This is a genomic window from Corynebacterium sp. HMSC074C11 (assembly GCF_001809455.1).
GTDB lineage: Bacteria > Actinomycetota > Actinomycetes > Mycobacteriales > Mycobacteriaceae > Corynebacterium > Corynebacterium amycolatum.
Window position 1 is genome coordinate 22,887 of record NZ_KV797736.1, and the last position, 115,343, is coordinate 138,229.

Sequence of the window (115,343 nt, forward strand, 5' to 3'; positions counted from 1 at the left end):
TGACGGATTCGCCGAGCTCCGGCATCTCAACGTCAGTAGCGGGACCGGAAGCGGCCTTCGGTGCTTCCTTATTTGGCTCTTCAGCTTCTTCCTTCGGAGCCTCTTCCTCAGTCTCCTCTGCGGAATCGTCAGCGCCTTCCGGCTCTTCGCCCGGCTCGCCGACCTTTGCGATGACCTCGCCAACATCGACGGTGTCGTCTTCTTCAAAGAGAATCTCGGTGAGAACACCGGCGACCGGAGATGGAATTTCGGTGTCGACCTTGTCGGTGGAAACCTCGAGCAACGGCTCGTCGACCTCGACGGTGTCGCCGACCTTCTTCAGCCAGGTGGTAATGGTGCCTTCGGTAACTGATTCACCGAGCTCCGGCATCTCAATAGAGGTCGCCATGTTTGTGCACTCCTCGAAAAGTTAAGAAATCTCGTTTTAAGACGGTTATTACAAATTAGCTTACAGGTTGAAAACTCTGCTTGCCCCGTGGGCTGCGCCCGCTTTCGACTGGTGCGTGGAATAGCTCATTTCAGCCAGGATTCCAGCCGGGTGGGGCGCAGTCGGATGACCGGCTACTTCGTTGCCAAATCCTCAATCACAGAGAACATCGTCCGAACCGGAACGCCAGTGCCCCGCTTCGGGGTATAACCATACTCCCCGGTGGTGTTGAAGGCCGGACCGGCAACGTCGATGTGAACCCATTCAACATCCTCACCAACGAATTCGCGCAGGTATGCAGCTGCAACGCTCATACCGCCAAAGCGAGAGTTCGTGACATTCCGCAGGTCAGCGACCGGAGAATTCAAGGCCTCTGCTAGCTCAACTGGAATCGGCATTGCCCAACCATTTTCACCAATGCTCTGAGACAGCTCTGCAACACGGTCACGGAACTCGTCATTACCCAGGACACCCGGGGTGCGCTCGCCAAGAGCGACCAGCTGCGCACCGGTCAGGGTGGCGGTGTCAATCAGGTGAGTCGGCTTGTCTTCGCAGGCGCGGACAATGGCGTCCGCGAGTACGAGACGGCCCTCTGCGTCGGTGTTCAGAATCTCAATGGTCTTACCGCCGTACTGCGTAATGACATCGCCCGGACGGTACGCCTTACCGCCCGGCATGTTCTCTGCCATCGGAACGGTTGCGGTCACCGGGGTGGAAACACCCAAACGGGCAGCCAGGACGACTGTGGCAATAACTGCCGCAGCGCCGCCCATATCGGAAATCATGTTCTCCATGCTGGCGCCCGGCTTCAGCGAAATACCGCCGGTATCAAAGGTGATGCCCTTACCGACCAGCCCCAGCGATTTCTCTGCCGACTCATCGCCCTTCCAGACCAGACGCACCAGGCGCGGCCCGCGCGAGGATCCGCCACCCACGGCATTGAGGCCTCCGAAACCGCCGGCGCGCAGAGCGTCGTCGTCAAGCACCTCGACCTCGAGCCCTGCGTCACGGCCCAGCGCTGCAGCAGCGTCAGCAAACGTCTCGGGGTAGAGGTGCGACGATGCTGTATTGACGAAGTCACGCGCGGTGGCAACGGCATCCACAATCGCCGCAACGCGCTTTACGACGTCGTCATCAGCGCCCAACACGACCACCTTCTGGGTGTCCTCGTTGCTTTCTTCGGCGCTCTTCTGGCCGGAGTAAGCGTAAGCGCCCAGTGCAAAGCCCTCGGCTGCAGCCTGCGGATCGATGGCGCCGAGAGTGTTAAAGACCACCTTGGCCTTGGACATACGGCGGGCAGCGGCACCGCAGGCACGGCGGATATCCTCTGCATCCAGGTCCTCAGAACCCACGCCAACGCCCGTGACACTGTCGACATCCAGGCCAGCGGGGGCCGGAATGGTGGTCACGGACTCGGCCTTAGCACTGGCGGAGACTGCCTCAAAGGAGGCGAGCAGCTGCTCTGCAACCGAACCGATGGCCTCGGGTGCGACCAGCTCGACGCCATCCTCGCCGTCGATAAGCGCGACGAGAACCGCGTCGGCGTCCGCGGGCAGAGACTTGTCGGCAGCGATGACCACGCGAGTGCCGATAGCCGGCAGGTAATTGGACAAAATTGCGGCGTTGCGAGAGGCGCCGAACTGCGTCGAATCATTGTTAGCGGGGACTGGCATGTAGTTGCATCTCCTTGTAGTCGTACTATGTGGTACACCACCGTATCCCTATTTGCCGGTTCGTGTCCTTCACCCCTGGACAGCGGACCGACGAGACAGCGCCACGACTATTGGAATGTACCCGCGCCTAGTGCCCGCGACGCTGACATTAGCCTGACTAACACGGTCTTTCGGGGCGAGTATTGATACGACTCGATCCTCGACGGTTTAGGATGAAAGACATGTCTGCTTTGGAATTTGCAATCGAACGTAACCCGAATCCACTCTCTGATGTCGAGCGCGAGGAGATTCTGGCCAACCCCGGTTTTGGTAAGCACTTCACCGACCACATGGTCCGAATTGACTGGACTGCAGACAAGGGCTGGCACGACGCCAAGCTGCAGGCATATGGTTCGATTGAAATGCAGCCGTCTTCTTCGGTCCTGCATTACGGGCAGTCGATTTTTGAGGGGCTGAAGGCGTATCGCATGCCGGATGGTTCCATTGTTACTTTCCGCCCGGAGCAGAACGCTCGTCGTTTCCAGCGCTCCGCTGACCGCATTGCGATGCCGCAGCTGCCGGAGGAGACCTTTCTCGAGGCAATCCGTCTGCTGGTTGAGGCCGATGCGGCATGGGTGCCGCCAGCTGGTGGCGAAGAATCCCTGTACCTGCGTCCAATCATGTTCTCCACTGAGAGCACCCTGGGTGTGCACCCGTCGAACTCTTACACCTTCCTGCTCATCGCTTCACCTGCTGGCGCGTACTTCTCCGGTGGTATTAACCCGGTGACCGTGTGGATCTCCCACGAGTACGTGCGTGCCGCGCCGGGAGGCACCGGTGCTGCGAAGTTCGCAGGTAACTACGCAGCTTCGCTGGCGGCTCAGCAGCAGGCAGAGGAAAAGGGCTGCGACCAGGTTGTGTGGCTGGATGCTGTCGAGCGTAGGTACATCGAGGAGATGGGCGGCATGAACCTGGCGTTCATCTACCCGGATAAGACCGCTGACGCTGGTGTTCGCCTGGTGACTCCAGAGCTGTCCGGTTCGCTACTGCCGGGCATTACCCGGGCATCGTTGCTGCAGGCTGCTCAGGATCTGGGCATGAATGTCGAGGAGCGTCGCATTTCCACCGAGGAGTGGAAGAATGATGCCACTTCCGGTGTCATGAGCGAGGCATTCGCCTGTGGTACCGCTGCCGTCATCACCCCGGTCGGTTTTGTGAAGTCCGCTGAGGGTGAGTTTGAGATTAATAACGGCAACACTGGTGAGTGGACTATGAAGCTGCGCGAGCGTCTGACTGGTATTCAGCACGGTGAGGTTGAGGACACCCACGGTTGGATTCACAAGCTCGTTGAGGCTTAAGTTTCGGCGTAAGTCGGAAAAGATAATTTAATAGTTGTTACGAGAATTAGTACTTTCGCAGCCCCTGATTAGTATTTGCTGGTCAGGGGCTGCGTTTTTGCTTCGCTGGTTCCCCAACAGCTGTGCGGTTTTCTCATGGTTCATGAATTGTTCAGAGGGCATTTGTTTAGCCATTAAAAATACCTCTAGCGTGACCGGGGTCACTGTGAAAAACTACCAACACGATTGGTTTTTGTAGTTGGGAAAACAGTTTGAGGTGCTGTGATGGTGGTAGTTCAAGACTTTTTTAAAGATAGTTTTTCGTCAAGTAGTTCAAAGCGCCTAAGGGTAGCCATCGTCGTCACGCTGTTGTTGGCGGCGTGGACGATCGGGTTTAGCGCAATCCCGGCTCCTGTGGCGGCAGCTCAAGATACGCCGCCACCGTCCGGGGTGGAACAGCCCGCTCCTACGGGCGAAGGGGGCACGGGCGAAGCAAAAGCAGAGCTAATCATGGATCTGTCAGGCTCGATGCTTGCCGACGATGCCGGAGGCACCCGCCTCGATGCGGCAAAGCGCGCATCCACGGAGCTGATTGACTCCCTCCCGGATGATGCGCTACTTGGCATGCTGGTTTATGGCCAGCGCGAATCCAGCGATGAATCCAACCGCGAGCGAGGTTGCCAGGACATCGAGGTGCTGTCGCCGGTTCAAAAGGTCGACAAAGAAGGCCTGAAGAGCAGGATTGCCGGGTTGAAAGCTCAGGGCTACACGCCGATTGGCAATGCACTGCGTAAGGCGGCTGATGAGCTTGGTTCAGACGGTGAGCGATCAATCATCTTGGTTTCCGATGGAATTGACACCTGCGCACCGCCACCGGTGTGTGAGGTTGCGAAAGAACTGGCGGGGCAGGGCGTTGGCCTGACCATTCACACCGTGGGCTTCAAGGTTGATGAAGAAGCTCGCGCTGAGCTTGAGTGTGTTGCGCAGGCAACTGGCGGTCAAAGCATGACTGCTGATGATGCCACCCAGCTGGCAGACCACATGAAGTTCTTGGCTCAGCGGTCAGTGCAGGGCTACGAAACCACGGGCACTCCGTTCGAGTTCTCCGAGACTAAAGAAGGCGCGAAGTGGCTCGGCGAGGGCAAGTACCAAACGACGCTGGTGCCAGAGGTCGCCCAGCACGATCGCACCCCGCTCTACTACCGAATCGCAGTGCCGAAGGGGCACAACGCGATTGTTACCTCAAAGGTGTTGGCGAATATCGATGCTGAGGGTAAGGGGCAGCAGGATGTCCGAACTGAAGTTGACGAAATCATCAATGAAACCGGCGGAAAATGCCAGGACGACGGTCGCATGAGGTCGCTGACAGGCGCCGAAGCTAGTGCCGATTCGTGGACTCCAACTTCGGCTGATGCAAGCATTCTTGAATGGGATAGCGACCGCATAGAATCCAGTTGTGATCAAACCAAGTGGCTCGTCGCAAACAACGTGTGGGTCTATGACAGTGAATCAGTAGCAGATTATCGTGATGAACCCGTGAAGGTCGAGGTTAGCGTTCAGTTTGAGCCAGTGCTGAAGAAGCAGGATGCTGACAAGCTAAATGAAGGGCGGTCTTCCTCCGGCGACAAAGCCTACAAGAAGGCCACTTTTGGGGAAGCCAAGCCTGTAAGCGGTGGCAATAACGCAGCTCAAGCCCCGGAAGTCAAGTCTGGGGACACTATCTCCGACACAATCGTTCCCGGTGAGCAGAAGTTCTACAAGATCCCCGTCGAGTGGGGTCAGCGACCAGTGATTGCTGCCCGTACTGGAAATTCGGAGCGCGATAATGCCGATTCCATGGGAGTTGCTCTGTTGAATCCATTCGAGGTTTCCGTGGCGGATGGAACAATGCACTTTTATCAGGATTCCGAGGATCTGAATTTGTCAACAGATCGTCCGGTCGAATACAACAACCGAAGTACCAATGTTGGCGGACAATCTATAGCCAACGCTGGCTATTACTACGCGACTGTCCGAATGGCTAACTATCGCCCGGATGAAGAGGTCAGTGGTATCGATCAGCCGTTCCAGCTCGCATTCCTCCTGGACAACAAGCCAACTAAGGGGCCTGACTGGCGACCGACCGACAAGAACGGCCCGACTTCATCCGATAAGCCGATTCTGGCCAAGGGAGAGTCGGAAAAGGATTCGTCGAAGGAATCTTCGGAAGATGCGTCGAAGGAATCTGACTCCCCGGATACGGATTCTCAGGCATCCGCATCCTCGTCGGACATGGAGGACGAGGGTATGAGCCCGCTGGTCATTGGCACCATTGTGGCAGTGGTCGCCGTGTTTATCGGCATCGCAGGCGCAATCGTCTACCAGAACAAGAAGCGCAAGGAGTAAGACAAACCGTAAGCTCAGGAAGCTCCTGAGCAGGAGGGGCTAACCCGCAAGAATGTGTCCGCTCGGCATATCGCCGGGTGGGCACACTTTTTCTGCTTAACCCCAAAACTGACAGGCCAAGCATGATACTTACAGGCCAAGAACGATGGGCTGCAGATGTGAAGCTGTGCGAGTTTATGACACTTTCAGGCCATTTTTCGGACCATTTTCGCCATAAACGCAGTCAGTAACTCGCATCGGTCCGCCGTCGCTAACATAACCGCAGTCACTAGCCCCCCGCAGAACCCAAACCCCACAGAACCCAAACCTGGGAGTATTACCCCAACATAGAAAAGCACATCCCGTGCATTGCTGCGACGGGACGCGCTTTTTTTAATTAGCTGGGAGGCTAGAAGGTGTGCTCGTTCTTGGCGCCCCGGCAAACGGTCGGCGCAAAATAATTTGGGCGAGCCCCGAAACGAGCCTCCTGTACTCCGCCTTCCCGGCGGTGTGCCCTCAGAATACGTCCGCGTCAAAGTGACCGTCAATAGTTCTTTTTAAAGAAAACCCCAACGGGGGCAATGCGTGCATTTTCCCTGCTAGAACCCTATGGCAAGTACCACGGCACAGACAGCGCATGTTACCTCAATGACCGCACCAAACACGTCGCCGTTGACTCCTCCAAACCTCTTCACGCAGTGCTGTGTCAGCAGCAGTGTAACGCCGAAGCTCAGCACACAAGCGGCTACGCCCACGAGCCCAATCAACCCGCCCGACACAGCTAGCAGCAGTGTCCACCAGCAGGCCACCGTCACGGTGGACTGTGTACCAGCCGTCAGGGAGCCGAAGCCGCTGTTCGAAAAAGGCGGAAAGCCACGCCAGCAGGCAGTCGTTGCCGCCGCGCGAGAGGCCACAAAAGGCAAGCACAGCACAACCACGCTCGGCCACATCTGACCAGCAGACCAATGTGACAGCACACTAGCCACAATCACGGCAAAAGCAGTCGTCGTCGTCAACATCGTCAGCACGATGGAGCCCACGCCCATTGGGCCGGTGCTCGGATCGCGCAGCACCTCGCGCGCCCCCTCCGGCGGTTTATACGAGCCGAGGGCATCTGCCACATCCGCCAGCCCATCCAGGTGCATGGCGCGGGTCAACATCTGTGCCGCCACCATAATCAGGGCGCCGCCGAGGATCGGGGTGACGTCGTAAAGCGTGGGCGTGCGTGACGACGACGTTGCGAACAGCCCCGCCGTGATGAGAACTGCACCCGCGGCAGGAACGAGCCCAGCTACTGGCAGTGCAGCGATGGCGCGGCGGCCGGTAATGCGGTCGAACACGCTCGCGCCTTTGAAAGGCAGGACAGTGAGCCAGGACAGGGCAGTGGTGATGGCCTCAGCGACGGCATTGCCGTGAGCGGAGGGATCACCGTCGAGGTTGTCCTGGTGAGACGGGCCGGCTTTGTCGGACAAGTCGATTAGTCCTTGGTGCTTACGCCTGCGTCGGCGAAGGTAGCCATGTTGCGCAGGACGGATACGCCGGACTTGACCAGCGGTAGGGCAGCGACGGCGCCGGAGCCTTCGCCAAGACGCATCCCGTATTCGAGAAGTGGTTCCTTATCCAGGTGTCGAAGGGCAAGCGCGTGCGCGGGCTCTGCCGACTTGTGGCCGGCGACCCACCAATCGCGCGCGCCCGGCGCGAGCTGGTCAGCTAGCAGAGCTGCGGATGTGACAACCACTCCGTCCAAAATCACAGGAGTGCGACGCACCGCTGCCTGAGCCAAGAATGCGGCCATCACAGTCATATCCGGCGAGGAAATACGACGGAGCACCTCAACCGGGTCATTGCGCAGGCGACGCACGCGGAACATGGCATCGCGCACGGCAGCGACCTTGAGCTTCCAGCCCTCGTCATCAATGCCAGTGCCTCGGCCGACGACGACAACTGGTTCGGAGTTGGTCACGGCACCGATCAGCGCTGCGGCTGGAGTGGTGTTTCCGATGCCCAGGTCGCCGGCAATGAGCAGGTCAGCGCCTTCATCAACGGCGGCGTCGGCAATCGCGATACCCGTGCGGATGGCCTTATCGACCTCCTCCTCGCTCATCGCATCCTCGCGGTCGATAGAACCGCAGCTGCGACGGATACGGTATGGCCCTTCGGCATCGTGGTCGAGGGAAATGTCCACACCGGTAACTGTGGCTCCCGCGATGTCAGCGATAGCGTTCACGCCGGCGCCCTTTGCCTCGATGTTGGCAAGCATCTGGATAGACACCTCGGACGGGTACGCGGACACCCCGCCCTGGGCAACACCGTGGTCACCAGCGAAGACATAAACACGACAATCGTCTAGGTCACGCGGAGGGCATTCTCCCTGGCACGCCGAAATCCAAATGCCGAGTTCTTCCAACCGGCCGAGTGAGCCTGCGGGTTTAGTCAACTGCTCATGGCGCACGCGGGCGGCTTGTTCAGTCTCTTCGTCAGGGCGTGCTACCGGTCCAAAATAATCCGCGTTCATACTCTCAAACGCTACCCGAAAACGATTTGTGTACCGACCATTGGTACACAGTTATTCGCATTGCTAGGAAGACCGTCATAGGAGGAGAGGCGTGGAGTGAATCTAGCTCGCCGCCTTGACTTCCATAGGGCAGCCCGCCACAACTAAGACAACACGATCACAGACAGCTGCGAGCTGCTGGTTGAGAAGGCCAATTTCATCACGGAAAAGCCGCCCTGAGCGGTGCTCGGGAATGACACCGAAGCCCACTTCGGGCGACACAATGAACAGGTCGGAATCTGCGGGGAAGTTGCGCACGGCGTCGACAAGCGAGTGTGTCCACGGCGCGACGCTGCCCCTCGGCGCCTCCCACAGCCCCTGCGCGTCGAGGATGTGCGTCAGCCAGGTGCCGACATCGTCGAGCAACATGCGCCGCTTCGGCGACGCGAGAGCATCCACCGCATCGACGTCATCAACCGTGTACCAGACCACTCCGTGCTCTTGTGCCTGGGCTTGACGACGAATGCGGTGCTCCTTGACCCTGGAGTGAAAGTCACTATCACCGGGCCAGGGCCGTGCAGTTGCGATGTAGTGCAACACCGCTGAGGCTGCGGCATCTGAGGCACAGTCGGTTGAGGCTGCGGCGGTGGCCAGCAGCTCGTGCTCAGCCCATGAGGACTTGCCTGAGCGGGCGCCACCGAGAACCAGAGTGCGCATGGCAGATGGAGGCTACTTGATCTCGTCGCCGATGTTGACCTGCGGACGCGGAGTACGCAGACGACGCGGCTGAGAAGCGCGGGAGTAAGCGTAGAAGCCCAGCCCCCAGGCTCCCTCGGTGGTCTTCGGGAAGCGTTCGCGCGTCAGCTTGATGGCACGGCGGCCGATGTAGATACCTTCGATAATCAGGGCGATGATGAGAACCATCGCGATGAGAGATGCGATGTTGGCCAGCTTTGGCAGGGAAGTGCCAATCATCATAATCAGCAGCAGAATCAGCGCGAACGGGAGGAACACGTTAGCGAGGAAGCGACGGGAATCAACCCAGTCGCGGACAAACTTGCGCTCAGCGCCCTGGTCACGCGGCAGCATGTAGCGCGGATCGCCGGCGGCCATGCGCTCGTCGGCAATGCGGCGCTGCTCACGTCGCTCTGCTCGCTCGCGTGCCTTGGCGGCCTTGAGCTCTTCCTTGGACATGGAGGCCTTGAGCTCCTTGCGGCGCTGGCGAGCTTCCTTAGCGGTTAGCGGTGCCTCGACCGGGCCACGGCGGATGCCGCGTGCGCGCTCAACCTCGTTGCGCTTCGGGGTGGGGCGCCCCTTCTTGGGAGTAAAGGCACCGCTGTGCTTCTTCTCGGGCTGCTGAGACTCCGAAGCGGTGTCCTTGGCTCCGCTGGATGCGGTCGCGTCGGTGGTTACGTCTCCGGCGTTGGTTGCGTCAGCTTTAGTTGCGTCAGCTGCCTTGGACTTTTTGTCATTCTTTTTCCACGGTAGATTCACGACCCCAGATTATAAGGTCTTCAAGGTGCTTCCCTAATTTGGTTGCAGGTTGAGGGCCAGGGGCTGGGCAAGGGGCGTGGTTTTTGGCGTGGCCGCCGCGTGGGGTCGGAGGCGGAGAGAGCGCCGTTGGGGCGTCGGAGGCCGTGGTGCGGTTGCGAGGTGGCGGCAAGAAGAGACTTCAGAAAAAGAGAAAGAAAAAGAGAGCCCAGAATTGGGAATTAAAGACTGGTCGGTATGGTTGTGATAAATAATGACGTAGCCGACCTTGGGGTCGACTCGCATACTTAAACACTTCAACAAGGAGGACACGCGCTATGACTACTGCTCAGAGCACTGGCGTTACCCTGACCGAAGCTGCGGCTGCCAAGGCAAAGGCACTTCTGGATCAAGAAGGTGCCACCGACCTGGCACTGCGTATTTCCGTGGCTCCGGGCGGCTGCGCCGGCCTGCGCTACCAGCTCTACTTCGATGATCGCAGCCTCGACGGCGATGTCGCCGAGGTTTTCGGTGGTGTCAAGCTGGTTGTTGATCGCCAGTCGGTTCCGTACCTGTCCGGCGCCACTATCGACTTCGCGGACACTATTGAGCAGCAGGGCTTCACCATCGATAACCCGAATGCCACCGGCTCCTGTGCTTGCGGTGACTCCTTCAACTAAGTCATTAGCTGAGCAGAGCTGTCAGCAGACGCTGTGAAAAGCGTCGGATAGTACAAGGCTCGGACCTCACTCTTGTTAATTGAGTGAGGTCCGAGCCTTTTCTTTTGGTTGCGCCGGCTATGGTGGCAGCCTGCCGGGGCAGGATGGCAGCGCGGGGACCGTCGTAAAGCGAACTAGCGAACTAGAGCTCGACGGGGTAGTCGCGCTGCTCGATGTCCGGAGTGATGCGGTCTTCGATGAAGATGCCGTGCCAGACCATGAAGGCCAGGATGGTCCAGAGGCGGCGAGAGTGGTCGCGCTCGGTTGGGTGGTGCTCGGCGAGCATCTTGAGCACGGCGTCCTTATTAATGAACTCATCAGTCTGGGACTCGCGGATGATGTCCTCGGCCCAGCCGTGCAGTTCGTCGCCCGCCAGCCAGTGGCGAATCGGCACCGGGAAGCCCAGTTTGCGGCGGTTGAGAACGTGCTCCGGAACAATCTGCTCCATGGCGCGACGCAGTGCGTACTTAGTGGTGCCGTGAGAAACCCGCATGTCCACCGGCAGCGTCTGTGCAACGTCGAAGACCACACGGTCGAGGAACGGCACGCGCAGCTCCAGGGAGTTGGCCATGGTGATTTTGTCGGCCTTGACCAGAATGTCGCCACGCAACCAGGTGAACAGATCCAAGTGCTGCATCCGAGTCACCGGGTCCCAGCCTTCAGACTGCGCGTAAATCGGTGCCGTGACATCGCTGTGGTCCCATTCCTTCTTTGCCCATGGCAGGACTTCCTGCAGCTGCTCGAAGTTAAAGGAACGAGCATTGCCGTAGTAGCGCTGCTCCAGCGGAGTAGTGCCTCGCTGCAGCAGTGACTTGCCGCGCATGCCTTCTGGCAGAGCTTCGCCGACCTTAGCCAGGCCGCGCAGCAGGGGAGAGGGAACCTTGTCGAACGGTTTCAGCGACAGCGGCTCCTTATAAATGGTGTAACCACCAAAGAGCTCGTCTGCGCCCTCACCGGACAGTACGACCTTAACGTGCTTACGAGCCTCTGCGGCCACGAAGTACAGCGGTACCAGTGCAGGGTCAGCTACCGGGTCATCGAGGTACCACATAATCTTCGGAATCGCACCGGCGAACTCCTCCGGCGAGACGACCTTCACGATGTGCTCGACACCGATGGCAGCGGCGGACTCCGCAGCCACATCGACCTCGGAGAAGCCCTCGCGCTCGAAGCCGGTGGTAAACGTCAGCAGGTTCGGGTTGTGGCGCTTAGCCAAAGTTGCAATCGCCGTGGAGTCGATACCGCCCGACAGGAACGAGCCCACCGTGACGTCGGCACGCATATGCTTCTCGACGCTGTCCTCCAGTGCGCGGGCAATGCGGTCAAAAACATCCTGCTCAGCGCCCTTAGCTACTGGCTGAATCGGGAAACTCGGCTTGAAGTAGCGGGTCTGCTTAACTTCGCCGCCAGGCGTAACGACGGCTGTGCAGCCCGACTCCAAGCGGACAATTTCGGTGTGCAGCGACTCCGGTTCCGGCACATACTGCAGATCGACGTAGTGCTCCAGTGCGCGCTTATTCAGCTTCTTCGCATCGATGCCCATCTCCGGCGCAGCTTCGAGCAGGGACTTCTTCTCAGAACCGAAAATCGTGCCGCGCTCTGTGGTGGCGTAGTAGAGCGGCTTAATGCCGAACGGATCGCGCGCCAGGAAAAGCTTGCGTTCGACGCTGTCCCAGATAGCAATGCCGAACATGCCGCGCAGGTGCTTTACGACGTCCGCTCCCCAGTGGTGGAACCCAACGACGATGGGTTCACCATCGCCGGAGGTATTAAAGGCATAGCCTTCCTTCTGCAGCTGCTCGCGGAGTTCGACGAAATTGTAGATTTCGCCGTTGAAGGTCATGGAGTAACGATTCGGCTGATTCTCCGGTCCCCACTGCAGCGGTTGGTGGCTGTGGGCAATATCAATAATGGATAGGCGGTTGAAGCCGAAAACTGCGTCCTCATCGTGCCACGTGCCTGCATCGTCAGGGCCGCGGTGCCGCATGCAGGGCAGGGCCCTTTCGACAACGGGAACGAGCTCCGCTGCGTCAGAATTTGCAGTCAGGATTCCGAGAAGACCACACATGCTTCGTGCGCGCACCTTTCGCTTAGTGTCACTTAGTGGATTTTCGACGGCTTCGTAGCTAGGGGCTCAGTGCGACTGGCTGTCGCCTGAACCGGTGGCCGTGAAGGACCGCCGCGTGGCTGAGTAGCTGGGTTGAACCCCAGATTGGCACCACATAGAAATGCTGCACCTACTTTAATGCCTTTTGGGGAAAAGCGAGAATGTCTGAGTTTGCCGTGTCTAGGGCTCGGGGCAAGGTTGTGCGGGACGGTGTGTGCGTCAGCGCGTGGCGCAAACACTAAAAAATTCATAGACTTGGGAGCGTCAACAGGGTGTAACTGGTGAGAATGCCACCCCCGATAGGCGGGTCTTTCTCAGTATTTTATTAGGGCAGATATACTCAAAGGCACCCCACAGCCATATTTATTGTGGAGAAAGCTTAAGAATCGACTACTCTGCTTGGGTAGGACGAAACCTTAATCGGTTATCGAAAATTGTGTGGATCAGGAAGGCAGACACACGTGAATCAGCGTAGAAAGTTCGGAGTCGCCCGTAAGCTCGGCGTCCTCGGCGTTGCCACCGGTAGCGCAGCCTTGCTTGCCGGCTGCGATGTTAATCCTCCGGAGAACGGCTTCTTCAAGCTGCTCCGCTTTGGTTGGCCGGAAGGTGTGACCCCGGAAGCACAGTCCATGGGTAACTTCTGGGTTTGGACCTGGGTTGCAGCTTGGATTATCGGCATCATCGTTTGGGGCGTTACCCTTTACTCGATGACAAACTTCACAGCTAAGAAGGCTGAGAAGAAGGGCAAGGGCGAGTTCCCGCGCCAGACTGCATACAACGTTCCGGTTGAGTTGTCTCTGACCATTCTCCCGATTCTGATTGTGATGACTCTGTTCTTCTTCACGGTTCAGACTCAGGACGAGGTCACTGCTCTGGATAAGGATCCAGAGGTCACCGTCGACGTCACCGGTTTCCAGTGGAACTGGAAGTTCGGTTACGCCAACATCTCCGCTGACCTGATGGGCGGCCAGGAGTACAACGGTCGTATTGAGAAGCCGGCTGATGAGCAGTTCTTCACCGAGGGTGGCCACGAGGTTCCGTCCGACGAAGATCGCGCAAAGCAGAAGGAGTACCCGGTTCACGGTCGCTCCAAGGAGAGCCTCGACTACCTGCACTACGACGAGATTGAGACCCTCGGTACCACCGAAGAGGTTCCGGTCCTCGTTGTTCCGGAAGACACTGCAATTCAGTTCGACCTCGCGTCCGCTGACGTGATTCACTCCTTCTGGGTTCCGGAGTTCCTCTTCAAGCGCGACGTGTTCCCGCACCCGGAGGCTAACAAGTCCAACCGTGTCTTCCAGATCGAAAAGATTGACTCGGACAAGATTGCCAACCGACCAGAGGACAACCCGAGCGACAAGGTCAAGAACGCATTCGTTGGCCGTTGTGCCGAGATGTGTGGTACCTACCACGCAATGATGAACTTCGAGATTCGTGCTGTCCCCCGTGAGGCATTCACCGAGTACATCAAGTTCCGCCAGGAGAACCCAGAAGCTACTAACGCTGATGCTCTGAAGCACATCGGTGAGCCGGCATTCGCAGTCTCCACTTCGCCGTTCAACTCCGGTCGTGTCGACACCCGCGACATGGGTGATCGTGGTGCTAACACCATTGACCTGAACGCGACCGCCAAGTAAACCCAGCAAGATTCTTACCTAAAGGAAGTTCTCAAATGAAGTCTGCAGCAAAGCTCTTCTACGGACTTACCGTGTTCCTGGGGTTCATGGCTGTCGTCTACATCTTCGGCACTCAGTACCTCCAGGACACCGGTAACGTCATCAACGAAAGCCAGGGTCGCCTCGAGTGGGCCGGCGCAACCGGCCTGGTCCTCGCAGCTCTGATGACCCTGATGCTCGGTGGATACTTCCACTTCACTGAGCGCCGTTCCGACATCACCCCGGCCGACTTCGAAGAGGCAGAGGTTGCCGACGGTGCTGGAACCCTCGGTTTCTTCTCCGCTAGCTCGATTTGGCCGTTCGTGATGACCATGGGCATCCTGCTCATGGGCTACGGCATCGCATTCATGGCCTACTGGCTGATTGTTCTTGGCGCGGTAATCCTGATCGTCGCCGGCACCAAGCTCAACACTCAGTACATCACTCCGCCGGAGAAGCACTAGTCCGAGTGCAAGCCGACTGAACCACAGTCGTAGATAACCGAAAAGTCTCTCCCACTAACAAGGGCGTTAGTGGGAGAGACTTTTTTGTTTTGCGATTCGGCATTAAGCGAACTCGACAGGTTTTTGCCCCTTAGGTAACTCGACGACTTCGCCGTCGGTCACCTGCAAATGACGCGCCTCGAGCGAGTTGATCATGCGATGATCGTGGGTAATTACAATAATTGTGCCTTCAGCAGATGCAATAGCGTCCTGGACCTGCTCGATTAGATCCACACTCAGATGGTTAGTAGGTTCGTCGAGAAGCAAAATCTCTGGTGGATTGGCCACAACGAGCGCCAATGCCACTCGACGCTGCTGTCCGATGGACAGGTCACCTACAGGTCGATTGGCGTCCTCGGGGCTAAGCAACCCAAAGTCGTCGAGAGGCACGCGGGCATTGGGAGCAAGGTCGTACAACTCACGGGCGGACTTCTTTGGGGTTTCCCAGTCTTGTTCCTGAGCCAGCATGGCTACTCGACAGTTCTCGCCGATACGCACCTCGCCAGCTTGCGTCTCAACTTGCCCCATGATGGCCTTGAACAAAGTAGATTTTCCGGCCCCATTAGGGCCTGTGATAACGACCTTGTCTCCGGGACGAATAGTCAGTGAACCAACCCGAATTCGATCTGGGACGACCACACCGCGCATCTTGATGTGAAAATCCTCATCGCTTCCCGATGCAGCGCGCTTGGTCGGTAGGGGTGCGGTCAGCGGGGCATCAAAGCCCAGCAGAGCCGGCGGACGCTCCACACCTTCCTCAATGAGCTCATCCAGTCGCTGCTTAGCCGAACGCACGCGGCGCGCGATTTGTCGCTCTACACGACCGCCACGGCGGTCATAAGCCATCTTGTTGTTGTCCGTCATTGCTCGGCCCGGTGAGACCTCACGGGCGCCATTGTCGATGGTGTCTTCCAACCGATTGCGTTCGTGCTCCTCGGAGCGCCACTGGTGCTCCCATAGCTCACGCTGGTGGCGACGGTGCTTCGCGTAGTCGGAGTAATTGCCACGGAACAGCCCAATACCAGGGCGCCCCGGCACCAAGTCTCCAATTACAGTACAAACGGCATCCAGGAAGTCGCGGTCATGCGTTGCCACCACAACCACTCCAGGGTGGTTCTGAATGGTGTCAATCACGAGCTGGCGACCGCGTTCATCGAGATGGTTGGTGGGCTCGTCGAGAAGCAAAATCTCTGGCTTTCGAATGAGCGTAATCGCGAGCCCCAGCCGCGCCCGCTGCCCGCCGGAAATCTCCGTGGTTAGTTGCTCTACCAGGGGAGCGCCGTCGGGAGCAGTGCCGGTCAGGCCGAGATGGTCGAGCACAATCTCCGCGTTATGTTCGGCGTTCCAGTCATCGTGAGCCATGACATCCGAGAAGACCTTCGAATACGCTTTCTCTGCCGCCTCAGACTCATCTGGGGTCTCTGCTAAGGACATCGCCTCAGCTGCCTCTTCCAACTCCGCTAGACGACGTTTCGAGGGGCCGAGAGCCTCATCGATAAGCATTTGCACCGTGGAGTCGAAAGGCGCTTCCAACTCCTGAGAGCCGAGCACACGCGTGCCAATATGAGTCACCGTACCGCTCGTGGGTCGACGACGACCCGACAGCAGCCAAAGAAGAGTGGATTTGCCGGCTCCGTTGTCTCCGACCAATCCGAGGACATCGCCGTCGGAAAGCGTGAGCGAGACATCGCGCAGAACAGGCGTGGCCTCGTAGTCGAAGTTGACACCGTTGGCGACAAGCTGTGTGGCGTTGTTCGAAAGGTCGGTGGTGGGGGAGTGACTGGTAGACATATGGCCATTTTAGTACTGGTAAACAGCAGATTTGGTATCTGACATATGTGGGAGTCAAGGCGAGCTCGAAAGAATCTGGGGAACAAAAAACCACCCCGGTCGACATCCGAAGTGGATGCGGACCGGGATGGTCTTATTTGAGCGCAGTAGAAAATCTACCGCGGAGTTTTAGTGCTCGAGCTGGCGACGCTCTTCAGCGTTCTGAGCTTCGAGGTCACGGAACATCTGAGCCTGCTGCTCGTGGTTCTCGTGCTCGATACGAGCTGCCTCTTCGGCGATCTCCGGGGAGTCCGGGCTGAAGAAGCTACCGCGACCCGGGTTACCAGCGGCGCCCAGTTCGTTCATGGTCTTCGGGACGTAAGCTCCCTGGTACTCGAGCGGAACGGCGTGGCCGTGCTCGTCGACCGGGCCTAGCGGCTGGTGGACCTCGATGAAGGAACCATCAGGCAGCTGGTTGATGATGCCCGTCTCAATGCCGTGCTCCAGGACAGCGCGGTCAGAGCGCTGCAGGCCGATGCAGATTCGGTAAGTGACGAAGTAAGCGATCGGCGGCAGGATAATCAGACCGATACGGCCAACCCAGGTCATCACGTTCAGCGAGATCTGGAAGTGGTATGCAATCAGGTCGTTACCACCGGACAGAGTCAGCAGGGTGTAGAAGACCAGAGCCATGGCACCCAGGCCGGAGCGAACCGGCACGTCGCGCGGACGCTGCAGCAGGTTGTGGTGGGCGTTGTCGCCGGTGATCTTCGCCTCGATGAACGGGTAGGCGAAGAGCAGGACGACCAAAATACCACAGAGCAGGGCGACCCAGAAGACTGCCGGGATCGTGTAGGAGCCCAGGTAGAGCTCCCACGGCGGCATGACACGGGCAGCACCGTCAGTCCACAGCATGTAGATATCCGGCTGGGAACCGGCGGAAACCTGCGCTGGGTTGTACGGTCCAAGGTTCCAAATTGCGTTGATCTGGAAGATACCAGCGAACAGCGCCAGGAAGCCGAAGGTAATCAGACCGAAGGAAACGGACTTGACCGCGAAGATCGGGAGGATACGAACGCCGACGACGTTGTTCTCGGTACGACCTGCGCCGGGGAACTGGGTGTGCTTCTGGTACCAGACCAGAGCCAGGTGAGCGGCGATCAGGCCCAGCAGCAGAGCAGGGAGAATCAGCACGTGTGCAATGTACAGGCGTGGGATGATCATGTCACCCGGGAAGTCGCCGTTGAACATCATCCAGTGCAGCCAGGTGCCGATAATCGGCAGACCGATGATGATTGCGGACATAATACGCAGACCAACACCGGAAAGCAGGTCGTCCGGCAGGGAGTAACCCATGAAGCCCTCTGCCACGGACAGCAGCAGGAGGATGGAACCGATGACCCAGTTAGCTTCACGCGGCTTGCGGAATGCGCCGGTGAAGAAGATGCGGAACATGTGCGCCATGATGGACACGGCGAACAGAAGAGCACCCCAGTGGTGGATCTGGCGAATAAACAGACCACCGCGAACCTCGAAGGAGATCTGCAGGGCGGTCTCGTAGGCGCGAGACATCTCGACACCGTTGAGTGGCGCGTAGGCACCGTCGTAAATGACCTTCGACATCGACGGGTCGAAGAACAGAGTCAGGTAAACACCCGAGAAGAGCAGGACTACGAAGGAGTAGAGTGCAATCTCACCCAGCAGGAAGGACCAGTGGGTAGGGAATACCTTATTGAGCTGCTTACGCATGCCGCCAGACAGGGTGTAGCGGTCATCCATATTCTTAGCAGCGGTTGCTAGTTTCGTTGGATTACTCATGATTGACGCTCCCAGAATGCCGGACCGACGGGCTCAACGAAGTTGCCCTCTGCGTACATGTAGCCTTCTTCATCAACGCTGATCGGCAGCTGCGGAAGAGCGCGAGCAGCTGGACCGAAGACCGGCTTGCCGTAGTGCAGTGCATCGAACTGCGACTGGTGGCATGGGCAGAGAATACGGTTCGTCTGCTGTTCGTACAGAGAAGTCGGGCAACCAATGTGTGTACAAATCTTCGAGTAGGCGAAGTAGTCGCCGTAGTGGAAGTCTTCCTGATCCTTGCGCAGGATTGCCTTTTCAGCGTCCTGGGAACGCAGACGAATCAGCATGACCGAGTTGCGGGAGCCGTGAATCGAGTGCATGTGTGCCTCGTAGACATCGGCATCCTTGGAGTACTTGTCGCCGTCGTTGACGTCCTCTTCCGGAAGCGGGAAGACAGTCTCCATAGAACCTGCGGACAGATCCTCTGGGCGGAGGCGAACCAGGCGGGAAACGCCCTTGGTGGTGTAGCCGTGTGCACCCTCTTCAGCGATAGCACCGGTGTCGCGGCCGAGGTAAACCTTGTGGCCCTGCTCGACAAGAGTCCAACCGGTGGTCCACAGAGTTCCGTCACCAGTGACGTCAACGTCGTGGCGTGGCTTCCACGGGTTCTTAATCATGCCGCCAAGCGGAAGAATCATGCCGATACCAGCCAGGACGGCACCGGTACCAAGGAGACCCTTGATGGCGGAGCGACGGCCCAGGGTGGAGGTCTGCCAAGAATCGTTCAGCAGGGCAACGATGGTCTTCTGGTCGACCTCTTCGGACGGACCATCGTGGCGGCGCTGAACCGAAATCTCTTCCGGGATGAAGCGCTTGGTGAACTTAACTGCACCAATACCCAGGGTGACGATACAGCCACCGATGGTGATACCCAGCAGCGGGGTGTACATGGTGTACAGCCACAGCCCCTCTTCGCCGTGACCCTTGTAGTGCCACGGGTAGAACAGGTAGATGGCGATGAATGCCAGGCCAAGAATGACCGACAGAGCCAGCCAGATGGCGACGCCACGGGCCGCGCGCTTTTCAGCCGGGTCGTTGGCAATCGGGAAGCGTTCCTTGCGGTAGGCAATGGTCACGTCGTCGAGTTCAGCGCCCAGACGAGCGAGATCCGCATTGCTCATCTTTGACAGCTCTTCGGAGCTGTACTTCTTGTTTTCGTTATTACTCATCGGCGGGATCCAATCCAAAGAGCGGCCGCTACGAGAGCGACGATGCCTACAATCCACATGACAAGGCCTTCAGCAACCGGGCCGATGCCACCAATACCCCAACCACCCTGGGTCGGAGTTTCCTTGGAGTTCTTGATGTAGGCGATGATGTCCTTCTTCTCGTCAGCAGATAGCTGGCGGTCAGAGAACTTCGGCATGTTCTGCGGGCCGGTCAGCATGGCCTGGTAAATTTCCTGCTCATTTGCAGGATCCAGGACTGGTGCGTACTTACCGCTGGACAGTGCACCGCCACGACCGGTGAAGTTGTGGCAGGATGCACAGTTCAGGCGGAACAGTTCGGAACCGCGAGCAACGTCAGCCTGGTCAAGCTCACCGTTCGGGCCGGCGTTCTTACCGCGCAGCGACTCCATAGCAATGGAGCCGTCTTCGTCGCGGACAATGCCTGCGCCGCCACCATTAGCCCGGACGTAGGCTGCGATAGCCAGCGTCTGCTCTTCGGAGTAACGCGGGGTCTTACGTGCTGCCTGAGCCTCATTGCGAAGCATCGGCATACGACCGGAGTGAACCTGGAAGTAAACCGAACCCTCGCCGACGCCAATCAGTGACTTACCGCGGTCCTTAACGCCCTGGAGGTTGGCGCCGTGGCAAGTAATACAAGCAACGTCATAAAGCTCCTTACCCTGCTGAATGATTGCGGCTTCATCCTGCTGAGCAGTAGCCGTCTGTGCATCAGGGGTCAGAGCATTAGCGAGGAAGCCCGCGCCGGTGAGGGCGAGAGCCATAGCCATAATGCCGGAGGCAGTACGGCGCATCTTGCGGCGGCCCTTTGACTTCGGGGCCGCAGCCAAGGACGTGGTGTCCTTGGTTTCGGAGGTAGTGTTTTCCATCTTTTTCCCTTTAAGACTGTTCGTGGAAAGTGGATGGGCTGTAGGCCGTACTAAACAAAGAACGGCCAATACGGCCTACTGGATGAAGTAGATGGTGATGAACAGGCCAATCCACACGACGTCGACGAAGTGCCAGTAGTACGAGACCACAATGGCAGCAGTGGCCTGTGCCGGGGTGAACTTCGCCTTGGAGGTACGGATAAGCACCACAACGAAGGCCAGCACACCCGCGAGAACGTGGGCTGCGTGGAATCCGGTGGTGATGAAGAAGACCGAACCGTAAATGGAGTTCTGAATGGTCAGACCGTGGCTAACCAGGGTGAAGTACTCGTAAGCCTGGCCAACGAGGAAGATTGCACCCAGGGCGGTAGACAGTGCGTACCACTTACGGAGTGCGAAAACGTCGCCACGCTCGGCCGCGAACACGCCCCACTGGGCAGTGAACGAAGACGACACTAGGATCACGGTGATCACTAGTGCGTACGGGACGTTGAGGTGGCCGGTACCCCAATCCCACGAATCGCCCTGGCCGTTCGCGCGTGACACGAAGTACATCGCGAACAGACCGGCGAAGAACATTAATTCCTGAGACAGGAACACAATCGTGCCGACACTGACCATATTCGGTCGGTTCAGTGTCGCAGCACGACGTGGTGCTGTCATACCTTGATTTTCAACTGCGCTCGTCACATCTAACAGTATGTACTGTTCTTAAGGAGTAGTCACGTTGCAACCCCCATTTTTGTATATAAATTCCTAAAATCCCAGGTCGCAAGGAAAGGTTTCTGAGAATTTCACTAATTTTTCCCCCTGTTGGGAACTTTCCAGTGTCTTTATCCGACGCGGGTGAATTCGAGGGTTTTGTTGTGCCGCGGTGCGCGGAGTCCATCCCCCTGGACTGCCAGGTTCACCTTCGGCGAACCTGGGTTAGCGATACTGCGGCATCGGCTGTCGGTTAGTCTATCGCAGGTTCGGCTCTATTTAATATCGTATTTTTCCAGTTGCCCCAATGGGGGTGAGATTTTCGGCGAACGCAAAAGGCGGACCTGGTGATGCGCTGGATATATGGGGGAGGTATCTTGTCTTATTACGTACATCACGGTGGGATTTTCCAGAAAGCCCCGTGATGTGGTGCATCTGGTGGGCGGAATAACCAGCAGCACCTAGGTGCATTTGTATTAATAAAGTACGAGTACAGACTTGACTATCTAGTGGAAGGGAGTGGCGATGAGCGAGATCGGCGATAAGAGGGCGGTCGAAAACTGGCGCCATGTTCTTTCCACGATTGGCGCTGGCCGCGAAGTTTCCGGTGAGGGCATTCGATTCGCCATGGATCAGATCATGTCAGGTGCTTCCGGAGACATCCAGACCGCAACGTTTGCTTTCGGTCTCCTCGCCAAGGGGATTACGGCTGCCGAGCTCGATGCTGCGGCTGAGGGCATGCTTTCGTTTGCCCGCCCAGTTCATGATCCACAGCTCGCCGGTGTTATTGAGCGCGGTGCAGTCGATATCGTCGGCACCGGTGGTGATGGCGCAAATACCGTCAACATCTCCACGATGTCCATGATTGTTATCGCGGCCAGTGGTGTGCCGGTGCTCAAGCACGGTAACCGCGCGGCTTCCTCGAAGTCGGGCGGAGCTGACATGCTAGAGGCCTTTGGCATCGACATTGAGAACGGTCTCGTTACTTCTCCGGAACATCCGGACTTCTACGTGCGCTTCCTCTTTGCCGCTCGCTTTCATCCGGCCATGCGCTTCGCTGGACCGGTGCGTAAGGAGCTAGCGGTTCCGACAGTCTTCAACCTGTTGGGGCCGCTGACGAATCCAGCACGCCCGCAGGCAAGCTTGATTGGCTGTGCCTTCGAAGATCAGATGGAGACGATGGCGGACACCTTCGCCCGCCGTGGTCAGCGCGCGTTGGTGGTACGCGGAAGCGATGGTCTCGACGAGATTACTGTTACTGGCCCCACCAAGGTCTTTATTGTGGAAAACGGTGAAGTTGCCGAAGATGTCATCGATCCACATGACTATGGCATGGAGTACTCCGAAATTGACGCGCTGCGTGGCGGTGACCCCTCGTACAACGCTGATGTTGCACGTCGCATTTGGGCTGGCGAACTCGAAGGTCCGATTCGCGATGCAGTCATCCTTAACTCCGCCGCCGCAATCGCCATTTCGCGTGGTCTGGGTGGCTGTCCGCTAAAGGAAGCTATGGCCGACTCCATTGAAGAGGTCAAGGAAACGCTCCAGTCGGGGCTGTGCCTGGACATCGTTACCGCGGCGATGAAGGATTAAGGTTCGCGTCGCGCTTCACGACGTGCTTGCTGCGCGTCAATTGCCCACTGAAGGTATTTTCCTGCGCCCAACCTGGGGTAGGAAAACTCGCCTCCGGTGGGCTTTATTCGTACCTCCGGGCGCTGCAGCCATTTCCAGACAATACTGAGTTCATCAATTGATGCTCCTTTATATAAGGAGTCATCTGGAGTGACTGTTTGGGCTGAACTCTCCATGAGGTCGATGATGTAGCTCATATCCGCGCCACGCGGTGCGGTGCTGGCGCCGGCCAACCTGCCATAGCGAATTTCCGCTAGGTGCCAGCCACCATTGCCATCGGGGAAAGCGGCTTGCAGAGATGGGATGGCGGCAAGCATGCTCAGGCGCTGCTGCTTATCCAAGCTGATAATGAACTCCGCAGTGCGGTCACGCTGCACTGCCGCGCGTTGGAAGCGGTGTGCTTCGGCAAGTGCTGATATCTCAGCAATCATGTCTGCGATCTCGTCTGCGCCGGTGGTGGAGATCTGGGCGGTTGTTATCGCAAAGTCGTCGTTAAGTGCGGAGAACCTGTCGCGGATGGCAGTAGCGGTGTCGCGCGTGCGGAAAGGACCTAGGCTGCGGGCGTCGGTGACTGTTCGGCTAATCTTGGCAGGCCGACCGGGGCTAGCGGGGATGATGTACCAGCCGCGGGTCGGTTCGGTACGTTGTCGGTTGTAGGGCGGACGGAGTGCAGAGATCAGACGAGCCTCGCGGATTTCTGCAGCGAAGCCGTGCGGGCATTCGATGATCTCGACGCGTTCGGCTAGAGAGACCATTTCCGTAATCTTGCGACGAGAATCAGTGCCGTTGAAATACTGCAGAAGTCTACGTCGCAAATCGAGAGCTGTACCTATATATAAGGGGTCGTCATTTCTTGACCGAAAAACATAGACACCAGGGGTGTGCGGAGCTCGATCGGCAAGATGCCGTTTAGCACGAACCTCCGGAGCGACGGTCGGCGAGTAATGCACTAGCTCGGACGCTGTTTGTACTTCATCGCCGGCTAGTCTCTCCATGAGGTAGTGAAGGACGTCGACGGTTGCGATTGCGTCGTCAAGCGCCCGGTGGGTGGGGCGATTCGGAGAACCGACGTACCGTGCGAGCTGTGAGAGCTTGAAACTGCCAACTTGTGAGCGGTCAAGGACGCGACGCGCCAACGTGAGAGTGTCTACGACGCTGGGGCTTGGCCAATCTAGGCCCAAATCTGTGCAAGCCTGGCGGAGGAATCCAATATCGAACTTGGCATTATGCGCAACCCAGACGCTTCCCCGGGCAAATTCGAGGAACTGAGTAATAACTGTGCCGAGCTGTGGGGCAGTTTCAACATCGGCGGTAGTGATGCCGGTGAGAGATGTGATGTGGTCGGGAATCTCCATGCCGGGGTCGATGAAGCTGGAAAAGGTGCCAATTGTCTTGCCGCCACGGGTTTTGGTGGCCCCAATTTCAATGATGTGGTCGTTCTTGGCCTTTAGTCCAGTCGTTTCTAGGTCTACGACGACAAAGGTGGTGTTGAAAAGAGAATCATCGACGGAGCCTTCGAGAGGGAAGTGCTGTTGTCCTGAATTCACGTCAATAATCCTATTCTGAGCGCTCCTAGTAGTGTTAAAACTGTGAAACTTGAGCAAATTGAGCTACTACAAGCTGGAGTGTGACATAAAACACGTTTTGAGTCCGCGATAAAAATGTTCCGACCTTAAGGCGTTAAGTGTAAAGTTCTCGGCGGACTTCAAAATGCCAGGTAGTAACACGTTTATCAAACTGTTATTATTCCGCAATAGGGGGAGTGTCTAGTTGTAACAGCTTGGTAACGGTTTAGTTCTATCGATGGTAACAACCGGGCCTTGAGCGGTTTTCTTGGCAAGTGGCTAGACAAAACTTGATGCCATTTCGTAACCTTATCGAGACATTGAAACGGGGCCACTGAGTTGGTGCCGGTCATTGATAAGAAAACACAGAGCCTTATCGAAGGTCCTGAGGGGCTAAGTAGTGAGAACCTCAGGGGATTCGAGCCGGGGACCCACCTCGAACCATGGGGTGAATCCCAAAGGGAAATCCCGGAGGGTAGGAAGTCTTCCATTCTTCCGAACCCGTCAGCTAACCCGGTCGGCTAAACAGGAAGATTTTGGAGTTTCAAAACAATGGGCAAGCACCACCGCCGTTCTAACTTTGCACGCAACGCAGTCGCATTTGGCGCAACCGTCGCCGGCGTTACCGCTCTCGCAGTTCCGACCGCTAACGCTAACCCGCTGAACGACATCCAGGGCGCACTGAACGGCTTCGATACCCCGCAGGTTGCAGGTCTGCAGGATGTTGTTGGCAAGTTCAATGATGTCGCAGGTGAGGTTACCTCCGGCAGCGTTGCAAACGTTGCAGCACCGTCCACTGGTTCGGCTATCGTCTCCGCCGCACGTTCCAAGATTGGTTCCCCGTACGTGTGGGGTGCCACCGGTCCGAACTCTTTCGACTGCTCCGGTCTGACCTCCTGGGCATACCAGCAGGTCGGTAAGTCGATCCCGCGCACCTCCCAGGCGCAGGCTTCCCAGGGCACCGCGGTCTCCAGCCCGGCACTGGGTGACATCGTTTCCTTCTACTCTGGCGCTACCCACGTCGGCATCTTCTCCGGTAACGGCAATGTGATTCACGCTCCGCAGTCCGGCGATGTCGTCAAGGAAGCTCCGATGAACTACATGCCGGTTCACAACTTCGTCCGCTTCTAATCTGTTTGAACGGATGACAAACTGCGGGGCTTAGATGCCCCGCAGAGCCTTGGCTCTTTTTTAATGAGGGGGCACTGAGGCGAGCGCCCGGGTGCTGACGCTATGTGCGTCGTAAAGCACTATGGGGGGCGCTCGCCTCATTTTTGTTTTTGCCCTGTGGTTACGCAATGCGTGGAGTCGAAGGGCTATCCTGATTACTCCCTTTGGATACCCCTTTGTGCTGGCGGTTTGTCGGTGTGTTGTTCCGCGGCAAGGCTGCTACAATTTGCTCGAATGCGTCAAGCGGTTTGATGTTTTGTTTTTCGGGGAAGAAATTTGAATACACAATTTGAAAAGGGTTTGGATTTGTCGCGTCACCGTGCCTCTCGCCGTCGCCACAACTCTCGTCGCGGTGTAGTCGGGCTGACGGTCGTGGCTGGGCTAACCTTTGGCTCCGTAGGTTTGGCGCCGATTGCGTCTGCGCAGGATGAACAGCCAGCCCCGGATCTGGCTACTGCAGACGGCATTATTGCAGAGCTGGAGAAGATTTCTCGGGATACCGAAGCGATTTCGGAGGAAGTTACCGAGCTGGATTCTCAGGTTCAGGCCAAGGAAGAGGAACTCCGGCACGCCGAGGGGGAGCTGAAGCGCTCTGAGGATCAGGTTCTCCGAGCACAGGATGACCTCAAGGCGCTCTCTGGCGAGATTTCCTACTTCGCGAAGAAGCGGATGCGTGGTGAAATCGTCGACCCGTTGTCGGCCGCACTGGGATCTGCCAGTGCTCAGGACGCTATCGACCGTACCGGTTACATCAATAAGATGTTCCGCGACAACGATGAAGTCGTCAGCCGTGCGGTGCAAGCCCGTAAGGATGCCGAGGAGGGTAAGGCCAATGCGCTGCGTCTGCAGGGAGATATCCGCAAGCAGCTCGATGGTCTGGCTAAGCGTCGCGATGATTTGGACAAGCGCAGCGCTGAATTTGATGAGCGCGCCGAGCATGTCAAGTCCATGGTTGATGCGCTGAGCCCCGAACAGCGGGAAATCTGGATTTCCAAGAACAACCCAATTACCGAAGGGCTGGATAAACTGCTCGGATCTTCCGCCGCAGTTGATGCCGCGATGTCGAAGCTGGGTTCCCCGTACTCGTGGGGAGCTGCTGGTCCCTCCGCATTCGACTGTTCCGGTCTGATGTACTGGGCGTACCAGCAGATTGGTAAGTCCATTCCGCGTACTTCGCAGGCACAGCTCGCCGGTGGCACCCCGGTAAGCCGTGACCAGCTGCAGCCAGGTGACATCATCGGTTACTACCCGGGCATTACCCACGTAGGCATGTACATCGGCAATGGTCAGATTGTCCATGCTTCCGACTACGGCATTCCGGTCCAGGTCGTTTCCATCGACCAGGGCGGCCCGTACCAAGGCGCTGTCCGCTTCTAACTAGCGGCAGGTGACTTCGCGTCTTTTTAGTCAAGGTAGATAAACTCGACTCCATGTCTGCGCGCGTACTGCTCATTACGAATGACTTCCCGCCTCGCGATGGTGGAATCGAGTCCTACCTGCGCGATTTCTGTGCTCGTTTGGATCCAGAGAACCTCGTAGTCCTCGCATCCTCGCGAGCTTCCAAAGAAAAGCTCCGCGCCTACGACGAGTCGCTACCGTACCGTGTTTACCGCATGCGTGATTCCGTGCTGCTGCCACTGCCGCACGTAGCTCGTCGCGCCGCTCAGATCATTCGCGCCGAACGCATTGACACCGTCTGGTTTGGTGCCGCCGCGCCACTTGGTTTGCTTGCCGACGCATGTCGTCGCGCAGGTGCTACCCGCATCGTTGCTACCACTCACGGACATGAAGTGGGCTGGTCGATGCTGCCATTGGCCCGCCAGATGCTGGGGCGAATTGGTAAGAACTCCGATGTTGTGACCTATATTTCCCGCTACACCCGTGGTCGTTTTGCGACAGCCTTTGGCCCGCAAACAGCGTTTGAACACCTGCCTTCTGGTGTCGATATCGAGAGGTTTTCCCCGGACCCCGAGGCGGGACAGAAGATCCGGCAGCACCACGGAATTGGTGAGTCCCAGCCGCTTATCGTCTGTATTTCTCGGCTAGTGCGCCGCAAAGGGCAAGATATGCTGATTCGCAGCATGCCTAAGGTTCTTGAGCAGCACCCAGGTGCCAGATTGCTGATTGTGGGCGTCGGTCCGTTGAATCGAGAGTTGGAAAAGCTGGCAGCAAAGCTTGGGGTCTCCGAGCAGGTCATTTTTGCCGGCAAGGTCTCCTATGATGATCTCCCCGCCTATTACAATGCAGCCAGCGTTTTCGCCATGCCCGCCCGAACCCGAGGCCGTGGCCTCGATGTAGAAGGCCTCGGCATTGTCTACTTGGAAGCACAGGCCTGCGGTGTCCCTGTCATAGCCGGCAAGTCTGGTGGCGCCCCGGAGACAGTTATCGATGGTGAAACTGGCATCGTTGTCGACGGGGTCTCGCAGCGCAGCGTCGCCACCGGACTGGTTGAAATTTTGGATGATCCGGAGCGCGCGGCGGCGATGGGAGCCTGTGGTCGGGAGCATGTTGTGCAGTCGTGGACCTGGGAGGTCATGGCTGCTCGGGCTCGCCGAATTCTCCGAACCTGCGCAATCCCTTTATAATCAACTGTTATGTCCACCGATATTCCGATTCATCCGAGCTCAGACGAGTCCGCCGCCGCTGATTGCCCGGCTATCGGTTTTGATATTGGTGGAACAAACCTGCGCGCTGCAGTTATCAGCGCTGATGGGCAGGTGTTGTATCGAGTTCAGACTAGTTCTGACGGCAGTGTGGATGCCATTGAACGTGGCATTGTTCAGACATCCGAGCGCTTGGTTGAACGTTTTCCAGATGTCAGCGCCATCGGTTTAGCTGTAGCTGGTTTTTTGGATTCTGACCGCCAGACGGTTCGGTTCGCCCCGCATCTGCCGTGGCGCGATGCGAATGTCGTCAAGCGTTTATCCTTGCTTCTCCCGTGCCCTCTGCAGCTTGAGCACGATGCCAACTCGGCCGCCTGGGGCGAGTATCGCTTTGGTGCGGCTCGCGGTGCGGATAATTGGGTGCTGTTTGCGCTGGGTACGGGAATCGGTGGCGCGATGATGCGGGGTGGTGAGATTTACCGGGGCGCGTACGGCACGGCGCCGGAATTCGGCCACCTCACCGTTGTGCCGGAGGGTCGTCCCTGCTCCTGCGGAAAGCGTGGTTGCTTGGAGCGTTACTGCTCGGGTACGGCGCTGGTTACCACAGCTCAGGAGCTCTCTGAATCCGGCCGCTACTTCTCGCGGCTTACCGACGGGCTCGTGGCCGGCTCGGTAACTGGTACCGATGTCGTCTCGGCTGCTAGGCAGGGGGATGAATTGGCTCTGGCCGCGATTGATGACTTTGCTACCTGGCTCGGGCGTGGTCTGTCGATGGTGGGCGATGTCTTTGATCCGGAATTGATTGTCATCGGTGGCGGTGTTGCCTCGGCGTCTGATTTATACCTGGACAAGGCCAAGGCCGAGTTTGCCCGCAATCTCACCGGTGCTGGCTATCGTCCGGTAGCGGATGTGCGGGTCGCTGAACTGGGTGCCGATGCCGGGTTGATTGGTGCAGCGGATATTGCGCGCAGCGTCGTGGCTGCCGAGGGTGCGGCATCGTCGTAAAGCGTCAATTGGGGGATTGTAGGGGAATTCGCCCGCGAAAAGGTGGGGAATGGCTGCGGAGATGGATCGCCGGGCCACGTGAACCTGTATAGTTTTAAACTGTGAATAATCGCTGGTACAAGTTCTTTAAGTACATCCTCATTGGCCCTTGGCTGCGGATTTATAATCGCCCGTATTACATCGGTGGTGAGAAGATTCCTCAGGAAGGTCCAGCGCTGATGGCGTCGAACCACCTTGCTGTGATGGATCACTTTTTCTTCCCACTGGTCTGCCGCCGTCAGCTGACGTTCCTGGCGAAGGCAGAGTACTTCACCACGCCGGGCTTTGTCGGCGGTATTCAGAAGTTCTTCTTCTCCTCGGTGGGGCAGGTGCCGATTGACCGTACCTCTGGTGATGCAGCCCGCGATGCGCTGAATGCAGGCTTGAAGGTGCTGTCACGCGGTGATCTGCTGGGCATTTCTTTGGAGGGCACTCGTAGTCCGGATGGTCGACTGTACCGCGGGAAAACCGGTGCGGCACGTGTAGCACTGGAGGCCGGTGTGCCGGTGTTCCCAATGGCGATGATTGATACGGAGAAGGCCAACCCGATTGGCTCGTGGATTCCTCGTCCGGTGAAGGTGGGCACGATTATCGGCGATCCGATTGATCCGTCGGAGTACAAAGCCAAGTACAGCGATGAGTATGAAGCGGCCAGGGCACTGACGGATGACCTGATTAAGGAAATTCAGAAGCTTTCGGGTCAGGAATATGTCGATGCCTATGCGACTGATGTGAAGAAGTCCTTGGAGGCCGGCAACGGCTATCCAGCGGGAACCGAGCCGGGGGGAGAGCTGACTTTTCCGGCTCCGGGGCCGAAGCCGACCCCTCGTCGCTGGTTCCGACGCGCTCGCTAGAATAATAAGGCGCAGATAGTTTTCGCGACAGTGGGGCTGCACACTTCCTAAGGCGATTCGGTGCATGGGGAAGATTTGCTCGGTAGGGCTCCGCGGTCTTTTGGTCGCGAGGTAGCCGACGCGAGGCCGAGGCTGGAGAGGATTCCACACCGTGCGTTATTTTTATGACACCGAGTTTATTGAAGACGGCAAGACTATTGATCTTGTCTCCATCGGTGTCGTAGCTGAGGACGGCCGCGAGTACTACGCGGTGTCTACCGAGTTCAACGAGAGCAAGGCTGGGCCGTGGGTGCGGGCCAATGTGCTCAATCAGCTGCCCAATCCCTCATCTCCGCTGTGGAAGAACCGGGACACGATCCGCGAGGAACTGCTGGCATTTTTCACCGAACCCGGTACGGGCAGTCCAGAGCTGTGGGCCTGGGTAGGCGCCTACGACCATATTGCGTTGGTGCAGCTTTGGGGCGATATGACCAAGCTGCCGCAGTTCATGCCGCGCTATACCCGTGAACTCAAGCAGTACTGGGAGATGGCGGGCAAGCCACGGTTACCAAAACAGACTGCAGGTAAGCACGATGCGCTGGCAGATGCCCAGCACAATCTGCTGAAGTTTCAAAAGATTGCCCAGAAGTTGCCGCTTGATTAAGCAGCGGAATGCGAATATTTGGTGACCTGACTAACACCCTTCTGGCAGGGGCACTACAATGAACTTCTGTGAGTTGGACTATTGATCTCCCTGTAGATGACCTGCCCGATCTGCCACCGCTTCCCGGCGACATGGCTGAGCGCTTTGCTGATGTCGTATCCCGCCAAGCCCTACAGCAGCCAAGCTGGGATGCCCGCGCCGCTGCTAACGTGCGTCGCATTCTCGAATCGGTGCCGCCAATTGTGGTCGCGCCTGAGGTTCGTAAGCTTCGTCAGGAGCTTGCCGACGTCGCTAATGGTAAGGCCTTCCTGCTGCAGGGCGGTGATTGTGCGGAGACCTTTGAGTCCAATACTGAGCCGCACATTCGCGCCAATGTGAAGACCTTGCTGCAGATGGCCGTTGTGCTGACCTACGGCGCATCCACCCCGGTTGTAAAGATGGCTCGTATCGCTGGTCAGTACGCTAAGCCGCGCTCGAAGGACATCGACGGCGACGGCTTGCTTAGCTACCGCGGCGACATGGTCAACGGCGTTGAGCCGACTGAAGAAGCTCGAGTTCACGACCCAGCTCGAATGGTGCGTGCTTACGCCAATGCTTCTGCGGCGATGAACCTGGTACGTGCACTGACAGGTTCGGGCACCGCTGACCTGCATCGTCTGCACGAGTGGAACCGTGAGTTCGTCAGCAACTCGCCGGCTGGTGCCCGCTACGAGGACCTGGCACGCGAGATTGATCACGCACTGCGGTTCATGGCTGCCTGTGGTGTTGCGGACTCGAACCTGCAGACCGCGCAAATTTACTGCTCGCATGAGGCACTGGTTGTTGACTACGAGCGCGCTATGCTGCGCCTGTCTGAAAACGATGGCAATCAGGAGCTGTTCAACCTCTCCGCGCATCAGCTGTGGATTGGTGAGCGCACCCGTGGTATTGAGGACTTCCACATCAACCTGGCTGCCATGATTGGCAACCCCGTCGGTGTGAAGATTGGCCCGACCACCACGCCGGAGGAGGCTGTCGCTTACGCCGACAAGCTCGACCCGTTCTTCCAGCCTGGTCGCCTGACCCTGACTTCGCGTCTGGGCAATGACAAGGTTCGCTCCGTGCTGCCTCCCATCGTTGAGGCTGTGGAAGCTTCTGGTCATAAGGTCATTTGGCAGTGCGATCCGATGCACGGCAACACTTACTCGGCCTCCAATGGTTACAAGACCCGCCACTTCGACCGCATTGTCGACGAAGTTCAGGGCTTCTTCGAGGTGCACCGCTCGATCGGCTCGCACCCGGGTGGTATCCACGTGGAGCTGACCGGCGAAGATGTCACTGAGTGCCTCGGTGGCGCGCAGGACATTTCCGATGTCGATCTGCCAGGCCGTTACGCATCCGCCTGCGACCCGCGTTTGAACACTCAGCAGTCGCTGGAGCTGGCCTTCCTGGTTGCCGAGATGCTGCGCAACTAGTTGCAACCAGCTCAGCTAGGTACAACTAGCCCAGCTAGTGCAGCACCGCACTCAGTAGAGCGCCGCACTTTTTTACAGAGTGCTGACCGAAATGCTGTCACCCGCCGTGGCCTTAGCGCCCGGTCGGGGTGACTGCAATACGATGCGATCGTCATCGTTCGCAGAGCCGTCGATGTCGAGCTGAAGATGCTGTTTCTCCGCTTCACGACGTGCCTGCGCAACAGTTTTACCCAGCAGCTGCGGAACCTTCACTGCTCTGGACACGGTCAGCGTGACAGTCGCATCATTGGGGTTAACCAGACGACCTGCACTTGGTGAGACTGCGTCAACACGGCCGTAGTCGCGCGAGGAGGAGGACGCGTCCTTTACTTCGCTTACCTCAATGCCCTCGCGCTGCAGAATTTGACGAGCAGTATCCTCCGACTTGCCCACTACATTGGGCACTTCGATGCCGTTGTTAATGGTCAACGTCACAGAACTACCGCGTTCGAGGCCAGTGCCTTCCTCAGGAGACACGGAAAGAACCTCTTCCGGCTCAGCAGAGGAGGAAAACTCCGCCGATACCTCCCGGACTTCCAGCCCGGCCTTGCTCAACAGCTCACGAGCTTCATCCTCTTGAAGCCCCACGATCTTTGGCACCTTCACCGGTGCTGGACCCTGGGAGTAATGCACAGTCACAACTGAGCCAACTTCGACGGTCTGTCCTGGAGCAGGAACCGCAAAGACCAAGCCGCCCGTGGAGACATCATCGGAAAAGACGGGGTCTCCGACCTCTTCTTTCAACGTCCGCTTAGCTAGGGCAGCGCTGAACACTTCCTTTGAGTGGTTCGCGGGATATGCGGGCACAGTCGGGCGGCCAAGGCTGACCAGTACGCGAACATCATCACCGCGGACAACCCGCGCTCCAGCCAGAGGGTCCGAGCCAATAATCTGGGACACTGCGACATCGTTGTCGTAGCGCTCATCAACCACCGGTTCAAAGCCCGCCTCACTGATTGCGGTCATCGCCTGTGGTTGTGACAGCCCAGTGATAGAAGGCACTTCGCCGTAACGGCCAGAACCCAGCCACCATGCGCCAAGCCCCATGCCCAACGTGGCAACCAGGGCGATAATCAGCCATAGTGCGCACCCGCGTCGAGTCCGCTGTCGGGTGGCGCGACGGCTCTTCGGCGGTACTGTCTGAGCTGATCTGGGCTGCGGATGCTGGGAACCCTGCGTATGCGGTGACTGCGGGTACGCAGGGCCACCCGAAATCTCTGCTGGTACGGGTCCTCCGGTCTGTGGCTCCGGTGTGTCCCAGTCAGCGGCGATGTACCCATCATGGCGGTCAAAAGTGCGTGTCCGCCCCGCATCTGGGTCGTCGAAATCGGCGAAGATGTTCGGTGGTCCCGGTGGTGGAGGAGCTTCTGGGTAGCCGGGGGTGTCCGTCGACAAGCCGTAGCCAGCATAACCATCGTGACCGAAGCGCTCGGGTGTCGTCTCTGCGGTGTCGTGGTGGTCATCCGCCTGGTCGTTGTCCCGGGGGACTGGACGGCGAATGTCCGGGATGGGGTCCTCGATAGCGGCGGCGTTGGCGGCAGCCGAATTCACAGGGGAAGGTACGCGGAACGGCGGCAAGTCCAATTCGTACACAATATCTTCGAGCGCATCGGCGAATTCCTCGGCGCTCTCAAAGCGATTCTCCGGCCTGCGAGCACAGGCTCGGGCGACCAACTCGTCGAACTCCTCTGGAACGCCGTCGATGAGTTCGGAAGGCGGAGGGACATCTTCGTTCAGGCGCTTCATAGCGACACCGAGTGAAGTATCGGCGATAAACGGGGTAGTGCCGGTCAGCAGCTCAAAGAGCAAGATACCGGCGGAGTACACGTCGGAGGCGGGGGAGATGGATTCGCCCGTGACCTGCTCTGGGGCGAGATAAGCGACGGTGCCGACGATGACCGAGTTAGAGGTCACCTTGGCATCAGCGGCCGCGCGCACTAGACCGAAATCCGCCAGCTTCACCCGCCCGTCCGAAGCAATCAGCACATTTTCCGGCTTGATATCTCGGTGCACCATGCCGCGAGAATGCGCCACCGATAGAGCGCGCAGAACCGAGCGCATCACGACGGCAGCTGCATGCGGAGGCATCGGACCGCGCTGACGGAGCAGCTCGCGGAGGGTCCCCCCGTCGACGAATTCCATAATGAGGAACACATGTCCCGCCGGATCCGTGCCCTGGTCGTAGACGTTGACGAGCGACTCGTCATTGAGGTGCGCGACCGCGCGGGCCTCACGTTCGAAGCGGATGCGGAAAGATTCGTCGTCGACAAAACGCGGATCCATGACCTTTGCGGCCACCCTGCGATCGAGCCGCAAATCGGTGGCGCAGTACACGGTGCTCATCCCACCGTGTGCGATGGTGGCTCCAATACGGTAGCGACCATCGAGAATCTGCCCCTCGACAAGCTGCGACATAAACCAGCCTTCCCTATTCCAATCAGTTGCTTCCAACAAGTATATGGGGACGTACCTACCGCGAAGCCAACGCGCTAAAGTGACCAGTGTGAGAAAGATTCCAACTTGCCACGATGTCCTCAGCACCGACGAACCCACTCTTGCGCTGCCCGATGCCGCCGACCTCATTGGTGTCGCTGTCACCCGTATTCACGCATTGCTGCAGGAGGGGCGCCTTATTGCAGTCAACCGCGATGGCATCCCACAAATTCCCGCTCGCTTCTTCGAGGGCGACGAAGTCGCTCGTTTTGTTCCCGGCGCACTCGCTTTGCTTGCCGACGGAGGCTACTCGCGAGAGGAAGCGCTGGAGTGGCTGTTTTCCGAAGATGATTCTCTGCCTGGGCGTCCGGTGGATGCCCTGCACGGTCACCTCGCTCGCGAAGTGATGCGCCGCGCACAGGCTATGGCGTTGTAAAACCCGGACGGCGTCCCACGCCCGCGTCCTACGTCCCCGATAGCTCCTGTCGTAATCGCCCGGCCACTGCTGTGAAAAGCAGTGGGAGGGCGATTTTTGCTTTTCGAGCGCGTCCTACGTGAGCGCGTTGCGCAAAGACGTTGTAGTTCATGCGCTCAATTTCGCCGAGAATATCAGAGTAGAGAATCTCCGCGGCACGGATAGCCTGACGCCCTGGCACCCCCAACATGTCCACGCCGCTGCTGGCTTCGGCATAGAGCGCGCGGTTGCGAGCGATGAAGTAGGCCAATGCCTGACGTACCGCCGGGGTCGTCTGTCCCGTGGCGGCGCAGTAGCCGATTTCCTCGGTACCCACTCCGAAGGCCTCCCACTCATTCAGCGGTAGGTAAATACGGTCACGGCGAAAATCCTCGGCGATGTCGCGGAGGAAATTTGTCACCTGAAAGGCTTTTCCCAGGCACTCTGCGTAGGGGGTGGCTTCCTCACAGGAGACCCCTGTGCGGGTGCCTAGGATGGGCATCATCTCAAGGCCGATGACTGCTGCGGAGCCCCACATATACGAGTCGAGCTGCTCCCATGTTTCAAAATGTGCAATATGGCAGGATGTGTCGGGCACGTCCATCAGCATGGAGTGAACAAAGTCCGCAGAGAGCTGTGGATCGATGTCGTAGTCGCGAAAAGTCTGTGCGGCCGCCGAGATGACGGCACGGTCGCGGTCGCGGTGGACGTCGTCAAGCGAACCGATGACGACAGCTGAGTGGAAAAGCTCGCTCAAGCGTGTGACCGTGGCTTCGATGTGCGTGGGCGAGCGGTCGGCATCGGCGGGGCAGTCGACGTAGTCATCGACAATGCGCGCCCAGGCGTAGAGAGACCACACCGCACGCTGTTGGCGGGGTGTCAAAAGCCTCGTGGCCAGGGAATACGTGCGGCCGTGGGAGGCCATAATATCGCGGCAGAGCTCGTAGGACTGTGGCAGCGCGATGGTCGAGAGAGGCTGTGGGGTGGGCATGGACAACTATGTGACCTCGGTCGACCGCGGCAGGGGCGCCGCCGTGGAATCCGTGTCTGCGGCGGTTTTATCGTCGCGCCACGGGTACTTCCAGCTGAATTTTCCAGTGGTCAGCCAGCTGACGGCCAACCAGCCGAGAACGGTGATGATAACCATCCAGGGCACGTCGTAGAAGCGGTGATTGCCGCCGCCGGCGAACGACAGTGACAGGATGAATGTGAACAACACGGTGCCTTGAATCACCCATCGTGGCGGGCGAATTGTTCCCATGGGAGTCAACAAGCTGGCGTAGTACCAGGGCAGTGCCACGGCATTAAAGACGCAGGCCACCACATAGGCGGCAATCATGCCAGCGACATTGTTACGAGGGGTGGATCGGAAGTAGAACCAGGAAATCACGAGCCCCACCAGCATGATGACAGAGGAGACCACGCGTGTGTGGCTGACGATGATGTTGAAACCGATGTCGTCGTTGAACCACGCCATGACGCCGGAGATCACACCAGCGACCGCTGACGGTGCTGCCAGTGGGTTAATCACCTTGGTATTGCCACTGATTTCGGAGATCCAGCCCCAGCTTGAACCGGTCAGCCAGGTCACCACTGCAAGCGTGCCGACGCAGACTGCGACCAACACGATGCCAACACCGGCAATCGCCGGAATCTTCCGCAGCATCTTATGAAGCGTGGTGATGGGCTCGCTCCTAGTCAGCACGATCCACACGACGAAGGGCAGCGCCAAGACAGCGGTGGCTTTCAGAGCGACGCCGATTCCGATGAGGACAGCAGCGATCAGACCACCCGGCAACCGCTCCATGCACAGTGCGGCGACGAGCGCCAAGCTGACCAAGCCGACCATCAGTGCTTCGTTGTGCATACCCGCAATCAGATGCAGTAGCACCAGTGGATTGAGCACTCCGAGCCACTGTGCGAAAGCCGGATTTGCTCCAAGCTCCCGGGCGATTCGCGGGATCGACCAGACAATGGCGGCGAAGCCCAGCAGGCACACCATGCGGTAGAGAATCACACCGACGGTGATGTTGTCGCCGACAATCCGCGTGATGACCTCGCCAATTCCCAGATGCAGCGGGCCATATGGGGTGGTGGTGTTCCGCCAGTCTGCGGATACCTCCAGCAGCATTGGCCCTGGATTGGCTGCAGCTCCCTCGGTGTAGGGATCAAACCCATCGCGGACCATCGCGCCCTGCATGAGATACGAATAGACATCGCGAGAGAACAGCGGTGCGGCCAGCGCGAGGGGGATTGCCCAGGTCAACAGGATTGAATTAAATCGGCGCAACGTGGACTCATCGCCGCCAGTGCTCGCTAGCGCCATAGCATCTGCTGTGGCTCCAGAAGGGGCAGAACCAGCCACAATGTCCCGGATAGTCCCCTTCGAGAACAGCAGTTCCCGCCCGATGCGCAGCCACGAGATAAGCAGCAGGGCGATACCTACCCAAATCACAATCTCACAGAAAATCTGACCGTGACCGTAGGTAATCCAGTCAAGTCCCAGAGCGTGGACAAGGCCGCCACGGTAGCGGTTCGCACCGGAACCGTAGGAGCCCAGAGCAATGAGGATGCCACCGTAGACACCCAGCTGAGCACTCCGCGATAAATTCATGTCAACCTAAACAATCGATACATTGCTGATGCATTAATCCTAGTTGGTCAGTGACCACCGGCAGACATCCGGGAGACATTCAGGAGCTAAGGCGTTTCAAACCGCTGTGCCGCAAGTCGTCCAGAAATCATGACCGTCGGCACGCCAACTCCCGGTACCGTCGTCGATCCTGCCAGCGTCAGATTCTTTGGCATCTTCGGAGAGAAGTTGCGGGGGCGGAATGGCCCCGTCTGTCGGAACAGATGCGCCAGCCCAAACGGCGAGCCAACGCCCATGTCACGTTCTTGCCACTGTTGAGGGGTATCGATCCGACCGACTCGCCACTTCGTAGAGATCCCGGTCAGTCCGCGCCGCTCCAGCTCAGCGGTTATGTTCGCGACGTAGTTCCCACCGATTCGCGACCAAATCAGATTGGCCGACTGCACGTTGGGGCACGGCGCGAGCACGCTGACGGGCTCCCACTGCACGCCGTTCGCATCTGTGACGATACGCTCCGGCGCGCTCACCGCAGGCCGGGTGACCAGCAATGACGGGTCCGACATTAGCTTTCCATGACGCGGTGACGAGATTTCTTCAAAGGTCTCGTTCCACTTTTCGCCAAAGGAAATCAGGTGATGCCGTTTCGGCCACGTCGTCGTCTCCGAAACCGGAATCAGTCCGTGCGCCACCACCGCCGATGGGGAAAATCGAACCGGGAACAGCCGCCGCGCTCCTGTCCGCTTTACGACGCTCCGAAGGCCTCGCCGCTTCGATGAGCTACTGGCGGCAGAGGTAGTCGCGTCGTGAAGCCAGCTCTGCACCACAGGTAAATCGGTAGTAGCGATGACGGCATCGGCGGGACGCTCGCCAGTTGATGTGGTGATGGCGGAGACAAAGCCTGCCTCGTCGACTTTCAGTCCAGTGACTTCAACGCCGAAGTCGATGGTTCCGCCAGCTCGGCGGACGGCCTCGGCGAGCAGTTCGCTGACGGCGCCCATACCCGACCCGAATGCGGGGGAGTGTGGATAGTAAACCCCCATCGAGGTATCCATGTGGGAAATGCAGCCGTAGACCGCACGGGCCTTAGCAGGAGGTACACCTGCGTAAAGCGCCTGGAAGCTGAAAACGCGAGCGAGATCATTATCTCCGAGGAAGGCACGAATCTTAGGTTCGAGGGCGCGGAAGGCACCGAGTCGGAGGAGCGTAGTGAGGTCGCGAAGCGCGCCGGGCCCGGTGAATAGGTCCGTAACGCGGTCAAAGCTGCGGGACATGAAGTTGTCGAAGCAGGCATTGAAGAGACTTTGCAGCCACGTGCGGAGTTTGCGGTAGCCGGTGACGGTGGAGTCAGAGGCGCCGAAGCGGGCGAGCTCATCGGCCATCATGTCTTCGTTGGAAAACACGTCGAGCCCGCCGCGGGTGGCAAATTCCGCACGGTAGGTGGGCGTGATTGGGGAGGCCGAAAAACCCGGGTCGATATCGCGCGCGTAGAGGCCGACGGCGGCGAGGGCATCGTCGACAAGCGAGGGCATGGTCCATACAGTTGCGCCAGTGTCGAAGACTGCGGTGAGCGATTGCTCGTCGATGTCGACGGTGACGGGTTCACTGGCGCAGCGTCCGCCGACGAAACTTTCCCGCTCGACAACGGTGACATCGTAGCCATCGGCGATGGCGTAGAGCGCGGCGGTAAGTCCAGACAGACCTGCGCCGATAATCGTCAGTCGTGGTTTGGTGCCCTTATGAGGACGAGTGACCGCACGTCGCAGGCGCGGGGAATTACTGGGGGCACGAGTGGGGGAAGCAGCGGGCATGACTACGCAACACCTGGCCTAATGCTGACGAGCGGTGGCGCGAAGGCCCATAGCAATGAGGTTTTCGCGCGAGGTTGCAGGCAGGTCGGCATTCTCGATAGTGGTGAAAGCGCGGCTGGTCAGGCGGTCAATTTCACGTTCGACGGCATCGGCAGCGCCGGATTCAGCGATGAGATTGCGTAGCTCATCGATTTCTGCAGCAGACGAGACTGTTCCCAGGCGTTCATCGATAAAGCGGGCCTTTTCAGGTGCGGAATCTCGGTAGAGGCTTAAGGCCTGGCCGACTAGGACAGTTCGCTTGCCCTCGCGGAGGTCATCGCCGGCGGGCTTGCCCGTGACTTCGGGATCGCCGAAAACGCCCAGCTGATCGTCGCGGAGCTGGAATGCCGCACCGATGTCGCGGCCGAAGCTGCGGTAGGCCTCAACCAATTCCGCTGGCGCGCCGGCAATCGCGGCACCAATGTGGAGAGGCCGCTCGATCGTGTAGGCGGCGGTCTTGAACAGATTGATTTTCTCAGCGGTCTCGACGCGACTGTCCCGGCTGGCTTCGGCTGTGATATCGAGCAGTTGGCCGCCAAGTACTTCAGTGCGCATCGCCCGCCAGGGGACAAGTGCGCGGGTTAGTGCCTCCGAGCTGAGGCCTGACGAGTGCATCATGTCATCAGCCCAGGTCAAAGCGACATCGCCAATGAGAATCGCGGCGGAAATACCGAAGCGGTCGGCGGCTCCATTCCAGCTATTGGCCTCGTGCTTGGCCTCGAATACCTTGTGGATAGTCGGTGCGCCACGGCGCGTATCAGCGTCATCGATGATGTCGTCATGAATGAGTGCGCAGGCTTGAATGAGTTCCAGGGCACTCACCGCCTTCATCACAGCCTGGGAATCCTCGGCTGGGGAGAAACGGCCTTCGAGGCCGCCTGCTCCCAACCATCCCTGCCAGGCGAAGGCTGGACGCACGCGCTTGCCCCCATTGAGGACGAAGGAGTGGAGCGAATCTATGGCCTCGGTGTACCCCGCATCGACCGACGCGACATCGTCACCACGGCTTTTAAGGTAATTCTCCAGCGTTTTGGTAACAGCAGTTGGTACTTCGTGGGGCTGCAGCGCGGCCAAATCCAGTTCTTCGCTCATGTGAGCCTCTCGTCGATGACGGGTAATGCTGACTCAAGAATAGGACACCGCTTAGTATGAGTGACTATGTCCTCAACAATGCCACTGTCGCCAGGCCGCCAAGTGACGATCCGCCAGGCGCTTTCAATGCCGAGCGCGGGCAGTATTCCCTTCTCGGTCGAGTTCATGCCCCCGCGTGACGACGCCGCCGAGGAACGTCTTCTCCGAGCAGCTGAGGCTTTCCACGATCTTGGCGCCTCCTTTGCATCGGTGACCTACGGCGCCGGTGGTTCTAGCCGCGACCGCACCCTGCGAATCGCCCAGCGCGTTTCGAAGCAGCCGCTTACAACGCTTGTGCACCTGACATTGGTAGAGCACACCGTCGACGAGCTGCGAGAAATCCTGCGTTCTTACCTCAGCGCGGGGCTGACGAATCTGCTCGTTCTGCGTGGTGATCCGCCGGGAGACCCCCTTGGTCCTTGGGTGGAGACCGAGGGCGGTCTGCACTACGCCAGCGAGCTGATTGAGCTGATTAAGGCCGAGCCGGAGTTCGAAAAATTTGAGATCGGCATTGCGTCGTTCCCGGAAGGACACTACCGCTCGCCAGATTTGGACCATGACACGCAGTACACGCTTGCCAAGCTGCGCGCGGGAGCCGAATACTCGATTACTCAGATGTTCTTCGATATTGAGCACTACTTGCGCCTTCGAGACCGCCTGGTGGAAGCCGACCCAGTGCACGGTGCCAAGCCCATCATTCCGGGGCTGATGCCGATTACGTCGCTGCGCTCAGTGCGCAGGCAGGTTGAGCTCTCCGGCGCGCAGTTGCCATCCGATTTGGAGGAACGCCTGATTAAGGCAGCGGATGGTGACGAGCAGGCCAATAAGGATGAGATTCGCAAGATTGGTATCGAGTTTTCGACCAACATGGCAGAGCGTCTCATCGCCGAGGGCGTACCGGGGCTGCACTTTATGACTATGAACTTCGCTCGCGCCTCCCAGGAGGTTTTGCACAACCTCGGCATGGCACCCGCATGGGGCACCGGCCAGGATATGCTGCGCGGCGGTTTTTAATTGCTAAAAGTCCTGCATGTCGCGAACTCTTCGCGCCCACAGGACACCTAGCACTGAGGCTAGGACACCGGCGGCTGTGGTCACACCGGCAAATAATAGGAATTGATTCCGCTTGGTGGATCCAGCCGGCGACGAAGCCCATACATTGTGGTTCTCGCCACTGGCGAGCTGCCATTCCACCTTGTTCGGTTCGGTCTGGCGGCCATTAGAGTCAGTAACCTGCTCCGGGAACGCGACGACGAAATCAACTTTCGCGCCGGGCAGGTGAGTCAAATCCATGTGGCCGTTCATCGAAATCTTGCCGCCACCGCTACGGTCTAGGTCGATGTCTACGCGATCGTCGGAAAGCTGTCGGAGCGTATCGGTGAGTTCAATGAAGTGCAGCTCGTTGAACGAGACTTCCATCTTTCCTGTGGAGGAGTCGATTACTCCCTGTGAGACGCGGTCGGAGAGATCTTCTGGTACTTGCCACTGCTCAAATTGCGAACGGGCTTCCTCCGTGGGCGTTACGTGAATTGTGCCCGAGACCCTGTCGTCGCCGGAAATGGTAATGCCAGCCTGCGCGTCAAAGCAGCCGCTGAGCGGCAAGATGGCGGCAATTCCGGCCATTGCTGTGGCAATGCGCAGAGGCGAAAGCCGTCGACGTGGTGTGGAAGGTTCACTCGGTGATGATGTCACGGGGAAGATCTACTCCTAGAACTGCAAAGGGACGGGAGTCCCCTGTGAAATAAAAGTTCCTTAAAACATCCTTGAAACCAAATTGGCGGTAGAGCTGCCATGCCCTATTGGCCTCATTCGGGTATTCCGGAGTTGACAACAGAACTCGCGTCTCTGGGCGGGAATCGACCAACTCACGGAGCAGCCGTTTACCGAGTCCCCGCCCCTGAAAGCTGGGGTGTATGTGAATCTCAGACAGTTCGGCGTAGTTGCCCAAGAGCCTGACGACGTCCGGTAGCGAGCGCCCGTCCATGAGCAGTCCATCTCTTACCTGGCGATACCACCAGTGCGTGTTCAATCCTGTACGGCAGTAGCCGATGCCAACCAACCTGCAGCGCGGGTCGCGGAGAGCCTGGGCAGGGGAGAGCTGTTCGGGGTGAGCTATGGCTGCAGCAGCCATGAAGCCGGGTTGAGTGGTTTGTTTCTGCCATTCGTGGAGACGACCGGGCAAGATTGCGGGGTTGTACTGCATCGCGGTGATGTAGAGAGCCACTGCTTCTTGCAGGCGGAGATTGAAGTCTCCTGCTGTCATCGGAACCACGCTGTATTTCACAGTGACCAGATTAGCGACTTAGACGAACTTAGTTGTGAGATTACTGCAATAACATCGGGTCGAACAGGTGTGCGAAACTATGCCTGGCGCAGTCCGGGGTTGGGGATAAATTGCAGTCAATCCCGCTAAGGAGAAGCGGAAAATCTGTGCTCATGTGAATGCTGTGTGAAAGGAGAAGCAGGGCGGTGGCAAGGTCGAACGTGGTGGAGTTTAGGGCGATTTCGCAGTCGGGTTCGGTCGCCCCGGTCGGTGTCTCAAAGCAATCGCTGGAGCTGCTGGGGCGGGCAGAGGCTCTGCTAGTGAATGCTCGGAATGCCGGTTCTGATGAGATGCTGGAGCTTTCCTACTGTGCGGCGCTGCGCTGCGCAGGTGCGCTGTTGAATCGTGACGATGCGTCGGTGGCTGGGGGTTCTGGCTCGGGCCCTCGTTCGGGCTCGGCAGTTAAGCGTCGTCGTTCGGCAACACAGAGTGCCTGGTTGCGTTTAAAGAAAGAGCAGCCTGAATTTGATAGCTGGGTCACCAAGTTTGAGCAGTTCACCGCGCTGCGTGAGAAAGTCCGGTTGGGTATTTCGCGTCGCATTGACTCGCGGCGGGCGCAGGAGTTGTGGGATTTAAGTTGTGCATTCTTGGGGGCTGTCCGGGCTGAGTTGGGTGTTCTGCCCGCGGCTGCGTAAGCCGGTGGGGGCGTGTTAGAGCGTTGCTTTCCTAAATAAATGGGGGATTGTTCGGATTCATGGAACAATAGAGGTGGGTCGCCCGTTGAAGGGGTAAGAATGAAGCTAACGGACGCCGCGTTAGCAGCACGTGGCCTGTAATTAACTTTGTTGTATCGGCATTGTTAGTTGAGGGGTCAAGGCTCGCCAGTATCGCGGTGGGCAATGCTCAAGTAGGCGATGGAGGAATTGTGGGACTATCTGAGCACGAACAGCGGATGCTCGACGAAATCGAGTCTGCACTCTACGCTGAGGATCCTAAATTTAGTTCGACGATGGCCGGAAATGCGTTCAGCTTTCCGGAGGAAAACAGCGCGCCTCGTGGGTTTTCCATTCAGGTTTTTGCGCTCATGCTCCTCGGTCTGCTGATGTTGATTGGCGGCGTCGCTCTTTTCTCTGTGAGCAATTGGTTCATTGTGTTGTCGGTTGCCGGCTTTGGTCTTATGTTCGGTTCCGGCGTTTGGGCTCTGACTGGCGCCGGTAAGCAGGAGAAGGCTAGTTCTGCTTCGGGGCTGAACTTTGGAAAGTCTAAGTCTGGAGCGGCAAGGAGTCGTCGAGGAGCCTCGGGTGGTCGTGGTTCCTCTGGTGATTCCACGTTGGAATCACGTTTCCGTGGCCGCTTCGAGGGGCGTTAGGGGATAAGCCTCAAGAATTAACAGTGAGGGCAAGTCAGCGATGGCTTGCCCTCACTTTTTTGTTTTTCTGGATGTGAATCGGCTCCACAAGATCTCACCCACTTTGCCCCACCGCGAGTCCCCACTTTCCCCCACTTAGCCATTGGGGTGGAGGAATTCTTGTCTGCAGTCGTTGCTGGCATTCCTGAAAGTTTGGCTCCGGCGATACAAAGTTGCAGTTCAGCGGGCTAAGTCCGGCGACCAGGTTGAATCTGGATAGTTTTTAGTAGGTAAGTGGTGTGTATTGGGGTGCAGGCCTTCTGTTGTTAACTATGTGGTTGGTGTGGCGTCGTTATCTGTGAGGTTGCGGGTGGGTGCCCCACTTTTTGTTCGCACTTTAATTGTCGAGGAGTTTCTTTAAAAGTCCATGTCAAGTGGGTTAAATCAGATGTCGCGGCGGTGGGGTTGCGCTGATATTGCGGCTATTTTTCTCCTTCTTGTGTTGATAGTGGCAGATAGTGGGGTAAAGTGGGGCGTGATGTTGATTGAGGTTGGTCAACATTGCAGAAGTGAATATCCGATTTGCGCTTAAAGTTTGGCGAGATTTTGGCACGGCGGGAAAAGCACGGCCCTCCGGCTCTGCTTGAAGGCAATGCCTAAATCCCTTAATTCGGTAAGCGTTTGTGCGTTGACATTGAGGTTGACACGGGGATAGGAGGCCAGTGACGCATGTTTCTGGGCACCTATACTCCGAAGCTTGATGACAAAGGGCGCCTGACGTTGCCGGCGAAGTTCCGCGAGGATCTCGCAGGTGGCCTGATGGTCACTAAAGGGCAGGATCATTCTCTGGCGGTGTATCCGAAAGAGGAGTTCGTCAAACTAGCTCAGCGGGCCACTAAGGCCTCTCGTACGAATGCCAAGGCGCGAGCTTTCATCCGAAATCTTGCGGCGAGCACCGATGAGCAGCGCCCCGATGGTTCCGGGCGAATCACGTTATCGATGGATCACCGTCGGTACGCGAATCTCTCCAAAGAGTGTGTGGTTATCGGTTCTATTGACTTTCTGGAGATCTGGGACAAAGAGTCCTGGGAGGCCTACCAAGCGGAGCATGAAGCTGATTTCTCCGAAGGTGAGGATGACTCGCTGTTCGGCGTTTTATAAACCGCTTGGAATAACCGAAAAGAGGGAATGTCCGCATGGACTCTGCCTGATAGCCCCTGGTGTACTTCCCCGATACCAGGTTCTGTCAGGCGGGGCCCTGTGAACATCCCCGCTTTTTGTTTAAGCACCGATAGCAGCATTCCCAGTAGTGCACATGAGGTGCGGTCTGGTTGCTGGCGCGGCACTCGTCGTCAAGCAAACCGGGAATACACTCGATAGATTCTCTGACCAGTGCAAACATACCCGGTGAGGAGGGGAAATGAACGGATCGGTGCCTGCGGATGATCGCAAGTCCGGCGAGTTTGGTCATGTCCCCGTTTTGCTTCATCGAGTAACTGATTTGTTGCGCCCGGGCATCGAGGCGCTGGGTGATGACGCAGTAGTTGTCGACGGCACTCTTGGTGCCGGTGGGCACACGGAATATCTGTTGGAGCAGTTCCCGAAGCTCTGCGTTGTTGGGCTCGATCGCGATGACAATGCATTGCGCGGGGCAGAAGAGCGTCTCGCGCGTTTCGGTGATCGCTTTGTAGGGTTCAGTGTGCGTTTCGATTCGCTCGCCGAGGTCCTCAGTGGTGAGATTCCTGCAGCCGCTGGTGGAAGCGGCGCGGAGAACATTCTTGCCCGCGCCGCTGAGAAGGGTATCGCCGGTGCGCTTTTCGATCTCGGTGTTTCCTCGATGCAGCTTGATCAGGTCAATCGTGGGTTCGCCTACCGAGTCGACGCCCCGTTGGACATGCGCATGGATGCAAGCCAGGGGATTACCGCAGCGGATGTGCTCAATACCTATTCGCACGGTGATATCGCGCGCATCCTTTCGACTTACGGCGACGAGCGCTTCGCCGGCAAGATTGCCTCGGCAATCCTGCGTGAGCGGGAAAAGGAACCGTTTACCACCTCCGGCCGTCTGGTTGAGCTGCTCTACGAAACCATTCCGGCGGCATCTCGCCGTAAGGGCGGACACCCGGCCAAACGTACGTTCCAGGCTCTTCGTATCGAGGTAAATCGTGAGCTTGAAGCTCTAGAAAATGTGCTGCCGCAGGTCTGCGATGCACTCGCAGTCGATGGGCGTGCAGTGTTCATGAGCTACCAGAGTCTGGAAGACCGCATCGTTAAGAAGGACTTTGCGGAGCGTGTGAAGTCGACAACCCCACCGGGGCTCCCGATGGAGCTTCCGGGGCATGAACCGCACTTTGCTCTCATCACGAGAGGTGCGGAGAAGGCGTCGGCAAGCGAGATCGAAGACAACCCCCGAGCCGCACCGGTGCGAGTTCGCTGTATCGAGCGAATTCGAGCCGATTGACCCAACCCTTTTCAACCGCACCAAACGAACCCTTCACAATCTAAGTACTGGGAGAACTTTCGAGCATGGCAACGACAATCACGGAGCACGCCCCCACCCGGCGCACCTCCCGCGGCGCGTCTGCAACCGTCGCCGGTGCCAAGACGAAGACTCGTCAGCGCGGTCGCAGCGCCCGCACGGAAAAGGATCTTTATCAGCGTCGGCGGTTTGGGCGCACAGGTTCTCAGCAGGTTATCTCGGTGCGGGGGCGTCGCGTTACGACGTCCTCGAGGGATAGCCACAAGTTTGCCGGTGCGGCTCTAATGATTTTTCTCGTTGTCGCGGGCATCGTGATGGCGATGTTCCTGTCTGGTATTTCGACCTCGACATCCTTGCAGCTGGATGCTGCGCAGACCAAGGAAAAGGAGCTGCGTAACCAGCTGGAGGTGCTCGAGCGGGATGTTGCTTACATGAAGTCAACCGGCGCTATCGCGCAGCGTGCTGTGGAAGAGGGCATGGTCAATCCGGAGCAACCTGCCGTTTTAACTACTGATCCGGAAGGCAAGGTCGTGGAAGTGCGACCGGGCGATGAGAAGCAGCAGGAGATTATCGACCTCAACAGTGAGTCGCCGAATAATCCGCATGCGCCGTCGTCGAACCCGAAGGACACCGAGAATGTTCCGGGGATGCAGGCACCGGCTATTGAGGAAGCGCACCCACGTCCGAACGGGTTGCCGGCAACTGCTCCGTATGCGCCGCAGAACCACGCACCTGCGCCGGCACCGGCACCCGCGCCTGAGGCTGAAGCGCCAGCGCCAGCTCCGGAAGCGCCGGAAGCGCCAGCCTCGGCGCCGGAAGCGCCGGAAGTGCCGGCGCCCGAGCCAGCGCCAGCACCGTAGGAACTGAGAAACTAAACACGGCCAAACTGGCCAACTGTCCGATATTCTGGCGGTTCCACTGTTTCTGGTCAGGCGACTGTAGACTAATTAATTCAGTACTCGCGATGGCAGGGAATACCGCCTAACGTTATCGCGCGCGGGAGAATCGACTTAGTAGAAAGCACTAGCGCATGATTCGATCTGAAGACGACTACCCCAACCGTGGAGGGGGGTATGACTTCGGCGAACGTGCTTACCGAATTACATCCCGTGAGCGCAGAGACCAAAGTCGAGTTCGGGATGGTCAGCGCAGCCGGAGGCTCGATGCTAATACCAACCGAAGCGTGCCCCCGCGCGAAAAAATGCGCATTAGTAATAAGGACTTCATCCGGCGTCGCAACTGGCTGCAGTTTATAGGCGCTATCGCAGTCGTAGTGCTGGTCTCCCGTTTGGCTTGGGTGCAGCTCGTCGCAGGTCCTGACCTTTCTGCGGCGGCACAGAATCAGCGCACGGTGGAAGTTGTTGATGCAGCTCGGCGCGGTGCGATTCTCGACCGTAATGGAGCTCAGCTTGCCTTCACGATGGAGGCACGCAGTATTACCGTGCACCCGAACACTTTGCGCAAGTGGATTGGGGACGCACATAAGCAGCGCCCGGATGATGTCGCTGCCTACGACGAACGCCTCGAGCAGATCGCCAAGGATTTGCCGAAGCTACTCGAGGTGGCCGACATCGACGCGGAGAAGTCGGGAAGCAGTCGCCGTCGTCAAGCGGAACCCGAAACCGAGGAGAACTCGGTGATGAGCGCGCCGTCCCGGGTGAGCTCGAAGGACATTCTGGAGAAGCTGCGCAATGAGGACAGCACCTACGAGGTGCTCGTGCGTAATGTCGATCCGGACAAGGCCGCTGCCATCGTGGAAAAGTATCCGGAACTGGTGGCGGAGCGTCAGGATATTCGCCAGTACCCGAATGGGGCGACGGCGGCTAACGTCATCGGCAAGATTGGCATGGATGGCGTCGGCCAGTTCGGCTTTGAAGCCTCTCGTGATGCCACTTTGCAGGGTATTAACGGTGGCAAGACCATTGATATCGCCTCCAACGGTGTGGCAATCCCGGGATCCACGCGCGATGTTCACGCGGCTGTGGACGGTACGACATACGAGCTGACCCTGGACCTAGACATGCAGTACTTTGTCCAACAGCAGGTCAACCAGGCGAAGGCCAACTCGGGAGCGAAAGATGCGTCGGCAGTTGTACTCGACGCGAAGACCGGCGAAGTGCTAGCAATGGCGCAGGCGGACACGGCTAACCCGAATAAGGATATGGGGGCCGAGCTCGAAGAGGGGCGCACTATCGGAAACTCCGCTGTATCGAACCCATTTGAGCCGGGCTCTGTAGCAAAGATCATTACCGCCGCGGCCGCCATCGAAGACGGCAAGACCACACCGGATGAGGTTCTGCAGGTCCCGGGCACTATTGATATGGCGGGTGTCACTGTGCGCGATGCATGGGACCACGGCACGGAAGCTTTCACGACGACCGGTGTATTCGGCAAGTCCTCCAATGTCGGCACCCTAATGCTGGCAGAGCGTTTGGGGCAGGACCGCTTCGCGGAGATGCTGCACCTCTTCGGGCTGGGGCAGTCCACGGGTATCGAGTTGCCCAGTGAATCGTCCGGCCTGGTGCCGCAGCGTCCGCAGTGGTCTGGCGGTACGTTTGCGAACCTGCCCATTGGTCAGGGTATGGCCATGACACTGCTGCAGATGACAGGAGTTTTCCAGGCAATTGCCAACGATGGCGAGCGCATCCCGCCGCGTATGATTCGCTCGACAATTTCCCCGGACGGCACGAAGACGGCAACGGAGCGCCCGGAAACAGTGCGTGTGGTTAGTCCGGAGACCGCCCAAACTGTGCGCGCCATGTTTGAAGGCGTTATGCAGTCTGATCCCACGGGGCAGCAGTCGGGTACCGCTGCCGGCAATAGTATTGAGGGATACTCGCTCACAGGCAAGACAGGTACGGCGCAGAAGGTCGACCCCGACACCGGCGCGTACTCGAATTCCAAGTACTACATCACGTTTGCAGGCATCGCGCCTGCCGACGATCCCCGTTTCGTCATTGGCATCATGCTTGACGAACCCCAGCGTGGTGTCCATGGTGACGGCGGCCAGTCAGCGGCCCCACTGTTTAAGGACATCGCCGCTTGGGCGCTTAACCGCTACAACGTACCGCCGTCGCCACCCCGCGAGGGCAAGTTGTTGCTGCAGCCGTAACGAGGTCACCACCACAATGAAGTTACCGCGGCAGCACTAATACACAGACTTTTATTACTTTGGTTTCTGCAAAGTGAATCTCTTGAATTTTTCCAACCTGTTGTACACCAACGACTGACTTGAAAGAGGGAACAGCCAATGACCGCCACCCTTGCGAAATTGTGTAACCTCGCCCATGGCCGACTTGACGGCATTACCGAATCCGCGGCGGCAGGAGCGGATATCGCCGCAATCGAACTCAACGCTGCCGACGTACCTGAAGGCGGAATGTTTGCTGCCGTCCCAGGTACTCGCACGCACGGTGCGCGCTACGCGCAGCAGTCGGCTGCTACAGCGATCCTGACTGATGAGGAAGGTCTGAAAATCCTGTGGGAAGCAGGGGAGGCTCGCCCAGTCCTGGTTGTCGACGATGTCCGGGCTGTCATGGGGCACGTTGCTGCAGAAATCTACGATCACCCCTCGGATTCACTGACCATCATTGGGGTGACAGGCACCTCTGGCAAGACCACCACGACCTACATGCTGGAGGGCGCGCTGCTGGCAGCTGGATGCTCGACAGGCATCATTGGTACTACCGGCACGCGCATCAATGGCCGTGCCGTTCCGTCGAGCCTGACTACCCCAGAGGCTCCGGCCCTCCAGCGCCTGTTCCACCAGATGCTCTCCGAAGGCGTGACGCATGTTGTCATGGAGGTTTCTTCTCACGCACTGTCGCTGGGGCGTGTAGACGGAGTCAGTTTCAACGTCGGATGTTTCCTCAATCTCTCGCAGGATCACCTGGACTTCCACAAGACCTTGGAAGAGTATTTCCAAGCCAAGGCCAAGCTCTTTGATCCCGCAGGTTCGACGCATGCACCGAAAGCTGTCGTGTGCATTGACGACGACTGGGGTGTCCGCATGGCGGATATCGCTGCCGGCGACCCGGATGTCCAAGTCACCACTGTCCACACTCAGCATCGCGTAACCGACAAGACACCAGCTGCCGAGGTTTTTGCAGAATGGCACGCCGCTGCAGCGACCGTCACCACTAATGGTGTCCAGCATGTGGAGCTAACGCGAAATAACACTCACACAGTTGAGGTGGAAGTTCCTCTGCCGGGTGCTTTCAACGTTGCCAATGCCACAGTTGCCTGGGCTGTGCTCGATGCGGTTAGGCATGCCAATGACGCGGCCAAGAGCGGTCTGGCACAGGTACGTGTGCCGGGTCGGATGGAGCGCATCGATCGCGGACAGGACTTCCTGGCTGTGGTGGACTATGCCCACAAGCCAGCCGCAGTAGCTGAGGTGTTGGCCACATTGCGTGCACAGACCGAAGGTCGCGTGTTGGTTGTCGTCGGCGCCGGTGGCGACCGCGATAGTGCCAAGCGTCCAATTATGGGAGCTGAGGCTGCTTGCGGTGCCGATGTCGTCATCATCACTGATGACAATCCACGCTCTGAGGTGCCCTCTGAAATCCGTGCGGCCGTGGTCGCTGGTGCGAAGGAAGCCGTTGCCAGCGGCAAGGCCAGTTCTGACACGGTTGTTGAGGAAATCGGCGATCGTGGCCAGGCAATTCGCCGTGTCGTCGAGCTTGCCCGCAGCGGCGACAGCATCGTGGTGGCAGGCAAAGGGCACGAAACCGGCCAGGATATCGGTGGCGTGATTCACCCGTTCGATGACCGTGAACAGCTGGCTGAAGCACTCACACAGCGACTGGAAGGATTCGCTGATTGAGATTGCCGAAATCGCTGAGGAAGCACACCACCTGACATGCCTACCGCGAACCACTCGCGGTAGGCGAATAAAATCAAGAAATCATCCTTTACTAGGCGCCTGGAACTCTAACCAACAAGGACTATAGACATCATGATTGCCCTGACCGCCGCGGAAATCGCTCACATCGTGGGAGGTGAACTCGTCCACGTCGATGATGACGCCACAGTGACTCAACCCGCAGAATTCGACTCCCGAAAGATCCGCGAAGGCTCGCTCTTCCTAGCCCTGCCGGGCGCGCGGGTCGACGGTCACGACTTCATCGATCAGGCTATGGCAGCTGGAGCGACGATGGCACTGGCGGCACGAGATGTTGGGCAACCTGCGGTCGTCGTCAAGCCCCTTGGTAAGCAGGACTCCAATGCTGACGCATTTGCACACGATCCGGATGGGTCCGGGGCGGCGGTGCTGGAAGCGCTTGGTAAGTTGGCGCGTTACGTCGTCGACGAGCTGAAGAAGGATCAGCTGCATGTCGTCGGTGTGACGGGTTCGGCGGGAAAGACGTCGACGAAGGACATGATGGCGACGCTGCTTCGTACCGACGGTCCGACGGTGGCTCCGAAGGGGTCGTTTAACAACGAAATTGGGCATCCGTACACGGTGCTGCAGTGCACTCCGGAGACGAAGTACCTAGTTGCGGAGATGAGTGCGCGCGGAATTGGGCATGTGGCCCACCTTGCGCGCATCGCACCACCGACGATCGGTGCGGTGCTCAATGTTGGTACGGCGCACCTTGGTGAGTTTGGCTCGCGCGAGGCAATCGCGCAGGCTAAGGGCGAGCTCGTGGAAGCGCTGCCGGCTGCGGAGCAGGGCGGTGTGGCCGTACTCAATGCCGACGATGACTACGTCACTGGCATGGCTCCACGTACCCAGGCGAAGGTGGTGTTCTTCTCTGCCGATGAGAACTCCGAACGCCACGCAACTGCGGATTACCGCGCCACGAATGTGCAGCTCGACGATTTTGCTCGTGCGTCCTTTGACCTGCATATACCGGATGGGCGTACATTCCCGATCCAACTGCAGGTCTATGGTGCGCACCAAGTGGCCAATGCCCTGGCGGCGATTGCGGTGGCAGCGGAGTCCGGTATTGATGCTGAGCAAGTCGCAAAGGCGATGGCCGCGCATGTGGCAGCGTCGGAGCGGCGCATGGATGTCCAGCAGCTCACTGGCAATATCGTCGTTATTAACGACTCCTACAATGCCAACCCTGATTCGATGCGTGCGGGGATTGATGCTCTGGCTTGTACAGCAGCTGGCCCAACGCACCAGGACGCCTCATCGTGGGCGGTGCTGGGACAGATGGGGGAGCTTGGCGATTCCGCTGAGAATGAGCACTCGTCACTGGGCGAGTACCTTGTGGGCCGCGGCATCAATCGACTAATTGCAGTCGGAGAGAGTTCTAATGTGCATGCCTTGGCCGACAAAGCGGAAGAGTTGGGGTTAAATACTTCTAGGGTGCCGGATACATCCGCTGCCGCGGATTTGGTGGCGGCTGAGGTGCGTCCGAACGATGTTGTGTTAGTCAAGGCCTCCTACGCGGACGGTATGTGGCGGGTCGCGGACTCGCTAGCTGCCAAGGTTGGAACTGCGCCCGAAGGTGAAAGCGGAGAGGAAAAGTAAGTGATTCAACTTATTCTCAGTGGTGCGATTGCATTCCTGGTGAGTGTCTTTTTAACACCAGTGCTTATTCGCAAATTCTCTGCTGAAGGTCTTGGCCAGGAGATTCGTGAAGAAGGGCCAAAGAGCCACCTGCGCAAGCGGGGAACTCCGACCATGGGCGGCATCGCCATCATCGCCGCAATCGTCGCTGGCTATTTCCTCTCTCACCTCGTTACGTATATCCAGACTGGCGTGGGGCCGTCCGCCTCCGGTCTGTTGGTCATGTTCCTGGTTTTGGCGATGGGCGCATTGGGTTTTGCCGATGACTTCATCAAACTCTACAAAGGCCGCAACCTGGGGTTGAACAAGACAGCGAAGCTAGTGGGGCAACTGGCGGCAGCGTTGATTTTCGGCGTGCTGTTGCTGCAGTTCCCGGATGCGTCAGGCTTGACTCCGGGTACGACGAATTTGTCGCTGATTCGAGATATTCCGTTCCTGAATCTGGCTCCGGGGCCGGTGTGGTTCGGCATGATTGTCTTCCTGGTATTTGTCTTCATCGTCATTGCTGCATGGACAAATGCCGTCAATCTCACTGATGGCCTTGACGGCCTGGCCGCTGGTGCCACCGCGCTGCTGCTGGCCACCTACACGCTGATTTCCTTCTGGCAGTTCCGTAACTCCTGCGACGCTTCGCTGGGTAGCGGCTGCTATGACGTCCGCGATCCACTGGATATCGCCGTTATTTCCGTCGCGGGTCTGGGCGCCTGCTTGGGCTTCCTGTGGTGGAATGCAGCGCCGGCAAAGATCTTCATGGGAGATACCGGTTCGTTGGCTCTTGGCGGTTTGGTAGCGGGTCTGTCATTTGTCACCAAGACTGAGCTGCTGATGGTTATCATTGGCTTCATCTTCGTGATGGAAGTTGCTTCCGTGGCAATCCAGATTGCGGTTTTCCAGACGACTGGCAAGCGCGTATTCCGCATGGCTCCTCTCCATCACCACTTCGAAAACGGAGGTTGGGCGGAGACAACTGTTGTCGTTCGCTTCTGGCTACTCGCAGGCATTTTCAACATGATTGGTGCAGCCATCTTCTACAGTGACTGGCTCTCTCAGGTAGGCGTATTTCAATGATTAACTCACCAGACCCGACCAACCTCACCGATATCCGAAACCTCGACTTAGTCGCTACGGTGCGCTCTGGTCGAGTTCTGGTGGCAGGAGCCGGGGTTTCCGGTCGCGGTGCCATTGCGATGCTCAAGGACATCGGCTGTCCGGAAGTTGTCGTCGTGGACGACTCCGCTCTCGGCGCACTGGTTGCCGCTGACTTTTCGGTTCGGCATGTCACGACCGCAGACGCTCGCGACGAGCTTGCCGACGCGGTTGCGATTGTGACCTCCCCGGGGTGGCGTCCGACCAGTCCGCTGTTCGACGCAGCCGCTAAGGCCGGTGTCCCGGTATTCGGCGATGTGGCGCTGGCTTTCGCTGGTGACTGTGCCCAACTGTGGGGGCCGAAACGTACCTGGTTGGTAGTCACCGGCACTAATGGCAAGACCACAACTACCTCCATGCTGGCCGCCATGCTCGGGGAGCAGGGCGCTGCTGTGGGCAACATTGGCGTGGCTCTGTACGATGCACTGACCGCTGAGCCTCGTATCGAGGTGTTGGCCGCAGAGCTGTCCAGCTTCCAACTGCACTGGGCGCCGAATATTCGCCCAGATGCGGGGGTACTGCTGAACCTGGCGGAAGACCACATCGACTGGCACGGTTCTTACGAAAACTACGGTCTGGACAAGACCCGTGCGCTGCGTGGTGCTGTCGCAATCTACGGCGCGGATGACGCCGATGTCGTCGAGCACGTGGAAAAGATGCTGAAAAACGATGAGCTCGGCAACTCCGTCGTGGGCTTCACCGATGGTCCCCCGGAGGCACACCAGGTCGGAGTTCGCGATGGCATGATTGTCGACCGCGCTTTTGGCGGTGGCGATGCCGCAGATGACGACTCTGAGCCGGGCATTGTCATCGCACCGGTAGCGGGAATTTCTCCTCCCGGCCGGGCAGGTGTTCTCGATGCGGTGGCCGCCACCGCGATGGCGCGCAGTATCGGTACATCACCGGAGCAAATTGCAGCGGCGCTGGAGACTTTCGAAGTCCGCGCACACCGCGGTCAGATCGTCCATAAGACAAATGATGTCGTGTGGATTGATGACTCCAAGGCCACCAATCCCCACGCTGCCGACGCGGCACTGTCCGGCCATGAACGTGTTGTTTGGATTGTCGGTGGCCAGCTCAAGGGCGCGGAAATCTCGCCGCTAGTGGCAAAGCATGCTCATCGCCTGCAGGCCGCCGTGGTTCTGGGCGTCGATAGGCAACTAGTCAGCGATGCGCTCTCCCGCATCGCACCTGCTGTGCCGGTCGTTGTCATCGATGACACCGACAAGGTCGATGCCATGGCGAAGGTCTGTATGGCAGCTAGTGAATATGCCAATCCGGGGGACGTGGTGCTATTGGCACCAGCTGCCGCCAGCTTGGACATGTACTCCGGTATGGCTGAACGCGGCGACTTGTTCGCGCAATGGGCGCAGAAGGTGACATCAACTGATGGATAACTCCCGCAAGGCTCGTAATTTAAGCGCTAGCGCCGCGACAGCACAAAAGGGGACGAAGGCTACCAAGTCACAACAGCCCTCGTCGTCAAGCACTAGTGCTCGAGAGCGGCCGGCGTGGGTGGAGCGTTTTAACGACTGGAAGTCGCGCCCGCTGTTCGACTACCACCTGCTGATGATTATCGTCGCACTGCTGACGTCTATCGGCCTGGTGATGGTGCTGTCGGCATCCATGGCCAGCGCGGGTAACGACTCGGGCAGCGTGTGGTCGGTGTTTATCCGCCAGCTGGTCATGGTGGTGGCGGGTCTCATCTCCATGTGGATCGTGCTGCGAATGCGGGTGGAGCTGATTCGCTCGCTATCGACGGCAGCGCTGATTCTGTCCTTTGTGCTTCTGGTTTTGGTGATTATTCCTGGCATCGGCATTGGCCTGGAGGAAACCGGTGCGCGTTCGTGGCTGAGTATTGGTGGTATCACCATGCAGCCATCAGAAATCGCGAAAATTGCGCTGGCATTGTGGGGCTCGAAGCTACTGGCTGAGAAGGTCCGCACTGCTGTGTCCTACACCGATTTGTTTGGGCTGTTTGGCGCGGTCAGCTTCGTGATATTGGCACTGGTGATGCTACAGCGTGACCTCGGCATGGTTGCTTCCATGGCGTTCGTCGTGGTGGCGTTGGCGTGGTTTGCTGGCTTGCCGCGAGTCTTTATCACCGGGCTTCTTGCTGCAGCGGCTTTTGCCATGGTGATTTTCACCGTCACCGCGGGTTTCCGTTCGGCGCGAATCAGGGTCTACTTGGACTCGCTGCTCGGTAACTTCAACGACGTGCAGGGCGATGCCTACCAGTCCTACCAGGGCTTTCTTTCGCTTGCCGACGGATCTCTCACCGGTGTCGGCCTCGGTCAGTCGAGCGCGAAGTGGGGATACCTACCGGAGGCGAAGAATGACTTCATTTTTGCCATTATCGGTGAGGAGACTGGTTTCCTCGGCGCGCTGATGGTTATTTTGCTCTATGCAGCGCTCGGCTGGGTGGGACTTCGTATCGCCGGTCGCCAGAACGATCCGTTTCTCCGTTTGCTCGCGGGCACGATTACTGCTGCAACCGTGGTGCAGGCTTTCATCAACATTGGCTACGTCGTTGGTGCGTTGCCAGTGACTGGTCTGCAGCTGCCGCTGATTTCCGCCGGTGGTACATCGGCGATGGTGACGTTGTTCTCGATGGGGCTGCTGGCCACATGTGCCCGCCACGAATCGGAAGCAGTCTCTGCAATGCAGACTTCGGGCCGTCCGGCGCTGGATAGGTTCCTGGGTATTCCGGAGCCGATTCCGTATGACGAATCGCGTCGCCACGCGCCGAAGGTGCGTGCCCATCGCGATCCGCAACGCTTCGGCCCTCCCGTGGTGACCAGTGGTGCGCGTACTCCACGCGGCGAGGGGGCGCAGGTGCGGGAAACCTACAGCGGTCGAGCTGACCGATTCAATCGGGCCGGCCGTAGTGGAGGCAGCCGCAGTGGTCGAGGTGCAGCTCCGCAGCGTGGCTCCCGAACCTCCGGCAGCTCCGGAAACTCGGGCAGCGTTCGTGGCCGCGAAGTGGATTATTCCTCTCGTAGTGACAACGGACGGGCTTGGGGATTTACAGCGAGGTCGCCGCGGGCTGGACGGTCACAGGGCTCCTGGTCGTCGTCAAGCTCAGGTCGGGGCAGTAGGATTCGGGGCGAAGGCCGTGGCGGACAGTCGCGTTCGCGCCAGCGCCCGGGCCGAAACAATAGGAATGGCGGTTCAGCACCGCGGAGGAGGAATCGATAACACCATGGCAGACAAGAATCTGGGCGCAGCCGCTGGGGCGAAAGGCGCTTCGGAGTCTGAGCAGTTTCTCAAGGAAGATGGCTCTGCTCCGACCATTGTGGTGGCCGGCGGTGGTACGGCTGGCCATATCGAACCCGCACTGGCAGTGGCGGATGCGATTTTGAACCTGCAGCCGGAGGCCCGCGTCATTGCACTCGGTACGAATCGGGGGTTGGAGTCGACCCTCGTACCGGCGCGAGGCTATGACCTGGAACTGATTCCGCCAGTGCCGGTGCCGCGCAAGCCGACTGCGGATTTGTTCAAGCTGCCTCTCAACGTCGCTCGCGCGGTGCGTGAGACCCGCAAGGTTTTCAAGCGTATTGACGCTGATGCGGTCATCGGTTTTGGCGGCTACGTATCGGCACCTGCCTACATGGCGTGTCGTGCGGGGAAGAAGATTCCGTTCCTGGTTCACGAGGCCAACGCCCGTGCGGGTCTGGCCAATAAGCTCGGTGTCGCACTCGGCGGCGTCGGCCTGGCCGCTGTGACCGGTTCAGGTCTGAAGGCCGAGGTCGTCGGCAATCCCGTGCGTGCCAGCCTCGCGGCGCTGGACCGCGACGCCAAGCGTGCCGAAGCCCGCGAGTTCTTCGGTTTACCGCAGGAGGGACCGGTGCTCTTTGTCACCGGTGGTTCGCAGGGGGCGCGTTCCATCAACGAAGCTGTCAGCGGTGCAGCCGCAGAGCTCGCCCAGGCCGGTGTATCCGTACTGCATGCCTACGGAAAGAAGAATCACGTCGAGGTCGAGTCCATCCGCGAGGACGCCCCCTATGTCGCTGTCCCGTACATCGACCGGATGGATCTGGCGTACTCCGCCGCTGACCTGATTTTGTGCCGTTCCGGTGCGATGACGGTAGCTGAAGTCTCAGCTGTCGGCCTGCCTGCGGTGTATGTACCGCTGCCACACGGAAATGGGGAACAGGCACTCAACGCCACCGATGTCATCGATGCTGGCGGCGGCATTCTCATCGCCGACGAGTCGCTGACTGCGGCATCAGTTTCGGATATCGTAATTCCGCTGGTCACGTCCCCTGAAAAGCTTGCCGACGGGCGCCGCGCCCTGGCCAATATCGGACATGGTAACGCTGCGGAGAACATCGCCCGTCGGGTGCTGTCTGCGGCTGTGAACTCTAAGAAGTAAAGCGAGCATAAACATGAACGTTAATTTCGATGGCTTTCAGCCGGTAACGGGAGAGCTGCCCGCAAGTGTCCACATGATTGGCATTGGCGGTGCCGGCATGTCCGGTATCGCTCGCATCCTGTTGGCGCGTGGCATTCGTGTTACCGGTTCCGATGTCAAGGAGTCCCGCGCGGTGGTGGGACTGCGTGCGATGGGAGCCACCATCGCCATTGGCCATGACCGTGCGAATCTCGAGCTGGCCGGTGAGGGAGAGTTCCCGGAGGCAGTGGTCATTTCCTTCGCAGCTATTCCGAAGACGAATCCGGAGCTGGCCGGTGCACATGGGCTGGACATTCCGGTGCTCAAGCGTTCCGATGTGCTAGCGCTGTTGATGCAGGACTCCAGGGCCCTTCTGATTGCCGGTACTCACGGCAAAACCTCTACTACGTCGATGACCGTCGCCGCTTTGCAGGCAGCTGGTTTGGATCCGTCTTTTGCTGTTGGCGGTCTAATGAGCAAGGCCGGCGTCAATGCTCACCAGGGCAGTGGTGACGTCTTTGTTGCTGAGGCCGATGAGTCGGATGCCTCGTTGTTGACTTACCAGCCGGAAGTGGCCGTAATTACCAACATCGAGCCCGATCACCTTGACTTTTTCGGGGACGACGAGACCTACTACGCCGTCTTTGACGCTTTTGCAGAGCGCATTAAAGACAGCGGTCATCTGGTCGTCTGTGCTGAGGATCCGCATGCGGCCGCATTGGGCGAGCGCGCGGTGGAACGCGGCATTAACGTGCTGGCTTATGGTGGGGAAGAAGCCTTGGCTAAACACCCGACGCTGCCGGTTGGTGCCGTTTTGCACGGCTGGACTCCCGTCGGTGGTGGCGCCCGTGTGGAGGCCACCGTTGGCTCGACATCGGTGAGGTTTGAACTGCATCAGCCCGGCCGTCACATGGCGCTCAACGCGCTGGCCGCAATGGTTGGTGGCGACTGCGTCGGGGCAGATCTGGGGCGTATGGCGCGCGGTCTTGGTGAATTCACCGGTGTCCGTCGTCGCTTCGACTATCACGGCAGTATCGGCGAGGGGCCATTTGTTGGCGCTCGTATCTACGACGACTACGCGCATCACCCGACCGAGGTCTCCGCAGTTCTCGGCGCAGCTCGGGAATTGGTCACCGAGGCCGGTCGTGGCAATGTCATCGCTGTTTTCCAGCCGCACTTGTACTCGCGTACTCGCAACTTTGCCGACGAGTTCGCTGCAGCCCTGTCGCTGGCGGACAAGGCTGTTTTGCTCGATGTCTTCGGTGCCCGCGAGGAGCCACTGCCGGGCGTCGACGGTGCGCTCATCGCCAACAAAATGACCATCCCTGTGACGTATGAGCCGCATTTCACCAGCGTCCCGGCTCGCGTCCGCGAAATCGCCGAACCGCACGATGTCATCTTGACCATCGGTGCTGGCTCTGTGACGATGCTTGCCGACGAAATCGTGCGCGAGCTCAGCGGAGACAACGACGAACAGGTGGAGTCGTAGCACTGTGAAAACCAGCCGAAAGCAATCTCAGCAGACCGACGGTGCAGACCAGGGCACAGCCGTGTCGCGGCGACAGCGTTCAGCGCGCGCCCCGCGACGCGGCTGGCTCATCGGCGGTGGCCTGGTCGCGATTATCGCCATCGTTGCAGCGGTGGTGTGGTTTTCGCCGTGGCTGGTTGTGAAAAACATTGATGTTGAAGGCGTCGTCCACGGTGATAAAGACGCGATTGTCGACGCCAGTGGTATCTCCGAGAATCAAAAGCTCATTCGCTTGGACACGGATGCCTCAGCGCGCTCCGTGGCGGGGCAGCCGTGGGTCGATAGCGTGACCGTCAGTCGTTCATGGCCGCAGGGCGTGACTATTTCGGTACGGGAATTCACCCCAGTGGTGTTTGTCCGTGCCACTGACGGAGAGCATCTGTTTTCCGCAAATGGGCAGGAGTTCGTCACGGCAGCCCCGCCTCCGGGTGTCATCGAAGTTGTTGATGCACCTCGCGTGGATGAGCCAACAGACGGCAAAGTTGACCCCGAACCGCGCGTTATCAAGGCGGTTTTGAACGTCGTCAAGGCGTTGCCGGAGCCCGTCGCACACCGTGTGGAGCGGATTAGCGCGCCTTCCGAGGCAGAAATCAAGCTATTTCTGACCGATGGATACGAGGTGTACTTCGGGTCCTCGGATAATGCGGCAGAAAAAGCGCGTGCGACGGAGATTGTCCTGAACCGTGGCGAGAAGATTTGGAATGTCTCCAACCCCCGACTACCCGCTGCAAAGGGAGAGTAGAGAATGGTGGTGTCTGGAGTGATTTCTGTGGCTAAACACTATCCCTCAAGTGCAGGTTTAAGGTAGCGACACGCGCTAAAAGGTCGCTGAATTATTTGCAGTTTTCGACCACAATGGGGTCAACAGCTTTTCGGCCATGATGCACTTCTTCCGTGCGGTGTCATGGAGAGCTGTACTGCCCGGCGGTGCCAATGCTGTCGTGCGGCCCATGTGCAACGTGGCTAGATGAAATTATTTAGGACCTATAGGAAAGGGCGAGAAACGCGCAATGACCTCCCCGAATAACTACCTCGCCGTTATCAAAGTCGTCGGTGTCGGCGGCGGTGGCGTCAATGCTGTCAACCGCATGATCGAGGAGGGGCTGAAGGGTGTCGAATTTATCGCAGTCAACACCGACTCGCAGGCCCTGATGTTCTCCGACGCTGATGTCAAGCTCGACATCGGGCGTGAGGCAACTCGTGGTCTGGGAGCTGGCGCTAACCCCGAGGTTGGCCGCACTTCTGCGGAAGACCACAAGGATGAGATTGAAGAGACCCTCAAGGGCGCCGATATGGTCTTCGTTACCGCAGGTGAGGGCGGTGGCACCGGTACTGGTGCAGCTCCGGTTGTCGCGAGCATCGCCAAGAAGTCCGGCGCCCTGACCGTCGGCGTAGTAACCAAGCCGTTCGACTTCGAGGGCAAGCGCCGTGCGCGCCAGGCCGCTGAGGGCATTGAAACCCTCAAGGAGGTCTGTGACACCCTTATCACCATTCCGAACCAGCGTCTGCTGCAGATTGGTGAGCAGGATTTGTCCATGATGGACGCGTTCCGCTTTGCCGACGAGATTCTGTACAACGGTGTCCAGGGTATTACTGACCTGATTACCATTCCGGGCATGATTAACGTCGACTTCGCCGACGTCCGCTCGGTAATGGCGGAGGCTGGCTCGGCTCTGATGGGCGTTGGCTCCGCACGTGGCGATGACCGTGTGATGAACGCCGCTACTCAGGCCATTAACTCCCCGCTGCTGGAGTCCACCATGGATGGTGCACAGGGTGTGCTTATTTCCGTCGCCGGTGGCTCCGACCTCGGTCTGATGGAGGTCAACGCCGCCGCGTCCATCGTGGAGGAAAAGGCTGACCCGGATGCCAACATCATCTTCGGTACCATCATCGACGACAACCTCGGTGACGAAGTTCGCGTCACTGTGATTGCTACCGGTTTTGAGCAGGGTAACGGCAACCCGCTGGACAAGCCAGCCGCAGGTGCCGCTGCACGACCGGCTGCACAGGATGTCGAGGCGCGTCCGGCCGCTGAGCAGGCGCCGCGCCAGGGCAGCGCACTGCCGGGCGGTGACAACCTCGGCACTCCGGCTCCGCGTGCGGAGGAAGAGCGTCCGGTCGCACAGCCGCGCGAGCGTGAGGACCGCGACCGCTTTGTCCCGCGCACCAATCCGAACAGCGGTGGTCTGTTCACCGACAACCCGACACCGCGTACGCAGGAAAACCGCAACTACCGTGGTGCTCACCGTTACAAGGATCGCGATGACCGCGATGATCGTCGTGGTGGCTACCAGGCCTCCAGTGACCTGCCGGAGTGGGGCTTCTAAGAAATCATGACTGAATCCCGCCGCAGCCGAAAAATTCTGACGAATCGGCGCGGCGGGTTTTCGCTGCCACCATATGATTCTTTCAATCTTGGAGATCATGTCGGCGATGACCCGTCCGCAGTCGAACGCAACCGCCAGCGCTTGGCCGATTCTCTGGGAATCGACCGCGCCCGCTTCGTCTATATGGAGCAGCTTCACACCAACACGGTCACCGTCGTCAACGAACCACAAACTGAGCCTGTCCCGGCTACTGACGCCATCGTCACGACCACGCCGGGTCTCGCGCTGGTAGTGCTCGTTGCCGATTGCGTTCCCGTCTTGCTTTCCGACGATCATGCGGGTGTCGCCGCTGCGGTACACGCGGGGCGGACCGGTGCCCGCAACGGAATCGTTCGTAAATCTGTCGAAAAGATGATTGAGCTCGGTGCCACGCCCGAGAATATCCATGCGCTTCTCGGTGCGGCGGCTTCTGGGCACAATTACGAGGTGCCTGAGTCGATGGCCGATGACGTCGATAAGCACTTGCCCGGAGCGAAGACGCGAACGAAGCAGGGGACTGCCGGTGTCGACGTGCGCGCCGGCCTGTTGCGTCAGCTCTATGACCTCGGCGTGCGGCATCTCAACGTCGAGCCCAGCTGCACTATTGACAATGAGCAGTACTTTTCCTACCGGCGGGAGGGAAAAACTGGCCGTCAGGCGGGCATCGTGATCCTGCCTGAGCAGGACTAAGTTTCAAAGTTGTAATTTTGGCTCACCAAATTTGCGCGTGTCTATGCGATATTGCTGACCCAGCCGGTAGGTTGTGGGTAGCACAGACTTAAATTCGCACACTAAGAAGGACGTAGCAGAAGATGGCTGATTTCTTCCGTGGGGTTTCAAATTTCTTCGGTCTTACCCCGACTGATGACGCGGCTTACGACGAGCACTACGACGAGTTTGACCGCCGTGACGAGGAGCGTTTTGATGACTCCTATGCCGACTCGCGTCGTGCGGAGCGCCACCGCTACGAGCTGCGCGAAGAGGCTCCAGGTGAGGCTGCAAGTGTGAACTCCCGCGAGGAGGACTACCGCTACGGCAACCTGCACTCCGTTGCTGAGACCAAGGAACCAGAGCAGGTCTTTATCAAGCCGGAAAGTGGTTTCCAGGACAAGTACTCCAAGGCTCCGGACATCGGTTCACACTTCCGCGACGGTGACATCGTCACCTTCGATCTGAGTGAGCTCGACCCATCTGAGGCTAAGCGCTACGTCGACTTCGTTGCTGGACTGGTTTTCGGTCTGCGCGGCCGGATCAAGGCTGACGGCTCCGTGTTTACCCTGTACCCGCACGGCTGCGATGTCAACGAGGGGCAGTTCGACCGGATGTCCGGCTAGTCAGCCGGCTCGCATGACTTGTTAGTATTTCGTATTTCGATTAATTAGCTAGACTGTTTATTCGTGTCTTCACTACTGCTAGTTCTGCTAATCCTGCTGAAGCTTTTCACCTATCTGCTGTTGGCTCGCATCGTGATTGAAATGATTCAGTCATTTTCTCGATCCTGGCGACCGGGCAGGGTGTTTTCGTCGATTGGCGAAATTGTTTTTGTCATCACCGACCCGCCGGTGAAGCTGTTGCGCCGACTCATCCCGCCTATGCCGATGGGCAACGTGATGGTGGACATGTCTGTGCTTGTTTTGTTCTTCATCCTTATGATTCTGCGAATGGTGCTGCAGGTAGCTCTCGGTGCGGTGGCGTAAATATCGCTAACTGTTTGCTTGGGGTCCACAATGTGGATTTCGGTGGAGCTGTGTTGTTTTGACTGTCCCGAATGTGATGTTCTCGGGCATTGAATTGCTGCCGGGGGTGTTAATCGGGGGCAATAATAGGAACCCGTAGGGGAATGTAATCCCCAACGGGTTTTTGTTGTGTCGGGGGTAAAGCTCTGTGGCTAAAGGTGCAGGGTAAGGGCGAGGTTTAACGTTTTACTAGAACTTTGCCACTGGTTAGAACGTGGGAGATAGAGTCCTGCCCAAAATAAATGGGGTGAGGACTGTGACTAGAGCAGGTAGGATTGGCCGGGTAAACAGTACTACTGGAAATAATTCTCTTAAGATTTCTTAAGAACTGTCCGCTCAAAGTGTTAGGGGAACTCACCATGCCGTTGACTCCGGCTGATGTGCATAATGTGGCTTTCAGCAAGCCTCCGATTGGCAAGCGTGGTTACAACGAGGATGAGGTCGACCAGTTCCTCGACCTCGTGGAGGACGCACTGGGTGAGCTCCAGGATGAAAACGCTGAGCTGCGCCAGCGCGTTGAGGACCTTGAAGGTCAGCTAGAGCAGGGTGGCGGCGCAGACTACGCCGCTTCCGGTGCTGCCGCTGCGACGCCGGCTGTCGATGAAGACAAGCTGCGCAAGGAAATTGAGCAGGAGCTGCGCGCTGAGTACAACGAGCGACTGAACGCTCAGCAGCAGGAGATTGAGGCTCGCTACCAGGATCGTCTGGATGCTCTTGAGAAGCGTGCTTCTGAGGCAGAGGCTTCTGCACAGCAGGCTTCCTCCGCATCTGCGGCGCAGCCGCAGACAGTTGCAGCAAGCACCGGCACTGAGTCGCAGGAAGTTAGCCTCCGTGCTGCTCGTATCCTGCAGGCTGCTCAGGACACCGCCGATCGCGTCACCACTGACGCCGACGCTGAGGCGAACAAGCTTGTCACCGAGGCTCGTGAGAACGCTGACCGCACCGTGGCAGAGGCCAATGAAGAGGCCGAGCGCACTGTCACCAACGCTCGCAACGAGGCAGACGCAACTTTGGCTGATGCCAAGGAGCGCAGTGAGCAGTTGCTGGCTGATGCCCGCAACGAGTCTGAGTCGACCCTCACCGACGCTCGCCAGCGCAGCGAGCAAATGATTAGCGACGCAGACGCTCGTTCCAACGCCACCATCACCGCAGCGCAGCAGAAGGCAACCGCGCTGCAGGAGGATGCAGAGCGCAAGCACCACGAGATTATGACCACCGTCAAGGAGCAGCAGACCGCTCTGGAGGGTCGCATCGAGGAACTGCACATCTTCGAGCGCGAGTATCGCACCCGCCTGAAGACCTTCCTGGAGTCTCAGCTGGACGACCTGAACTCTCGCGAGTCGGCTGCCCCGGCCGACGGCTACAACAACTAATTACGTAGCCAATACGTAGAAAACCACCACGCTCGGCTCCCCAGGAAGGGGAGGCAGAGCGCGGTGGTTTTTGTTATCTTTCCCTGCGACCCAAGCGCATTCTTTGTTTCGGTCAGGGTTGTAGTAGTTGCCTGAGACACTGCTATACTGACACCCATACACGCAATGAGCCGGCCATCACCGGGGAGCGTTTCGGAAGAACAGTCCAGCAATAAATGGGCCCAGTAGAACCGAACGGTTTGGCACCGTTACAAAGCCGTATTAAATAAGCGGGCTATCGCGTGAAACCGCATGGTTCTTGTTCGCAAGAACCGTCGTAAAGCGTGATGCCAAGCGGGGTGGTACCGCGCGAGACTCCTTTTCAGTGTCACCAGTAACAACGCTGAAGGGGCTAGGCACGCGTCCCCGTGGTGAGTATTAATGATGTTCGACCACGGAAGTGACGTAAAAACGGTGTCTAATTCGAACGATGTAAATGCCTCTGCTGAGGCCACTCCGGCAGGCGGCGCGTATCCGCGCACTGCTGACTTTGGTAAGTACACGTCGAGCCCGAAGTTCCCGGAGCTGGAGGAAAAGGTTCTGGAGTACTGGGGTAAGGACAGCACTTTCCAGGCCTCTATTGATCAGCGCGATGGGGCGGACGAATACGTCTTTTATGATGGCCCGCCGTTTGCCAACGGTCTACCGCACTACGGTCACCTGCTGACCGGTTACGTCAAGGACATCGTTCCGCGTTACAAGACCATGCGTGGTTACCAGGTTGGCCGTGTCTTTGGCTGGGACTGCCATGGTCTGCCGGCTGAGCTGGAGGCAGAGAAGCAGCTCGGTATTAAGGACAAGGGCCAGATTGAGGAAATGGGTCTGGCTAACTTCAACAAGTACTGCGCCGAGTCGGTGCTACGGTATGCGGGCGAGTGGAAGGAATATGTCACTCGTCAAGCTCGTTGGGTTGACTTTGACGGCGGATACAAGACCATGGACATGAGTTACATGGAGTCCGTGATCTGGGCCTTCAAGGAGCTCTATAACAAGGGCCTGGTCTACCAGGGGTTCCGCGTGCTGCCGTACTCCTGGGCAGAGCACACCCCGCTATCCAACCAGGAGACCCGCCTGGATGACTCCTACAAGATGCGGCAGGACCCGACCCTGACCGTGACCTTCCCGTTCACCGGCGCCAAGGCCGGCTCTGCAGCGGAGAAGACTCTGGCGGACAACCCGGTGCTCGCTGACACTGCGGCTATCGCTTGGACCACCACGCCGTGGACGCTGCCGTCCAACCTTGGCCTGGCCGTGAACCCGAAGGTCACCTATGCCGTAGTTAAGGTCGGAGGGGATTCCTCCGTGCCGGAGTTTGCAGGTAAGACCTTCCTGCTGGCAGAGGCGCTGATTGGTGCCTATGCCAAGGAATTGGGCAAGGAACACGAGGTCGTGGCTACGTTCGCTGGTGCTGACCTGGAAGGTCTGACCTACCAGCCGATCTTCGAGTACTTCGCAGATCACCCGAACGCCTTCCAGATTATGGTGGCCGACTATGTCACCACCGAGGACGGTACTGGTGTGGTCCATCAGGCACCGGCATTCGGTGAAGACGATATGAACACCTGTAATGAATACGGCATCGATGTCATCATTCCGGTGGACATGGACGGTAAGTTCACTTCCCAGGTGCCGGAGTACCAGGGCAAGTTGGTCTTCGACGCTAACAAGGACATCATCCGTGACCTGAAGGCCGCTGGCCGCGTCGTCCAGCACCGCACCATCGAGCACTCCTACCCGCACTCCTGGCGTTCGGGCGAGCCGCTAATCTACATGGCACTGCCAAGCTGGTTCGTGTCCGTTACCAAGATCCGCGAGCGCATGGTGGAGCTCAACCACAACGAGATTGAGTGGATGCCGGAGCACGTGCGCGACGGTCAGTTCGGCAAGTGGCTCGAGGGGGCACGTGACTGGAATATCTCCCGTACCCGCTACTGGGGTTCGCCTATTCCGGTGTGGGTTTCCGACAACGACGAGTACCCGCGTGTCGACGTCTACGGTTCCCTCGATGAGCTGGAGGCGGACTTCGGCGTTCGCCCGACCACACTGCACCGCCCGGAGATTGACGAACTGGTGCGCCCGAACCCGGACGACCCGACCGGCAAGTCCATGATGCGCCGCGTCCCGGACGTCCTGGATGTCTGGTTCGACTCCGGTTCCATGCCGTTTGCGCAGTTCCACTACCCGTTCGAGAACAAGGAGTGGTTCGAGTCCCACGCACCGGCCGACTTCATTGTGGAGTACATCGGCCAGTCCCGCGGCTGGTTCTACCTGCTTCACGTCCTGTCGGTTGCACTGTTTGACCGCCCGGCGTTCAAGAAGGTCGTCGCCCACGGCATCGTGCTGGGTGATGACGGCAACAAGATGAGTAAGTCCAAGCGCAACTACCCGGATGTCAACGAGGTCTTCGACCGCGACGGCTCCGACGCCATGCGCTGGTTTCTCATGTCCAGCCCGATTCTGCGCGGTGGCAATCTGATCGTCACCGAGCAGGGTATTCGCGAGGGCGTGCGCCAGGCGCTTCTGCCAATGTGGAACGCATACTCGTTCCTGCAGCTCTACGCCTCCAAGCCGGCCGAGTGGTCGGTGGACTCCGACAACATCCTGGACAAGTACATCCTGGCCAAGCTTGCAGCAACTGTCCGTGCTGTCACTGAGTGCCTGGACAACACCGACATTGCTGCTGCCACCGATGAGGTCCGTCAGTTCTGTGACGCACTGACCAACTGGTACGTGCGCCGCTCCCGCGACCGCTTCTGGGCCGGCGATGTCAAGCACCCAGAGGCATTCAACACCCTATACACGGTGCTGGAGGTTCTCACCCGCGTGGCTGCTCCGCTGCTGCCGATGGCCACCGAGGTCATCTGGCGCTCGCTCACTGGCGGCCGCTCGGTGCACCTGGAGGATTGGCCGGACGTCGACAAGCTGCCGACCGATGACGAACTCGTTGAGTCCATGGACATTGTCCGCAATGTCTGCTCGGCAACATCGCGCATCCGCAAGGCCAACCAGCTGCGAAACCGCCTGCCGCTGAAGAAGCTAACCCTGGCATTCCCGGATGCCGAACGTCTGCGTGATTACGCCGACATCGTTTCCTCCGAGGTCAACGTCGACAAGGTGGAGTTCACCTCCGACGTGGACTCGGTGGGACGTTTCGAGGTCTCCGTCAACGCTCGCGTGGCCGGTCCACGCCTGGGCAAGGACGTTCAGAAGGTCATTAAGGCTGTGAAGTCCGGCAACTACGAGGTTGTCGACGGCGCCGTTGTCGCCGATGGTATTCCGCTGCAGGAGGGCGAGTACACCCGCAATCTGGTCGCGATCTCGCCGGATTCCACCGCTGAGGTCGACGGCGTCAATGGCCTGGTCGTGCTTGACACCGAGCTCGACGAGGACCTGGAGTCCCGTGGCTGGGCTGCTGACCGTATCCGCGGTCTCCAGGACGCCCGCAAGAACGCTGGCCTCGAGGTCACCGACCGTATCTCGGTGAAGCTGCAGGTCCCGTCCGAGCGTGAAGAGTGGGCAAACCGCCACGCTGACCTCATCGCCCGGGAAGTTCTTGCCACCGCTTTCGAAGTCGTCGCTGGCGGAGAGCCACTGAGCTACGACGTGGCGGACGGCTGCTCGGCGGATATTGCCAAGCAGTAGGGGAGAGTAATCTCAATGCCGACTTCCGGGCGGTGGGTCCTGCACATCGACATGGACGCGTTCTTCGCGTCCGTCGAGCAGCTCACCCGCCCGACTCTGCGCGGGCGGCCAGTTCTCGTCGGCGGACTGGGTGGTCGAGGTGTGGTCGCCGGTGCCTCCTATGAGGCCCGCGCGTACGGCGCGCACTCGGCTATGCCGATGGCCCGCGCACGTCGTCTCATGCCACCGACCGCAGTGACGGTCAGCGCGCGCAAGGGCATCTACGGGCCGGTGTCGCGCCGCGTGTTCTCTGTAATCCGCGAGCGCGTGCCCGTGGTCGAGCAGCTCAGTGTCGACGAGGCTTTCATGGAACCCGAAGAGCTTCAGGGAGCCTCGAAGGAGCAGGTCATTGCCTGGGCGGAGCAACTGCGGGCAGATATTCGGCGGGAGACCGGCTTGGCCTCGTCGATAGGCGCGGGCGCGGGCAAGCAGTTCGCAAAAATTGCGTCAGGCCTGGCGAAACCCGATGGCGTGTACGTGCTGGACCCCGCACGCAATCACGAGCTACTACACCCATTGCCGGTAGAGAAGCTCTGGGGCATTGGCCCTGTCACCGCTGCAAAACTGCACACACTGGGCGTGGAGACTATCGGTGATTTCGCCGCCATGTCCCAGCGCGATGTCGAGGTTTCGCTGACATCCAAAACCGGTGTGATGCTGTGGCAGCTGGCGCAGGGGACAGACGATCGGCCGGTTAAGGAACGCGATGTCGCCAAGTCTGTATCGGCGGAGTACACCTATCCCGAGGATCTGGAGTCGCAGGCCCAACTCCACGCCGCCATCGATCGCGCAGGTGAGTCCGCTTTTCGACGGCTCAAAAAAGATGGCCGTGGTGCCCGCACCATCACTTGCAAGGTGCGTCTGTCCGACTTGAGCATCCATACCCGATCTGAGACGCTCGCCTACGCCACACAGGACTTCGACACCCTCATGGCTGTCGCTCACCGAATCGCGTTCACACCCGCGGAGGTCGGCCCAGTGCGACTGGTGGGCGTCGGTTTCTCCGGGCTGGATTCACACATACAAGAAGTCCTGTTTCCTGAGCTCGACCGTGCTATCACCGTCGAAGATCGAGTGCCGGCACCTACGCTTTCCGACGCTCCCGCCGGCCTGGTCGAGCTATCTGGAACCGGTGCGTTGCCGACCGTTCGGCTTTCCGACTCCAAGTGGGCACCTACCTCGGATGTGCACCACAGTGAGTATGGACATGGTTGGGTACAGGGGTCGGGGCACGGGATTGTGACTGTCCGTTTTGAAAGCCGCACCAGTGGCCCCGGGCGCATGATCACGCTGAAGGAGGACGACCCGGAGCTGCGCCCGTGCTCTGCGGTGTGCAGTTTGGACTGGCCAGAGTGGCTGGCTTCCGACGAAGAAGCAGCTCTTGACTTGCCGCAACCTGAGCGTGAAAGTGAAGATGAGGTTGGCCCCGATGCGGATGCTTGATGCGGCTGCCTGATGTCGCCGTTATCCTCGGTGCCGTTCGCGCCTCCCTGTTTATGCGCTGACCGTAAACTGGGCCACTATGACTACCGAATCCCGCATTGCAGAGCTCGAGGCAGCTCGCCGCGCCTCGTTGCGCAACACCGATCGAGATCCGAATCCGACGACCACACTTCCCGACGACGGTCTGGATAACCGCCAGCGCATGCTGAACAGTCAGTGGTATATCGCCGATCATCCGGAATCGCAGGCTCTGAACGCGCGAATTGGCCAGGTGGCCGCGGAATTTGACGTCGCATTCCGGGAAGACCAGCAGGCAGCACAGCAAGTGCTAGCACCGGCACTGGGGTCTTTCGGAGAGGACAGCACCGTCCGCCCGCCGATCTACCTGGACTACGGCGATAACATCCACATCGGCGACAACGTTTTCATCAACTTTGGGCTCACCGCACTTGACGTGGTGAAGGTGACAATCTGCGACTACGCGCAGCTCGGGCCCAATGTGCAGCTGCTTCCACCAGTACACCCACTGGGAGCTGAGGCCCGCGCCGCTTATCTAGAGTCCGGTGATGAAATCATCATCGGGCGCAATGCTTGGATCGGTGGTGGAGCCATCATCCTGGGCGGTGTTTATGTCGGCGACGATTCCGTGGTCGCCGCGGGTGCGGTGGTGACTAAGGACGTTCCCGCGGGCGTAGTCGTGGCTGGAAATCCGGCGAAAATCATCCGCATCATCGAGGCGTGAATTAGAACAGCGTCTGCGGGTGCACATTCGCAGCCAGCGCGGCAGCGAGAATGATGCGCGCCTGCGGTGCATGCACGCAACCAGCGCTAATCACACCGTGCCGAGCCAGCGTCGCACCGCCACCGGCACCACCGTAGGCGGCGTGGACATCACCACGCGGGACGCGCGTTGCCATCACGACGGTCACATCAGCGGCAATGGCCCGGTCAATGGCGGCGGCAAACTCATCGGAGACATTGCCCGATCCCAGGCCTTCTACGACAATGCCGCGTGCACCGGCGGCGACGGCCGAATTCAGCTGTGATCCATCTGCACCTAAGTAGGCAGGGATAATCTCTACCTTCGAGCCCGCCAAGGCGGTCAGAGGCAGCGGATCTGGACGAACCGGCTCCTCCGGGGCATTAGTGGCAAAAGCTAAAGGATCGGTCGTGTGCCACTTTGTCGCACCTCGCACCGGCAAGACTGCGTGGCCAAAGACAATAAGAACGCCAATTCCCTGCGCAGAGGCATCGGAAGCAATGGTCACGGCCTCAAAGAGGTTCCCCGGTCCGTCGGTTTCGGGATGATCATAGGGAAGCTGTGCACCAGTAAAGACAACCGGACGCGAGTCAGCATGGAAAATATCGGCAGCCATGGCCGTTTCTTCCATCGTGTCCGTGCCATGAGTTACGACGACACCGTCCACGGAGTCGTCGTCAAGCACTTCGTGAATAGCGGCGAGAATACGGTCAACATCGGTGAACGCGAGATTCGACGAGTCCAGCATCCCGAGCTCACGAACCTCCAGCTCTAACATGCCCTCTGGATAACGCTGCGCGACCGCCGCAACGAGCTCCGCGCCCGAGATGGTCGGGGTTAGCGCACCGCTGCGATCCGTGGTGCAGGCGATGGTGCCGCCGGTGGTGATGACAACGATTCGGCGAGGGGAGGCCGGGATAGACGAGGCCGAGCTAGCCGGGGAATGATCCTGAGTCGACATGTCCACCATCTTACCCAGGCGGTGTTTTGGCCTTGTGTAGGATTATGGAAGGCGTGAAGCCAGCGAATCTTCATGCAGATTTTATTGGAGTAGTGCACATATGAAAGTCCCCTGCAACCAGCGCGTTAGCGGAATGCGTTGGCGCACAGCGCGTGGTGTGACAGTAGCGGCGATGGTCTCGGTCAGCGCACTTGGGCTCGCTGCCTGCGGTGGTGGCAATACTGCAGCGCCGACGACTGAATCGAAGACATCCAGCTCGGCGGAACCCGTCATCATGCTGCCGACGCGTGCAGAGCTTAACGACGTTCTCGCACGCCTCATCAACCCCGATCTACCTATCGAGGAAAAGGCTCTGACCATCGAGGACGGCGATACTGCCGGCGATTTCTTCGACATTGTCACCCACAGTGCCAATGAGCAGGAAATCAGCTTTGATGTCATTGACCCGGTCACGCCTGGATTTACTACTAAGCAGGCCGTAGCCGGTGTCAATATCCTCCGTCCGGAGGAAGATCCGATGCTCGTGGAGCAGGTGGACTTTATCCACCGGGATGGTCGTTGGATGCTGAGCAAGGAATGGGCCTGCAACCTGGCATCGACACTTGATCCGGAGCACAAGCCTGGGTTCTGCCTCGCGCCCGGCGAGACTCCTCCGCCGCCACCTGAGCCAGAAGAGGAAGAAACCCCGGTTGAAGAGGCTCCGGTTGAGGAGGCCCCAGCTCCGGTCGAGGAGCCAGCTCCGGCTGCGGAGCCCGAAGCGCCGGTCGAGGAAGTGCCGCCTCCGCCGCCTCCCGCGCCTGAACCACCGGCTGAAGAGGCTCCGCCTCCGCCACCGCCGCCGGCTGAGGATGCACCGCCTCCACCGCCTCCGGCTTAGGTGCCGTCGGGCCAGGCGTTACGGCCTAGTCCGGTCGGGTGCACTGGCCACACAAAAGAAAGTGTCTAGGTTTATGACAGTTCCGCCCATTTTTTGGGCAGAAAAGTGACATAAACCTAGACACTTTCTCGTCTTCTAACCTTGCGGTGGTACGAGCTAATCTTCTGGGCTACTTCCTCGAGCCGTCGCCGTCCTTAAACTCCAGCCCGCGATGCGTCTGCTGAGTGATGCGCACATCGGAGTTGCCGTCGCCGTAGGTCACGGAGGTAACAAAATCGATGTTGCCCTTCACCGGAAGGGGCTTGGTCAGGTCGATGGTGACGCGGTCGGCAAGCATGTCAGTCGTGGCCTCGACAACCTTCAGTGCACCCTCGCCGCCAGTGTCCAACTCCGTAACGGTCGGCACCTGCTTGACATCGACCTTCAAATTAACAATGTCTCCCGCACGGCTGAGCAGGGTATAGGTCACCTTCTGCGTCATCTTGGTCTGGCCTTCGACCTCGCTTTCGACCGTCCAGGTCGCATCCTTTCCGATGTCCTCGGAGGGGAAGACGATAGGTACGGAATGCAGCTGCTGCAGCGCCATCTCCACACCAGCGCGAGCGGTGTCGGTGGCCTTCTCCGGCGCTCCCAGCTTGAGTTCCTTGACCTCACCTGTGGCCGTTGTTGACGAATCAGAGATAAATCCCTGCGCGGTAGCGATATCCTCATTCAGCTCATCGTTGGAGCCGTGGGGTTTACCCACCTCTGACGTCACCGCACGAGTATCGTTATCACTGGTAACAGTGCTGGTCAGGGGGATTTCCAGGCGGGTGTCTGGGAAAGTCTGGTCGCTATCGGCGTTTCCGCCACGCTGTGCGAAGCCCTGTGTCACCGCCGCGGTCGACTCCTGCTCTGCACCGTCGTCCTTCCAGCGCACACTCGCCAGCTCACCGCTGCCAGCACTGGTCAATTCGATCTTGGGTTGTGCAACGTCCACGGGTTGTGTTTCCACCGAGCTTTCCGACGAGCACGCGGCCAGTGACACCACAGTAGTAGCGGCAACAACTGCGGTGCCGACCCTTGCCAGCAGGCCACGCTTGGTGTGACCAGCTCGGTCGCTGTGGCTAGGTCGACGGAACCACGAGGGGGTTGTGTCTCCTGTGCGTCGTAAAGCGGAGGAGGCCGGAACAAACTGAGATTGGAAACGTCGAGTCACACCGGTTAGCGTACCGGTTTCTTGGCGGATAGGAACCACCCGGGCGGTGTCAGTTGGCTGAATATGGGTTTGTTAGGCCATTATGGGACAGTGACTAAGAAGGAAACGAGGACATATTTCCCGCGGCGGGGGATTCTCGCCGCGGTTATTGTGTCAGTTGCGATTATTGATCAGCTGACCAAGATTATCGCTTTGAAGACTCTCGATGGCCGTCCTGCGGTGCAGGTGCTTGGCGATCTCTTCGAGTTGCGGCTCGTTTTTAACCCCGGTGCAGCCTTCTCCTTTGGCACGAACGCCACCTGGGTTTTTACCACGTTGCAGCTGGTTTACATCCTGGCTGTGATGTGCTGTTCCCATTGGCTGCGCAGTCCTATATCGGCGACTGCGGCGGGGCTTATTGCTGGTGGCGCGCTGGGCAACCTCATCGATAGGCTATTTCGGGAGCCCGGTTTCTATGTCGGCCACGTTGTCGATTTCCTGTCGGTGAAGGGTTTTGCCGTATTTAATATCGCGGACTCCGCGATTACTGTGGGCGTTATTATCCTCGTTATCTGGATGGTTTTTTCCAAGGAGCCGGATCTCTTCGCTGATCAGATTGCAGCGGAGAAGAAATCTGCTCAGAAGAATCAGAAGCAGTTGGCGGAGGGAGGACAGCAGTGAACGACAATGCACTAAATAGCGGTGCAGCACTCGGGGGAGCGCACCAGCCCGACCGAGAAACCCGGCAGATGCCCGTTCCACCGGGCTTAGCCGGAATGCGGGTAGATGCCGGTGTGGCTAAGTTGCTGGGGCTCTCGCGCACAGCGGTGGCTGATTTGGCAGCGGCTGGGGACATCACGGTTGATGGTGTGAGCGTTGGCAAGTCTGACCGCTTGGAAGAAAACGCTTTCCTCTCCGTGTTGTTACCGCCGGTGGAAAAGCCATTGGTTCCCAAAGAGGAACTCGTCGAGGGCATGGACGTGCTCTACCACGACTCCGATTTGGTAGCTGTTCACAAGCCTGTTGGCGTGGCTGCGCATCCGTCGGTCGGTTGGGAAGGTCCAACGGTTATCGGCGGGCTGGCGGCTGCTGGTTTCCGCATTTCTACCTCCGGTCCGCCCGAGCGAAAAGGTATCGTGCATCGCTTGGATGTTGGCACCTCTGGCGTGATGGTTGTCGCCTGCTCAGAGCGGGGCTACTCCGTGCTCAAGCGGGCGTTCAAAAACCGTGAGGTGTCGAAGACCTATCACGCTCTGGTTCAGGGGCATCCGGATCCGCTGTCGGGGACAATTGATGCTCCGATTGGCCGTCATCCTTCGGCGGGGTGGCGCTTTGCCGTCCGTCAGGATGGCAAAAATGCTGTGACGCACTACGAAACGCTTGAGGCCTTCGCCCCAGCAACGCTGTTGAAGGTGAATCTAGAAACTGGGCGCACGCACCAGATTCGTGTGCACTTCTCTGCGCTGAATCACCCATGTTGTGGCGATCCCATGTACGGTTCCGATCCGGCATTGGCCCAGCGGCTTGGGCTCAACCGCCAGTGGCTTCATGCTGTTTCGCTTGGTTTCCACCATCCGGCAGATGGTCGCTGGATGGAAATCGAATGTCCATACCCAGATGATTTGAACCACGCATTGGAAGTTTTGAGGCAGGGCGCATGACGCAGACTCCATTGGGATCCAAGAATCGAGCGCGCCCCGAAACTCGTGCGAAAAGCACCGGTGACGGCAGTATTTCGCCAGTGATGGCACTAATCTCAGGTTTCTGTGTTGTCGTATTGGTGATTGTTTTAGCAGTCGCTTCGACATCCGATCGCGTGAGCAAGCCGCAGAATATCAACGGCGATGCGCTCGGTCCAGACCCGTGGGAAGCAACCGAGCAGTACGTAGAGCGTGCCGACGAGTCCCTCGAGAATATGAAGAAGGAAGACTACCAGCTAAAGAACGGCCAGCCAGTCGTGGAGGACCCGAAGTTCTGGGCGATGGTGACTTTTGACCGGCTGCTCGATGCGCAAGAAGCGGCACAGGTCTATGAAAAAGAGCCCTCTCTGCGAGTATCGACTGCAATCATCGGTGGCGTGAGTACCCGGTATTTGCCGCAGCCGAGCAAAACGGCGAGTGAAGAAAAGCTGCTGCAAGATCAACTGGAGTTAGCGGCTGCCTACGCAGACGTCGCGATTGACGACGAACGGCTCGGCTTCAACGGTTTACTGGTCTATGGAGACGCTGAGGCGTTGATGAGTGTCAAGAAACTGCCTGCTGTTAAAGCAGTCGAGGCGCTGCCATCAGATGCGGCACGCGGCCGTTTTGGTATCCGACCGGTGCTGAGTTCCGGTTTCACGGATAAAGATCCGCTTTTTGCGCCGGGGCTGAGCCAGAACTAATAGAAGCCAGAACTAAGTGCCCAAATCCAAAAGACTAGGGTGAAGCGGCTAGAACTCTGCCGTCAGTACGCCGCCAGTACGCAGTCAGTTTCAACGAGAACGAAAAGGAGTCAGTCAACAGTGATTCAGGCATTCGGTGCGTACCTTTTGTGGGCGCTGTTTCCGCTCTACTTTCCGCTGCTGGAGCCGGCGGGGGCCGTGGAGATTTTGGCGCATCGATTCGTCTGGACGCTTGTCTTTATGGCCATTGCCCTCAGCTTCATGCGCGCATGGCCAGAGCTGAAGGCCGCGAGCGCCAAGACGTGGGGCACTATTTTTATTGCCGCACTGTTGATCTCCGTCAACTGGGGCGTGTACGTCTACCTGGTCAACAATGGGCAGGTGGCGGAGGCCGCACTCGGCTACTTCATTAACCCGCTGGTCAGCGTTTTGTTGGCGATGATTTTCTTCCGTGAAAGCATCTCGCGGTTGCAGCTCGGCAGTGTCATCTTGGCAACCATTGCGGTCATTGTTCTCACTATCGGTGTGGGACATCCGCCGTTGGGTGCGCTGGCGCTGGCGTTCAGTTTCGGTTTTTACGGACTAATGAAGAAGCGGGTATCGCTTTCCTCGGCAGCGTCGCTGACGGCCGAGTCCGCTGTAATCACACCGATCGCGCTGGCCTACATCTTCTGGTTGAGCTCCAACGGGCAGAGCACCTTTACCTCCGAAGGAACCGGCCACACGCTGCTCATGATGAGCGCCGGTGTTGCTACCGCCATTCCGTTGCTGCTCTTCGGCGAAGGTGCCAAGCGCCTGCCACTAGCCACCTTGGGCCTGATGCAGTACATCACGCCGGTTCTCCAGATCACTTTGGCAGTCACCGTGCTCGGCGAGGAGCTCGAGCCGGAGCGCTGGATTGGCTTCTTCATCATCTGGGGTGCCGTCGCGCTGTTCATCTGCGACCTCATCCTGAAGATGCGCCGTCAGCGTCGGGTACGCCGGGAACTCCGCAAGGCTGGCATTGAACCGGCCACGGTTCCCGACGATGCCGCCGACCAGACGGATGGGGCGGTTACCCGGGACGTCGTAAAGCCTGGAGATAACTAGCAGAAAAGGTCGCGTAGGTGCTCGTTGAGGAAGATTCCCTGCGGGTCGACCTTTTCGCGTAACGCCTGGACCTCGCCGAACAGCGGGTAGCGCTGCGAAAAATCCTCCGCGCGGAGCGTGTGCAATTTGCCCCAGTGCGGGCGACCTTCGTGGGCCTTGAAAATCGGCTCAATGAGGTTGAAGTACTCTCGGTAGTTTTCCTTCCAGTAGCGGTGGATGGCGATGTAGGCACTGTCGCGGCCGTACGCAGTTGACAGGGCCACATCATCGGCTTTTGCGGAGCGCACCTCGATGGGGAAGGAGATTTTCATCCTCTTGCGGGCAATCGCGTCGCGGATTTCTCCGAGGACATCGGAAGCGGCCTCGAGCGGGACGGAGTACTCCATCTCGGAGAAACGAACGCGGCGCGGCGAGACAAAGACCTTGTGCGCCTCGTTGGAGTAGCGGCGCTCGGGCACTGTGTTGGTGGCAATCCGGTTGATGGTATCGGTCGTAGCGGGAATGGCTTTGGCAATCTCGCAGCACGCCAAGAGTCCCATGTTGTTGACGACTTCGTCGTTAAGATACGTGCGCGCGCTGCCCAGGCGCTGCTTCAGGCTATTGCGGCTCGGGCGGCGGTGGCGCTGCGGTTCGATGCGAGTATTGTGCTTGACCAGCGTCTCGCGCTGTCCCGGGAACCAGAAAAACTCCAGGTGGTCAGCTTCTTTGCAACGCTCGGCGAAGCTCTTGCGCAGGGAATCAAACTCTTCGCGGTGTTCGTCGGCGTGCAGATCAAACGCCGGTACGACGGACATCGTGACCTCCGTAAGCACGCCGAAGACACCCAGCCCCAGCCGTCCGAGGCGGTAGAGCTCGCCGTCGATTCCCTCAGCGTCCGGATGGCAGTGCCTGACGACGCCATCCGCGGTGACAATCTTGAATCCCTTAACGGTGCCTGCGAAGCCGGTGAACCCAAGCCCGGTGCCGTGCGTGCCAGTAGAGATAGCGCCGGCCAGCGACTGCGGATCGACATCGCCCTGGTTGGGAAGGGCCCAACCGAGTGGGCGCAGAATACCTGGAGTATCGCGCAGACGAGTGCCGGCACGCAGGGTGGCGGTCTGGTTGGCGGCGTCGAGTTCGACCAGACCAGAGCAGCGGTCGAGTTGAACGCGGTGCCCATCGGTGGTGGCCACGGAAGTAAAAGAATGACCGGCCCCCAGCGGGCGCACCGTAGTTCCTTCGGTCTTCGCTGCCTTAATTACCGAGATGACGCCCTCGTCATCGTGCGGCTGATGCATATAGGACGGGGTGCACGATTGCGTGTGAGCCCAATTGTTCCAATGAGACTTGGCAGCAGCTTTCGCCTGCGCACGCCGACGTACGCGTGGTACGCGGGACTCAACTGTAGAGACTGTGAAGCGGGCGTTGTTGCGTGAATTGCTCATGTGAAGATCAATCCCTTTCCTCGGTACGTGGGCCAGTGGGCGATGATGGCGCCATCTCGAACTGCAATGGCTTCTTGTGTGTGTTCGGCTATTTCGCCGGCCTTGGCGTGGCGGAACCACACGGGATCTCCCAGCGAAATTGCATCGGCGGTCTTGCCGAGCAACGGAGTCTGCACCTCACCGGGGCCTTCCTCTGCCGCGTAGCGCAGGCCAGTGGGGTACCAGGGGGTTGGCAACCGATCATCTCCCGCCGGCCCAGAGGCAATTCGGCCACCGCCGGACACCGTGATCACGCCTTTCTTAGGGCGTCGCGTCGCCGGCAACACAAACCAGGACGCCGGGCGCAGATTGAATGCGCGATAGTTATCGAACAGTGTTGGTGCCAGGAATCCCGACCCCGCCGCTGCCTCGGTTACTGCGGCTTCGGCGCACGTCGACTCCAACGACCCCGTACCACCGCCGTTGACAAACTCCAGGGGTCCCGCCACTTTCTCGACTGCAGCGACAACCTTCGCGCGGCGCTTTGCCAACTCCTTCTTTGAGACGGCCTGCATCATTCGAATTGCTCGTGCACGCAGGGAGTTTCCGGCATCGCCCACTCCGGCAATGTGCCCCTCATACATCATGATTCCCGCCAGCTGTAGCTCCGGACGGGCAATGATCTGCTTGGCAAACGCCGCTGCCTGCTTCGGCGAGAACAAGCTGGAGCGCAGTGTACCGATATGCACGCCGGGCAGAGGGCGAAAGGACGCATCGACGTCCATGCACACGCGGATTGGCGCATTTTCGCTTGCCGACGGCGCCAGCACCTCCAGATGTTCGGGACGGTCAACCATTACGCAGATGGCGGCGCGCGCTGCATCATCGTCGGCAAGCTCTGAGATAGCGCGGGCGTCAAGTGTTGGGTAGGCGACGACGATGTCGTCGCTAATTCCTTCTCGGAATAGGTACAGCGCCTCTGCCAGCGAATATGCCAGCACGCCCTGGAAACCGGGGAAGGCCAGGACGTGCGAAATAAGCTGTGGAATGCGAATCGATTTCGAGGCCACGCGGATAGGCATACCGTTTGCGCGGCGGAGCATATCGCGGGCATTGGCTTCGACCGCCGCGAGGTCGACGACGACTGCAGGAAAGGAAGTGCAGTTAAGCAGCGTGTCGGTAGCTAGCGGCGGGCGGGCTGTCTGGGGCATCTGCGGCGGCAGCGCCTCAGGCAGGTGAGACATCGATGTCGGAGCCGGGCGGGATGTGCCCGAGGACTCCGGGGCAGAAGCTCGAGAAAGTTTCATGCCCTAAAACGTAATCATTGGAAACCTGTACTGTCTTTGATTTTGAAAAGAAAGTCAGAATTTCCCAGGCCTGTGCTTTTTAGACCAGCCAGCTGTAGCGGGCTGCATCCATGTTGGAGGTGATGACATCGCCATCGATGAGGTAGCCGGCGGCGACGGGGCGGCGGTCGATGGTGGCAAGAACCTCGTCAAGCTCGGGCTTGGGGAAGTAGGTGAAGTGGCCATCGGAAAGTGGTGCGAACACTGTGTTGCTCCTTCGATTCTTGGCTTTGGATTAACGGGAAAGGCTAACGGACGAGAGGAAATATGAGGACGTCCTCAAAAACCGTGATGTCGAGTATTGTCGACTGGTTTTGGAAAGTAAAGGATAGGAAGGGGTGATGTTGCACACGTCTGTAGCTATAACTGTGCAGACATAAGGGGGCTGCTTCATTTTGAGTGTTCGAAGGAATCGTGTTCAATCCGGGGGATTGTCTACAATCTGGACTCATGGCTAACTCCTCCTTCGTGCACCTCCACAATCACACCGAGTATTCCATGCTCGACGGTATGGCGAAGATTGATTTGCTTGCCGACGAGGTTGCGCGACAGGGAATGCCTGCGGTCGGTGTCACCGACCACGGCAATATGTTTGGCTCAAATGCTTTCTATCGGCAGATGAAGTCCAAGGGCGTCAAGCCGATCATCGGCATTGAGGCCTATATGGCGCCGGAGAGTCGCTTCAACAAAAAGCGCATTCAGTGGGGTGAGCCGCATCAGCGTCGAGATGACGTCTCGGGTCGCGGTTCCTACTTGCACCAGACCATGTTGGCAGCGAATGCGCAGGGTCTGCGGAACCTGTTCTACCTGTCGTCGATGGCGTCGTATGAGGGACAAATTAGTAAGTACCCGCGAATGGATGCGGAGTTGGTGGCGGAACGCGCCGAGGGCATTATCGCAACCACTGGGTGTCCGTCGGGTGATGTGCAGACGCGTCTGCGCCTGGGGCAGTTCGACGAGGCTCTGCAGGCTGCCGGTATGTGGCAGGACATCTACGGCAAGGAAAACTACTTCCTTGAACTGATGGATCACGGGCTGGATATTGAGACCCGTGTGCGCAGTGAGCTACTGGAGATTGGCCGGAAGCTGAACTTGCCGCCACTGGTTACGAATGACTGCCACTACGTTACCCGTGACCAGGCCAAGGCTCACGAGGCCATGCTCTGTGTGCAGACGGGCAAGACGCTCAATGACCCGGACCGGTTTAAGTTCGACGGTGATGGCTACTTTATTAAGTCCGCCGAAGAAATGCGCGCGACCTGGGATCATCTAGTTCCGGGTGCCTGCGATAACACGCTGCTCATCGCGGAACGCGTCGAGGACTACGACGAGCTGTGGGAAGAGCACCCGCACGACCGCATGCCGAAGGCGGACGTTCCGGAAGGGGAAACGCCGACGACATGGCTGCACCACAACGTGATGGAGGGGCTGCGCAAGCGCTTTGAGGGCCGCGAGGTACCGGAGGAGTACATCCGGCGCGCGGAGTACGAAATTGAGGTTATTGACGGTAAGGGCTACCCGTCGTACTTCCTTATCGTCGCGGAGCTGATTCGGCATGCCCGTGAGGTAGGAATCAAGGTTGGTCCGGGGCGTGGTTCCGCTGCCGGTTCTCTGGTTGCATACGCGACGTGGATCACCAATATCGACCCGATTGAGCACGGCCTTCTCTTCGAGCGATTCCTGAACCCAGAGCGTCCGTCCGCGCCGGATATCGATATCGACTTCGATGACCGCCGCCGCGATGAAATGATTCGCTACGCGGCCGATCGCTGGGGCGAAGACAAGGTAGCGCAGGTGGTCACCTTCGGTACGGTGAAGACCAAGCAGGCTCTGAAGGACTCGGCGCGTGTGCAGTTCGGTCAGCCGGGTTACCAGATTGCAGACCGCATTACTAAGGCGCTGCCACCTGCGATTATGGCTAAGGACATTCCGCTGAGCGGTATTGTCGACCCGGAGCACCCACGCTACGGCGAGGCCGCCGAGGTCCGACAGCTTATTGAAACCGATCCGGATGTGGCTCGAATTTACGAGACGGCTCGTGGTCTCGAAGGCGTCGTTAGGCAGACCGGCGTGCACGCCTGTGCCGTGGTGATGGCGTCGGTGCCACTTTTGGATCACATCCCCATGTGGAAGCGACAGGCTGACGGCGCGATCATCACTGGCTGGGACTATCCGGCGTGTGAGGCTATCGGTCTGTTGAAGATGGACTTCCTAGGTCTTCGAAACCTGACGGTTATCGGTGACTGTATTGAGCACATCAAGTCCAACCGAGGCGAGACAGTTCTGCTCGATGACCTTCAGACCGATGATCCGAAGGTCTATGAGCTGCTGTCGCGCGGCGACACCCTCGGTGTGTTCCAGCTCGATGGTGGCGGCATGCGTGAGCTGCTCAAGCGCATGCAGCCAACGGGCTTTGACGACATCGTGGCTTCGCTGGCGCTGTACCGTCCGGGACCGATGGGTGTGAACGCGCACTTTGACTACGCGGATATTAAGAATGGTCGCAAGCCTTATAACGCCATCCACGCGGAACTGGATGAGCAGCTGAAGGAAATCCTGGAAGAAACACACGGCCTGATCGTGTACCAGGAGCAGATCATGAAAATCTCGCAAAAGCTGGCGAATTACACCGCGGGCCAAGCAGATGGTTTCCGTAAGGCCATGGGTAAGAAGAAGCCCGAGGTGCTGGCCAAGGAGTTCGTGAACTTCGAAGGCGGCATGTTGGAAAATGGTTTTTCCAAGGATGCTGTCCAGAAGCTGTGGGATATTATTCTGCCCTTCGCCTCGTACGCGTTTAACAAGTCTCACGCGGCGGGCTACGGCCTGGTGTCCTATTGGACCGCGTACTTGAAGGCCAACTACACCGCTGAGTACATGGCGGCGCTGTTGACCTCGGTGGCGGATGATAAGAACAAGCTGGCTATTTATCTGTCGGACTGTCGCCACCTTGGCATTAAGGTGCTGCCGCCGGATGTCAATGAGTCGGGTATGGATTTCGAGCCGGTCGGTGAAGATATTCGCTTCGGCCTCGGCGCTATCCGCAACGTTGGCCATGATGTGGTCGCGTCGATTGTGAAGACGCGCGAGGAGAAGGGCAAGTTCACGTCCTTCTCGGACTACCTGGACAAGATTGAAACGCTGCCATGTAACAAGCGCATCACCGAGTCGCTGATTAAGGCTGGCGCTTTCGACTCGCTTGGGCACCCACGAAAGGGCCTTGCGCTCATTCACGAAGAAGCCATTGACTCGGTGCTGTCGACCAAGAAGGCTGCAGACAAGGGACAGTTCGACCTGTTTGCTGGCTTTGGTGGCGAAGAGGACACCGGTTCGGAGAGCATCTTTGAAATCCGTGTGCCGGATGAAAAGTGGGATCGCAAGCACGAGCTGACCCTGGAACGAGAAATGCTGGGCCTCTATGTCTCCGGTCATCCACTCGATGGGTTCGAAGAATCGCTGGCCGCACAGACCGATACCGCTTTGACCACGGTCGTCGGTGGGGAGGTCGCTAACAACACCGAAATCACTATTGGTGGCATTGTCTCCAGCGTTGACCGCCGCGTGAATAAGAACGGTCAGCCCTGGGCGATTATCGGTATTGAGGACCACAACGGCGCGCGCGTGGAAGTCATGGCTTTTGCTCGTACATACGCGATGATTGCCACCAGCATTGCTGAAGACGCCATCGTGCTTATTCGTGCTCGTGTTCAGTACCGCGATGACCGCATGAGTGTGGTCTGTGATGACCTGAAGCTGCCGGATCTCGGCCGCAATGGCTCCACGTCGGCGCCGCTGCGTCTGACCATGCGCACTGATCAGTGCACACCGGAGATGATTGCCAAGCTGAAGTCAGTCCTGTTGGACAATCCCGGCGACTCGGACGTCTACCTCAAGCTTGTCGACGGTGATTCCCACACCACTTTGGTTCTCGGCGAGCACTTGCGGGTCGACCGGGACGCCAGCTTGATTGGTGATCTGAAGGCGACGATTGGGGCCAGCATTTTGGGGTAGCTCATCGCGGCCCTGATTGTCGCAACCGATTGTATGACCGAGTAGAGTCATAGCTCATGAGTGAGAATTCTGTGCCTGCTTCCCAGACCGAACGCCGACTTGTCCACGCGGCCGATATTCAGATTGCGCAGGCACGAATTTCTTCGGTTATTGCGGCCACTCCGCTGCAGTTCAGCCCACGTCTTTCCGAAATCACCGGCGCTAAGGTATTCCTCAAGCGGGAAGACCTCCAGGACGTGCGCTCGTACAAGATTCGCGGTGCCTACAACGCCATGGTTCAGGTCACCGACGAAGAGCGGGCAGCAGGCGTCGTTGCGGCATCTGCAGGAAACCACGCTCAAGGCGTGGCATATGCCTGCCGTCAGCTGGGTATTAAGGGGCGCATCTATGTGCCCAATGCCACGCCGAAGCAGAAGCGCGACCGTATCGCTTACCACGGCCGCGATGCCGTTGAAATTGTCGTTGTCGGAGACTCCTTCGATGAGGCCGCCGCTGCTGCTCGTGCCGACGCACAGCGCACTGGTGCCACCATGGTGGAGCCATTCGACTCTTTCAACACCATCGTCGGACAAGGCACTGTCGCAGCTGAAATCATTGCGCAGCTCTCCGGTCAGGGGTTGACTCTGGATACCATCTGCGTACCGGTCGGCGGCGGTGGCCTGCTCAGCGGTGTCACCTCTTACCTGTCGGATATGTCGCCGAACACCCAGGTCATGGGCGTGGAACCTGCGGGCGCGGCCTGCATGCGCGCAGCCCTGGAGAACAACGGCCCGATTACGTTGGGGCACACCGATCCGTTCGTCGACGGCGCCGCGGTGGCCCGCTTTGGTGACCTACCCTGGCACATCCTGGAGGCCAACCGCAACCGCGTTCATCCGATGATTGCGCCGGAAGGTGCCGTCTGTGAGGCCCAGTTGGATCTCTACCAGAACGAAGGGATTATCGCGGAGCCCGCCGGTGCGCTGTCTGTGGCAGCTCTGGAGCAGATGCAGTTTGAGCCGGACGAGGTTGTTGTCTGCATCATCTCGGGTGGCAACAACGACGTGCTGCGCTATGCCGAGATCATGGAGCGCTCGCTGGTCTACCGCGGCCTCAAGCACTACTTCCTGGTGAACTTCCCGCAGAAGCCCGGCCAGCTGCGTATGTTCCTCAGCGATGTTCTCGGACCGGATGACGACATCTCGCAGTTCGAGTATCTCAAGCGCAACAACCGCGAAACTGGTGCGGCCCTCGTCGGTATTGAGCTACGTCATGCCTCTGACCTCGATGAATTGCTCGCACGCATGGATGCCTCGCCGCTGAAGTGTCGCCGACTAGTGCCCGGCACACCAGAGTATGACTTTTTGACCTAGACTTGCTGGGTCCAGCTGGGAAACTCCCGAGGGAGTCCTCCCAGGTCCATTAATTAAATGAATCTTTTCGAGCAAGCTTTGTAGCGAAAGGGAGCGTCCACCCACAATGACTGGGGCAAGCAGTGTCGACCAGGGTGTCCGAGTGGAAAATACCGTGATTGTCGAAATGTGGCTGGCTGCCGCAGAGCAGGATCTGGCCACCCGGATTCCAGGGCTGCTGGAATCTGCCACACAGGCCAAAGTTGAGCCATTGTTTGTCTGGTCAGGGCTGTCGATGGACGAGGTTGAGCGTATCGACCGCTTCTTGGGAACGCTCCTGGCCCATCATCTGGCTGGTGGTACCGCTGCCGATATTGATGCTGCGAAGAGCGTCGTTGACAATCACCCGCTGGTCACCCTTGCCTCGCTGGTAGGGCGCGCCGCGCGTGTTGCGTCGGCAAGCGAAATGTGGCTGGACTGGCCGGCGGCTCTGCAGCTGGATCCAGACGCTGACACTACCGGCGCGCTCATCTCGCACCTCGCCGCCGCTGTGCCGACGATGCTGACAAATGCCGGTTTGCCTAACGACGTCGACAGCGACCAGGCCGATTCGGATGAGCTGCAGCAAGCGGCACAGGTGCTTCTGCTGCACGCGGGTGTGCAGCTATCGGTGATGCCACTGATTATCGAGCGCTGCGAGGAACTTGCCGGGGTAGCGGAGCTGACCAATCCTTCGGCCAATGACCTGGTACAGGCGTTGTCGAAGGTACATCCGCTGCTCGAAGGGCTGCTGACCGAAATAGCAGAGGCCGAAGATGGTGTCTATCCGCTGGCGCTGCGTCAGTTGGCCAGGACGGCACCTCGTCAGGCGCACAAGTTGTTTAAGGCAACCCTCGGCTACGCCATTGCCACCGCCGCTGATCCGGCCAACTGGGAGGCTCGGGAAGAACTCGGTCAGCTCGATGCGGGCCTTCCGCCCATGCTGGTGGCCGCTGCACGTGAAGAGCTGCGTATGCGCCCGGCGGGTACTGCGAATCGTCGTGAAGCCGTGGGCGTGGTGGCAACGACCGGACGCCCGCAGCTGTACTTCGATGAGCTGACGCAGACCGTTGGCGTACAGCTACCGACGCCGCTGGATCCGGCGGGGCGGACCTGGCGTGTCACCTTCGGCGGCACGGTAGCAACGACCCCGGTGGTGGGCCTGCAGGATTCGCTGCCGCGTCCAGTGGTGACCATCGATGAGCCGGTGCGCGATGTGCTGGTGGAAATCGGCGATGAGAAGCACTGGCGAGTTCCGGCGATTAGCACTGAGGACCCGATTCTCATTTTCGGTGCCGACGGTCAGTCGGTCACAGACAAGGTCTCGCTACACTCGACGTCCGCTACGGTGGTCTACCCGGTTGATGCCACACTCGTTGACCCCGTCACGGGTGCTGAGGTGCCATTGCTATCGGACCCGCGCCCATTTAACTGGAAGCTGTGGCAAGTCGCTGAGATCGATCTTCGCGATGTTCATGCAGTTCAGGTTCGTCGGTCCGGGGCGGCGGGCGAGGTTCGGTCAGCGTCACCGCAGCGTCAACCGCGAATGACCATGCCCCACGCGCGTCTCGACGGCACCGTGTCTGCCTACGGCACCCCGGTTTACGCCGGTGGTCCGGTCGCTGTGTTCCCGCCGACGCTGTCCGGTAAGGACGAGTCCTGGCGCGCCATCGTCACCGATTTTGGCGGCTATGGTGCGTTTACCACGGATTCCGTCATGGTCTATGACCTTGACGTACCCGCCGCGGGTGGCGAGGTTGAGATTCTTACCGATGACGATTATCCGTGGGTCGGCGAGTTCGTGGTTCGCCTGGTCAATCCGCGTGGCCGCAGCTTCCAGAAGCACTTCGCCATTGCGGAGCAGGCAGACCTTACGATCACTTACAGCGGTGGTGGTGACGGCTTCCGCATCCCAACCGTCGACGGTCTGAGCCCCGCTGACATCCGCGTTGTCTCCGGCGAAAAGCCGCTTAATGCCGAGCCCGCTATCGTGCGCCTCGGGGCGGACGAAGTCACCGGTGCCGTCGAGCTTTCCACCGACGAGGGCGCATGGCTGCAGTTGCAGGTCACGCCAGGCACGCTGCAGTTTGAGGTTCCGCTTGCCGACGAATCCGTCGCCCGCCGCACCACTACATTGGTCACTCGTCCCAAGCGTGTCGATGCCTTCGGCAAGATTGTCGTCAATGCTCCGGGTGAGTTGCGCCATGCGCATGTTGCAGTTTCCAGCGGTGAGCGCGACATCTGCCGCGTCCCCATCAAGCGATTCGGCGATACTGGCTACGCGGAGTTCGGCAAGTTCGCTGACCGTATCTCCCTGCTGAAGGCTCTGCGCATCAGTTTGGACTGGACACGTGTGACGGGACGTAAGCGCCTGTCTGTACCGCTGGTGGAGGCTTCCTCCCGCAATGCCATCCGCCAGATTGCCTTCAATGATGAAGCCACTGACATCATCGAGGTTGATGTCGCGGACGATGTTTCGCACTTGCCGATGACTCTGTGGCTCTGGGCTGCCGGTCAGCCGTGGCGTGAACCCGTCGCTCTGGAAGTCGTGGAGGCTGAATGCGAGCTTCCCGACGAGCTCCGCGGCCTTGGCCCATTTGTCGCGCAGGTGACTCTCGGTGTGGAGAAGGAACGCCACCCGCAGTGGCCGGCGGCCGGGTCGACCATTCTGCATCACGTCGATGATGCCGAGGCTGTTGACCTCGATGGCGAGGACACCGATCCCGTTGCTCGCGCGCAGGAACTGTGGGGCGAGCTAAATCAGGATCAGCTCGCACGTTTGTGGACGCTGCTGGCGACCTTGCGCGCTGGTCGTGCAACCGACATGGCGCAGGCGAATCCGCTGCTGGCCGCACCTAGGTTGGGTGCAATCCTGTGTGCTGAACCCCGCGCAGGTCTGGCTGCGTTGAACCGTTCAGTCATTGCGCTCGACGATCAGCCGGGTATGTTTATCGCCTCCGGACTCGTGCTGGGAGACTTCAGTGCCACCAAGCCGGTGCCGGGGCGTCGCCGTGTGCCGTGGCTCGGTGCATTGGCAGCATTGGCGGATCTCACTGATGAGAGCGTGGACCGTTCTCGTCAGCTGGATTACCTGCGCACAACTGGTGGCCAGGGACTGCTGGACATTGCTGCCAGCGGCCAGGACACCACTCTGGAGTCCGCCACTATCGACCAGAGCTCGGTGCAGATTACCTCGCTGCCGGAAGCACAGGCCAGTGCTATTTTGTCGCAGGTCTTTGATCCGTACCGCATGGTCCCGGGTCCGCTGACCGACGATGACGCTCGCTTCACAGCAATCTACGAAGTGGTACGCAATCGTGCTGAGATTGTGGAATCCGGTGTGATGACCCAGCTTGCCGCCGCCTCTCGGGTGTTGTTCAAGACGGTGTCGAAGGCATCACCGCGACTGCGCAAGGCGGTCAATGTGCGCTTCCACAAGCTCGACGGCATCGATGCGGATGACCCTTCGCTGCACTGGACTCTGGTGCCAGGCACTTCGCTACTTATTGCAGTGGCTGCTCGCGTATTGGCTCGTACTCAGGCTGAGAACTCTGATGCCAGTGTCGCCGCTGTCCGTGAGCTGATTCCGATGTGGGCTCAGCTGGCGGACCTGGTTCCGACTTTGGTGATGAGCGATATTCTCATCGCCGATGCGTTGGTGGCTCACGTCCTCCACGGTGATGTCACCGAGCTGCCGTGGCCAGCACCCGAGACGGGTGCTGATGTCGAAGCTGATGCTGACGCTGCGGCCGACGCTGCGGCCGACGCGGATCCTGAAGGCACGGCTGACGCGGAGGACTAGCCTGTCTGACTAGCTGAGCGAGACGACAGCGTAGCCCCACGCTGGAAGCGAGATTTCGGGACCAGCAGCTTCGTCATTGACGATGCTGGCTGCTGCGTCTTCAAAAGTGTGCAGCAGGTGGGCGGAGCCGAACTCGGAATCCAGGCTGACGCTGGTTTCGGCGTCGGAGAAATTCGCAACCAAAGCGACAGTTTCAAAGGCATCCGAGTTTCGGGCCCCCATTTCGCGCTCATCCTGGCTGCGCACAACGACAAGGCAACGATTGTCCTCGTCATACTCGGTCACCACAGATGCCGACCACGGCGTGCGAAGCGACGGGTGGGACTTCCGCAGCGCGAAGAGATCGCGGTAGGCCGCCAGAATAGTGGCGTGCGAGTCCTCCGAAACCTCCTGCCAATTGAGCTTCGAGCGGTGGAAGGTCTCTGGATCCGATGGATCGGATACCTCCTTCGGATCCCACCCGGCACGGGCAAACTCACGTAGTCGTCCTTCGCGCGTGAGCCGCTGCAGCTCCGGATCTTCATGGGAACAGAAGAAAGCAAACGGGGTAGAGGCGCCCCATTCCTCACCTTGGAAGAGCATCGGGGTGAAAGGACTGCAGGCGATAACTGCTGCCTTTAAAACCTGCTGCGCCGGGGTGAGGTTCATCGACGGACGGTCGCCGACAGCGCGGTTACCCGTTTGATCATGCGTGGTCGTGTACGTTACAAAAGCATGCATGGGCTGGACAGACAGGTCAAAGGGGCGGCCGTGAGTACGACCGCGGAATGTCGACATTGTGCCCGTATGCCAGAAGCCGGTTTCCAAAGCGCTAGCCAGCGCTTCCACCGAACCAAAGTCCGAGTAGTAGGCGTGGTCTTCACCAGAGATCAACGTGTGCAGCGCATGGTGGACGTCATCATCCCACTGAGCGTTGAGGCCAAAGCCACCGGCAGCCCGCGGGCGGACCAAGCGCGGATCATTTTGATCGGACTCTGCAATCAAGGAACGCGGAATACCAGTCTCAGCTGCGACAGTGTCTGCGACAACCTGCATCTGCTCCAGAATGTGGAATGCGCCCTCGTCATGCAGGGCATGGACCGCATCCAGGCGCAGACCGTCGACGTGGTAGTCCACCAACCATTGGCGTACCGCATCCAAAATGTACGCACGCACCTCATCAGAGTTGTCGCCGGTGAGATTGACAACCTCACCCCAACCCGTCGAACCACCAGCGGTGTAGGGCCCGAAAAATCCCACATAGTTGCCGTCCGGACCGAAGTGGTTATAGACCACATCAAGAATGACGGCCAAACCCTTGCGGTGGCAGGCATCAATCAGCTTCTGTAGTCCCTGCGGGCCACCGTAGCCCTCGTGCACACTGTGCCAGGACACACCGTCATAGCCCCAATTACGGTCACCGCCGAAAGGCTGCACTGGCATCAGCTCAATGTGTGTTACCCCCAGCTCAATCAGGTGGTCTAGATGTTCCAGCAAACCTTCGAAATCACCAGAATCGCTGAAGGTGCCCACATGCAGCTCATAAATCAGACCTCCTGGCAGAATCCGTCCTGACCAGGTCGAGTCCTTCCACTTATAGGCACCTAGGTCGACAACCTGGGAGAAACCATGCGGGCCATCTGGCTGGGACTGGGAACGCGGATCGGGCAGCGGTATTGTCCAGTCGCCGACAGCGGGGGAGGAGCCGTCCCCCGACTCGCCGTCAGGCGCGCCGTATCCCGCATGTGCCCGCAGCGAAAATGCGTAGCGATCCCCCGGTGTGCGAGCCACATCAGCTTCGAACCAACCAGAGTTGGCGCCGTAGCCATGGGTGGCATCAGCGATTGGATGCATATCAAAAATCGCAGGAGCGTCAGGATTACCCAACAACAGACGGACTTCGGAAGCGTACGGGGCCCATACTCGGTAGTTGCTCATGAGCACCATGGTAGGTCAGTCAGCGGATTGGCACAGTGAAACTTTTTCGAACACTGCGGATTTGAGGTGAGCCCAAGGTGAGGTCGAGATAGTAGGGTGAGGTCGAGATAGTAGCGACCGACGGTGATTGGGCGTGCCCGAAGCCCATACGCAACAATGGACACTATGACCACCGAGCCATCCACTTCGACCGAAGCGACGCAGAATCAGCGTGACATCGAGCTGATTGTCCCCGCCGACGGTGACATCGTCACGCATGAAATCGAGATTAAGAAATCGCGCTTCATTACGTGGATCGCGCGTGGCGACGACGAAGGCAGCGCCCGAGAGGTCATCAATTTGGCCAAGGCGGAGTACCCGGATGCTCGCCACCACTGCAGCGCATACATTCATGAGGTCGTCGGGGGAAATCGCGTGGAGCGATCCTCAGATGACGGTGAACCCGGTGGTACGGCAGGTCGCCCGATGCTCGATGTGCTGCAGGGCTCTGGAATGACGAATGTCACCGCAGTAGTGATTCGCTATTTTGGCGGCATCAAGTTGGGCACGGGTGGGCTTGTGAGGGCCTATTCGGATTCGGTCTCAGAGTGTCTAGAGAAAGTCACCCGCATGCGGCGTGTGCAAAGAGCCTTGAGAGTAGTGAGTGTTTCCGCTGCAGATGCGGGACGCATCGAGGCAGAATTGCGTGCTCGTGGCTACGAGATTGTGGAAACCCGGTGGGGCCAGAACGTGGAGTTTTCCATCGCGGTGACTGCCGAGGGGATTGCCCAGCTTGACGGAGAAATGCAGGCGCTAACTAAGGGAGCTAGCGAGCCCTCTACGGACGGTGGCGAAATCTGGTGGGAGCTGCGCGCCTAACAGCCACTACCCCTGGTTCGGGGATTCCTCGCCGTTGTGTGCACCGCGATGGCGCTTGAGAATTTCCACCAGTTCGTCCTTGTTTTCCGCAATCTTTTCCGGCCGACCGAAGACGCAGACCGCCGCGACAGTAGCACCGTCTTCCTCCACTGCGATAGAGACACCGTCAACGCCACCGCCCTCAGCAATACCCGGGGCAGCACAAACTCCGGTCTCTGCGATTTCCCCGGCCTGGCGGAGGAAATCATCCACATAAACCTGGTCTTCGGGCCGCGCGGAGTTCAGGTAGGACCACAGTTCGCGCTTTTCAAACCGACTCATCAAAACCCAACCTGCAGAGGTGCGCAGCAGTGAGCGCGGCAGGAAGTTCTCCGTCAGGTACTGGTAGCGCATGGATTCGCCGACGGTTTTAAGGTAGAAAAGTTTGCCACCAACTGGCAGCGCCAGCACGGTAATCAGTCCAGTTTCGTTGTGAATCGCTTCTAGCTCGGCCGTTGGAACGTTGACCATGCGACGACCGGCCATGACATTGAGCAGAAACGGTGCCATGCCGAGCGTGTATCGCTTGTTGGACTCGTCAAGGTAACCAGTAACGGTCAGACCGTTGACAAGGCCCTGCGTGGTACTGAGCGGATAGTTCAGCGTGTGGGCGATGTCAGTGAGAGTTAGGCCTTCGTTAGAGCGTGCAACGAGTTCGAGGATCGCCGCAACGCGGTCGACCATGCGGTGGCGGGGGCGGACAGTTTCTGACATAGGGCTAACTTTAGCAACCTAGCTACGCCATTGTGTTATTTACCTACCCAAATAGGAATATTTAGCAAGTTTGCCTTCTCTGGTGGGATTTATCCCGAATTGTATGGCCCATCGACTTAGGCGATGCGTCAGTGCGACCAGAACACTCTAATATGTACCCCATGAGCTATCTTCAGCCCCAATCTCAGAATCCCATTGAGCTCCGCAAGAACGCGGTGCGAAAGTACTCCCGCAATGCCGTTGTGTGGGCAGGCAGCGGTGTCGTCGGCGGTGCAGTGCTCGGACTTCTTGCCGGAAGCATGTCTCTATTCCTCATCCTGGCAGTGGTCGGCCTGGTCGGTGGTTTTCTCAATTGGCAAAAGGTTCAGCGGATTGTGAACTACAAGGATCCGCAGTAAATGCCTGCTCAGCAGCAATTGTCTACCGAACCAGTGCGTATCGATGCCTGGATTTGGGCGGTCAGGTTGCTGAAAACGCGCTCATTGGCCGCAGATGCGTGCCGTGGCGGCCACGTCAAAGTCAACGGCGAAGCCGTGAAACCCTCAGTTCTAGTCGTCCCAGGGGACAGAGTGCGATTGTGGGCAAACCACCGCGAACACATTGTTGAGGTCACCAAGACGGTGAAGAAGCGGGTCGGAGCTCCGGCGGCCAGGCAGTGCTATATTGACCACTCTCCGCCGCCGCCTCCGAGGGAGATTCTCGCCTCGATGCCGATGCGCGACCGCGGTGCCGGGCGGCCTACGAAGCGCGATCGCCGTCAGCTCGATCGTCTTCGGGGACGTCGCTCATAGGCATCCCGGCCTCCGCTAGTTGCTGTAATCGTGCGCGCAAACGAGCTGGTCGACGCTTCGGGTTATGGCTGGTATCCGCAGTGGCCTTAATGTGCTTGTCGCCGCGAGCCGCTAGTAGTAGGTCATCGATAACACGAACATGACCTGGGTTAAAGCGGTACTTCATGGCCTTGCTTACCGCGCTGAGGCGCTGCGGATTAAGTAGCTCTCGCAGCTGCCCGACAGTGCGAATGCCATTGCGTTCGAGCAGCTCTTCTGCCCAGCCGTAGTGCTCTGATTTTGAGCGGGGTGCATCTGGAAGCAGTATCGTCAGCACACCGGGTAGGGTTTCCTCAGTTACCACAATGTCATCGGCGGTCGTCTTTGCCGGAACTGAGGGCTGTTCGCCCTCTCCATTCGCGGAATTGTCGGGTGCAGATTCCTCCAGCACGGCAACGACTTGGTCGAACTGCTGGTCCGCGAGCTCAATAAGACCAGCGGCCAGCGCAAAGGCCCTATCAATCCGCGGGTCTGTCGCTCCTTCAGGGGCCTTGTAGCGAATATCGTGTTCAAACTCTGCCCATGCATGCTGCAGAACCGTGCGCAGTTGCACCTCAAACTGCATGTCCGCATATGGAGTTAGCTCTGCTGGTGCCGCCGTCGACACCTTGCAGATCAAGTGCTGGGAGCCGTATCCCAACCGGCCGCTGATTCGTGTCTCCGCGGTCTTGTCAATCGTGCGCAGCACAGTCAGCGAATCTCCCAGCGCATCCATAATCGCGGGAATCTCCGTCGAATGGTACGTGGTTACACGCACGCCGATGATGTCGTGGATATCGTGCCACGGGTCAGGGTAGACGTAGCTGCCGTCCGCTTCACGACGCAGGGCCTTCTGCCGCAATGAGCGGAAAGACTTCACCCGCGCTGTGACATTGTCAAAGGCCAAACCGGCATCGGAGAGAATCTCTTTAATCGCATCGACAAAGTCCTGCGCGGCAGTGGGGTTCCGAGTTGCCCACGAGTCGTACTTCGACTGCAGCGCACGTGTAACCTCTCGATCCTCCGCCAACTGAGCCTTGCGGTTCTGCTCGCGGGAATCGTCGGCAAGCGAATCCTTCATCCGATTAGTCGTCATCGTCCTCGCGTACCAGCAGTGCTACTGGGAAGGAGCTGAACAGAGAAGCCACGGCGATGGTACCCGACCAGGTATGGCCGGTGAAACGGTCGGTCCAGAATCCCTTGGGAAGTGTCACTGTAGTGTCGCCCCAACCGCCTTCGCGCTGCAGCCCCAGCGGACGGCGCGTCACCAGCGCGATAACATCTTCCGGCTCGCCCTTCGGTCCACGCGCTGCACCGACCAGATGGCGCTCACCCACACCGACGGAAAATACTGGCTGGTAGGCACCGCCGACGAAGGACTCCGGGCGCTCCGCACGCAGCTTCACGCCGTGGTGAGTCACCATCAGCTTTGCGACGTCCGCATCGGCATCCGTAAAGTCCTCCGGCAGCTCAGCTGGGTGCTCTGGACTCTTAGTCACCGACGTGACCTCATCGCGGGCAACCTTATCCAGCGCCGCGACGCGCGCATCGTAGTCGACGAAGCGGCGGTTGTCGGGATCAACCAGGGAGTCCTCTGTGAACTCCGTCCCCTGGTAGGTATCGGGGATGCCGGGGCCGACAAGCTGGAGGAGCTTGCGCGACAGAGACGTGGTCAGGGCAGCTGGCGCAATGGAGCGGACGAACTCTGTGATGGAGTCGGTCAGGGGGCCGTCGAGAAGCGCGTCGATCCAGCTGCGGATGCCGAGTTCGAACTCCTCGACCGGCTCCGTCCAGGAGGTGTGCACATCTGCCTCGCGGATGGCCTTGATGGTGTAGTCGTGGAGGCGTTCACGCAGTTCATCGGTAATTACGCCGTCGGTCGGCCAGACTCCGATGATGTTCTGCAGCAGGAAGTAGCCGGTGGCATCGTCCGGGGCGGGGGTGATGGCCATCCAGTTGCGGACATTTTCAGCCCAGTCGCCGGAGACATCGGAGAGCTGGAGAATGCGGGCGCGGACATCTTCGCCGCGCTTGGTGTCGTGAGTAGACAGCGTGGTCATCGTTCGTGGCCAGAGGCGAGCACGTTCCGACTGCAACAGGTGGAATTCCGCTGCCGACATGCCGTAGCGACCGAGATCACCGCCGACTTCGTTTAGGCTGATCAGGCGGCAGGCGCGGTAGAAGGTGGTGTCTTCGACACCCTTTGCCATGACCGCACCACAGACCTGCGCGAACCGCGTGGCGGCCTCACCACCGGCTACCAAACCTGTCGAAATGAGGTCGAGAGCAAAGACGCGCGAGGGGAAACGCGCTGCCATTTCACCAATGACCGTGGAAGCCACTCGCGACAGGGAGACATAGTCCGAACGGTAGACAGGCATTGCAGCGACCAGCTTGCAGATGGTGTCGATAAGCACTTCATCGCTGACGCTGGTGCCGCTGATAGACCAGTTGTCCCGGCGCAGAGCCCGCGCTAGACGACGGACCTCCGCAGCCAGCTCGTGAGCAGCGACATCGTGCTTGAGAGCCTGCGCAGTTGCCTGCACGGCAGTCTTGTCCCAGGTTGAGCCGGACTGCTGCAGAGCCAACATGCTCATGGCGTCTCGGGAGTCGCGGTTGACGAAGACATTGTCGAACTCACGCAGGGCGTCGTAACCCGTGGTGCCGTCAACCTGGAGCCTTGGATCCAGTGGCTCTTCGGCACCCAGAATCTTCTCGATAACCAGCCACTTGTCATCGCCGAGTAGACGGCGCAGCTCACTGAGGTATCCGAATGGGTTGCTGAGACCATCCGGGTGGTCAATGCGGACACCGTCAATGATGTCCGCAGCCAGCAGCTCGCGGATGATGCGGTGTGTGTGCTCGAATACCACCGGATTTTCCTGGCGGATGCCGGCCAGACCGTTGACGCTGAAGAATCGACGGTAGCCAATGACCCCGTCCTTCCAGTACATCAGGCGATAGGCCTGGCGATCATGTACTTCCTGCGGGGTGCCGTCCTCGGTTCCAGGGCGCACCGGGAATTCATTGTCGTAGTAGCGCAGAAGTGGGTCATCGCCAGAGGTGTCGAGCTCCAGCTTGTCGATATCTTCCAGGGAGCCCAGAATCGGCAACCCCATCTTGCCGTTGGCACCGTTGTCCTCGTGCCAGTCGATGTCGAAGTATGGCTCGAACTGAGAATCCTTGCCATAGGTCAGAACGTCCCACCACCAGGCATTGAGCTTGGGTTCCTCAACACCGAGGTGGTTCGGTACCAGGTCGATAATGATGCCCAGACCGGCCTTGTGCGCCACCTGCGCGAGCTTCTGCAGCTCTTCCATGCCGCCGAGCTCCGGGTTCACAGTCGTCGGATCGATGACATCGTAGCCATGGTTCGACTCCGGTACGGAAGTGAGGATAGGCGACAGATACAGGTGTGAAATTCCGAGGTCTGCCAAGTAGCCGACCTGTTCAGCCGCGTCAGCGAACGTGAAAGCGCGCCCGTTTGGATCGGCCTTGGGGCCACGGAGTTGGAGACGGTAGGTGGACGTAATTGGTCGGCGACTCATGTTCCCCTTTATACCGCCCACCAGGAAAAGCTGCTGCCTGACCGCTGTGGCAGCAGCTAGCCCCAGAGCCTGCGCCCGCCTTCCGAATGCGAATTTCTTCCCGTGAACGTGGCCTAGAAGGGCGGCATTCCGTCATCGCCGGGCAGGGAAGTGGAACCAAACAGCGGAACCGACTCACTGGAGTTGTTTCCGTCGCTGGCGCTAGGCGTCCCTTCCACAGTGCCTCCTGCTTCGGACGCGCCATCCTCTTCCGGATTCAGCCCGAGTGCAGTGAAGAGCTCCTTCTCGCTCCAAATCTGGATTTCCTGGCCTTCGGCCTGCAGCTGTCGAGCCCTCTTCTCCTTCGACGTCACCGAATCCCACGGACCGGCGACCAATATGGTCGTTTTCTTCGTAACACCCTTATTGATATTCGCACCTGCAAAGGCAATCTTGTCCCACAGAAAACCCTTGTCATACGGTGCAAAATCGCCCGTCAGTGTCACACGCTGCTGGTACAGAAGGCCGCTTGGATCCGCGTCCGGATTCGGGTCTGGAATGGTGTCCGGTGTCTTGGCTGCATCCCATTTCGCATTGCGACGCGGCCGACGTGACGGCGTGGAACTGCCGGACTGCGCACCAGCACTAGCACCAGTGCCCGCGTTGGTTCCGGCTCCAGTGCTGGCGACACCAGACGGGTCATAGCGCACCATCCGCACTCGTCCACTGCCAATCTGGCCCAAGCTCAGCGAGACCTTCTTGCTCAAATCAGCCACCGATGTCGCGCGCTGGTGCTCCATCAACCACAGCGCTACCTCAGCACATGCGACCGCATCCGCCGTCGCATCATGATGATTCTCCAGTGACGCTCCCGCGGCCTCCGCCAACGTCGGCAGCTTCAAGTTGGGCAGCCCCAACTGCATCTGCCGAGCCCACATATAAGTACACGCAAAATTCAACTTCGGTGCTGGAATGCTTTCCGCCCGGCACGCCCGCGACAGGGCTGTGAAATCAAACCGCGCATTGTGAGCAACTACGTCCAAATCCCCGACGACGTCAACAAACTTCGCCAGCTGCTCCGGAAATGACGGCTCACCGGCCACATCTGCTGCCGTGATGCCATGAATCGCGACATTGGCTTCATCAAAATACTCCAACCCCTTTGGCGGACGGCACATCCAGGAATAACGCTCCGTCACCTTCCCGCCACGCACGACCGCAACGCCAAGCTGAATAATCGAGCCGGTGTCTTCGTTCGCTGTCTCTACATCGAACGCCGCAAACGGTGCGATGTCCGACACCGCAACCTCATCCCCCGAAGGAAGCGGCGCAAAAGGCACAGAGTGCTTTACGACGTCGCCCGCGCCCTCAACCACACTCACGCCTTCGGTGACCGCCGCGCGCTGTGCCATCCACGGCATCAACGTGGAAGTAAAAGCATCAGCTGAACTGTAGAACTCCGGATTCTTGGCCATCTCCGCCATGAGGTCTGCCAGCAACTGCGCTGCTGCCTGGCGATGAGACATCACACGAGCCTTTGGCAAAGCTACTCCGAGGTCTACCGTGCCGGGGAAGAAGCGGTTGGCCGGAGTGTAGACACCGTTTTTACTTGCCGATGCGACCTCGGCAACGTCGGCAAGCGGGAGGGGCTTCGCGGGGGCGGTGCTAGCCGTGTTGATGGTGTGGGTAAGACGGAGCCCATCTGCGGTAATAGTCACCGTGTCGCCGGTGAGCTCGAAGACGACGGCGGGCTCGGAGGATGGCGTGGTCGTAGTCATGCACTAGATGGTAGCGCCGATGGCGGATTGAGCCCTATAGAGGCTGCGGTACCTGCGGTTCTAGCCGAGTACATGTGGCTTCCGACAATGTGGAAATGTCCACAGAAATAGGAATATTTATGGAGCGTTCGGACAGTGGGGGTGTCTGTACCCCTGAAAACCACATGTTTTGGGAGGTTAAATGTCCGGATGCATTTTGAGCGGGCGCTCCTTATACTTTTCGACGAACGGCGGTAACTGGTCGTTCGAGCTTTCGAGCTCAAGCGAAGGGCAAAGCGGAAACAACGTATGCCAGTGAAGCGATGAAATAAGGAGTAAATATTTTGAGCACGCATCCTGTGCACCCTGGTTCTATCTTGAACGATAATTTCCTCGAGCCGCGACACCTCTCTATCTACCGACTGGCTCTTGCCATCGGCGTGCCAAGCTCAACTCTGGAGCGCTTTCGCACCGGCCGCACTGCGGTCACCACTGACCTCGCAAATCGACTGTCCGACTACTTTGACACCGAGCCTGAGTACTGGTTGAACTCTCAGGCGGAGTTTAATATGCGCGCATCTGCGTAAGAAGACTTCACGCCAGCTCGGCTCCCGCGGTGCTGTGTTGACCCAATGCGAGTTACTGACTGCGTTTATGGCTGGCGGCGGTGGGGCGATGCGAGTTACTGACTGCGTTTATGTCAAAAATGGCCCGAAAAATGGCCTGAAAGCGTCATAAACTCACACAGTTTCAAATTTGCAGCCCTCAATTTTTGCTACGTACCCCTGTTTTGAGTTGAACTCAGAGCCGAAAATCTCCTGTCAGTGGAAGAAAAGTCTTCCGCCGACAGGGGATTTTTGTGTAGGACCCAACGCGGACGCGGCTAGTGTCGCTCGATCAGCACAATGGTCGAACGGGCCGGCACGCGGAGCTCGCCTTCCGGCTCAACGATGCGCTCGCGAGTCGGTCGACCCGTGATCTCTGCGGTGTCGATGATGACTTCCCAGCTGTGTGCGTATTCGGTGCCCGGAATTTGGAACATGATGTCCTCGTGGTGGGCGTTGAAGCACAGCAGGAAGGAGTCATCTTCAATCCGGTGACCTCGGCGATCAGGTTCAGTGATGGCATCGCCGTTGAGCCAGACCATCAACGACTTGCCGAAGTCGAAGTTCCAGTCATCGGTAGTCATGACACGACCCTCATAGGTCAGCCAGGCAATGTCACGATCATCGGTTTCCGCACCGAGCGGGCCACCGCGCAGGAAGCGGCGGCGCCGGAAGACTGGGTGTTCCGCACGCAGTTCAGTCAGGAACTGGGTGTATTCGACCAGTTCAGAGTTGGTACGAGTCTGATTCCAGTCCACCCATGACAAACGGTTGTCCTGACAGTAGACGTTGTTGTTGCCCTTCTGGCCGCGTCCCATTTCGTCGCCATGGCTAATCATCGGAGTGCCTTGGGACAGTAGGAGAGTGGTCAGGAAGTTACGATGCTGACGGGAGCGCAGAGAAAGAACGCGCTCGTCGTCGGTCGGGCCTTCCACACCGCAGTTCCACGAACGGTTGTGGGACTCGCCATCGCGGTTGTCCTCGCCGTTGGCCATATTGTGCTTCTCGTTGTAGCTGACCAAGTCGTTGAGAGTGAAACCGTCGTGCGCGGTAACGAAATTAATCGACGCAGTGGGGCGGCGGTCATTGTTTGCATACAGGTCCGAGGAACCGGTGATACGCGAAGCGAACTCGCCGAGCGTGGATGGCTCGCCGCGCCAGAAGTCGCGGATAGTGTCGCGGTACTTACCGTTCCATTCAGTCCACTGTGGCGGGAAGTTACCGACCTGGTAACCGCCCTCACCGACATCCCACGGCTCTGCGATGAGCTTGACCTGGCTGACAATCGGGTCCTGCTGCACCAAGTCAAAAAAGGCAGACAGGCGATCCACATCGTGGAATTCTCGAGCCAGGGTGGAGGCCAAATCGAAGCGGAAGCCGTCGACATGCATCTCGGAGACCCAGTAGCGCAGCGAATCCATAATCAGCTGCAGGGAGTGTGGGTGGCGCACGTTCAGGGAGTTACCGGTGCCGGTGTAGTCCATGTAGTGCTGTCGGTCACCCTCGACCAAACGGTAGTAGGCCTCGTTGTCGATGCCTCGGAAGCAGATGGTTGGGCCCATGTGGTTGCCCTCAGCGGTGTGGTTGTAGACCACGTCGAGGATAACCTCAATCCCCGCATCGTGAAATGCGCGCACCATGCCCTTGAACTCGCTGACTGCGCCGCCTGGCTTTTGGGAAGCCGAGTAGTCCTGGTGTGGCGCCAGGAAGCCGAAGGTGTTGTAGCCCCAGTAGTTGCGCAGCCCCTTTTCGCGCAGGTGGTCGTCCTGGAGGAACTGGTGGACAGGCATCAGTTCGATAGCCGTGGCACCAAGGTCCTTGAGGTAGTCAATAATCGCCGGATGAGCGAGACCGGCATAGGTACCGCGTAGCTCCTCCGGAATATCCGGGTGAGTCATGGTCATGCCCTTGACGTGGGCCTCGTAAATCACGGTCTCGTTGTACGGCGTGCGAGGTGCGCGGTCAGCGCCCCAGTCGAAGAATGGGTTGATGACCACGGAGGTCATGGTGTGTCCCAGGCTGTCCTCGGTGTTGCGCTTCGAGTGGTCATGAATGTCATAGTTGAACAGTGATGGGTGACCGTCGAATTCGCCGTCGAAAGCCTTGGCGTATGGGTCGACCAGCAGCTTGTTGGGGTCACAACGCTTACCGTTTGCCGGATCGAATGGGCCGTGTACACGGTAGGCGTAGCGCTGGCCCGGCATGATGGACGGGATGTAGCAGTGCCAGATATGCGCATCGACTTCTTCCAGCGCAATGCGTGTTTCTTCGCCTTCGGCGCTGATCAGACAAAGCTCCACCTTTTCCGCGACATCGGAAAAGAGCGCAAAGTTGGTGCCAGCGCCGTCGTAGGTAGATCCGAGCGGGTAAGGCTCACCCGGCCATACTTGATAATCGCCGACTGTATTTGCTTGGTTCATGTGACTACCTTAACCGTTTTGTAAAAAACATGAGCCATTTTCAGTCCAGTGTGAGCGCGCAAACCGACCCATTCGTCGAGCGCACTTCGCAAAAACGACCCCCAGACAAAAAGTCGAGTTGAACGGTTAAGTGCGTAAACTTCGCGCGAAAATAAGTATTTAACCCTGCAAGTGGGCAATTTGACACTCTAAACGCACCTTGGTGGGCACCGAATCCCCAATATTCGCGGTCACCAACGCGCGAAGATTCCCAAAGGCCTTTACTTTTGGAATTATGAGTCCACGAACCATTGGTGTAACGGAAGTAGCGTTCCGAGACGCTCATCAGAGCCTCATGGCAACGCGAATGGCTATGGAAGACATGGTCGATGTCTGTGAAGAAATGGACAAGGCCGGTTTTTGGAGTGTGGAGTGCTGGGGTGGCGCAACCTTTGATGCCTGCATCCGCTTCCTTAATGAAGACCCCTGGGAGCGACTGCGGACATTCCGCAAACTGATGCCGAACAGCCGCCTGCAGATGCTGCTGCGCGGTCAGAATCTCCTCGGCTACCGCCACTACGAGGACATGGTGGTTGACAAGTTTGTCGAAAAGTCCGCTGAAAACGGCATGGACGTATTCCGTGTTTTCGACGCCCTCAACGATCCACGCAATCTCGAGCACGCCATGCGCGCGGTCAAGAACGTCGGCAAGCACGCGCAGGGCACGATCTGCTACACGACGTCTCCGCTTCACGACGTCGACGGGTACGTCAAACTCGCTGGTCGTCTACTGGATATGGGGGCGGACTCCATTGCGTTGAAGGACATGGCAGCGCTGCTGAAACCCCAGCCGGCTTACGACATCATCCGCGGCATCAAGGAAACTTACGGCGAGGACACCCAGATTAACGTCCACTGCCACTCGACCACCGGTGTCACCATGGTGACTTTGATGAAGGCCATCGAAGCTGGTGCGGATGTCGTGGACACGGCAATTTCGTCGATGTCGCTGGGGCCGGGGCACAATCCGACCGAGTCGCTGGTGGAAATGTTGGAGGGAACCGACTACACCACCGACCTGAACATGGATAACCTGATCACCATTCGTGACCACTTCCGCAAGGTGCGTCCGAAGTACGCAGAGTTCGAGTCGAAAACCCTGGTCAATACCGACATTTTCATGTCGCAGATTCCTGGCGGCATGTTGTCGAACATGGAAAACCAGCTCAAGGCCCAGGGCGCGGGCGACCGCGTCGAAGAGGTCATGCGTGAAGTGCCGATTGTCCGAAAGGACGCCGGCTACCCGCCGCTGGTGACTCCGAGCTCGCAGATCGTCGGCACGCAAGCTGTGTTTAACGTGCTGATGGGACGCTACAAGGTCATGACGGCTGAGTTCGCCGACCTCATGCTCGGCTATTACGGGCAGTGCCCGGGTGAGCGCAACCCAGAGCTGATTAAGCAGGCAGCGGAGCAGACCAAGAAGGAAGAAATCACGGTTCGTCCGGCTGATCTCCTCGAGCCAGAGTGGGACGACCTGGTCGAGCAGGCCAAGGAGCTCGACGGTTACAACGGCACCGCCGAGGATGTCCTGACCAACGCGCTGTTCCCATCTGTCGCACCGGGATTCTTCACCGCGCGCGGCGAAGGGCCGAAGAACGTCGGCAAGACCGCCGAGCAGCTCAAGCGCGAGGCAGAGCAGGCCTCTGGTGCTGCCAATGCCATTCGCGAGCCAATTCGCTACAAGGTCACCGTCGGCGGTCGCTCGCAGACCGTCCAGGTGGAACCCGCCTAGGAACATCGGGAGAAGAGATAGCAATGTCGCAAAGTTCAGCAAACCAGCCGACTTCGGCGGATGCCGTCGCGCCGGGCGTCGATGCCTCGATGGCGGAGCGCCTGGATTATTTGGATGCTCAGCGTCGCCGTGTTGAGGCCGGTGGCGGTGAAGCTCGGCAGGCCAAGCAGCACGAACGTGGGAAGATGACGGCCCGCGAGCGTATCGACAACTTCGTCGACGAGGGCACTTTCCGTGAAACCGGCATGTTCATGACTCACCGCACCACCGACTTCGGCATGGATACCGCCGATGCGCCTGCCGACGGTGTGGTCACCGGCACTGCCGCGGTTCTCGGCCGGGCAGTGCACGTGGCCTCCCAGGACTTCACAGTCATGGGCGGCTCCGCTGGTGAAACGCAGTCCCGCAAGGTTGCAGCCACTATGCGTGCCGCTGCCGACAACGGCACTCCGTTCGTGTTTATCAACGACTCCGGTGGTGCTCGCATTCAAGAGGGGATCGACTCTCTGTCGGGCTATGGCCAGGTCTTTTACAACAATGTCTGGCTGTCCGGTCTGGTGCCGCAGATTTCCATCATTGCAGGTCCATGTGCTGGTGGCGCTGCCTACTCGCCAGCGCTGACCGACTTCATCATTCAGACTCGCAAGGCACAGATGTTCATCACCGGTCCGGGCGTTATTAAGTCTGTGACCGGCGAGGAAGTCACCTCCGAGCAGCTCGGTGGCGCTGATGCGCACATGGCTAAGGCCGGTAATATCGACTTCGTTGCCGACGATGACGAGCAGGCCATCCTGATTGCGCAGAAGCTCTTAAGCTTCCTGCCACAGAACAACACCGAAGAGCCGCCGGTTGTTGATCCGGTATTCGATGCCGAGCCGGATCCAGAGCTCCGCGACATCGTCCCCGTGGACGGCAAAAAGGGCTACGACGTCCGCGAGGTCATCATCCGTATCGCCGACAATGGCGACTTCCTCGAGTGCCAGGCGGGTTTTGCCACCAACCTGGTTGTCGGCTTTGGTCGAGTTCTGGGCCGTACCGTGGGCTTTGTCGCAAACCAGCCGAATGTGATGTCCGGTGTGCTGGACATCAATTCCTCGGACAAGGGCGCAAAGTTCATCCGCTTCTGCAACGCCTTTAATATCCCGCTGGTCACCCTGGTTGACGTTCCTGGCTTTATGCCGGGCGTCACCCAGGAACACGGCGGCATCATCCGCCACGGCGCAAAGATGCTCTACGCATACTCCGCAGCGTCTGTGCCCAAGGTGACCGTCGTCATGCGTAAGGCCTACGGCGGTGCGTACCTGGCGATGTGCTCGAAGGACCTCGGCGCGGACTACGTATTCGCATGGCCGACCGCAGAAATTGCGGTGATGGGCGCAGAAGGCGCGGTCAACGTGGTCTTCCGAAAGGAAATTGCGGCCGCGGGCGACGAGGAAGAGCAGGCACGCGTGCGCGACGAGCGTATCGCCGATTACAAGACACGCTTCTCGACGCCGTATGTCGCTGCCTCGCGAGGACTGGTCGACGACGTGATTGACCCGGCGGAAACTCGCCTGCGTGTGGCTGACGCACTGTCGGTTCTGCGTAACAAGCGTGAGGTTCGCCCGGCCAAGAAGCACGGATTGGGGCCACAGTAATGTCGGACAGCATCGGTGAGATTAAGGAGCTGCGAGCGCTCGTCGCTGAACTGACCGACCGGTTGGATGCGACCTCGACAAGCTTGCAGAAGGCCACGGCACGCCTGAATCAGGCAGAAAGCGAGTTGGCTGAACTGCGCAAACGCGTGGACGCAGATATCCCCGAGGACACTGTCATCGCCATTTCGGCAGCGGTGTCTGCGTACCTAGGCAATCGCGGCAAGGTGAAGGCAATTCGTTACAACCGCCACAAGACGTGGGCTGCGCAGGGCCGCCAGATCCAGCAGCAGCGCAACCTGCGTTAGTTGGAAATTTTCGATAACCGACTTATTTGAGCCTGATTCATTGACTTTTGCTACGTGAGGATTGTTGAGCCATGAAATTGAAAGTGACTGTCGGCGGCATTGCCTACGATGTCGACGTTGAAGTAGTTGAGGAGCCCAAGCGTCTTTCGCCCATCGTTTTGGGTGGGTCGTCTAGCGCTTCCGTTGAGCCAGCCACCGCTAGTGTCTCGGGTGTCTCCGCCAATTCGGTGGTGGCGCCACTGGCAGGTTCGGTCAGCAAGATTTTGGTCGAGGAAGGCCAGACGATTGAGGCCGGGGAGGTGCTGCTCATTCTCGAGGCAATGAAGATGGAAACCGAGATTACGGCCCCAGCTGCAGGCACCGTCGGCTCTATTCACGTCGAAGTCGGTGACGCAGTGCAGGGCGGCCAGGGACTCGTCTCGATTGATTAGTCGCATTAGCCGGGGTGTAAAGATTTTGGGGTGAAATCTTTCTAGCCCCGGTTGCTGGAAATACTTAAGGTTGCCTTAATATTTTCCTTATGAATGCCGTTCTTCTCGCCGTTTTGGTGATGCTAATCCTGGCGGTCTGCCGGGTACACGTTGTGCTAGCGCTGTTTATTGGCGCCTTGGTCGGTGGTCTTTCCGCCGGTATGGGGCTCGATGCCACAATGGTTGCCTTCCAGGAAGGCCTCTCTGGTGGTGCGAAGATTGCCCTGAGTTACGCCATGCTGGGTGCCTTTGCCATGGCAGTGGCATCCTCTGGGCTGCCCAAATTGCTGGCCGATTGGCTGATTGCCAAGATTGGCGCCGAGGATGAAGGCGCTAAATCTAAGGCAGAAGCATGGACCAAGTGGGGTATGGTGGCCGGTATTTTGGCCATGGCGATTATGTCGCAGAACCTCATCCCAGTTCACATCGCGTTTATCCCGCTGATCATTCCGCCGCTATTGCCGGTATTTAACCGTCTCAACATCGACCGCCGAATGATAACCAGTGTGATGACCTTCGGTTTGATCACCACGTACATGTGGGTTCCGGTCGGATTCGGTTCTATCTTCTTGAACGACATTCTGCTGGGCAACATCGAAAACGCCGGCCTTGATGTTTCCAATATCAACATCATGATGACGATGGGCATCCCGGCTCTCGGTATGCTGACTGGTCTGGCCATTGCGGTGTTCTTCTCCTACCGCAAGCCACGGCATTACGAAGACCTGCCGATTGCCGAGTCCTCGCATATGGAATCGCAGTCTGATGAACCTGTGTCGAAGTACCGAGTCATCGTTGCTCTCGTCGCCATTGTGGTGACCTTCGTCGTCCAGATTGTGATGAACTCCATGGACACCGATGCCGATCCACTGCTGATTGGTGCCCTCACTGGTTTGGCAATCTTCATGCTTACCGGTGCGGTGCGCTGGCGTGAGGCGGACGACGTATTCACTGCCGGTATGAAGATGATGGCCCTGATTGGTTTCATCATGATTTCCGCACAGGGCTTCGCCTCGGTGATGTCGGAGTCCGGCCAGGTCGAGCCGCTGGTGACCGCCACTGCAGACCTGTTTGCGGGCAACAAGCCTGCCGCTGCATTCGCCATGCTGGTCGTCGGTCTGGTGGTCACGATGGGTATTGGTTCATCCTTCTCGACGCTGCCGATTATCTCCATCATCTACGTGCCGTTGTGTTTGTCGCTGGGCTTCTCGCCGATGGCTACCGTCGCCATCATTGGTACTGCAGGTGCTCTGGGTGACGCTGGTTCGCCGGCATCGGACTCGACGCTCGGCCCGACGATGGGTCTCAATGCCGATGGGCAGCACGACCACATTCGCGATTCGGTTATCCCGACCTTCCTGCACTTCAACCTGCCGCTGTTGGCAGCTGGTTGGGTAGCAGCTCTGGTGCTTTAATGCCAGGGTTTGGCTATGACCGCGAATGCTTCAGTGGGGCTTACTGACCTGCGGTTCCCTTAATCCCGGCAACCCCCGCAATTCCGGCGATAAAGAGCTCGGTTCCCAGTGCAATGCGCTGGCGACCGAGCTCTTTTGCCTGTTCAGCGGCATCTTCAGAGGAAGCCTCGGCCGCAGCGCCCGTACTAGCGTTGTTCTCGCCATTAGTGTCACCCTTGTCAGATACAGACTTGGCGCCGTTCAGATTAAGCGCGATGGCTGTCTGCTGGTCGACTGTCGCGCCGAGAATGAAATACACGAGGACGGACGCGGTATCAGTCGCTGATGGGGTGCTGATGGAGGTTTCGGGTGCGTTCTCCAGGACGTCGGCAAGCAATTGCTCGGGGCGAATCGTGGCGGTGCCCGTAGCCAGCGCGGCCGAGACGACCTCGGCGCCATCCCGATGAGCGGTGAGGCAGGAGTAGAGCAGCTCGGCGATGACTTCGGTGTCGGCGCGCCAATCGCCTGTGGCGGAAAACTCTGTGCAGGGAGTCAAGATGCGGTCAGCGACGGCGCCGAGCAGTGCCTGCTTGGAAGGGTAGTGCCAGTACATTGCGCCAGCGGCGGTACCCAAGTGGCGAGTCAGACGGCGGATTGTGAGATCGCCGAGTCCGTACTCGTTGAGAATGGTAAGAGCTGCGTCGACAATGATGTCCTTGGTCAATTGCACACTGCCTACCGTAGACGAAAGAAGAATCATCTGGAAGATGTCTCAAGACTGAAATGCGGAGCGTAAAACCGCGACACGACGGGAATTGAACCCTGTTCGACATTCTGTAGATGCGGTATTAAGTTTGATAACTGAACAACTTCTCAAACAGTGTTCAAGTTTTATCCCCAGCCTCAAGGAGTGTCGCCCCCATGACTCAACAGCAGCAGGACATTTTGGAACTCGCCCGCGAAAAGGTGCTCGCCCGCGGAGAGGGGCTGAACTACGAGGAGACCCTGGCGGTTCTCAACCTCGACGACGACAGCATCGAGAATCTGCTGGCGCTGGCTCATGAGGTGCGCTTGAAGTGGTGCGGCGAAGAGGTCGAGGTTGAAGGCATTATCTCGTTGAAGACTGGCGGCTGCCCAGAGGATTGCCACTTCTGTTCGCAGTCGGGTCTGTTCGAGTCTCCGGTACGTTCGGCATGGCTGGATATCCCGGCTCTGGTGGACGCCGCCAAGCAGACTGCAAAGTCTGGTGCGACTGAGTTCTGCATCGTTGCTGCAGTAAAGGGGCCGGATGAGCGACTGCTCAGCCAGATGGAACAGGCCGTCGCCGCCATTCAGGCAGAGGTTGACATTAATGTGGCCGCATCGATGGGCATTCTGACGCAGGAACAGGTGGATCGCCTGGCCAAGGCTGGTATTCACCGCTACAACCACAACCTTGAGACCGCCAAGAGCTACTTCCCGCAGGTCGTGACCACCCACACTTGGGAAGAGCGCCATGACACCCTGCGTATGGTCGGCGAAGCTGGCATGGAAGTCTGCTGTGGCGGCATCCTGGGTATGGGCGAGACCCTTGAGCAGCGCGCTGAGTTTGCTCAGGACCTGGCGGCGCTCAACCCGACCGAGGTGCCGATGAACTTCCTCGACCCGCGCCCGGGCACTCCGTTCGCCGGTCGCGAGCCGATGCCAGCCAAGGATGCACTGCGTGCCATCGGTGCCTTCCGTTTGGCATTGCCGAAGACTATCTTGCGTTTTGCTGGTGGTCGTGAGCTCACCCTGGGAGACCTGGGTGCAGAAAAGGGGCTGCTCGGCGGTATCAACGCTGTCATTGTCGGTAATTACCTGACCACGCTGGGCCGTCCGGCGGAGCAGGACCTGGACATGCTTGGCAAGGTACGACTTCCAATTAAGGCCCTCAATGCAACTGTCTAAGCCTCGGACATCTAGCCCGCGCGCGACGTGGAGTAGGAAAGTCGACTCCACAGAGCTGCTCCAGGCCATGGTGCTGGGAGACGAGCCCAAATTCGATCCTTTTACCGGCGCCGACCTCCAAGCTGGTGAAGTGCGCGAACGCTCTTATGGTGCAAAAGCTGGATTGGAGGCACCTCGGTTCTGCCAGCTCTGTGGACGTCGGATGGTGGTGCAGGTGCGTCCGGACGGCTGGACTGCAAAGTGCTCGCGCCACGGCGAAGTAGACTCCGTTATGTTGGAGCAGCGATAAAAGGTGCTGGTTGTGCAAATGCGCCTTTCAGGCGCGCTAGTACTGGATGCGCGCCGTGAGGTAAGTTTGTCAACTATGACTATGAAAAATACCCGAGTCCCACACGTTGAAAAGCAGAGCGTGGCAATGACCTCGGGTATTGTTCTCTTCTCCGTTGTAACGGGATCGGTAACGGGAGTGGCCTGGGCATTCCTGCGGCCCAAGCAGCAAGTGCAAATGCTCCCCAATAACCAACTAGCGATTATTCAGGAAACCGTTGACGCTGGTTTTATTGGGCTGCTCTGGTTTGTTGCTGTCACTGCCATCAGCGGCCTGGTGCTGGGAATTACTACCTTCCGAAACCGTGCCATCACGACCCCTGTACAGATGCTCACGGCAATTGGATGGGCAGGTTTCTCCGCGTTGATGAGTGCAGCAGTGACGTACCTCGTCGGTCAGTCGATTGCGGCATTGCTCCAGCCGAATCTGGCGGGAATGCAGCCGGGCGATAAGTTCTCGGTGATTCCGGACTTCAAAACCTATGTAGCACTGCTGGTCGCGCCACTGGTTGCTATGCTCGCACTGTGGTCCCGGGTGTTGTTCCAAACGGACTTCACGGGAGGCAACGAGAGCGCTGCGGACAATGCTACGGACGCAGATTCGGTCACTAAGTGAGACAGTGAGGTTCTGCGCGGGGGCCGTCGTAAAGCACTACTTCCTACTGAACAGGGGTAGTTATTGGGAAATAGGCTTATACAAGCCTTACAATTTTGGGAAATAGGTTCGTCCTCGATGCCGGTATTCGCCCCGATTTAGGGGCATTTTCGATATTGTGTGGCGAGCTTAGGTCTCTTGCACTTGCCCGTTTGAGTCCGCTGCGAATGCGTCCGGGGATCGTTGCCGGTAACGGTGACGGCGTTTTCTCCGGTCGTAGCCACAGCCCATTGAAGTAAGGACGTAGTTTTCCGTGAATACCAGCCTTGCGGCCAATGCTTCCAGCCTGCCGCGCCTTGAATCGGATCTGTACGAATCGGTAGTCGATAAAGATGGCCGCTACGGTGGCGTAATTGCAGATGAGCGCTGGGCTCAGGAGATTAAGCGCCTCGCCCGCGAACGCAATGCCGTAATTCTTGCGCACAACTACCAGCTGCCGGAGATTCAGGATATTGCCGATTACACCGGCGATTCCCTCGGGCTTTCCCGCATCGCTGCGGAAACCGATGCCGATGTCATCGTTTTCTGTGGTGTCCACTTCATGGCGGAAACCGCCAAAATTCTGAGCCCTGAGAAGACTGTCCTTATTCCGGACGAGCGCGCCGGCTGCTCCCTGGCGGACTCCATCACTGCAGACGAACTGGCCGAGTGGAAGGCTGAGAATCCCGGCGCACTGGTGGTCAGCTACGTCAACACCACGGCAGACGTAAAGGCTCTGACCGACATCTGCTGTACTTCCTCCAACGCCGTCGACGTGGTCAAGTCCATCCCGGAAGACCAGGAGATCCTGTTCAACCCGGATCAGTTCCTCGGCGCACACGTCCGCCGTGAGACCGGCCGCGACAATATCAAGGTATGGGCTGGTGAGTGCCACGTCCACGCCAACATCAACGGTGAGGAACTCGCGCACCGCGCGGAAGAGAACGCCGATTCGCAGCTGTTCATCCACCCGGAGTGCGGTTGCGCGAACTCTGCGATTTACCTCGCGGGTGAAGGCACCATTGAGCCGGAGCGCGTGCAGATGCTCTCCACCGGCGAGATGCTGACCGAGGCGCAGAAGCTGAAGGAGAACAAGCCCAACGGCAAGGTGCTCGTGGCCACTGAGGTGGGCATGCTGCACCAGCTGCGCAAGGCCGCACCGGATGTCGACTTTGAGCCGGTCAACGACCGCGCTTCCTGCTCGTACATGAAGCTCATCACTCCGGCGGCTCTGCTGCGCTGCCTCGTTGAGGGCACCGATGAGGTCGACGTCGCTCCTGAGGTCGCCGACAAGGCGCGCGCCTCGGTCGAGCGCATGATCGCCATCGGTAATCCAGGCGGGGGCGAGTAACACGTTTGGTCTGCGCTCATCATTCGACAGTTGGACACTGACGTGTGACTTCCTCGTCATCGGCGGGGGAGTCGCAGGGCTCAGTGCTGCGCGTAGGGCCCTTGAGCTCGGCCTCGACGTGCTGGTTATCGACAGCGTCGAGTGGCGCGTCGGTGCCCGCAAACAGCTGCGTTTCGCCGATGCCGCCACGAATCTCGCACAGGGCGGGCTCGCGGTCGTCGGGCTTGACGACGACCCCAGCGGCCATGTGGCCAATGGGTTCGAGGACACCACTGATTCCCATATCGCGGACACCCTCGATGCCGGTGCCGGCCACTGCGATGAAGCGGCCGTGGCTTCTATCATCCGTGCCGGCGCTGCGGCGACCGAGTGGCTGATTGGGCTAGGCGCCACATTTGACCCGGCGCCGGATAACCCGGCCGTATATTCCCGCACCAAAGAGGGCGGACACCACGCGCGGCGCATCATTCATGCCGGTGGTGACGCCACTGGTGCTGAAATTGAGCGCGCCCTAGAAGCCTCAGTTACCGGCGTGCGAGTACTGCAGAACGCTACAGCGCGCCAGCTCATCGTTGGCAAAGACGGCCGCGTGCTGGGGGCGCTGGTAGCGGATCCCCGTGGTGGCGGCGCTATTCGCGCAGGTGCAACTCTGCTGGCTACCGGTGGCGTGGGGCATATTTACCGCGCGACTACGGCGCCTTCGGGCGCCCGCGGTGAGGCTATCGGCATGGCCTCCGATGCTGGCGCGGAGATTCGGGACATGGAGTTTATCCAGTTCCACCCGACAGTGCTCTATGACGAGCGATCGGCATCAGACGGCACCGGCCGACGCCATCTCATCAGCGAGGCTGTCCGTGGTGAAGGAGCCATCCTCGTCGATTCCCGGGGAAACAGTGTGACCGCCGGCGTTGACCCACGCGGAGACCTGGCTCCGCGCGATATCGTCTCGCGTGCCATCGCGACTCGCATGCGTCAGCTCGGCGAGGACCATGTCTTCCTCGACGCACGTCACATCGACAACTTCGCCGTCCGCTTTCCGACGATCACAGCGGGCCTGACCGCAGCGGAGATTGATCCGACCAAGGACCTCATTCCCGTGGCCCCGGCGGTCCACTACACCTGTGGTGGCATTGCCGTCGACCCATTCGGTGCAACTAGAGCGCCGGGTCTCTTTGCGGCCGGTGAATGCTCCGCGACGGGGCTGCACGGTGCCAACAGGTTGGCTTCCAATTCGTTGCTGGAGGGACTGGTCGTCGGCAAGCGAGTGGCCGAAAAAGTCGCTGAAACACACGCTGTGCCGGTCGGGGACGAGGAATTCGCAGCGGCGGTTGAAGGCCTGCCGCAGCCACGGCCGGAACTGGAACCGCGCCAGCTTTTCCGGTTGCAGACTGCGATGCAGGAAGGCGCTGGTGTAACGCGCAATGAGCAGAGTTTGCGGCAGGCATTGGCGGTTATCGATCGGCTCCCGCAATCGGTTCAGGTCGTGGCCGCAAGGAAAGTCGTCGAAGCGGCATTGGCACGACCATATACTTTGGGGTGCCACACTTGGTTTGAAAAGGACGGGGATTAGCTAGCCATGACTCTTGAGAAGGACACTCTGCGCGGGGTGCTGAACGAAAACATCACCCGCGGACTCATTCGGACGGCACTGCAGGAAGATATGAGCTTCGGGCCGGATGTGACTTCGCTGTCGACAGTCTCGGCAGCTGCGCAGGCACGCGCCCGCCTGGTGGCCCGGCAAGAGGGCGTTATCGCGGCTATCGATGCGGTGGAGTGGACGCTGCAGGAGGTCATCTCGGGTGAGTTCACCGTCGAAAAGCACGTTGAAGATGGCACCCTGGTGCGTCCTGGCACAGTGCTGGCAACGATTTCTGCGCCGACTCGGGGGTTGCTGACTGCTGAGCGGACAATGCTGAATATCCTCACGCACGCCAGTGGTGTAGCTACTGCGACGCGCCAGTGGGCTGACGCAATCGTTGGCACCGGTGCGCGGGTGCGCGATTCCCGAAAGACACTGCCGGGTCTGCGCAACCTGGAAAAGTATGCGGTGACCTGCGGTGGTGGAATTAAACACCGCTATGCATTGGGCGATGAGGCACTGATTAAGGACAACCACGTGGTGGCCGTCGGTTCCGTGTCCGGTGCGTTGAAGAGGGTGCGGGCTCAGTATCCGGAGCTGCCGTGCGAGGTGGAAGTCGATACCCTCGCACAGCTCGATGAAATCCTGCCGATGAAACCGGACATCGTCATGCTGGACAACTTCGAAGTTTGGGAGACCCAGATTGCGGTACAGCGCCGCTCGCAGATTTCTCCGGCAACCCAGCTGGAGTCCTCTGGCGGACTGACCATCGATGTGGCTCGTGAGTACGCGTCCTGTGGTGTCGATTACCTGGCTGTGGGCGCGCTAACCCACTCGGCCAAGGTGTTCGATGTCGGACTCGACTTCGACGAGCAGTAGCTGAATCAGCCCCGGTTTCGCCTCGTAGCTTCGCCTACAGGCGACGGGCGATCTCTGCCCCAATCTCGCTTAGTGCTGACCCCCAGCGCTCCCGCGATTGCTCATCACAGGTTTTCTGTGCGCGGTAAAGCGCCTTCTCCGCAGCACCGGCATCGCCCAAATGCAGGTGGCACTGTGCAATTTGTGCAAGCAGAGGCACGGCCTGGATATTGAGCTTGTCGGACTGGAAAAGTCCCGCCGCCAACTCCAGGTGATCAATGGCGCGCCCCTGATGTCCTCGACGAATCTCTGCCTGGCCGTTCAAGGTGTGCCACATCGCCCAGCGCAAGTGGCGCGGTGGGGTGTCCGC

93 protein-coding genes and 1 riboswitch (1 of these 94 only partly in view) are annotated in these 115,343 nt (G+C 58.9%); of the genes, 60 read left to right on the plus strand and 33 right to left on the minus strand.

Going from position 1 to position 115,343, the window contains the following annotated elements; translation table 11 throughout:
• Positions 1 to 388 (minus strand): biotin/lipoyl-containing protein (locus HMPREF2614_RS11305; protein WP_305763967.1); only part of this gene is annotated, 388 nt, incomplete at its 3' end.
• 173 nt (positions 389 to 561) lie between these two features.
• Entirely contained in the window at positions 562 to 2,100 is a 1,539-nt protein-coding gene (locus tag HMPREF2614_RS06570) for a leucyl aminopeptidase (protein ID WP_081913949.1), read from the minus strand.
• 221 nt (positions 2,101 to 2,321) lie between these two features.
• Between HMPREF2614_RS06570 and HMPREF2614_RS06575 the strand changes: the two genes are divergently transcribed.
• Positions 2,322 to 3,437 carry a branched-chain amino acid aminotransferase gene (locus HMPREF2614_RS06575; RefSeq protein WP_038625886.1) on the plus strand — a complete coding sequence of 372 codons (1,116 nt, stop codon included), beginning with the start codon at positions 2,322 to 2,324 and terminating at the stop codon, positions 3,435 to 3,437.
• A 264-nt stretch (positions 3,438 to 3,701) separates the two neighbouring features.
• The gene (locus tag HMPREF2614_RS06580; RefSeq protein ID WP_081913947.1) at positions 3,702 to 5,801 is read left to right on the plus strand and encodes a vWA domain-containing protein; all 2,100 of its coding nucleotides are present in this window, start codon (positions 3,702 to 3,704) and stop codon (positions 5,799 to 5,801) included.
• A 578-nt stretch (positions 5,802 to 6,379) separates the two neighbouring features.
• Here the strand turns inward: HMPREF2614_RS06580 and HMPREF2614_RS06585 are convergent.
• From HMPREF2614_RS06585 to HMPREF2614_RS06600, 4 genes are all read right to left on the minus strand, one after another.
• On the minus strand, positions 6,380 to 7,252 hold the full coding sequence (locus HMPREF2614_RS06585; RefSeq protein ID WP_038625884.1) for an adenosylcobinamide-GDP ribazoletransferase: 873 nt from the start codon (positions 7,250 to 7,252) through the stop codon (positions 6,380 to 6,382).
• A gap of 5 nt (positions 7,253 to 7,257) precedes the next feature.
• Positions 7,258 to 8,295 (minus strand): nicotinate-nucleotide--dimethylbenzimidazole phosphoribosyltransferase, encoded by a 1,038-nt coding sequence (gene cobT / locus HMPREF2614_RS06590; RefSeq protein ID WP_038625882.1) that lies wholly within the window; start codon positions 8,293 to 8,295, stop codon positions 7,258 to 7,260.
• 102 nt (positions 8,296 to 8,397) lie between these two features.
• A complete protein-coding gene (locus HMPREF2614_RS06595; RefSeq protein ID WP_038625880.1) occupies positions 8,398 to 8,991 on the minus strand; it encodes a bifunctional adenosylcobinamide kinase/adenosylcobinamide-phosphate guanylyltransferase in 594 nt (197 codons plus the stop codon).
• A 12-nt stretch (positions 8,992 to 9,003) separates the two neighbouring features.
• Positions 9,004 to 9,768: a DUF3043 domain-containing protein gene (locus HMPREF2614_RS06600; RefSeq protein ID WP_038625877.1), complete on the minus strand. Its 765-nt coding sequence runs from the start codon at positions 9,766 to 9,768 to the stop codon at positions 9,004 to 9,006.
• 314 nt (positions 9,769 to 10,082) lie between these two features.
• Between HMPREF2614_RS06600 and HMPREF2614_RS06605 the strand changes: the two genes are divergently transcribed.
• Positions 10,083 to 10,424 carry a HesB/IscA family protein gene (locus tag HMPREF2614_RS06605; protein ID WP_005512007.1) on the plus strand — a complete coding sequence of 114 codons (342 nt, stop codon included), beginning with the start codon at positions 10,083 to 10,085 and terminating at the stop codon, positions 10,422 to 10,424.
• 181 nt (positions 10,425 to 10,605) lie between these two features.
• Here HMPREF2614_RS06605 and asnB read toward each other — a convergent pair whose 3' ends face one another.
• Entirely contained in the window at positions 10,606 to 12,531 is a 1,926-nt protein-coding gene (gene asnB / locus HMPREF2614_RS06610; RefSeq protein ID WP_038625875.1) for an asparagine synthase (glutamine-hydrolyzing), read from the minus strand.
• A gap of 500 nt (positions 12,532 to 13,031) precedes the next feature.
• Here asnB and HMPREF2614_RS06615 point away from each other — a divergent pair, with 500 nt between their 5' ends.
• A complete protein-coding gene (locus HMPREF2614_RS06615; protein WP_038625873.1) occupies positions 13,032 to 14,207 on the plus strand; it encodes an aa3-type cytochrome oxidase subunit II in 1,176 nt (391 codons plus the stop codon).
• 35 nt (positions 14,208 to 14,242) lie between these two features.
• On the plus strand, positions 14,243 to 14,689 hold the full coding sequence (locus HMPREF2614_RS06620; protein WP_038625871.1) for an aa3-type cytochrome oxidase subunit IV: 447 nt from the start codon (positions 14,243 to 14,245) through the stop codon (positions 14,687 to 14,689).
• 102 nt (positions 14,690 to 14,791) lie between these two features.
• On the opposite strand, the gene HMPREF2614_RS06625 is transcribed toward HMPREF2614_RS06620, so the two are convergent.
• From HMPREF2614_RS06625 to HMPREF2614_RS06645, 5 genes are all read right to left on the minus strand, one after another.
• The gene (locus HMPREF2614_RS06625; protein WP_070560593.1) at positions 14,792 to 16,519 is read right to left on the minus strand and encodes an ABC-F family ATP-binding cassette domain-containing protein; all 1,728 of its coding nucleotides are present in this window, start codon (positions 16,517 to 16,519) and stop codon (positions 14,792 to 14,794) included.
• A gap of 168 nt (positions 16,520 to 16,687) precedes the next feature.
• Positions 16,688 to 18,316 (minus strand): cytochrome bc1 complex cytochrome b subunit, encoded by a 1,629-nt coding sequence (locus HMPREF2614_RS06630; RefSeq protein ID WP_038625867.1) that lies wholly within the window; start codon positions 18,314 to 18,316, stop codon positions 16,688 to 16,690.
• Positions 18,313 to 19,524 carry a cytochrome bc1 complex Rieske iron-sulfur subunit gene (locus HMPREF2614_RS06635; RefSeq protein WP_038625865.1) on the minus strand — a complete coding sequence of 404 codons (1,212 nt, stop codon included), beginning with the start codon at positions 19,522 to 19,524 and terminating at the stop codon, positions 18,313 to 18,315. The genes HMPREF2614_RS06630 and HMPREF2614_RS06635 overlap by 4 nt, the downstream gene beginning before the upstream one ends.
• Positions 19,521 to 20,411, minus strand: coding sequence for a cytochrome bc1 complex diheme cytochrome c subunit (locus tag HMPREF2614_RS06640; protein WP_038625863.1), 891 nt, complete (start codon positions 20,409 to 20,411; stop codon positions 19,521 to 19,523). The genes HMPREF2614_RS06635 and HMPREF2614_RS06640 overlap by 4 nt, the downstream gene beginning before the upstream one ends.
• 75 nt (positions 20,412 to 20,486) lie before the next feature.
• Positions 20,487 to 21,101: an aa3-type cytochrome oxidase subunit III gene (locus HMPREF2614_RS06645; RefSeq protein ID WP_141737489.1), complete on the minus strand. Its 615-nt coding sequence runs from the start codon at positions 21,099 to 21,101 to the stop codon at positions 20,487 to 20,489.
• A gap of 537 nt (positions 21,102 to 21,638) precedes the next feature.
• Between HMPREF2614_RS06645 and trpD the strand changes: the two genes are divergently transcribed.
• Positions 21,639 to 22,706, plus strand: a complete 1,068-nt coding sequence (gene trpD, locus HMPREF2614_RS06650; protein WP_049182164.1) for an anthranilate phosphoribosyltransferase — start codon at positions 21,639 to 21,641, stop codon at positions 22,704 to 22,706.
• Here the strand turns inward: trpD and HMPREF2614_RS06655 are convergent.
• Positions 22,703 to 24,292 (minus strand): DEDD exonuclease domain-containing protein, encoded by a 1,590-nt coding sequence (locus HMPREF2614_RS06655; protein WP_049182162.1) that lies wholly within the window; start codon positions 24,290 to 24,292, stop codon positions 22,703 to 22,705. The genes trpD and HMPREF2614_RS06655 overlap by 4 nt on opposite strands.
• A gap of 413 nt (positions 24,293 to 24,705) precedes the next feature.
• Positions 24,706 to 24,848: riboswitch (cyclic di-AMP (ydaO/yuaA leader) on the plus strand.
• A 14-nt stretch (positions 24,849 to 24,862) separates the two neighbouring features.
• On the opposite strand from HMPREF2614_RS06655, the gene HMPREF2614_RS06660 reads away from it, so the two are divergent.
• The 7 genes from HMPREF2614_RS06660 (at position 24,863) to HMPREF2614_RS06690 (ending at position 32,078) form a co-directional block, all read left to right on the plus strand.
• On the plus strand, positions 24,863 to 25,441 hold the full coding sequence (locus HMPREF2614_RS06660) for a C40 family peptidase (protein ID WP_016423023.1): 579 nt from the start codon (positions 24,863 to 24,865) through the stop codon (positions 25,439 to 25,441).
• Positions 25,442 to 25,786: 345 nt separating this feature from the next.
• Positions 25,787 to 26,857, plus strand: a complete 1,071-nt coding sequence (locus HMPREF2614_RS06665) for an NlpC/P60 family protein (protein WP_370643284.1) — start codon at positions 25,787 to 25,789, stop codon at positions 26,855 to 26,857.
• A 53-nt stretch (positions 26,858 to 26,910) separates the two neighbouring features.
• Positions 26,911 to 28,065, plus strand: coding sequence for a glycosyltransferase family 4 protein (locus HMPREF2614_RS06670; protein WP_049182158.1), 1,155 nt, complete (start codon positions 26,911 to 26,913; stop codon positions 28,063 to 28,065).
• A gap of 9 nt (positions 28,066 to 28,074) precedes the next feature.
• Entirely contained in the window at positions 28,075 to 29,088 is a 1,014-nt protein-coding gene (locus tag HMPREF2614_RS06675; RefSeq protein ID WP_038625851.1) for an ROK family glucokinase, read from the plus strand.
• Between the two features lie 101 nt (positions 29,089 to 29,189).
• On the plus strand, positions 29,190 to 29,981 hold the full coding sequence (locus HMPREF2614_RS06680; RefSeq protein ID WP_038625849.1) for a lysophospholipid acyltransferase family protein: 792 nt from the start codon (positions 29,190 to 29,192) through the stop codon (positions 29,979 to 29,981).
• A gap of 151 nt (positions 29,982 to 30,132) precedes the next feature.
• Entirely contained in the window at positions 30,133 to 30,624 is a 492-nt protein-coding gene (locus HMPREF2614_RS06685; protein WP_016423018.1) for a polyadenylate-specific 3'-exoribonuclease AS, read from the plus strand.
• A 68-nt stretch (positions 30,625 to 30,692) separates the two neighbouring features.
• Positions 30,693 to 32,078, plus strand: a complete 1,386-nt coding sequence (locus HMPREF2614_RS06690) for a class II 3-deoxy-7-phosphoheptulonate synthase (RefSeq protein ID WP_049182155.1) — start codon at positions 30,693 to 30,695, stop codon at positions 32,076 to 32,078.
• Between the two features lie 72 nt (positions 32,079 to 32,150).
• On the opposite strand, the gene HMPREF2614_RS06695 is transcribed toward HMPREF2614_RS06690, so the two are convergent.
• Positions 32,151 to 34,532, minus strand: coding sequence for a Stk1 family PASTA domain-containing Ser/Thr kinase (locus tag HMPREF2614_RS06695; protein WP_070560594.1), 2,382 nt, complete (start codon positions 34,530 to 34,532; stop codon positions 32,151 to 32,153).
• Between the two features lie 79 nt (positions 34,533 to 34,611).
• Here HMPREF2614_RS06695 and HMPREF2614_RS06700 point away from each other — a divergent pair, with 79 nt between their 5' ends.
• Positions 34,612 to 34,986 (plus strand): Rv2175c family DNA-binding protein, encoded by a 375-nt coding sequence (locus HMPREF2614_RS06700; protein WP_038625842.1) that lies wholly within the window; start codon positions 34,612 to 34,614, stop codon positions 34,984 to 34,986.
• Between the two features lie 28 nt (positions 34,987 to 35,014).
• Here the strand turns inward: HMPREF2614_RS06700 and HMPREF2614_RS06705 are convergent, their stop codons facing one another.
• The 4 genes from HMPREF2614_RS06705 to HMPREF2614_RS06720 form a co-directional block, all read right to left on the minus strand.
• Positions 35,015 to 35,995, minus strand: coding sequence for a phytoene/squalene synthase family protein (locus HMPREF2614_RS06705; protein ID WP_038625840.1), 981 nt, complete (start codon positions 35,993 to 35,995; stop codon positions 35,015 to 35,017).
• Positions 35,996 to 36,001: 6 nt separating this feature from the next.
• A complete protein-coding gene (locus tag HMPREF2614_RS06710; RefSeq protein ID WP_070560595.1) occupies positions 36,002 to 37,618 on the minus strand; it encodes an alpha-(1->6)-mannopyranosyltransferase A in 1,617 nt (538 codons plus the stop codon).
• A gap of 86 nt (positions 37,619 to 37,704) precedes the next feature.
• Positions 37,705 to 39,405, minus strand: a complete 1,701-nt coding sequence (gene crtI / locus HMPREF2614_RS06715) for a phytoene desaturase family protein (protein WP_083300213.1) — start codon at positions 39,403 to 39,405, stop codon at positions 37,705 to 37,707.
• Positions 39,406 to 39,423: 18 nt separating this feature from the next.
• Positions 39,424 to 40,536 carry a polyprenyl synthetase family protein gene (locus tag HMPREF2614_RS06720; RefSeq protein WP_070432119.1) on the minus strand — a complete coding sequence of 371 codons (1,113 nt, stop codon included), beginning with the start codon at positions 40,534 to 40,536 and terminating at the stop codon, positions 39,424 to 39,426.
• A 66-nt stretch (positions 40,537 to 40,602) separates the two neighbouring features.
• On the opposite strand from HMPREF2614_RS06720, the gene metF reads away from it, so the two are divergent.
• Positions 40,603 to 41,589, plus strand: coding sequence for a methylenetetrahydrofolate reductase [NAD(P)H] (gene metF, locus HMPREF2614_RS06725; RefSeq protein WP_038625834.1), 987 nt, complete (start codon positions 40,603 to 40,605; stop codon positions 41,587 to 41,589).
• A gap of 3 nt (positions 41,590 to 41,592) precedes the next feature.
• Here metF and HMPREF2614_RS06730 read toward each other — a convergent pair whose 3' ends face one another.
• Together HMPREF2614_RS06730 and HMPREF2614_RS06735 are read right to left on the minus strand one after the other, a co-directional pair.
• Positions 41,593 to 42,267 carry an LppM family (lipo)protein gene (locus tag HMPREF2614_RS06730; protein WP_070432118.1) on the minus strand — a complete coding sequence of 225 codons (675 nt, stop codon included), beginning with the start codon at positions 42,265 to 42,267 and terminating at the stop codon, positions 41,593 to 41,595.
• Entirely contained in the window at positions 42,248 to 42,838 is a 591-nt protein-coding gene (locus tag HMPREF2614_RS06735) for a GNAT family N-acetyltransferase (RefSeq protein ID WP_070432117.1), read from the minus strand. Before HMPREF2614_RS06735 ends, HMPREF2614_RS06730 begins: the two co-directional genes overlap by 20 nt.
• Positions 42,839 to 43,044: 206 nt before the next feature.
• On the opposite strand from HMPREF2614_RS06735, the gene HMPREF2614_RS06740 reads away from it, so the two are divergent.
• The 22 genes from HMPREF2614_RS06740 (at position 43,045) to HMPREF2614_RS06845 (ending at position 71,638) form a co-directional block, all read left to right on the plus strand.
• Positions 43,045 to 43,533 carry an SAV_6107 family HEPN domain-containing protein gene (locus HMPREF2614_RS06740; protein WP_070432116.1) on the plus strand — a complete coding sequence of 163 codons (489 nt, stop codon included), beginning with the start codon at positions 43,045 to 43,047 and terminating at the stop codon, positions 43,531 to 43,533.
• A 230-nt stretch (positions 43,534 to 43,763) separates the two neighbouring features.
• Complete coding sequence (locus HMPREF2614_RS06745) at positions 43,764 to 44,207, plus strand: DUF3040 domain-containing protein (protein ID WP_070432115.1); 444 nt, start codon at positions 43,764 to 43,766, stop codon at positions 44,205 to 44,207.
• A 708-nt stretch (positions 44,208 to 44,915) separates the two neighbouring features.
• A complete protein-coding gene (mraZ, locus tag HMPREF2614_RS06750; RefSeq protein ID WP_005510286.1) occupies positions 44,916 to 45,347 on the plus strand; it encodes a division/cell wall cluster transcriptional repressor MraZ in 432 nt (143 codons plus the stop codon).
• A gap of 259 nt (positions 45,348 to 45,606) precedes the next feature.
• The gene (gene rsmH / locus HMPREF2614_RS06755) at positions 45,607 to 46,647 is read left to right on the plus strand and encodes a 16S rRNA (cytosine(1402)-N(4))-methyltransferase RsmH (protein ID WP_070432114.1); all 1,041 of its coding nucleotides are present in this window, start codon (positions 45,607 to 45,609) and stop codon (positions 46,645 to 46,647) included.
• A 65-nt stretch (positions 46,648 to 46,712) separates the two neighbouring features.
• On the plus strand, positions 46,713 to 47,525 hold the full coding sequence (locus tag HMPREF2614_RS06760; RefSeq protein ID WP_070432113.1) for a cell division protein FtsL: 813 nt from the start codon (positions 46,713 to 46,715) through the stop codon (positions 47,523 to 47,525).
• 170 nt (positions 47,526 to 47,695) lie between these two features.
• On the plus strand, positions 47,696 to 49,777 hold the full coding sequence (locus HMPREF2614_RS06765; RefSeq protein WP_081913945.1) for a peptidoglycan D,D-transpeptidase FtsI family protein: 2,082 nt from the start codon (positions 47,696 to 47,698) through the stop codon (positions 49,775 to 49,777).
• Between the two features lie 138 nt (positions 49,778 to 49,915).
• Positions 49,916 to 51,490 carry a UDP-N-acetylmuramoyl-L-alanyl-D-glutamate--2,6-diaminopimelate ligase gene (locus HMPREF2614_RS06770; RefSeq protein ID WP_070432111.1) on the plus strand — a complete coding sequence of 525 codons (1,575 nt, stop codon included), beginning with the start codon at positions 49,916 to 49,918 and terminating at the stop codon, positions 51,488 to 51,490.
• A gap of 132 nt (positions 51,491 to 51,622) precedes the next feature.
• Positions 51,623 to 53,149, plus strand: a complete 1,527-nt coding sequence (gene murF, locus HMPREF2614_RS06775) for a UDP-N-acetylmuramoyl-tripeptide--D-alanyl-D-alanine ligase (RefSeq protein ID WP_070560596.1) — start codon at positions 51,623 to 51,625, stop codon at positions 53,147 to 53,149.
• Positions 53,150 to 54,256 carry a phospho-N-acetylmuramoyl-pentapeptide-transferase gene (gene mraY / locus HMPREF2614_RS06780; RefSeq protein ID WP_070432109.1) on the plus strand — a complete coding sequence of 369 codons (1,107 nt, stop codon included), beginning with the start codon at positions 53,150 to 53,152 and terminating at the stop codon, positions 54,254 to 54,256.
• Entirely contained in the window at positions 54,253 to 55,731 is a 1,479-nt protein-coding gene (gene murD, locus HMPREF2614_RS06785; protein WP_049182135.1) for a UDP-N-acetylmuramoyl-L-alanine--D-glutamate ligase, read from the plus strand. The genes mraY and murD overlap by 4 nt, the downstream gene beginning before the upstream one ends.
• On the plus strand, positions 55,724 to 57,532 hold the full coding sequence (gene ftsW, locus HMPREF2614_RS06790; RefSeq protein WP_049182133.1) for a putative lipid II flippase FtsW: 1,809 nt from the start codon (positions 55,724 to 55,726) through the stop codon (positions 57,530 to 57,532). The genes murD and ftsW overlap by 8 nt, the downstream gene beginning before the upstream one ends.
• Positions 57,533 to 57,536: 4 nt before the next feature.
• Positions 57,537 to 58,709 carry an undecaprenyldiphospho-muramoylpentapeptide beta-N-acetylglucosaminyltransferase gene (gene murG, locus HMPREF2614_RS06795; RefSeq protein ID WP_049182132.1) on the plus strand — a complete coding sequence of 391 codons (1,173 nt, stop codon included), beginning with the start codon at positions 57,537 to 57,539 and terminating at the stop codon, positions 58,707 to 58,709.
• Positions 58,710 to 58,722: 13 nt separating this feature from the next.
• A complete protein-coding gene (murC, locus tag HMPREF2614_RS06800; protein ID WP_049182131.1) occupies positions 58,723 to 60,216 on the plus strand; it encodes a UDP-N-acetylmuramate--L-alanine ligase in 1,494 nt (497 codons plus the stop codon).
• A gap of 4 nt (positions 60,217 to 60,220) precedes the next feature.
• Positions 60,221 to 60,997, plus strand: a complete 777-nt coding sequence (locus tag HMPREF2614_RS06805; protein ID WP_049182129.1) for a cell division protein FtsQ/DivIB — start codon at positions 60,221 to 60,223, stop codon at positions 60,995 to 60,997.
• A 268-nt stretch (positions 60,998 to 61,265) separates the two neighbouring features.
• Positions 61,266 to 62,585, plus strand: coding sequence for a cell division protein FtsZ (gene ftsZ / locus HMPREF2614_RS06810; RefSeq protein ID WP_038625796.1), 1,320 nt, complete (start codon positions 61,266 to 61,268; stop codon positions 62,583 to 62,585).
• 6 nt (positions 62,586 to 62,591) lie between these two features.
• Positions 62,592 to 63,314, plus strand: a complete 723-nt coding sequence (gene pgeF / locus HMPREF2614_RS06815; protein WP_049182127.1) for a peptidoglycan editing factor PgeF — start codon at positions 62,592 to 62,594, stop codon at positions 63,312 to 63,314.
• Between the two features lie 122 nt (positions 63,315 to 63,436).
• Positions 63,437 to 63,958 (plus strand): cell division protein SepF, encoded by a 522-nt coding sequence (gene sepF, locus HMPREF2614_RS06820; protein WP_049182126.1) that lies wholly within the window; start codon positions 63,437 to 63,439, stop codon positions 63,956 to 63,958.
• A 63-nt stretch (positions 63,959 to 64,021) separates the two neighbouring features.
• The gene (locus HMPREF2614_RS06825) at positions 64,022 to 64,321 is read left to right on the plus strand and encodes a YggT family protein (protein ID WP_038625790.1); all 300 of its coding nucleotides are present in this window, start codon (positions 64,022 to 64,024) and stop codon (positions 64,319 to 64,321) included.
• Between the two features lie 398 nt (positions 64,322 to 64,719).
• Positions 64,720 to 65,733 carry a DivIVA domain-containing protein gene (locus HMPREF2614_RS06830; protein ID WP_049182125.1) on the plus strand — a complete coding sequence of 338 codons (1,014 nt, stop codon included), beginning with the start codon at positions 64,720 to 64,722 and terminating at the stop codon, positions 65,731 to 65,733.
• Between the two features lie 420 nt (positions 65,734 to 66,153).
• Complete coding sequence (gene ileS, locus HMPREF2614_RS06835) at positions 66,154 to 69,414, plus strand: isoleucine--tRNA ligase (protein ID WP_080972916.1); 3,261 nt, start codon at positions 66,154 to 66,156, stop codon at positions 69,412 to 69,414.
• Positions 69,415 to 69,429: 15 nt separating this feature from the next.
• Positions 69,430 to 70,896 carry a DNA polymerase IV gene (locus HMPREF2614_RS06840; protein WP_049182123.1) on the plus strand — a complete coding sequence of 489 codons (1,467 nt, stop codon included), beginning with the start codon at positions 69,430 to 69,432 and terminating at the stop codon, positions 70,894 to 70,896.
• Between the two features lie 79 nt (positions 70,897 to 70,975).
• Positions 70,976 to 71,638, plus strand: a complete 663-nt coding sequence (locus HMPREF2614_RS06845) for a DapH/DapD/GlmU-related protein (protein WP_080972915.1) — start codon at positions 70,976 to 70,978, stop codon at positions 71,636 to 71,638.
• A gap of 1 nt (position 71,639) precedes the next feature.
• Here the strand turns inward: HMPREF2614_RS06845 and HMPREF2614_RS06850 are convergent, their stop codons facing one another.
• Positions 71,640 to 72,617: an asparaginase gene (locus HMPREF2614_RS06850; RefSeq protein WP_065423000.1), complete on the minus strand. Its 978-nt coding sequence runs from the start codon at positions 72,615 to 72,617 to the stop codon at positions 71,640 to 71,642.
• A gap of 133 nt (positions 72,618 to 72,750) precedes the next feature.
• On the opposite strand from HMPREF2614_RS06850, the gene HMPREF2614_RS06855 reads away from it, so the two are divergent.
• Complete coding sequence (locus HMPREF2614_RS06855; RefSeq protein ID WP_224786585.1) at positions 72,751 to 73,494, plus strand: WKL family lipoprotein; 744 nt, start codon at positions 72,751 to 72,753, stop codon at positions 73,492 to 73,494.
• Between the two features lie 169 nt (positions 73,495 to 73,663).
• On the opposite strand, the gene HMPREF2614_RS06860 is transcribed toward HMPREF2614_RS06855, so the two are convergent.
• Entirely contained in the window at positions 73,664 to 74,692 is a 1,029-nt protein-coding gene (locus HMPREF2614_RS06860; RefSeq protein WP_224786584.1) for a hypothetical protein, read from the minus strand.
• A gap of 90 nt (positions 74,693 to 74,782) precedes the next feature.
• Here HMPREF2614_RS06860 and lspA point away from each other — a divergent pair, with 90 nt between their 5' ends.
• The 4 genes from lspA (at position 74,783) to rarD (ending at position 78,143) form a co-directional block, all read left to right on the plus strand.
• Entirely contained in the window at positions 74,783 to 75,352 is a 570-nt protein-coding gene (gene lspA / locus HMPREF2614_RS06865; protein WP_038625775.1) for a signal peptidase II, read from the plus strand.
• A gap of 68 nt (positions 75,353 to 75,420) precedes the next feature.
• Positions 75,421 to 76,332 carry an RluA family pseudouridine synthase gene (locus tag HMPREF2614_RS06870; protein ID WP_038629067.1) on the plus strand — a complete coding sequence of 304 codons (912 nt, stop codon included), beginning with the start codon at positions 75,421 to 75,423 and terminating at the stop codon, positions 76,330 to 76,332.
• A complete protein-coding gene (locus HMPREF2614_RS06875; protein WP_070560597.1) occupies positions 76,329 to 77,054 on the plus strand; it encodes a hypothetical protein in 726 nt (241 codons plus the stop codon). Before HMPREF2614_RS06870 ends, HMPREF2614_RS06875 begins: the two co-directional genes overlap by 4 nt.
• 120 nt (positions 77,055 to 77,174) lie before the next feature.
• Positions 77,175 to 78,143 carry an EamA family transporter RarD gene (gene rarD / locus HMPREF2614_RS06880; RefSeq protein WP_038625764.1) on the plus strand — a complete coding sequence of 323 codons (969 nt, stop codon included), beginning with the start codon at positions 77,175 to 77,177 and terminating at the stop codon, positions 78,141 to 78,143.
• On the opposite strand, the gene HMPREF2614_RS06885 is transcribed toward rarD, so the two are convergent.
• From HMPREF2614_RS06885 to HMPREF2614_RS11140, 3 genes are all read right to left on the minus strand, one after another.
• Positions 78,140 to 79,567 (minus strand): D-arabinono-1,4-lactone oxidase, encoded by a 1,428-nt coding sequence (locus HMPREF2614_RS06885; protein ID WP_038625763.1) that lies wholly within the window; start codon positions 79,565 to 79,567, stop codon positions 78,140 to 78,142. The two genes, rarD and HMPREF2614_RS06885, sit on opposite strands and share 4 nt — an antisense overlap.
• Entirely contained in the window at positions 79,564 to 80,853 is a 1,290-nt protein-coding gene (locus tag HMPREF2614_RS06890) for an alanine racemase (protein ID WP_038625762.1), read from the minus strand. The genes HMPREF2614_RS06885 and HMPREF2614_RS06890 overlap by 4 nt, the downstream gene beginning before the upstream one ends.
• Before the next feature lie 79 nt (positions 80,854 to 80,932).
• Positions 80,933 to 81,097, minus strand: coding sequence for a hypothetical protein (locus HMPREF2614_RS11140; RefSeq protein ID WP_016422979.1), 165 nt, complete (start codon positions 81,095 to 81,097; stop codon positions 80,933 to 80,935).
• Between the two features lie 245 nt (positions 81,098 to 81,342).
• On the opposite strand from HMPREF2614_RS11140, the gene dnaE reads away from it, so the two are divergent.
• From dnaE to HMPREF2614_RS06905, 3 genes are all read left to right on the plus strand, one after another.
• On the plus strand, positions 81,343 to 84,900 hold the full coding sequence (gene dnaE, locus HMPREF2614_RS06895) for a DNA polymerase III subunit alpha (RefSeq protein ID WP_038625760.1): 3,558 nt from the start codon (positions 81,343 to 81,345) through the stop codon (positions 84,898 to 84,900).
• Positions 84,901 to 84,956: 56 nt separating this feature from the next.
• Positions 84,957 to 86,252, plus strand: coding sequence for a threonine ammonia-lyase IlvA (ilvA, locus tag HMPREF2614_RS06900; RefSeq protein WP_038625758.1), 1,296 nt, complete (start codon positions 84,957 to 84,959; stop codon positions 86,250 to 86,252).
• A gap of 106 nt (positions 86,253 to 86,358) precedes the next feature.
• On the plus strand, positions 86,359 to 90,072 hold the full coding sequence (locus HMPREF2614_RS06905; protein WP_049182117.1) for a hypothetical protein: 3,714 nt from the start codon (positions 86,359 to 86,361) through the stop codon (positions 90,070 to 90,072).
• Between the two features lie 9 nt (positions 90,073 to 90,081).
• On the opposite strand, the gene treZ is transcribed toward HMPREF2614_RS06905, so the two are convergent.
• Positions 90,082 to 91,998, minus strand: coding sequence for a malto-oligosyltrehalose trehalohydrolase (gene treZ / locus HMPREF2614_RS06910; RefSeq protein ID WP_038625756.1), 1,917 nt, complete (start codon positions 91,996 to 91,998; stop codon positions 90,082 to 90,084).
• Between the two features lie 147 nt (positions 91,999 to 92,145).
• Here treZ and HMPREF2614_RS06915 point away from each other — a divergent pair, with 147 nt between their 5' ends.
• Positions 92,146 to 92,847 (plus strand): YigZ family protein, encoded by a 702-nt coding sequence (locus HMPREF2614_RS06915; RefSeq protein ID WP_187402469.1) that lies wholly within the window; start codon positions 92,146 to 92,148, stop codon positions 92,845 to 92,847.
• 6 nt (positions 92,848 to 92,853) lie between these two features.
• Here HMPREF2614_RS06915 and HMPREF2614_RS06920 read toward each other — a convergent pair whose 3' ends face one another.
• Positions 92,854 to 93,600 carry a helix-turn-helix domain-containing protein gene (locus HMPREF2614_RS06920; protein ID WP_038625754.1) on the minus strand — a complete coding sequence of 249 codons (747 nt, stop codon included), beginning with the start codon at positions 93,598 to 93,600 and terminating at the stop codon, positions 92,854 to 92,856.
• 152 nt (positions 93,601 to 93,752) lie between these two features.
• Between HMPREF2614_RS06920 and HMPREF2614_RS06925 the strand changes: the two genes are divergently transcribed.
• Entirely contained in the window at positions 93,753 to 93,998 is a 246-nt protein-coding gene (locus HMPREF2614_RS06925) for a hypothetical protein (protein WP_038625752.1), read from the plus strand.
• Positions 93,999 to 94,391, plus strand: coding sequence for an RNA-binding S4 domain-containing protein (locus HMPREF2614_RS10910; RefSeq protein WP_080972914.1), 393 nt, complete (start codon positions 93,999 to 94,001; stop codon positions 94,389 to 94,391).
• On the opposite strand, the gene HMPREF2614_RS06930 is transcribed toward HMPREF2614_RS10910, so the two are convergent.
• From HMPREF2614_RS06930 to HMPREF2614_RS06940, 3 genes are all read right to left on the minus strand, one after another.
• Positions 94,339 to 95,505 (minus strand): GTP pyrophosphokinase, encoded by a 1,167-nt coding sequence (locus HMPREF2614_RS06930; protein WP_065422999.1) that lies wholly within the window; start codon positions 95,503 to 95,505, stop codon positions 94,339 to 94,341. The genes HMPREF2614_RS10910 and HMPREF2614_RS06930 overlap by 53 nt on opposite strands.
• Positions 95,495 to 97,957, minus strand: coding sequence for a malto-oligosyltrehalose synthase (gene treY / locus HMPREF2614_RS06935; RefSeq protein WP_070560598.1), 2,463 nt, complete (start codon positions 97,955 to 97,957; stop codon positions 95,495 to 95,497). The genes HMPREF2614_RS06930 and treY overlap by 11 nt, the downstream gene beginning before the upstream one ends.
• A 113-nt stretch (positions 97,958 to 98,070) precedes the next feature.
• Positions 98,071 to 99,714 (minus strand): exonuclease domain-containing protein, encoded by a 1,644-nt coding sequence (locus tag HMPREF2614_RS06940; protein WP_038625748.1) that lies wholly within the window; start codon positions 99,712 to 99,714, stop codon positions 98,071 to 98,073.
• A gap of 323 nt (positions 99,715 to 100,037) precedes the next feature.
• Between HMPREF2614_RS06940 and HMPREF2614_RS06945 the strand changes: the two genes are divergently transcribed.
• Positions 100,038 to 100,280, plus strand: a complete 243-nt coding sequence (locus HMPREF2614_RS06945) for a HigA family addiction module antitoxin (RefSeq protein WP_005510305.1) — start codon at positions 100,038 to 100,040, stop codon at positions 100,278 to 100,280.
• Between the two features lie 296 nt (positions 100,281 to 100,576).
• On the opposite strand, the gene glgX is transcribed toward HMPREF2614_RS06945, so the two are convergent.
• Positions 100,577 to 102,718, minus strand: coding sequence for a glycogen debranching protein GlgX (gene glgX, locus HMPREF2614_RS06950; protein ID WP_049182116.1), 2,142 nt, complete (start codon positions 102,716 to 102,718; stop codon positions 100,577 to 100,579).
• A 274-nt stretch (positions 102,719 to 102,992) separates the two neighbouring features.
• On the opposite strand from glgX, the gene HMPREF2614_RS06955 reads away from it, so the two are divergent.
• The 5 genes from HMPREF2614_RS06955 to HMPREF2614_RS06975 all read left to right on the plus strand — a co-directional run bounded on the left by HMPREF2614_RS06955 (position 102,993) and on the right by HMPREF2614_RS06975 (position 108,316).
• Positions 102,993 to 104,489: a methylmalonyl-CoA carboxytransferase subunit 5S gene (locus HMPREF2614_RS06955; RefSeq protein WP_038625744.1), complete on the plus strand. Its 1,497-nt coding sequence runs from the start codon at positions 102,993 to 102,995 to the stop codon at positions 104,487 to 104,489.
• A 23-nt stretch (positions 104,490 to 104,512) separates the two neighbouring features.
• Positions 104,513 to 106,126, plus strand: coding sequence for an acyl-CoA carboxylase subunit beta (locus HMPREF2614_RS06960; RefSeq protein WP_049182114.1), 1,614 nt, complete (start codon positions 104,513 to 104,515; stop codon positions 106,124 to 106,126).
• The gene (locus tag HMPREF2614_RS06965) at positions 106,126 to 106,431 is read left to right on the plus strand and encodes a hypothetical protein (RefSeq protein ID WP_049182113.1); all 306 of its coding nucleotides are present in this window, start codon (positions 106,126 to 106,128) and stop codon (positions 106,429 to 106,431) included. The genes HMPREF2614_RS06960 and HMPREF2614_RS06965 overlap by 1 nt, the downstream gene beginning before the upstream one ends.
• Positions 106,432 to 106,502: 71 nt before the next feature.
• Positions 106,503 to 106,862, plus strand: coding sequence for a biotin/lipoyl-containing protein (locus HMPREF2614_RS06970; RefSeq protein WP_038625742.1), 360 nt, complete (start codon positions 106,503 to 106,505; stop codon positions 106,860 to 106,862).
• An 89-nt stretch (positions 106,863 to 106,951) separates the two neighbouring features.
• The gene (locus HMPREF2614_RS06975; RefSeq protein ID WP_038625739.1) at positions 106,952 to 108,316 is read left to right on the plus strand and encodes a Na+/H+ antiporter family protein; all 1,365 of its coding nucleotides are present in this window, start codon (positions 106,952 to 106,954) and stop codon (positions 108,314 to 108,316) included.
• 40 nt (positions 108,317 to 108,356) lie between these two features.
• On the opposite strand, the gene HMPREF2614_RS06980 is transcribed toward HMPREF2614_RS06975, so the two are convergent.
• Positions 108,357 to 109,025, minus strand: coding sequence for a TetR family transcriptional regulator (locus tag HMPREF2614_RS06980; RefSeq protein ID WP_038629043.1), 669 nt, complete (start codon positions 109,023 to 109,025; stop codon positions 108,357 to 108,359).
• 191 nt (positions 109,026 to 109,216) lie between these two features.
• Here HMPREF2614_RS06980 and bioB point away from each other — a divergent pair, with 191 nt between their 5' ends.
• The 6 genes from bioB to nadC all read left to right on the plus strand — a co-directional run bounded on the left by bioB (position 109,217) and on the right by nadC (position 114,994).
• On the plus strand, positions 109,217 to 110,224 hold the full coding sequence (bioB, locus tag HMPREF2614_RS06985; RefSeq protein ID WP_038625737.1) for a biotin synthase BioB: 1,008 nt from the start codon (positions 109,217 to 109,219) through the stop codon (positions 110,222 to 110,224).
• On the plus strand, positions 110,211 to 110,513 hold the full coding sequence (locus tag HMPREF2614_RS06990; RefSeq protein WP_038625735.1) for a biotin synthase auxiliary protein BsaP: 303 nt from the start codon (positions 110,211 to 110,213) through the stop codon (positions 110,511 to 110,513). Before bioB ends, HMPREF2614_RS06990 begins: the two co-directional genes overlap by 14 nt.
• A 75-nt stretch (positions 110,514 to 110,588) precedes the next feature.
• The gene (locus HMPREF2614_RS06995) at positions 110,589 to 111,167 is read left to right on the plus strand and encodes a hypothetical protein (protein WP_038625733.1); all 579 of its coding nucleotides are present in this window, start codon (positions 110,589 to 110,591) and stop codon (positions 111,165 to 111,167) included.
• 292 nt (positions 111,168 to 111,459) lie between these two features.
• The gene (gene nadA / locus HMPREF2614_RS07000) at positions 111,460 to 112,536 is read left to right on the plus strand and encodes a quinolinate synthase NadA (RefSeq protein WP_038625731.1); all 1,077 of its coding nucleotides are present in this window, start codon (positions 111,460 to 111,462) and stop codon (positions 112,534 to 112,536) included.
• Positions 112,537 to 112,594: 58 nt separating this feature from the next.
• Positions 112,595 to 114,106: an L-aspartate oxidase gene (locus HMPREF2614_RS07005; RefSeq protein ID WP_239122805.1), complete on the plus strand. Its 1,512-nt coding sequence runs from the start codon at positions 112,595 to 112,597 to the stop codon at positions 114,104 to 114,106.
• A gap of 6 nt (positions 114,107 to 114,112) precedes the next feature.
• The gene (gene nadC / locus HMPREF2614_RS07010; protein WP_038625728.1) at positions 114,113 to 114,994 is read left to right on the plus strand and encodes a carboxylating nicotinate-nucleotide diphosphorylase; all 882 of its coding nucleotides are present in this window, start codon (positions 114,113 to 114,115) and stop codon (positions 114,992 to 114,994) included.
• Between the two features lie 34 nt (positions 114,995 to 115,028).
• Here nadC and HMPREF2614_RS07015 read toward each other — a convergent pair whose 3' ends face one another.
• Positions 115,029 to 115,343: the 3' portion of a hypothetical protein gene (locus tag HMPREF2614_RS07015; protein ID WP_038625726.1), read on the minus strand. The gene runs 261 nt beyond the window's last position; the window shows 315 of its 576 coding nt (coding positions 262-576); its start codon lies off the right edge, out of view — the gene reads right to left on this strand; the stop codon is at positions 115,029 to 115,031.

Coding starts and splice junctions, on each gene's coding strand:
- HMPREF2614_RS06570 (WP_081913949.1), bottom strand. CDS start 2,100: ATGCCAGTCCCCGCTAACAATGATTCGACGCAGTTCGGCGCCTCTCGC.
- HMPREF2614_RS06575 (WP_038625886.1), top strand. CDS start 2,322: ATGTCTGCTTTGGAATTTGCAATCGAACGTAACCCGAATCCACTCTCT.
- HMPREF2614_RS06580 (WP_081913947.1), top strand. CDS start 3,702: ATGGTGGTAGTTCAAGACTTTTTTAAAGATAGTTTTTCGTCAAGTAGT.
- cobT (WP_038625882.1), bottom strand. CDS start 8,295: ATGAACGCGGATTATTTTGGACCGGTAGCACGCCCTGACGAAGAGACT.
- HMPREF2614_RS06595 (WP_038625880.1), bottom strand. CDS start 8,991: ATGCGCACTCTGGTTCTCGGTGGCGCCCGCTCAGGCAAGTCCTCATGG.
- HMPREF2614_RS06605 (WP_005512007.1), top strand. CDS start 10,083: ATGACTACTGCTCAGAGCACTGGCGTTACCCTGACCGAAGCTGCGGCT.
- asnB (WP_038625875.1), bottom strand. CDS start 12,531: ATGTGTGGTCTTCTCGGAATCCTGACTGCAAATTCTGACGCAGCGGAG.
- HMPREF2614_RS06620 (WP_038625871.1), top strand. CDS start 14,243: ATGAAGTCTGCAGCAAAGCTCTTCTACGGACTTACCGTGTTCCTGGGG.
- HMPREF2614_RS06625 (WP_070560593.1), bottom strand. CDS start 16,519: ATGTCTACCAGTCACTCCCCCACCACCGACCTTTCGAACAACGCCACA.
- HMPREF2614_RS06630 (WP_038625867.1), bottom strand. CDS start 18,316: ATGAGTAATCCAACGAAACTAGCAACCGCTGCTAAGAATATGGATGAC.
- HMPREF2614_RS06635 (WP_038625865.1), bottom strand. CDS start 19,524: ATGAGTAATAACGAAAACAAGAAGTACAGCTCCGAAGAGCTGTCAAAG.
- HMPREF2614_RS06640 (WP_038625863.1), bottom strand. CDS start 20,411: ATGGAAAACACTACCTCCGAAACCAAGGACACCACGTCCTTGGCTGCG.
- trpD (WP_049182164.1), top strand. CDS start 21,639: ATGAGCGAGATCGGCGATAAGAGGGCGGTCGAAAACTGGCGCCATGTT.
- HMPREF2614_RS06660 (WP_016423023.1), top strand. CDS start 24,863: ATGGGCAAGCACCACCGCCGTTCTAACTTTGCACGCAACGCAGTCGCA.
- HMPREF2614_RS06670 (WP_049182158.1), top strand. CDS start 26,911: ATGTCTGCGCGCGTACTGCTCATTACGAATGACTTCCCGCCTCGCGAT.
- HMPREF2614_RS06675 (WP_038625851.1), top strand. CDS start 28,075: ATGTCCACCGATATTCCGATTCATCCGAGCTCAGACGAGTCCGCCGCC.
- HMPREF2614_RS06695 (WP_070560594.1), bottom strand. CDS start 34,532: ATGTCGCAGCTTGTCGAGGGGCAGATTCTCGATGGTCGCTACCGTATT.
- HMPREF2614_RS06705 (WP_038625840.1), bottom strand. CDS start 35,995: ATGCCCACCCCACAGCCTCTCTCGACCATCGCGCTGCCACAGTCCTAC.
- HMPREF2614_RS06710 (WP_070560595.1), bottom strand. CDS start 37,618: ATGAATTTATCGCGGAGTGCTCAGCTGGGTGTCTACGGTGGCATCCTC.
- crtI (WP_083300213.1), bottom strand. CDS start 39,405: ATGCCCGCTGCTTCCCCCACTCGTGCCCCCAGTAATTCCCCGCGCCTG.
- HMPREF2614_RS06720 (WP_070432119.1), bottom strand. CDS start 40,536: ATGAGCGAAGAACTGGATTTGGCCGCGCTGCAGCCCCACGAAGTACCA.
- metF (WP_038625834.1), top strand. CDS start 40,603: ATGTCCTCAACAATGCCACTGTCGCCAGGCCGCCAAGTGACGATCCGC.
- HMPREF2614_RS06735 (WP_070432117.1), bottom strand. CDS start 42,838: ATGACAGCAGGAGACTTCAATCTCCGCCTGCAAGAAGCAGTGGCTCTC.
- mraZ (WP_005510286.1), top strand. CDS start 44,916: ATGTTTCTGGGCACCTATACTCCGAAGCTTGATGACAAAGGGCGCCTG.
- rsmH (WP_070432114.1), top strand. CDS start 45,607: ATGAACGGATCGGTGCCTGCGGATGATCGCAAGTCCGGCGAGTTTGGT.
- HMPREF2614_RS06760 (WP_070432113.1), top strand. CDS start 46,713: ATGGCAACGACAATCACGGAGCACGCCCCCACCCGGCGCACCTCCCGC.
- HMPREF2614_RS06765 (WP_081913945.1), top strand. CDS start 47,696: ATGATTCGATCTGAAGACGACTACCCCAACCGTGGAGGGGGGTATGAC.
- HMPREF2614_RS06770 (WP_070432111.1), top strand. CDS start 49,916: ATGACCGCCACCCTTGCGAAATTGTGTAACCTCGCCCATGGCCGACTT.
- murF (WP_070560596.1), top strand. CDS start 51,623: ATGATTGCCCTGACCGCCGCGGAAATCGCTCACATCGTGGGAGGTGAA.
- murD (WP_049182135.1), top strand. CDS start 54,253: ATGATTAACTCACCAGACCCGACCAACCTCACCGATATCCGAAACCTC.
- ftsW (WP_049182133.1), top strand. CDS start 55,724: ATGGATAACTCCCGCAAGGCTCGTAATTTAAGCGCTAGCGCCGCGACA.
- murG (WP_049182132.1), top strand. CDS start 57,537: ATGGCAGACAAGAATCTGGGCGCAGCCGCTGGGGCGAAAGGCGCTTCG.
- murC (WP_049182131.1), top strand. CDS start 58,723: ATGAACGTTAATTTCGATGGCTTTCAGCCGGTAACGGGAGAGCTGCCC.
- ftsZ (WP_038625796.1), top strand. CDS start 61,266: ATGACCTCCCCGAATAACTACCTCGCCGTTATCAAAGTCGTCGGTGTC.
- pgeF (WP_049182127.1), top strand. CDS start 62,592: ATGACTGAATCCCGCCGCAGCCGAAAAATTCTGACGAATCGGCGCGGC.
- sepF (WP_049182126.1), top strand. CDS start 63,437: ATGGCTGATTTCTTCCGTGGGGTTTCAAATTTCTTCGGTCTTACCCCG.
- HMPREF2614_RS06830 (WP_049182125.1), top strand. CDS start 64,720: ATGCCGTTGACTCCGGCTGATGTGCATAATGTGGCTTTCAGCAAGCCT.
- ileS (WP_080972916.1), top strand. CDS start 66,154: ATGATGTTCGACCACGGAAGTGACGTAAAAACGGTGTCTAATTCGAAC.
- HMPREF2614_RS06840 (WP_049182123.1), top strand. CDS start 69,430: ATGCCGACTTCCGGGCGGTGGGTCCTGCACATCGACATGGACGCGTTC.
- HMPREF2614_RS06845 (WP_080972915.1), top strand. CDS start 70,976: ATGACTACCGAATCCCGCATTGCAGAGCTCGAGGCAGCTCGCCGCGCC.
- HMPREF2614_RS06850 (WP_065423000.1), bottom strand. CDS start 72,617: ATGTCGACTCAGGATCATTCCCCGGCTAGCTCGGCCTCGTCTATCCCG.
- HMPREF2614_RS06855 (WP_224786585.1), top strand. CDS start 72,751: ATGCGTTGGCGCACAGCGCGTGGTGTGACAGTAGCGGCGATGGTCTCG.
- HMPREF2614_RS06870 (WP_038629067.1), top strand. CDS start 75,421: ATGCCCGTTCCACCGGGCTTAGCCGGAATGCGGGTAGATGCCGGTGTG.
- HMPREF2614_RS06875 (WP_070560597.1), top strand. CDS start 76,329: ATGACGCAGACTCCATTGGGATCCAAGAATCGAGCGCGCCCCGAAACT.
- HMPREF2614_RS06885 (WP_038625763.1), bottom strand. CDS start 79,567: ATGAGCAATTCACGCAACAACGCCCGCTTCACAGTCTCTACAGTTGAG.
- HMPREF2614_RS06890 (WP_038625762.1), bottom strand. CDS start 80,853: ATGAAACTTTCTCGAGCTTCTGCCCCGGAGTCCTCGGGCACATCCCGC.
- dnaE (WP_038625760.1), top strand. CDS start 81,343: ATGGCTAACTCCTCCTTCGTGCACCTCCACAATCACACCGAGTATTCC.
- ilvA (WP_038625758.1), top strand. CDS start 84,957: ATGAGTGAGAATTCTGTGCCTGCTTCCCAGACCGAACGCCGACTTGTC.
- HMPREF2614_RS06905 (WP_049182117.1), top strand. CDS start 86,359: ATGACTGGGGCAAGCAGTGTCGACCAGGGTGTCCGAGTGGAAAATACC.
- treZ (WP_038625756.1), bottom strand. CDS start 91,998: ATGGTGCTCATGAGCAACTACCGAGTATGGGCCCCGTACGCTTCCGAA.
- HMPREF2614_RS06915 (WP_187402469.1), top strand. CDS start 92,146: ATGGACACTATGACCACCGAGCCATCCACTTCGACCGAAGCGACGCAG.
- HMPREF2614_RS06920 (WP_038625754.1), bottom strand. CDS start 93,600: ATGTCAGAAACTGTCCGCCCCCGCCACCGCATGGTCGACCGCGTTGCG.
- HMPREF2614_RS06925 (WP_038625752.1), top strand. CDS start 93,753: ATGTACCCCATGAGCTATCTTCAGCCCCAATCTCAGAATCCCATTGAG.
- HMPREF2614_RS10910 (WP_080972914.1), top strand. CDS start 93,999: ATGCCTGCTCAGCAGCAATTGTCTACCGAACCAGTGCGTATCGATGCC.
- HMPREF2614_RS06930 (WP_065422999.1), bottom strand. CDS start 95,505: ATGACGACTAATCGGATGAAGGATTCGCTTGCCGACGATTCCCGCGAG.
- treY (WP_070560598.1), bottom strand. CDS start 97,957: ATGAGTCGCCGACCAATTACGTCCACCTACCGTCTCCAACTCCGTGGC.
- HMPREF2614_RS06940 (WP_038625748.1), bottom strand. CDS start 99,714: ATGACTACGACCACGCCATCCTCCGAGCCCGCCGTCGTCTTCGAGCTC.
- glgX (WP_049182116.1), bottom strand. CDS start 102,718: ATGAACCAAGCAAATACAGTCGGCGATTATCAAGTATGGCCGGGTGAG.
- HMPREF2614_RS06955 (WP_038625744.1), top strand. CDS start 102,993: ATGAGTCCACGAACCATTGGTGTAACGGAAGTAGCGTTCCGAGACGCT.
- HMPREF2614_RS06960 (WP_049182114.1), top strand. CDS start 104,513: ATGTCGCAAAGTTCAGCAAACCAGCCGACTTCGGCGGATGCCGTCGCG.
- HMPREF2614_RS06965 (WP_049182113.1), top strand. CDS start 106,126: ATGTCGGACAGCATCGGTGAGATTAAGGAGCTGCGAGCGCTCGTCGCT.
- HMPREF2614_RS06970 (WP_038625742.1), top strand. CDS start 106,503: ATGAAATTGAAAGTGACTGTCGGCGGCATTGCCTACGATGTCGACGTT.
- HMPREF2614_RS06975 (WP_038625739.1), top strand. CDS start 106,952: ATGAATGCCGTTCTTCTCGCCGTTTTGGTGATGCTAATCCTGGCGGTC.
- bioB (WP_038625737.1), top strand. CDS start 109,217: ATGACTCAACAGCAGCAGGACATTTTGGAACTCGCCCGCGAAAAGGTG.
- HMPREF2614_RS06990 (WP_038625735.1), top strand. CDS start 110,211: ATGCAACTGTCTAAGCCTCGGACATCTAGCCCGCGCGCGACGTGGAGT.
- HMPREF2614_RS06995 (WP_038625733.1), top strand. CDS start 110,589: ATGACTATGAAAAATACCCGAGTCCCACACGTTGAAAAGCAGAGCGTG.
- nadC (WP_038625728.1), top strand. CDS start 114,113: ATGACTCTTGAGAAGGACACTCTGCGCGGGGTGCTGAACGAAAACATC.